The sequence below is a fragment of the Acidaminococcus hominis genome (genome assembly GCF_022484025.1).
In the GTDB taxonomy this organism is placed as follows: Bacteria; Bacillota; Negativicutes; order Acidaminococcales; family Acidaminococcaceae; genus Acidaminococcus; species Acidaminococcus hominis.
The window spans coordinates 1-115,343 of sequence record NZ_JAKVMG010000001.1 but is presented as its reverse complement, the minus strand read 5'-3'; the positions used below and the strand labels follow the sequence as shown (position 1 = coordinate 115,343).

The 115,343-nt window shown below is 50.1% G+C and carries 84 protein-coding genes, 1 tRNA gene, 3 rRNA genes and 1 pseudogene (1 of these 89 running past the window's edge); 21 read left to right on the top strand and 68 right to left on the bottom strand.

Annotated features, from left to right (window positions below; genetic code table 11):
• On the bottom strand, positions 1–1,005 hold the 5' portion of the coding sequence (locus tag LKE88_RS00445; RefSeq protein ID WP_105325788.1) for a class I SAM-dependent rRNA methyltransferase. It extends 222 nt beyond the left edge of the window; the window shows 1,005 of its 1,227 coding nt (coding positions 1–1,005); the start codon lies at positions 1,003–1,005; its stop codon lies off the left edge, out of view.
• Positions 1,006–1,214: 209 nt separating this feature from the next.
• On the opposite strand from LKE88_RS00445, the gene sfsA reads away from it, so the two are divergent.
• Entirely contained in the window at positions 1,215–1,892 is a 678-nt protein-coding gene (gene sfsA, locus LKE88_RS00440; RefSeq protein ID WP_105325789.1) for a DNA/RNA nuclease SfsA, read from the top strand.
• A gap of 488 nt (positions 1,893–2,380) precedes the next feature.
• On the opposite strand, the gene LKE88_RS00435 is transcribed toward sfsA, so the two are convergent.
• The 25 genes from LKE88_RS00435 to LKE88_RS00315 all read right to left on the bottom strand — a co-directional run bounded on the left by LKE88_RS00435 (position 2,381) and on the right by LKE88_RS00315 (position 27,785).
• Positions 2,381–3,205 (bottom strand): MetQ/NlpA family ABC transporter substrate-binding protein, encoded by an 825-nt coding sequence (locus LKE88_RS00435; protein ID WP_105325790.1) that lies wholly within the window; start codon positions 3,203–3,205, stop codon positions 2,381–2,383.
• Between the two features lie 103 nt (positions 3,206–3,308).
• A complete protein-coding gene (locus tag LKE88_RS00430; protein WP_105325791.1) occupies positions 3,309–4,559 on the bottom strand; it encodes an NAD(P)-dependent malic enzyme in 1,251 nt (416 codons plus the stop codon).
• A 39-nt stretch (positions 4,560–4,598) separates the two neighbouring features.
• Positions 4,599–5,102: a metallophosphoesterase family protein gene (locus LKE88_RS00425; RefSeq protein WP_231086479.1), complete on the bottom strand. Its 504-nt coding sequence runs from the start codon at positions 5,100–5,102 to the stop codon at positions 4,599–4,601.
• Positions 5,084–5,674, bottom strand: coding sequence for an RdgB/HAM1 family non-canonical purine NTP pyrophosphatase (rdgB, locus tag LKE88_RS00420; RefSeq protein WP_105325793.1), 591 nt, complete (start codon positions 5,672–5,674; stop codon positions 5,084–5,086). Before rdgB ends, LKE88_RS00425 begins: the two co-directional genes overlap by 19 nt.
• A 123-nt stretch (positions 5,675–5,797) precedes the next feature.
• On the bottom strand, positions 5,798–6,442 hold the full coding sequence (locus LKE88_RS00415; protein ID WP_105325794.1) for a coenzyme F420-0:L-glutamate ligase: 645 nt from the start codon (positions 6,440–6,442) through the stop codon (positions 5,798–5,800).
• Positions 6,435–6,974: a hypothetical protein gene (locus LKE88_RS00410; protein WP_276802312.1), complete on the bottom strand. Its 540-nt coding sequence runs from the start codon at positions 6,972–6,974 to the stop codon at positions 6,435–6,437. The genes LKE88_RS00415 and LKE88_RS00410 overlap by 8 nt, the downstream gene beginning before the upstream one ends.
• Complete coding sequence (locus LKE88_RS00405) at positions 6,971–7,393, bottom strand: acyl-CoA thioesterase (protein WP_105325796.1); 423 nt, start codon at positions 7,391–7,393, stop codon at positions 6,971–6,973. The genes LKE88_RS00410 and LKE88_RS00405 overlap by 4 nt, the downstream gene beginning before the upstream one ends.
• A gap of 149 nt (positions 7,394–7,542) precedes the next feature.
• Positions 7,543–7,617: transfer RNA gene (locus LKE88_RS00400), tRNA-Arg, on the bottom strand.
• 74 nt (positions 7,618–7,691) lie between these two features.
• Positions 7,692–8,309: an energy-coupled thiamine transporter ThiT gene (thiT, locus tag LKE88_RS00395; protein ID WP_105325797.1), complete on the bottom strand. Its 618-nt coding sequence runs from the start codon at positions 8,307–8,309 to the stop codon at positions 7,692–7,694.
• Position 8,310: 1 nt separating this feature from the next.
• Complete coding sequence (locus LKE88_RS00390; RefSeq protein WP_276802309.1) at positions 8,311–9,147, bottom strand: deoxyribonuclease IV; 837 nt, start codon at positions 9,145–9,147, stop codon at positions 8,311–8,313.
• Between the two features lie 12 nt (positions 9,148–9,159).
• Entirely contained in the window at positions 9,160–9,930 is a 771-nt protein-coding gene (locus LKE88_RS00385; protein ID WP_276802308.1) for an EFR1 family ferrodoxin, read from the bottom strand.
• A gap of 1,349 nt (positions 9,931–11,279) precedes the next feature.
• Entirely contained in the window at positions 11,280–13,016 is a 1,737-nt protein-coding gene (locus tag LKE88_RS00380) for a hybrid sensor histidine kinase/response regulator (RefSeq protein ID WP_276802306.1), read from the bottom strand.
• Between the two features lie 21 nt (positions 13,017–13,037).
• The gene (locus LKE88_RS00375; protein WP_276802304.1) at positions 13,038–14,183 is read right to left on the bottom strand and encodes a S41 family peptidase; all 1,146 of its coding nucleotides are present in this window, start codon (positions 14,181–14,183) and stop codon (positions 13,038–13,040) included.
• A gap of 15 nt (positions 14,184–14,198) precedes the next feature.
• Positions 14,199–15,341 carry a murein hydrolase activator EnvC family protein gene (locus LKE88_RS00370; RefSeq protein WP_105325802.1) on the bottom strand — a complete coding sequence of 381 codons (1,143 nt, stop codon included), beginning with the start codon at positions 15,339–15,341 and terminating at the stop codon, positions 14,199–14,201.
• Between the two features lie 12 nt (positions 15,342–15,353).
• Entirely contained in the window at positions 15,354–16,241 is an 888-nt protein-coding gene (gene ftsX, locus LKE88_RS00365; protein ID WP_105325803.1) for a permease-like cell division protein FtsX, read from the bottom strand.
• Positions 16,231–16,917: a cell division ATP-binding protein FtsE gene (ftsE, locus tag LKE88_RS00360; protein ID WP_105325804.1), complete on the bottom strand. Its 687-nt coding sequence runs from the start codon at positions 16,915–16,917 to the stop codon at positions 16,231–16,233. Before ftsE ends, ftsX begins: the two co-directional genes overlap by 11 nt.
• A gap of 18 nt (positions 16,918–16,935) precedes the next feature.
• Positions 16,936–18,024 (bottom strand): polysaccharide pyruvyl transferase CsaB, encoded by a 1,089-nt coding sequence (gene csaB, locus LKE88_RS00355; protein WP_276802301.1) that lies wholly within the window; start codon positions 18,022–18,024, stop codon positions 16,936–16,938.
• Entirely contained in the window at positions 18,017–20,107 is a 2,091-nt protein-coding gene (locus tag LKE88_RS00350) for a DUF5693 family protein (protein WP_276802300.1), read from the bottom strand. Before LKE88_RS00350 ends, csaB begins: the two co-directional genes overlap by 8 nt.
• Before the next feature lie 29 nt (positions 20,108–20,136).
• A complete protein-coding gene (gene prfB, locus LKE88_RS00345; RefSeq protein WP_338076927.1) occupies positions 20,137–21,240 on the bottom strand; it encodes a peptide chain release factor 2 in 1,104 nt (367 codons plus the stop codon).
• A gap of 76 nt (positions 21,241–21,316) precedes the next feature.
• Positions 21,317–23,836: a preprotein translocase subunit SecA gene (gene secA, locus LKE88_RS00340; protein ID WP_423767616.1), complete on the bottom strand. Its 2,520-nt coding sequence runs from the start codon at positions 23,834–23,836 to the stop codon at positions 21,317–21,319.
• Between the two features lie 140 nt (positions 23,837–23,976).
• On the bottom strand, positions 23,977–24,522 hold the full coding sequence (gene hpf / locus LKE88_RS00335) for a ribosome hibernation-promoting factor, HPF/YfiA family (protein ID WP_105325809.1): 546 nt from the start codon (positions 24,520–24,522) through the stop codon (positions 23,977–23,979).
• A gap of 171 nt (positions 24,523–24,693) precedes the next feature.
• Positions 24,694–25,413 carry an amino acid ABC transporter ATP-binding protein gene (locus LKE88_RS00330; protein WP_423767615.1) on the bottom strand — a complete coding sequence of 240 codons (720 nt, stop codon included), beginning with the start codon at positions 25,411–25,413 and terminating at the stop codon, positions 24,694–24,696.
• A gap of 1 nt (position 25,414) precedes the next feature.
• The gene (locus LKE88_RS00325) at positions 25,415–26,071 is read right to left on the bottom strand and encodes an amino acid ABC transporter permease (protein ID WP_105325810.1); all 657 of its coding nucleotides are present in this window, start codon (positions 26,069–26,071) and stop codon (positions 25,415–25,417) included.
• A 27-nt stretch (positions 26,072–26,098) separates the two neighbouring features.
• Positions 26,099–26,875 (bottom strand): basic amino acid ABC transporter substrate-binding protein, encoded by a 777-nt coding sequence (locus LKE88_RS00320; protein ID WP_276802294.1) that lies wholly within the window; start codon positions 26,873–26,875, stop codon positions 26,099–26,101.
• Between the two features lie 121 nt (positions 26,876–26,996).
• Positions 26,997–27,785, bottom strand: a complete 789-nt coding sequence (locus tag LKE88_RS00315) for a basic amino acid ABC transporter substrate-binding protein (protein ID WP_105325812.1) — start codon at positions 27,783–27,785, stop codon at positions 26,997–26,999.
• A gap of 977 nt (positions 27,786–28,762) precedes the next feature.
• On the opposite strand from LKE88_RS00315, the gene LKE88_RS00310 reads away from it, so the two are divergent.
• Together LKE88_RS00310 and LKE88_RS00305 are read left to right on the top strand one after the other, a co-directional pair.
• Positions 28,763–29,524 carry a helix-turn-helix domain-containing protein gene (locus LKE88_RS00310; RefSeq protein WP_105325742.1) on the top strand — a complete coding sequence of 254 codons (762 nt, stop codon included), beginning with the start codon at positions 28,763–28,765 and terminating at the stop codon, positions 29,522–29,524.
• Positions 29,521–30,438, top strand: a complete 918-nt coding sequence (locus LKE88_RS00305) for an IS3 family transposase (RefSeq protein WP_105325363.1) — start codon at positions 29,521–29,523, stop codon at positions 30,436–30,438. Before LKE88_RS00310 ends, LKE88_RS00305 begins: the two co-directional genes overlap by 4 nt.
• 268 nt (positions 30,439–30,706) lie before the next feature.
• On the opposite strand, the gene LKE88_RS00300 is transcribed toward LKE88_RS00305, so the two are convergent.
• Both LKE88_RS00300 and LKE88_RS00295 read right to left on the bottom strand, forming a co-directional pair.
• Positions 30,707–31,486, bottom strand: coding sequence for a basic amino acid ABC transporter substrate-binding protein (locus LKE88_RS00300; protein ID WP_105325815.1), 780 nt, complete (start codon positions 31,484–31,486; stop codon positions 30,707–30,709).
• A 14-nt stretch (positions 31,487–31,500) separates the two neighbouring features.
• Entirely contained in the window at positions 31,501–32,289 is a 789-nt protein-coding gene (locus tag LKE88_RS00295) for a basic amino acid ABC transporter substrate-binding protein (RefSeq protein ID WP_105325816.1), read from the bottom strand.
• A gap of 376 nt (positions 32,290–32,665) precedes the next feature.
• Between LKE88_RS00295 and LKE88_RS00290 the strand changes: the two genes are divergently transcribed.
• Positions 32,666–33,301 (top strand): HD-GYP domain-containing protein, encoded by a 636-nt coding sequence (locus LKE88_RS00290; RefSeq protein ID WP_105325817.1) that lies wholly within the window; start codon positions 32,666–32,668, stop codon positions 33,299–33,301.
• A 1,700-nt stretch (positions 33,302–35,001) separates the two neighbouring features.
• On the opposite strand, the gene LKE88_RS00285 is transcribed toward LKE88_RS00290, so the two are convergent.
• Both LKE88_RS00285 and recD2 read right to left on the bottom strand, forming a co-directional pair.
• Positions 35,002–35,682: a ComF family protein gene (locus tag LKE88_RS00285; RefSeq protein WP_270441985.1), complete on the bottom strand. Its 681-nt coding sequence runs from the start codon at positions 35,680–35,682 to the stop codon at positions 35,002–35,004.
• Positions 35,683–35,698: 16 nt separating this feature from the next.
• Positions 35,699–37,870: an SF1B family DNA helicase RecD2 gene (recD2, locus tag LKE88_RS00280; RefSeq protein ID WP_276802288.1), complete on the bottom strand. Its 2,172-nt coding sequence runs from the start codon at positions 37,868–37,870 to the stop codon at positions 35,699–35,701.
• A gap of 161 nt (positions 37,871–38,031) precedes the next feature.
• Between recD2 and LKE88_RS00275 the strand changes: the two genes are divergently transcribed.
• From LKE88_RS00275 to LKE88_RS00265, 3 genes are all read left to right on the top strand, one after another.
• On the top strand, positions 38,032–38,499 hold the full coding sequence (locus LKE88_RS00275; protein ID WP_105327523.1) for an S-adenosylmethionine decarboxylase family protein: 468 nt from the start codon (positions 38,032–38,034) through the stop codon (positions 38,497–38,499).
• A gap of 64 nt (positions 38,500–38,563) precedes the next feature.
• On the top strand, positions 38,564–39,247 hold the full coding sequence (locus LKE88_RS00270) for an HAD family hydrolase (protein WP_276802287.1): 684 nt from the start codon (positions 38,564–38,566) through the stop codon (positions 39,245–39,247).
• A 14-nt stretch (positions 39,248–39,261) separates the two neighbouring features.
• Positions 39,262–40,008 carry a pentapeptide repeat-containing protein gene (locus LKE88_RS00265; RefSeq protein WP_105327525.1) on the top strand — a complete coding sequence of 249 codons (747 nt, stop codon included), beginning with the start codon at positions 39,262–39,264 and terminating at the stop codon, positions 40,006–40,008.
• A 394-nt stretch (positions 40,009–40,402) separates the two neighbouring features.
• Here LKE88_RS00265 and LKE88_RS00260 read toward each other — a convergent pair whose 3' ends face one another.
• From LKE88_RS00260 to pta, 4 genes are all read right to left on the bottom strand, one after another.
• Positions 40,403–41,701: an IS110 family RNA-guided transposase gene (locus tag LKE88_RS00260; protein WP_105325814.1), complete on the bottom strand. Its 1,299-nt coding sequence runs from the start codon at positions 41,699–41,701 to the stop codon at positions 40,403–40,405.
• An 832-nt stretch (positions 41,702–42,533) separates the two neighbouring features.
• Positions 42,534–43,424: an IS3 family transposase gene (locus tag LKE88_RS00255; protein ID WP_255419934.1), complete on the bottom strand. Its 891-nt coding sequence runs from the start codon at positions 43,422–43,424 to the stop codon at positions 42,534–42,536.
• A 23-nt stretch (positions 43,425–43,447) separates the two neighbouring features.
• Positions 43,448–44,209, bottom strand: a complete 762-nt coding sequence (locus tag LKE88_RS00250; RefSeq protein ID WP_105325742.1) for a helix-turn-helix domain-containing protein — start codon at positions 44,207–44,209, stop codon at positions 43,448–43,450.
• A 645-nt stretch (positions 44,210–44,854) separates the two neighbouring features.
• Complete coding sequence (gene pta / locus LKE88_RS00245) at positions 44,855–45,865, bottom strand: phosphate acetyltransferase (protein WP_105325822.1); 1,011 nt, start codon at positions 45,863–45,865, stop codon at positions 44,855–44,857.
• Positions 45,866–46,100: 235 nt separating this feature from the next.
• On the opposite strand from pta, the gene LKE88_RS00240 reads away from it, so the two are divergent.
• Positions 46,101–47,435, top strand: a complete 1,335-nt coding sequence (locus tag LKE88_RS00240) for an MATE family efflux transporter (RefSeq protein WP_199614926.1) — start codon at positions 46,101–46,103, stop codon at positions 47,433–47,435.
• A 584-nt stretch (positions 47,436–48,019) separates the two neighbouring features.
• Here LKE88_RS00240 and LKE88_RS00235 read toward each other — a convergent pair.
• The gene (locus LKE88_RS00235; protein WP_231086905.1) at positions 48,020–49,186 is read right to left on the bottom strand and encodes an iron-containing alcohol dehydrogenase; all 1,167 of its coding nucleotides are present in this window, start codon (positions 49,184–49,186) and stop codon (positions 48,020–48,022) included.
• Between the two features lie 507 nt (positions 49,187–49,693).
• Complete coding sequence (locus LKE88_RS00230; RefSeq protein ID WP_276802284.1) at positions 49,694–50,992, bottom strand: IS110 family RNA-guided transposase; 1,299 nt, start codon at positions 50,990–50,992, stop codon at positions 49,694–49,696.
• Positions 50,993–51,585: 593 nt separating this feature from the next.
• Between LKE88_RS00230 and LKE88_RS00225 the strand changes: the two genes are divergently transcribed.
• Both LKE88_RS00225 and LKE88_RS00220 read left to right on the top strand, forming a co-directional pair.
• On the top strand, positions 51,586–52,347 hold the full coding sequence (locus LKE88_RS00225; RefSeq protein WP_105325742.1) for a helix-turn-helix domain-containing protein: 762 nt from the start codon (positions 51,586–51,588) through the stop codon (positions 52,345–52,347).
• Positions 52,344–53,261: an IS3 family transposase gene (locus LKE88_RS00220; RefSeq protein WP_105325363.1), complete on the top strand. Its 918-nt coding sequence runs from the start codon at positions 52,344–52,346 to the stop codon at positions 53,259–53,261. Before LKE88_RS00225 ends, LKE88_RS00220 begins: the two co-directional genes overlap by 4 nt.
• Positions 53,262–53,753: 492 nt before the next feature.
• Here LKE88_RS00220 and LKE88_RS00215 read toward each other — a convergent pair whose 3' ends face one another.
• The 12 genes from LKE88_RS00215 to cdaA form a co-directional block, all read right to left on the bottom strand.
• Positions 53,754–54,317: a hemerythrin domain-containing protein gene (locus LKE88_RS00215; RefSeq protein WP_231086911.1), complete on the bottom strand. Its 564-nt coding sequence runs from the start codon at positions 54,315–54,317 to the stop codon at positions 53,754–53,756.
• A gap of 15 nt (positions 54,318–54,332) precedes the next feature.
• Positions 54,333–54,941 carry a hypothetical protein gene (locus LKE88_RS00210; protein ID WP_105325826.1) on the bottom strand — a complete coding sequence of 203 codons (609 nt, stop codon included), beginning with the start codon at positions 54,939–54,941 and terminating at the stop codon, positions 54,333–54,335.
• Positions 54,942–54,960: 19 nt separating this feature from the next.
• Positions 54,961–55,173 (bottom strand): DUF1858 domain-containing protein, encoded by a 213-nt coding sequence (locus LKE88_RS00205; protein ID WP_105325827.1) that lies wholly within the window; start codon positions 55,171–55,173, stop codon positions 54,961–54,963.
• Positions 55,174–55,313: 140 nt separating this feature from the next.
• Positions 55,314–56,807: a glycosyl hydrolase family 18 protein gene (locus tag LKE88_RS00200; RefSeq protein WP_231086916.1), complete on the bottom strand. Its 1,494-nt coding sequence runs from the start codon at positions 56,805–56,807 to the stop codon at positions 55,314–55,316.
• Positions 56,808–56,886: 79 nt separating this feature from the next.
• The gene (locus tag LKE88_RS00195) at positions 56,887–58,281 is read right to left on the bottom strand and encodes a sodium:solute symporter family protein (RefSeq protein ID WP_105325828.1); all 1,395 of its coding nucleotides are present in this window, start codon (positions 58,279–58,281) and stop codon (positions 56,887–56,889) included.
• Positions 58,282–59,432: 1,151 nt separating this feature from the next.
• Positions 59,433–60,323, bottom strand: a complete 891-nt coding sequence (locus tag LKE88_RS00190) for an IS3 family transposase (protein ID WP_255419934.1) — start codon at positions 60,321–60,323, stop codon at positions 59,433–59,435.
• A gap of 23 nt (positions 60,324–60,346) precedes the next feature.
• Positions 60,347–61,108 carry a helix-turn-helix domain-containing protein gene (locus LKE88_RS00185; protein WP_105325742.1) on the bottom strand — a complete coding sequence of 254 codons (762 nt, stop codon included), beginning with the start codon at positions 61,106–61,108 and terminating at the stop codon, positions 60,347–60,349.
• Between the two features lie 199 nt (positions 61,109–61,307).
• The gene (locus tag LKE88_RS00180) at positions 61,308–62,606 is read right to left on the bottom strand and encodes an IS110 family RNA-guided transposase (protein ID WP_105325814.1); all 1,299 of its coding nucleotides are present in this window, start codon (positions 62,604–62,606) and stop codon (positions 61,308–61,310) included.
• Positions 62,607–63,153: 547 nt separating this feature from the next.
• Positions 63,154–64,086 (bottom strand): manganese-dependent inorganic pyrophosphatase, encoded by a 933-nt coding sequence (locus tag LKE88_RS00175; RefSeq protein ID WP_105325830.1) that lies wholly within the window; start codon positions 64,084–64,086, stop codon positions 63,154–63,156.
• A 76-nt stretch (positions 64,087–64,162) separates the two neighbouring features.
• Positions 64,163–65,782 (bottom strand): NAD(P)/FAD-dependent oxidoreductase, encoded by a 1,620-nt coding sequence (locus LKE88_RS00170; protein WP_276802279.1) that lies wholly within the window; start codon positions 65,780–65,782, stop codon positions 64,163–64,165.
• Positions 65,745–66,731, bottom strand: coding sequence for a CdaR family protein (locus LKE88_RS00165; protein WP_231087013.1), 987 nt, complete (start codon positions 66,729–66,731; stop codon positions 65,745–65,747). Before LKE88_RS00165 ends, LKE88_RS00170 begins: the two co-directional genes overlap by 38 nt.
• Positions 66,712–67,590 (bottom strand): diadenylate cyclase CdaA, encoded by an 879-nt coding sequence (cdaA, locus tag LKE88_RS00160; RefSeq protein ID WP_105325832.1) that lies wholly within the window; start codon positions 67,588–67,590, stop codon positions 66,712–66,714. The genes LKE88_RS00165 and cdaA overlap by 20 nt, the downstream gene beginning before the upstream one ends.
• Before the next feature lie 605 nt (positions 67,591–68,195).
• Between cdaA and LKE88_RS00155 the strand changes: the two genes are divergently transcribed.
• A complete protein-coding gene (locus tag LKE88_RS00155; protein WP_276802276.1) occupies positions 68,196–68,330 on the top strand; it encodes a hypothetical protein in 135 nt (44 codons plus the stop codon).
• A 450-nt stretch (positions 68,331–68,780) separates the two neighbouring features.
• On the opposite strand, the gene LKE88_RS00150 is transcribed toward LKE88_RS00155, so the two are convergent.
• Together LKE88_RS00150 and LKE88_RS00145 are read right to left on the bottom strand one after the other, a co-directional pair.
• Positions 68,781–69,179 carry a DUF1828 domain-containing protein gene (locus LKE88_RS00150; RefSeq protein WP_200820183.1) on the bottom strand — a complete coding sequence of 133 codons (399 nt, stop codon included), beginning with the start codon at positions 69,177–69,179 and terminating at the stop codon, positions 68,781–68,783.
• A gap of 704 nt (positions 69,180–69,883) precedes the next feature.
• The gene (locus LKE88_RS00145; protein ID WP_200820184.1) at positions 69,884–70,195 is read right to left on the bottom strand and encodes a helix-turn-helix domain-containing protein; all 312 of its coding nucleotides are present in this window, start codon (positions 70,193–70,195) and stop codon (positions 69,884–69,886) included.
• 254 nt (positions 70,196–70,449) lie between these two features.
• Here LKE88_RS00145 and LKE88_RS00140 point away from each other — a divergent pair, with 254 nt between their 5' ends.
• Positions 70,450–71,706 (top strand): M20 metallopeptidase family protein, encoded by a 1,257-nt coding sequence (locus LKE88_RS00140; RefSeq protein ID WP_276802273.1) that lies wholly within the window; start codon positions 70,450–70,452, stop codon positions 71,704–71,706.
• Positions 71,707–72,981: 1,275 nt separating this feature from the next.
• Complete coding sequence (locus LKE88_RS00135) at positions 72,982–75,237, top strand: LuxR C-terminal-related transcriptional regulator (RefSeq protein ID WP_276802272.1); 2,256 nt, start codon at positions 72,982–72,984, stop codon at positions 75,235–75,237.
• Between the two features lie 1,616 nt (positions 75,238–76,853).
• Here LKE88_RS00135 and LKE88_RS00130 read toward each other — a convergent pair.
• Positions 76,854–77,255 (bottom strand): hypothetical protein, encoded by a 402-nt coding sequence (locus LKE88_RS00130; protein WP_276802271.1) that lies wholly within the window; start codon positions 77,253–77,255, stop codon positions 76,854–76,856.
• A gap of 393 nt (positions 77,256–77,648) precedes the next feature.
• On the opposite strand from LKE88_RS00130, the pseudogene LKE88_RS00125 reads away from it, so the two are divergent.
• Positions 77,649–77,762: pseudogene (locus LKE88_RS00125) on the top strand (type II toxin-antitoxin system RelB/DinJ family antitoxin); the annotation flags it as partial.
• 357 nt (positions 77,763–78,119) lie between these two features.
• Here the strand turns inward: LKE88_RS00125 and LKE88_RS00120 are convergent.
• The 3 genes from LKE88_RS00120 to glf form a co-directional block, all read right to left on the bottom strand.
• Entirely contained in the window at positions 78,120–78,884 is a 765-nt protein-coding gene (locus tag LKE88_RS00120; RefSeq protein ID WP_105326919.1) for an ATP-binding protein, read from the bottom strand.
• On the bottom strand, positions 78,881–80,437 hold the full coding sequence (gene istA / locus LKE88_RS00115) for an IS21 family transposase (protein WP_105326918.1): 1,557 nt from the start codon (positions 80,435–80,437) through the stop codon (positions 78,881–78,883). The genes LKE88_RS00120 and istA (LKE88_RS00115) overlap by 4 nt, the downstream gene beginning before the upstream one ends.
• 1,261 nt (positions 80,438–81,698) lie before the next feature.
• Positions 81,699–82,796, bottom strand: a complete 1,098-nt coding sequence (gene glf / locus LKE88_RS00110) for a UDP-galactopyranose mutase (RefSeq protein ID WP_276802270.1) — start codon at positions 82,794–82,796, stop codon at positions 81,699–81,701.
• Positions 82,797–83,772: 976 nt separating this feature from the next.
• Between glf and LKE88_RS00105 the strand changes: the two genes are divergently transcribed.
• From LKE88_RS00105 to LKE88_RS00090, 4 genes are all read left to right on the top strand, one after another.
• Complete coding sequence (locus LKE88_RS00105) at positions 83,773–85,455, top strand: abortive infection family protein (protein ID WP_231086931.1); 1,683 nt, start codon at positions 83,773–83,775, stop codon at positions 85,453–85,455.
• A gap of 295 nt (positions 85,456–85,750) precedes the next feature.
• The gene (locus LKE88_RS00100; RefSeq protein ID WP_276802269.1) at positions 85,751–86,329 is read left to right on the top strand and encodes a DUF6414 family protein; all 579 of its coding nucleotides are present in this window, start codon (positions 85,751–85,753) and stop codon (positions 86,327–86,329) included.
• Complete coding sequence (gene istA, locus LKE88_RS00095; protein ID WP_276803883.1) at positions 86,223–87,755, top strand: IS21 family transposase; 1,533 nt, start codon at positions 86,223–86,225, stop codon at positions 87,753–87,755. The genes LKE88_RS00100 and istA (LKE88_RS00095) overlap by 107 nt, the downstream gene beginning before the upstream one ends.
• Positions 87,752–88,516, top strand: a complete 765-nt coding sequence (locus tag LKE88_RS00090) for an ATP-binding protein (protein WP_276802268.1) — start codon at positions 87,752–87,754, stop codon at positions 88,514–88,516. Before istA (LKE88_RS00095) ends, LKE88_RS00090 begins: the two co-directional genes overlap by 4 nt.
• A gap of 166 nt (positions 88,517–88,682) precedes the next feature.
• Here LKE88_RS00090 and LKE88_RS00085 read toward each other — a convergent pair whose 3' ends face one another.
• The 11 genes from LKE88_RS00085 to LKE88_RS00035 form a co-directional block, all read right to left on the bottom strand.
• Positions 88,683–88,937, bottom strand: a complete 255-nt coding sequence (locus tag LKE88_RS00085) for a hypothetical protein (protein WP_276802267.1) — start codon at positions 88,935–88,937, stop codon at positions 88,683–88,685.
• Between the two features lie 535 nt (positions 88,938–89,472).
• Entirely contained in the window at positions 89,473–91,005 is a 1,533-nt protein-coding gene (locus LKE88_RS00080; protein WP_276802266.1) for an O-antigen ligase family protein, read from the bottom strand.
• Between the two features lie 310 nt (positions 91,006–91,315).
• A complete protein-coding gene (locus LKE88_RS00075) occupies positions 91,316–92,296 on the bottom strand; it encodes a glycosyltransferase family 2 protein (RefSeq protein WP_276802265.1) in 981 nt (326 codons plus the stop codon).
• 69 nt (positions 92,297–92,365) lie between these two features.
• Entirely contained in the window at positions 92,366–93,328 is a 963-nt protein-coding gene (locus LKE88_RS00070; RefSeq protein WP_276802264.1) for a glycosyltransferase family 2 protein, read from the bottom strand.
• Between the two features lie 221 nt (positions 93,329–93,549).
• Entirely contained in the window at positions 93,550–94,686 is a 1,137-nt protein-coding gene (locus LKE88_RS00065) for a glycosyltransferase (protein WP_276802263.1), read from the bottom strand.
• A gap of 571 nt (positions 94,687–95,257) precedes the next feature.
• Entirely contained in the window at positions 95,258–95,839 is a 582-nt protein-coding gene (locus tag LKE88_RS00060) for a stealth family protein (RefSeq protein WP_276802262.1), read from the bottom strand.
• A gap of 104 nt (positions 95,840–95,943) precedes the next feature.
• Positions 95,944–97,467 (bottom strand): oligosaccharide flippase family protein, encoded by a 1,524-nt coding sequence (locus tag LKE88_RS00055; protein WP_231086998.1) that lies wholly within the window; start codon positions 97,465–97,467, stop codon positions 95,944–95,946.
• A 175-nt stretch (positions 97,468–97,642) separates the two neighbouring features.
• The gene (locus LKE88_RS00050; RefSeq protein WP_276802261.1) at positions 97,643–98,407 is read right to left on the bottom strand and encodes a DUF4422 domain-containing protein; all 765 of its coding nucleotides are present in this window, start codon (positions 98,405–98,407) and stop codon (positions 97,643–97,645) included.
• A 29-nt stretch (positions 98,408–98,436) separates the two neighbouring features.
• On the bottom strand, positions 98,437–99,888 hold the full coding sequence (locus LKE88_RS00045; protein WP_276802260.1) for a sugar transferase: 1,452 nt from the start codon (positions 99,886–99,888) through the stop codon (positions 98,437–98,439).
• A 234-nt stretch (positions 99,889–100,122) separates the two neighbouring features.
• On the bottom strand, positions 100,123–101,970 hold the full coding sequence (locus LKE88_RS00040) for a phosphoethanolamine transferase (protein ID WP_276802259.1): 1,848 nt from the start codon (positions 101,968–101,970) through the stop codon (positions 100,123–100,125).
• Between the two features lie 232 nt (positions 101,971–102,202).
• Positions 102,203–105,043, bottom strand: coding sequence for a heavy metal translocating P-type ATPase (locus tag LKE88_RS00035; protein ID WP_276802258.1), 2,841 nt, complete (start codon positions 105,041–105,043; stop codon positions 102,203–102,205).
• Between the two features lie 1,143 nt (positions 105,044–106,186).
• On the opposite strand from LKE88_RS00035, the gene LKE88_RS00030 reads away from it, so the two are divergent.
• The 3 genes from LKE88_RS00030 (at position 106,187) to LKE88_RS00020 (ending at position 108,860) form a co-directional block, all read left to right on the top strand.
• A complete protein-coding gene (locus tag LKE88_RS00030) occupies positions 106,187–106,948 on the top strand; it encodes a helix-turn-helix domain-containing protein (RefSeq protein ID WP_105325742.1) in 762 nt (253 codons plus the stop codon).
• The gene (locus tag LKE88_RS00025; RefSeq protein ID WP_105325363.1) at positions 106,945–107,862 is read left to right on the top strand and encodes an IS3 family transposase; all 918 of its coding nucleotides are present in this window, start codon (positions 106,945–106,947) and stop codon (positions 107,860–107,862) included. Before LKE88_RS00030 ends, LKE88_RS00025 begins: the two co-directional genes overlap by 4 nt.
• 572 nt (positions 107,863–108,434) lie before the next feature.
• Positions 108,435–108,860 (top strand): endonuclease domain-containing protein, encoded by a 426-nt coding sequence (locus LKE88_RS00020; protein ID WP_105325889.1) that lies wholly within the window; start codon positions 108,435–108,437, stop codon positions 108,858–108,860.
• Between the two features lie 1,093 nt (positions 108,861–109,953).
• Here the strand turns inward: LKE88_RS00020 and rrf are convergent.
• The 3 genes from rrf to LKE88_RS00005 form a co-directional block, all read right to left on the bottom strand.
• A 5S ribosomal RNA gene (gene rrf / locus LKE88_RS00015) occupies positions 109,954–110,070 on the bottom strand.
• 70 nt (positions 110,071–110,140) lie between these two features.
• Positions 110,141–113,046 (bottom strand): 23S ribosomal RNA (locus tag LKE88_RS00010).
• Positions 113,047–113,437: 391 nt separating this feature from the next.
• Positions 113,438–114,993 (bottom strand): 16S ribosomal RNA (locus tag LKE88_RS00005).
• Together the 16S, 23S and 5S rRNA genes form the textbook arrangement of a ribosomal RNA operon.
• Positions 114,994–115,343 lie beyond the last annotated feature (350 nt).

Sequence of the window (115,343 nt, the reverse complement as noted above, 5' to 3'; positions counted from 1 at the left end):
CATATTGATTTCCTTGTAGCCCCGGAAAGCCGAATGGACCGTATGGCTGGATTTGGTAAAAGCCGGAGGATCCAGGATAATGAAATCAAACGGATGCTGCTTCTTTTCTTCCAGCTCCGTCAGATATTCAAACACATTGGCTTCCACGGTCTGGATGGCTTCCTCCGCCCCGTTCAGGGCGAAATTCCCCCGGGCCCGCTTCAGCGCTTCCCCGGAAATATCCACCGCCGTTACCGAAGCCGCCCCGCCCTTCCAGGCGTTCAGGGCAAAAGGCCCCGTATGGGTAAAACAGTCCAACAGATGCTTGCCCTTGCAGATTCGCTGCACTGCCAGCCGGTTGTATTTCTGGTCCAGGAAGTAGCCCGTCTTTTGGCCGTTGACCACGTCCACCTGGTACTTCAGACCGTTTTCTGTGATAATGGGCAGCAGGTCGTCTTCCGTCAGCGTGGAGCCCGGCACCTCGGCAATGCCGCAGCCTTCTTCCATACCTTCCAGTTCCCGGATTTTCACATCGTTCCGTTCGTAGACGCCCTTCACGTCTTCCCCCATGGCCCGCAGGGTTTTCAGCAACAGAGAGAAAATCAGCTGCTTGCGCTGCTCGATGCCCAAAGACAGCACCTGGGCCACCAGCACGTCCTCAAACCGGTCCACCGTCAGCCCCGGGAATCCATCGGCCTCCCCAAAAATCAGCCGGCAGCAGCGGAAATCCGCCCCAGGCATTACCGTTTTCCGGTAGTCCAGAGCATACTGGATTCGCCGTTCAAAGAACGCTTCGTTAAAGGTATCATTGGCATTTTGGGAAAGCAGCCGAATCCGAATCTTGGAATGGTCGTTGATAAAACCCGTACCGATATATTTGCCTTTTTCGTTGACCACATCTACCAGCTGGCCATTTTCGTACGCACCGTCCAAGGCCAGCACCTCGTCGGCAAATACCCAGGGATGACCATGACGGGCAGCCCGTTCTCCTTTTTTCGTAATCGTTGCTTTTCTAAAATTGCGCATTTCCTTCTCCATTCTTTTCTGACCAAAGTATAGAAATATTGTACCATAACCAGCAAGTTTATACACGTTAAATATGAAAACTTTGGTACATTCAGCCATTCCCCTTGGGCATTTCCCCCAGGCTTTTCCCCCGTATTTCCTCCCTCCGCCGTGGTATAATAAAAACCAGGGCTGGCAGTTAGCGTCCAGCCCCAGTAAAGGAGAACCCTATGCACTATCCCAATGTCTGTCCCGGCCGCTTTCTGGCCCGTCCCAACCGCTTTATTGCCCAGGTGGAAATAGACGGCCAGGAAGAAACCGTCCACGTAAAAAATACCGGCCGCTGCAAAGAACTGCTGGTGCCCGGCTGCACCGTATACCTGACCCGCAGTGACAACCCCGCCCGAAAAACCAAATACGACCTGGTGGCCGTCCAAAAAGGAGACCTGCTCATCAACATGGATTCCCAGGCCCCCAACCACGCCGCCCAGGAATGGCTGGCCGCAGGCGGCCTGGGCCCGCTCACCCTGCTCAAGCCCGAATGCCGCTACGACCAATCCCGCTTTGACTTCTATTTCGAAGCAAAGGACCGCAAAGCCTTTTTGGAAGTGAAAGGCGTCACCCTGGAAGAGCACGGCATTGTCCGTTTCCCTGATGCTCCCACCCAGCGGGGGGCCCGGCATATCCACGAGCTCATCAAGTGCCAGGAGGAAGGCTATGACGCCTACCTGCTCTTTGTCATCCAAATGAAAGGCGTGCAGCATATGGAGCCAAACCGGGCCACCGACCCGGAGTTTGCCGCTGCCCTTTTGGCAGCCCAAAACGCCGGCGTTCACCTGTTGGCCTACGACTGCCTGGTCACCCCAGGCGAAATGACCCTGGACGCCCCAGTGCCCCTGATTCTATAAAGCCTGAAACACCCGACAAAAAAAGGTGTGAAATAATGAAACTTCTATCGTCGCCTTCGGCGACACTTCCTACACGCTTGCAGGAAGCGTTCTATGCCACTACTGGTCAAGTAATAGACTAGGGTAGTGCAAATATTTACGAACTATGCTGCTTTGCGATACCCGTTTTGCACATGACTCGTATAGGCCTAAGACTGGCCCCTGCTAGCGTTGCGCTCACATCCAAGAGCATATCCGTGGTTCAAAATGCTCTTGGTTCATGTGAGCCATGTGATAGCAGCCCAAGAAGCAAGCCCGCAGGGCGCGGCTGATTGGAACGCTGCGAACCACTAAGGGGCCGTCAGTCCGCAGGACTGACTGAGGAAGTTTATTAGGTACGGTTATAAAAAGCAAAAAAACGGCTTGCGAACTCTTTTGAGCTCGCAAGTCGTTTTTTCTTTTGGGGGGCAAGTAATTATTTCACACCCTTTTTTTGTTTCGTGCTCTTCTTAGAAGGACGGGAGAATGGCACCTTTGTACTTATCTTCGATGAACTTCTTCACTTCCGGGCTATTCAGGGCTTTCATCAGCTTCTGGATTTCCGGACGGTTTTCATCGCCTTTCCGTACGGCCAGAATGTTGGCATACGGAGAATCCTTGGATTCGGTGAACAGGGAATCCTTGGTGGGGTTCAGCTTGGCTTCCATAGCGAAGTTGGAGTTGATTACCGCCAGATCCACATCATCCAGGGTACGCGGCAGCATAGCAGCTTCCGCTTCGGTGATTTTCAGGTTCTTGGGATTTTCCACAATATCCGCCGGAGTAGCCATAACGCCTACACCGTCTTTCAGCTTCAGCAGACCAGCCTTTTCCAAAATGGCCAGAGCTCTGCCGCCGTTGGTAGGATCGTTGGGGATAGCCACGCTGGCATTGTCAGGTACGTTTTTGATGTCTTTGACTTTCTTGGAGTACACGCCCATGGGTTCGATATGCACCTTGCCCACAGAAACCAGACCCAGGTTCCGTTCTTCATTGATCTTGTTCAGATACGGTTCATGCTGCATGAAGTTGGCATCAATTTCCTTGTCGTGAAGACTCAGGTTGGGTTTTACGTAATCGGTAAATTCCACCACCTGCAAGTCCACACCTTCCTTGGCCAGCATGGGTTTAATCTCGTTCAGGATTTCCGCATGGGGCACAGGAGTGGCTCCAACCTTCAAAACCACTTTCTTGTCGCCGCCGGCGCTTTTGTTGTCCGTGGTTTGACCGCCGCAGCCAGCTGCAATCCCTGCTACTGCCAGAATACCGGCCAAAACCAGTGCCATCTTTTTCATTCGCTACACCCCTTTTAGGTATTTTCCTAGTATTATACGATGAATTCCCCAATTTGCCAACAACTTTTTTACAAAAAGTTTACATATTAGGCAAATATCTGTCTTAGGCGTTCCAGTTCCGTTCCACCCGTTCCGCAGCTTCCTTCCGAATATCCTCTGGATCCCGCTGCACCCGGGCAATCCCCTGCTCCATGGCCGTCTTGGCCACAGCCGCAGCAATGGCCGGTACAATCCGCCGGTCAAAAGCCCCGGGCACCACATAGTCTTCCTTCAGTTCGTCATCAGCAATCAGGCCCGCAATGGCTTTCACCGCTGCTACCTTCATCTCTTCCGTAATGGCAGAAGCCCGTACCGCCAGAGCCCCCCGGAAGATTCCCGGGAAGACGCACACATTGTTTACCTGGTTAGGCGCATCACTGCGGCCCGTACCAGCAACGGCAGCACCCGCCGCCTTGGCTTCCTCGTAGGTAGTTTCCGGCACCGGGTTGGCCAGGGCGAACACCACAGCCTGGGAATTCATGCTTTGGATGATTTCCTTGGTAAACAGCCGAGGAGCGGAAACCCCAATCAGCACATCGGCACCTTTCACGGCGCCGGCCAGATTGCCCTTGTAGTGTTCCGGGTTGGTAACGCTGGCTAGGTAAGCCGTAGCCATATCCATTTCGCCCGGACGGCCTTCGTACACAGCCCCGTCGATGTCGATCATAATCAGGTTCTTGACTCCCAGCCGGTACAGCAGCTTGCCAATGGCAGAGCCAGCAGCGCCGCAGCCGTTGACCACCACCTTCACCTGGGAAATATCCTTTTTCACATAGCGCAGCGCCCCGGAAACCGCAGCACAGGCAATAATGGCCGTACCATGCTGGTCATCGTGGAAAACCGGAATATGGCAGCGCTTGATCAGCTCCGCTTCAATCTCGTAGCACTTGGGAGAAGAAATATCTTCCAGATTGATGCCCCCAAAGGACGGCTGCAATTTTTCGACGATATTCACAAATTCCTTGGGATCCTTGGTATCGATGCAGATGGGCACAGAGTCCACATCCCCAAACTTCTTGTACAAAACCGCCTTGCCTTCCATAACGGGCATGGCAGCTTCCGGACCAATGTCCCCCAGCCCCAGCACCCGGGTGCCATCGCTGATGACGGCCACCATGTTGCCCCGGCAGGTATATTCAAAGGACAAATCCGGATTTTCCTTGATTTTCCGGCAAGGTTCAGCTACCCCCGGCGTATAGGCAATGGACAGGTCGTGCCCATTTTCCAGAGGTACCTTGCAGCGTACTTCCAGCTTCCCATGATTCTTGGCGTGCATTTCTAGCGCTTCTGCATTCAAATCTTCCGTATTGGCCATCTTTTTGTTCCTCCTTAGGAATCTGCTTGATTTTTGTTTTTATGCCTTGCTGTCCAGGGTCTGAACCACAAACTGGGGCTTTTTGCCCCGCTCCAGGGTCAGCAGCCCAAAGGACGGAATCCCGTTCCGGGGCCGGGAAGGACTGCCCGGATTGATGAGCAGCAGGCCCTCCTCCTCCAAACATACAGGTACGTGGATATGGCCAAAAACCACCACATCCGCCTGCTTTTCCGCACCCCAGTACAGCAGCCGGCTAAAGTCATTGCCCCACACATACCGATTGCCATGGGTCATCGCCAGGGTAAAGCCCTCCTGGCGGGTAACCAGTTCCTGAGGAGCCCGGTCCTCGTACACGTCGCAGTTGCCGCATACCGCATACACCGGCTTCCCCGCCAGCTGCTCCACATAAGGAGCATCTTGGCTGTAGTCCCCGGTATGGAGCCACAGGTCCACGCTGCCCGCCTGCCGGATTACCCGGCGGATGGCTTCCCGGTCCCCGTGGGTATCCCCCAGGACCCCAAGCGTCATTTTATCTTTTTCCATTGGTTCACCAGCTTGCGGATAGCCTTGGCCCGGTGACTGATGCTGTTCTTTTCTTCCATAGTTGCTTCCCCCAAAGGAGCGTGCAGCTCCGTGGACCAGAACAGCGGATCATAGCCAAAGCCATTGGTCCCATGGGGTTCGTGGAGAAGAATCCCATCACAAATCCCCGACGTTTCCGCCAAAATCTTACCTTCCGGATTGGCCACCGCCAATGCGCAGAAAAACCGGCAGTTCCGCCGGACCTGCATCTTCATATTGGCCAGCAGCAATTCATTATTTTCCTCATCAGTGGCCTCCTCCCCGGCATACCGGGCAGAACGCACCCCAGGAGCCCCCTTCAGGCTCAAAACTTCCAAACCAGAATCATCCGCCAGACAAAGCTTTCCCGTTTCCTTGGCATAATATTTTGCCTTGATTCGAGCATTGGCTGCAAACGTGCGGCCATTCTCCTCCGGCTCAGGAATGGGCGGATAATCAGACAGACAAGTGAATTCCAGTCCCAGCTCATTCATCAAAGACTTGAACTCTTCCACCTTGCCCAGATTATGTGTTGCAATCACAACTTGCTGCATAATTTCACCAACCTTTTCTATAAAAGCTATTGTACCATCGAAACCCAGGAATGCCAACCTATAAACCCAGTAAGCCGTCAAAAAACGGGCTGCGCCTCCTGGCACAGCCCGCATTTCTTTTTCTTATCGCAAATAATCCTTGATCACACAAATCGGCGTCTTCTGGCTGTCGTTGCCAAAAGGATTGTCGATGAGAATCTTTTCCACCAGCCGGGGATCCACACCCTTGGTGCAGCCCAACACGCAGGACCGCTTCAGGTCGTTGACGTCGGCCACCGCAGCCCCAAAGCACCCCAGCCCTTCCTTGATGTTCTCAGACACCCGGTTGGGGTTCTTGGGCCCCAGCACAATGTGCTTATCATAAGGAGGCATGGTGCCGGTAATATCGTCAATCAGCCGAGCCTGTTCCCCGCCCATGCGGTAGAACACCCCGGGCTTGCCCGCTACCTTGGCAAAAAAGCCGCAGACCACAGCCACCAGCACCTTCAGCGTCCCGGATTCGTTCAGCAGGGACTGCATGGAAGACCAGTTGCCGATACTGCCCACGCCGGGAAACAGCTGGGACAGCACCTTGGCTGCAAAAGAAATCTTCATAGTTTCCGGACGAATGGCCCGGTTTTGGGTAATGGCCACCACGGACTCGGCCACACAGACCACATCCCGGGGACCAATCTTGTCGCCGCCAAATTCCTTCACTGCATCCACAATATTGTCGTGGATGGTCAGAATGCGCGTAGGAATGGGAATAATTTCATACTTATCAGCCACGGTACGCACCTCCTGCCAATTTGGCCATTTCAGCCCCATACAGGGTCACGAAATACTTTCTTACATAATGTGCCTTCCGGCCAACCCCGGTCACATAGATAGCAGCATCCATGTCCACCATCCGGCTCAGGACTTCCCGCATATCCTTGCCATTTCTGGCTTCCAGCCGCAGGGTCACAATCAGCTTCCATTCGGACCATTCCTTCAGCACCAGCGCTTCGAAATAATGGTCCTTCCGGCGCCGGTCATCCTTTTCCACATCCCCGGTGCAAACCGCATCCGGAAATTGTTCCTGGGGCAGGTACGGCCGCACAAAGCAGTCCGTTACCGCAGCACATTCCTGGCTGTTGTTGCGCAGAGGCACGGTAAAAGAATATACCGCATGCTGGGGATCCAGCTCCACCAGCTGCAAAGGCGTCTTTTCGTCCATAACCACCTTGGTGTCATCCGTGGGCTTTAAGGCGGCGTAAACAATCATGACCAGCGCACCCAATACGCACAGGCCAAGAAGCAGTAAAATCACATTGATCATACTTTTTTCTTCCCTTCTTCTGCAAGCATCCGCTGCAATTTTTCATAATACGGTGGGGACAGACGCTCCACCTTTCCTTCCAGATTGGTAAAAGCGTTGGTGGAATCGCCCTTGGCCAGCAGCACCCCATCCCGTTTCCGGATAATCTCATATTCGTACACGATTTTTACCCGGCTGCAGGACGCCAAGGTGGTCCGCACCTCATACTCGTCGTCAAAACGCGCAGACTGGCGGAACTGGCAGTGGACCTCAATAATGGGGACCATGAAGCCATCGGCCATCAGCTGGTTCAGCTCAATGCCCGCTGCCCTCAGATAGGCCACCCGGCCCATTTCAAACCACCGCAGGTAATTGGTATGATGGACCACGCCCATCAGATCGGTTTCAGAAAAACGGACTCGATCGGTGATTGTAACCACGGCAAAACCTCTTTTCTCACAGCTTTTTCATTATAGCACGTTTTCCCAGAGAAGAAAGACCTTCTTTGGGATTCCCGGAATTTTATAAGTCCCTGGAAAATAAGAGACCCCATAATGCGCTTTCGCGAATCATGGGGTAAAGTACAAAATGGTACGCCTGGGCGGAATCGAACCGCCGCACACGGCTCCGGAGGCCGTTGCTCTATCCACTGAGCCACAGGCGTATTACTGAACAAGCGTTATTATAGCATGAACCGGGCATTCATGCAAGGAATTTATACAAAAAAAGTAAAATTTTTCACCGGGGCTTCCGGAGCAGCCCTATAAAGCGCCCCATGGGCAGCACCCGGTACAGCAGCAGACAAATGGCCAGATCCGGCAGCAGATACAGCCCGTTGGCCCACAGGGAGTACACCACCGGGGACATCCCCGCCGGCGCATAGCTGGCAAAAAACGCCACTCCGGACACAAAATGGCAGAAGTACCGCATCAGGACCGCCAAAATCATGCCCCCATAAGGGTGCTGGGGAAAGAACCCGCATACCCCCAGAGCCATAAAAGGCAGCGGATAGTCAAATAGCACCTGCACTGGATGAAGAATGTAGGGATTCAGCAGCAGGTTCAGAATCCCGTAGGCAAACCCCGCCAGCACCCCCACTTCCGGCCCAAAAGCAAAGGCCACCAGCATAATGGGCAGCATACCACCCAGGGTAATGGTGCCCCCGTAGGGCATCCGGTAGAGCGGAAACACACTGAGCACCAGTGTCAGCGCCAGCATAAAGCCGCAGCTGGACAGCTGGTGGGCGCTGAGCTTCACCTTCCGGGTGTGCAGCAAAACTACCAAAAGCGCCAGTACCCCCACCAGGGTCAGCAGCGTCACCGGGCTCGCAAAAACTTTCGCCAAACCTTCTTCCATCCTACCTTCCCTCCTCAGCGGCCTGCCGCATCAGAGCAATCTCCCCGGCGTAGCCTTCCAGCTCATTGGGAGTTTCCAGGATAAAAGGCAGCTGGGTCAGCGCCGGGTGGCGCACAATCCGCCCCAGAGCCTCCAGTCCCAGGTAGCCCTGGCCCAGCTTCTCGTGCCGGTCCTTGTGGGCCCCCAGGGGATTCTTGCTGTCGTTTAAATGAATGGCCTTCAGCCGCCCCAGCCCAATGACTTGGTCAAATTCCGTCAGCACCTCATCCAAGTGGTTCACCACATCGTAGCCCCCGTCCCACACGTGACAGGTATCCAGGCAAACCCCTACCTGCTCCTGGAGCTTCAGCTTATCCAAAATGGCGGCAATTTCCTGGAAGGTCTTACCCACTTCCGTGCCCTTCCCCGCCATGGTTTCCAAAAGCAGCGTGGTGGTCTGCCCCTTTTGCAGCACCTGATTCAGGCAGTCCGCAATGAGCTGAATGCCCACTTCTGGTCCCTGCCCCAAATGGTTTCCCGGATGCATATTGTAATATTGGTGGGGCACCAGTTCCATCCGCACCAAATCGTCCGCAATGGTTTCCCGGGCAAAAGTCAGCACGTCCTCCTTGGTGGAACAGGGATTCAGCGTGTAGGGCGCATGGGCCACCAGAGGCACCGCCCTGCCCTGCCACAGCTCCCGAAACGCCTGGACATCTTTGGGGTCCACCTCCTTGGCCTTGCTCCCCCGGGGATTCCGGGTAAAGAACGCAAAAGTATCCGCCTGAATAGACAGCGCCGTTTTGCCCATGGCCAAAAAGCCCTTGGAAGAAGACAAATGACAACCGATATGCAGCATCTCTCTCCCCCCTTAGCGATGGAACAATTCCTGGGCCTGCACCTCAGGATGATGGTATTGGTCAGCCTTGGCAATCACATGCCCGTGGACCGCAATCCCCCCGTGGGGACAGAACTGGACACAGGCCATACAGTAGGCACAATGGTCGTGGACCTTCACCTTCCCGTCCTTCAGGGACAAATTCCCCATAGGACACAGCCGCACGCACAGCCCGCAGCCCACACAGTCCTTGGGCCGGGCCGAAATGGCAAACCGCTTCTTCCCCAGCTTCCGCACCAGCGGAATGGCCATAAGAGCACCCGCCAGGGACTTCTTCACCTGGGACAGGTCCACCTTCCGGGCCAGAATATCCTGCCCCATAGCCTCCACCAGCTGCTTGGCCTTCTCCAGCTTGCTGTAGTCGTAGGTCACCCCCACCTTCCAGGTGGACGTAGAATTGGCTATCATAGGCACCACCCGGCCGTAAGACAACTTGCAGCCCTTAGCCCCCAAAAGCTCCTGCACCCGGTAAAGCGCACTCCCCTGGGTACTCCCGCAGGTAGCCGCCGCATAGTAGTACGCCTGAGGCGATAAGGTTGCCTTCTTTAAGAACTTCAGCACCGGCTTGGGCACATCCCCAAAATACACCGGGAACACAAGCCCCACCGACTTGGCCGATTGCAGCAGCAGCCCAATCGCCTCCCAGTTCTTCTTATCCAGAGGAATCACCTGATCCTGGGTCAGCGCTCCCAGCTCCCGTGCCACCGCATACGAATTCCCCGTACCAGAAAAATATATAATCATGGAACCCACTCCCCTACCTTTATTGTTAGCACATATCCTGCAATTTTTTTACAGGAAGAAACATCCCAGCCAACAACACCAAAATGGCCAAAATGCCCATTACATTTTATTATAACAGATACACCACGCCCCTGACCCATTTCAAGAAAAATTATTGAAATAAAAAAGAAAAACAGTAGGCCACACCAACACCCCCTTGACCGCACCAACCTTTAAAGGCTCCTCACTTTAGGGGGGAGCAGTCAGCCACGCAGTGGCTGACTGAGCGAGGATACCCGGAAAACATTGCCTGCAATGTTCGCTGACCGCACCAACCACCCAACGATTTGTCCAAATATTAGCGGCCCCCGGCCGCATGCCTTCCCCGCACAACAGCAGTCCCAAGCGGGGAAGGAAGCAATGCCGCCGGCATTGCAGGATGGGGCAACTACCTAAATTTCCGCACTAGCCCCTTTTAGCACACGACCAGTAGTGGTCTAAGAAAGCCTTCTGCAAACGTTGCGGTCACGTCCAAATATCTTTACAAGTTATCCAAAAGATATTTGGAATACGTGACCCATGTGATAGCTGCTCAGAAGGCAAGCCCGTAGGGCAACGCCGCCTGGCTAGCAGCGAACCACTGTAGAAGGTGTCATCCACAACGTGGATGACGGATGAAGTTCAATCCAATAGGCCCGTAGGGCCAGCCCAAAGAGCGCCCATAGCTCTCGCCTTTGGGAGTCGTATCCACCGTTCAAGGCATCAGCCGCAGAAAGGTGGAATATACGACCCCTGTGATAGCTGCCCAGAAGGCAAGCCCGCAGGGCGACGCCGCCTGGCTAGCAGCGAACCACTATGCGGCCGCATCCAAACAGCCCAACAAATTCTGCAAGGGGCTGTTTGGTCAATAAGGCCCATGCGATAGCCGTCCGTGAGCCGAACCCGCAGGGTGACGGGGAACGGAATACGGCGAACCGCTTACGGCCGCATCCAAACATCCCTACAATTGTCCAAAGGATGTTTGGTTAATAAGGCCTATGTGATAGCAGCCCAGGAAGCAAGCATCTTGATGCACAGCTGACTGGCTAGCTGCGAACCACTGGGGGAGCTGTCACCGCAGGCTGACTGAGGGAGTCGTATCCATTTCTCAAGGCCTCCGGCCGTAGAGAAATGGAATATACGACCCCTGTGATAGCGGCCCGCGAAGTAAGCCTGAAGGGCGTAACTGAGTGGGTAGCCGCGAACCACTGCGAGGATACCCCGCACCATCGCCTGCAAAGTCCATTGCCCGCACCAAAAAGGCATACTGCTGATGCTCCCGCATCAGCAGTATGCCTTTTCCTATCGTTATTCTATCTCTATTCTTACCCTTACAAAAAACTCAGCAGCACCTGCAGCAGCTGCTCCTTCTCCAGCGGCTTCACCAGCTGCCCGTTCATCCCATTCTTCAGCGCCTGGGCCACATCCTCCGAAATCAGGTTCTCCGTCATGGCGATAATGGGCACCGTCTTGGCATCCTCCCGGTCCATACCCCGAATCACCTTGGCCGCCTCATTGCCGTTCATAACCGGCATATCCAGATCCAGCAAAATGGCGTCATAGGTATGGGGCGCCGCCTGGGCAAACTTGTCGCAGGCTTCCTTGCCGTTGGTCACCCGATCCAGCAGCATCCCCAAAGGTGCCGTAATCTTCTCCAGCACCTGGGCGTTCAAATCGCTGTCTTCCGCCACCAGCAGGTGCTTGCCCTGGAGATGAACCTCCTCCGCCGTCAGCTTGGCCGCATGCTTTTCGTAGCCAAAGGGCAGCTCAATGGTAAACCGCATCCCCTTGCCTTCCGCCTGGTCGGCCTTGATCACCCCGCCCAGTACGTGCACCAGGTTGTGGGTCACCGCCAGCCCCAGACCGCCGTGGACCGTATTCCCGTCCACCTGGCTGGAAAGCTCAAAGGGCAGGAACACCTTGTCCAGCATATTCTCCGGCACTTCCATGCCCTCGCACTGGACCACCGCTTCCAGACATACCCGTTTGTGCTTGATGGCCTTTTCCCGAATCTGGCAGGTCACCTTGTGCTGGGCTTCCGTAAACAGCATGGCGTTGTTCAGCACATTTAACAGCACCTGTTCCAGCCGGTTCTGGTCCCCCAAGAGCCGGGGATACTGCAAAGCCTCCACCTGCATGGAAAAATCAAGCTGCCGCTTGGCCGCCTCGTCCTGGAACACCTGGTTCAACGAATCCAGCAGCTTCTGTACGTCAAAGGCTTCGTAATGGGTCTGCAAGGTGCCATTTTCCATGGCAGACAGGTCGATAACATCGTTCAGCACCCCCAAAAGGTACCGGACCTGCTCCTGGCTTTCCCGAACATATTCCTTCCGGGTTTCCTGGCTGGCCTCGTCCTCCGCCAGGGTCAGATACCCCATAATGGAATGCAGCGCTTCCCGGGTATCCTTGCTGATATGGGCCATAAACTTGCTCTTGGCCTCCGCCAGTTCCCGGGCCTGGTCCATGGCGCTGGTGAGCTGGGCCCGCCGCTCCATTTCCTGGCTGTGCATATCGTCCACCCCATGCTTTAGGAGCAGGCAGCTCCGGCGATGGGTCTTATCCTTCTTGATGCCCTGGAGCAAATAGGACATCCACCGGTAGGAGCCGTCCTTCTGCTTTTCCCGGGCAGTAAATTCCACCTGGCCGCAGGTCTTCATGGCCTTTTCCACCGCCGACCGCAGGAAATCTTCCGTGTACTTCCGGGCGTCCTCCGGATGGAGTTCCCCGGCCAGTTCCGTTACGTTCTGGAACGGCTTTTCCTGCACATTCAGCTTTCCCTCGTGAATCACATAGGTATAGCAAATCTGGTTTTTCCAGTCGATGTCCTCCATCTGCTCGTAGGTATCGCACAAATGGGAAATCAGCTTGGAAAGCCGGTACTTGATGCCCCGCTGCCGCCGTACCTGCCGGGCCCGGTATTGGTACAGCACCAAAAGCAGAATCACCAAAGCCAGCAGGATTTTAACCCCGGTCCACACATAGGGCCAGGCCGCCAGCCTCCCGGCGTCGGTAGTCAGATACGCGTTCCATCCCTGAAAATGACTGCTCAGTTGATTGAAAATATCCATCGTACACTCTCCTGACCTGTGTTATTGCAGCTGCTCTTTTAAATACGCTTCCGCCGCCTGCACCTGATTGGTGCCGTACTCGTCCTCCGCAGCCACCGCCACGTCCGGCGTAATCCCCACCTTGTCGATGCTCCGGCCGCTGGGGGTATAGTACTTGGCCACCGTCAGCTTTACCGCCGTGTCCGGGGACAGCAGGAACACGTTCTGCACCACGCCCTTGCCGTAGGTCTTCTCCCCAAACAGCTGGCCGGCATGGGTGTCCTGGATGGCCCCGGCCACAATCTCTGCCGCCGACGCCGTTCCCTTGTTCACCAGCACCGCCAAAGGATACGGGAACTTGTCCAAAGTGGACGATTCCGTCATGGTCTTGCCCTGCTTGTCCGTCACCGACACAATGGGGCCCTTGGGCACCAGGCACTGGGCCACGGCCACCCCGCTGCTGAGCAGTCCCCCCGGGTTGTCCCGCAGGTCCAGCACCAGAGCTTTCATTCCCTGGTCCTCCAGCTTCTTCAGCTCCGCCTGGAAATCCTTCCCGGTATCCTCACTGAAGTTGGTAATCCGGATATAGCCGATATTGCCGTCTTCCATTTTCCCGTAGACACTCTTGATTTTAATATCCCCCCGGGTAATGGTGTAGGTCTGAGGTTCTTCGTCCCCCCGCTGGAGCAGCAGCTGCACCTGGGTGCCGTCCTGGCCCCGGATCTGCTTTACCACATCGCTGAGGCTTTCCCCTGCCAGTTCCTTGCCGTCAATTTGCAGCAGCACGTCCCCGGACTTGATTCCCGCCTTGTAGGCCGGCGTGTCCTCAATGGGCGAGACCACCACAAAGGTATGGTCATCCTTCATGCCCATCACCATGCCCACCCCGCCAAAATGGCCTTCGGTCATGGTATTCAGGGCCGCAAAATCCTGGTTGTCCAGATAGGTGGAGTACGGGTCCCCCAGCTGCTTCACCATTCCGTTCAGGGCGCCATCATAAATCTTCTTCCGGTCCGCTTCCCCTACATAATGCTGCTGAATCAGGTGCATGGTCCGGACAATCTCACCCAGAGCCTCCGGATCCCCCACCCAGTTTTTCAGCAGATAATAGGACCCGCCGCAGAACACCCCCAAAGACAGGAAAAACGTTCCCAGGAGGGCCGCAGCGCTGTATTTTTTCTTAAACATAGATTCTCTTCTCCTTTACGGCAGATAATCCAAAGGCTGGGTTACCTCGCCGTGGACCCGGACCTCAAAATGGCAGTGGGGACCGGTGGAATCACCGGTACTGCCGGCCTGGGCAATCACCTGGCCCTTGCTCACGGACTCCCCTTCGCTGACATTCAGCGAAGTATTATGCCCGTACAGCGTCACCAGGCCGCCCCCATGGTCAATCATAACCGCATTGCCGTAGCCGCCCATCCAGCCGGCGTAGATGACCACACCGCCGTCGGCCGCCCGGATCGGGTCGCCGTAGTCGCAGGCAATATCAATCCCTGCGTGGAAAATCTGGGTCCCCCAAATGGGGTGCACCCGCCAGCCAAACGGCGACGTAATCTCCCCGTAGATGGGCCAGCTCAGCCGTCCGGAGCCGTGCTGGGCCGCCGTAATCCGTCCCTGCTCCTCCATGCGCTTGATCATGTCCGTAATCTGGGCACTGCTGCGCTGGAGTTCCTCGTACTCCGCATCCAGTTGGGCCTTTTCCGCCAGAGCCTGTTCGTACAGAGCCTGCCGTTCCGCCGTCTTCTGCTGCACCAGCTGCTGCTTGGCCGCTACCTGGGCGTGGGTGGCGTCCAGGTCCCGCTTGTTGGCCTCCAGGGTAGCCTGCTGGGCCTGCAAGGCTTCCTTCTGGGTTTCCAGCCGAGCAATCAGGGCAAAGTCCCGATGAATCACCCGCTGGAGCAGGAACATCCGGGACGCAAAATCCCGAAAGTCCGTGGACCCCAGCAGCACATCCAGGTAGTTCACCTGGCCGTTTTCATAAATATCCCGCAGACGCTTTTTGTAGATTTCCCGGGTCCTGTCGTAATCCTGCTGCTTGGCGTAGAGTGCCGCCTCGTTCTGCCGGATTTGGATTTCCAGGTCCCGCTGCCGGCCCTCCACCTCCGCCAGTTCCCGTTTGGCCGCTGCCAGCTCGTTCTGGGCAGCAATCAGCCGGTCCACCGCAGATTTGATTTCCGCCTTCTTGTTTTCCCGCTGGGCGTCCTTTTCTTCCATCTGCTGCTGCACGTCCTGCAGCTCTGCTTTCTTGTCCTCAATGGATTCCGCCTGGGTCACCGCTGCCGAAAGCTGCAGCGAAACAAGGAGTGCCGCCAGGAGCGCTGCTCCCGTTTTCCCTTTCTTCATGCGCCCGCCCCCTTATACGTCCAGGAACTTGCGCAGGGAAATGCTGCTGCCGCAGGCCCCAATCAGGGTGCCCACCACAATCAGTCCGCCGCACAGGTAGTACATATACGGCCAGCTGGGCAGCATAGGAAAGAAGGACAGGGTGGCGTAGATTTTCTGCTGGGCTGCATTATACAGCTGGAACAGGGCTGCGGCGGCAATGGCTGCCCCCACAAACCCGATAATCATCCCTTCCAAAAGGAAAGGCCAGCGGATAAACCAGTCCGTAGCACCCACGTACTTCATAATATTCACTTCCCGCCGCCGGGCAAATACCGTAATCCGGATGGTATTGGAAATAATAAACAGCGTAGCAATGGCCAGCATCAGAATGAGTGCAACGCCCCCCACCCGAAGAATCCTGGTCAGCTGAAAAATATGTTCCACCACTTCCTGGCCGAACTTGGCAGTTTCCACCCCGGGCATCTTTTCGATGACCGGTACCAGCTGCCCAATCCGTTCCGGCCGGTCCACCTGGATTTCAAAGGAATACGGGAACGGGTTGTCTTCCCCCAGGGCGTCCAGCAGCTTCTGCTGCTCCCCCAGCCGCTCCTTGAAATTCTTCAGGGCCTGGGCCTTGGTCACCGGGGTCACCTTCACAATGCCCTCGGTGCCCCGCAAGGCGGCATCCATATTTTTTAACTGATCAGCCGTGGCCGAATCAGCCATATACACCGTTACCTGCACCTGATTCTCCAGATGCTTCGCCAGATTGTTCACATTCAGCACCATGGTAAGAAACATCCCCAGCACCAGAATGGACAGCGCCACCGTGGAGATGGACGCAATGCTCATGAGAGAATTGCGCTTCAGGGAGGTAAAGGTTTCTTTCAGATAATACCAGATTGTACTAAAGTTCATAACCGTAAACTCCTTTGAGATCATCCCGCACGATCTGCCCATTTTCAATGGCAATGACGCGTTTTTGCATGTAGTCCACCATGGTCTTGTCATGGGTTGCCATGATAATGGTGGTTCCATTATGGTTGATCTGGGAGAAAATGTTCATGATTTCCATACTGGTTTCCGGGTCCAGGTTGCCCGTAGGCTCATCGGCAATCACCAGCAAAGGATCGTTGACAATGGCCCTGGCAATGGCCACCCGCTGCTGTTCCCCGCCGGACATCTCACCGGGGTAATTCTTCCCCCGGCCCTTCAGTCCCACCAATTCCAGCACCTCGTTGACCCGGTTTTTGATTTTATGGGCAGGCGTTTCAATCACCTGCATGGCAAAGGCAATATTTTCGTAAGCCGTCCGATCGTTCAGCAGGCGGTAATCCTGGAATACGATGCCCAGCTGCCGTCTGAGAAAAGGAATCTCACTGCGCCGCAGCTTCATCACATCCACGCCATCTACCAGAATCTGGCCGGAAGTGGGTTCGATTTCCCGGGAAATCAGCCGCACAAAGGTGGATTTCCCCGCCCCGCTGGGCCCTACCAGAAAAACAAATTCCCCCGGCTTAATATGCACGTTGATATCCGAAAGAGCCACCGCTCCCCCTGGATATACCTTACCGGCATGCTTCATTACCAGCACGATTCCCGCCTCCTTCAATTATTGTCGGCTCAGTTCCACCGCTCTTTCAATATTCTTTTCCGCTTCCTGGCGCAGGGCCTGGATCTGTTCCCGGCCCTGCCGGCCATCCTGCTGCCACAGCTCCCGGGCCATGGAGAGGATTTCCCCAGCGGTAATCTTGTCAATGGTATTCACCACGTTGCCCTTCATCCCGGCCACAAACCGGTCCACCTTGGGATCGTAGGAAACCGCCATCAGCGGCACATCGTTAATGGCCGCAAACACCAGGGCGTGGAGCCGCATGCCAATCAGCAGATGCAGCCCGCTGATCAGGTCCTGGTACTCCTGGGTGGAGCACTTCTGGTCCAGCATGTACACGTCCTGCTGGTTTTCCATAGCCGCTGCCACCGCCTGGGACAGCTCTGCGTCCGCCGGAAATTGCAGCGGAATAAAGAGAATCTGGGCCCCAAACTCCCGCTTCAGGGCATCGGCCGCACCGGCAAACTCCCGGCTAAACCGTGCCTCCCCTTTCCAGTGGCGCAGGGCAAAGCCCACCACCGGCCGGTTCAGGTCCACCCCCAGCTTGGCCAGGAGCCGCTTTCCTTCTTCCTTTCGTCCCGGCGGCAGGGAAAACACCGCATCCGAGGTAACCAGCACCCGGCTGGCAGGAATCCCCATGGCATTCAAATCCTCCAGGGAACCGTCGTCCCGGACCGTAATCAGGTCCGCCCGGCTGCAAATCAGCCGGGTGAGCAGCCGGCACACACCGCCCCGAATGGGCCCAATGCCCTGGGCAAACAGCATCACCCTCCGGCCCAAAAGCCGGGCCAGGGCAATAATGCTGAGATAATACAACAGACTGATATGACTGGTCACGTTCTGCAGCAGGCTTCCCCCGCCCGAAAGCAAAAGGTCCGTGTGCAGCATGGCCTTCAGGATTCCCAGGGGCGCAAACCGGTGCACCGCCTTTACCTGGTGCAGCTTGCTGGTGGCTTCAGGATGACCGGATATCACGGTAATTTCTACACTGGGGTCCTTTTTTCTGAGAGCCGTAATAATGGCCGTCAGCATGGCTTCGTCCCCGGCGTTGGAAAACCCGTAGTAGCCGGAAATCAGAATCTTACCCAAGAGTGTCCCTCCTTGCCAAAAGGCGCTGCACATGAGGATAAGCCCAGGCAAACAGTACCAGGGCAATGAGCCCCAGCACCACCCCTACCGCATACCCATCCAAGGCCCGCACATAGGACATAAGAATGGGAGAACGCATATGGCAGAAGGTCTGCACCAGGGACCCCTGGCCAATCACCGCGCCTACGGCACACAGCCCGTAGAACCAGGTGGGCAGCTTTTTCCAGGCAGCCCAGGCCGCCAGGAAGAAGGCCGGATGGCCAATCATAAATTCCTTTTCCCGGGGACGGGCCCACATAGTCTCCTCCAGGAAGTAGCGCAGCTTCTGCTCAATGGCAGGCACCGGCACCCCGGCCGTATGGCCGCTGCGGCCGATAAATACCCAGGCCACAAACGCGAAGATTCCCAGCACCAAAAAGGCGTTGAGATTCAGCGGCCGCTTCAGGAACCCTTCCAGTCTGGCCACCGGCTTACGCCAGTTTTCCCCTTTGTTCCAGAACCCATGGTTCTTCATAAACAGCAGGAACACCAGGCACACCGGCAGCATAAAGGTGGCCTTGACCCCCCGGTAGATATCCATTTCCAAAAGGAACCGGGTATCACTGAGCACCCCGCCAAGAAGGCTGGCGCCAATCAGGGATAACACCATAGTCACAAACAAATCCACCACCGTGCGGCCGGCCAGGGCCCCAAAGGAACCCTCCTGCCCCCGGCGCTTCCAGATTCCCAGCATCCGGGCCATGGACAGCACTGGGAAAATCACCGCTGCTCCAAAGGCAATACCCTGCCGGGCCAGCAGCGTAGGTCCAAATACCGAGGCCGAAATCACAGCCCCCAGGCCCACCACCGCTTTGGTGTAATGTTTTTCCGGCAGCACGTCCAGCAGCAGGAAATACAGACACCAGGCAGCTGCCAGAGAGAAAGCCAGCGGAATGTACCACAGCTTGGACGGCTGGTACACCTGGTAAATGTCAGCCCGGCCAGAGGTAAAGCCCTTGCTGGCCACGTCCTTGTTGACCGCTTCCACATAGTCCAGATTGGTCTGGAGCAGGGTCTTGTTGTCCCGGGGCGTCAGGAACGTCTTGATGTAGTTCACCCGGATGTTCCGTTCCTCGTCGGACAGGGACCAACGCCGGAACGCATCAAACACCTGCATCTTCCGCTGTTCCGCATCGGCAATCACGTAGGTTCTGGCCACCTGGTAATGGGTCAGGTCCGCCAGCTTGGTCAGCCCTTCCAGGTTCACAAACTGCAATTGGGTGACCCCTTCCACCATGCCCAGGGTAATATGCCGTGCATCCAGGTCCTTAGCCACCAGCGGCAGCTGCTCCTTGTTGCCCAGCATCTGCTTGCCGCTGCCGATCATCAGGGACACCGTAGCCCCGCTGTTATCCAGCCGGTTAAACAGCGCCTCGATCTGTTCCGGGGCGGAGGCAGCCCCCGCCGTGTACCGCTCGCTGTAGTTGGTAGGGCGAATGGCTACCATAAAGCCATTTTTCGTTACATCTTGGAGTTCGTCCGTGGAGGGCCCCAGGTCCATTTCCCGGATTCCCCGCTGGTCCCCGGCAATGGGGTTCTTGCTCACCACCGTATCCCCGGTAAACCGCAGGATCCGGGGCGCCGCACTAAGCTCCACAATCCGGTCCGCCCCAAAGCGCAGCCGGATATCCTCCACCGCCTCGTTCAGGGCCCGGGGAGACTGCCCCTCGGACAGATAGACTGCATCAGTCACAAAATCAGGATTGTCCGTAATGGCCTGCCAGGCAGGGCTCAGCGCCCCCAGTTTTCTCTGGCTCAGCAGCTGGGCACCGGTCACTACATTCACTGCCCCGCTTTGGAACAATTTATCCAGATTGGTATCAAACACCGCCAGGGTGGTAACCCCCCGGTCCTTGAATTCCTTGAACACCGTTTCCTTGGGAACCCCTTCTTCCTGGGCAATCCGCACCAGGCTGTTGTATTCCATCACGGTTTCAATCTGCTTGTTGGCTTTTTCCACCTGGATGCGCTGCCAGTTCAGGTTCAGGGAACAAACCAGTCCCAGACCCACCAGTGCCGCGAATAATTTTTTATAGTTCTTCATATACGGTTACTCTCCCTAAGCCAGTCCCATTAATGCTTCAGGCTGCGCAGATAACTTTCCACAAACAGGTCCAGGTCGCCGTCCATCACGGCCTGCACATTCCCGGTTTCCGCACCGGTCCGGTGATCCTTTACCATGGTATAGGGCTGGAACACGTAGGAACGGATTTGGCTGCCCCATTCGATGGCCTGGTAATCCCCGGCCAAATCGCTGATTTTCTTGTCCTGAATGGCCTTTTCGTATTCAAACAGCTTGGCCCGCAAGAGAGCCAGGCAGCGTTCCTTGTTTTGCAGCTGGGAACGTTCGTTCTGGCACTGTACCACAATCCCCGTAGGAATGTGGGTCATCCGCACTGCCGAAGACGTCTTGTTGACGTGCTGGCCGCCGGCGCCGCTGGCCCGGTAGTAGTCCACCCGCACATCGTCCATGTTGATATTTACTTCCACCGTGTTGTCGATTTCCGGCATAACGTCCACCGCGGAGAAAGACGTGTGCCGCCGGGCGTTGGCGTCAAAGGGAGAAATCCGCACCAGCCGGTGCACGCCCTTTTCGCTTTTCAGATAGCCGTAGGCATTGTGCCCGTTAATGGACAGCGTGGCGCTCTTGATGCCCGCTTCTTCCCCGGGGAGTACGTCCAGCATTTCCACCGCAAAGCCCTTGCGCTCTGCATAGCGGGTAAACATCCGCATGAGCATGCTGGTCCAGTCCTGGGCCTCAGTGCCGCCGGCCCCGGCGTGCAGGGTCAAAATGGCATTGTTGCTGTCGTACTGGTCGCTGAGCAGCAGCCCCAGTTCCAGGTCCGCCAGAGTCTTCTTGCCCTTTTCCAGCTCGCCCTCAATTTCTTCCTGGAGACTGTCGTCGTTTTCTTCCACAGCCATTTCCCACAGGGTTTCAATATCCTCAATCTTCGTTTCCAGGGAATGGAAGGTATCCACATCACTTTTCAGATTGTTGGCTTCCTGGGCCACCTTTTGGGCCTTATCCGCATCGTCCCAGAACCCCGGAGCCGCCATCTGGTGCTCCAGGTCCTGAATCCGTTCTTCCTTTTGGGGGATTTTCAGGGCCCCGTTCATTTCCTGCAATTTGTCTTTCAAACCATTGATTTCCGGTTTTAGTTCTTCCAGTAACACCATCCACAGCCCTTTCTCAGTTTAGTTTTAAAAACAAGGGAAACGAAGCCGGGAAAAGCCCCAGCTTCGTTCTTGTCAATCAGCTGTTTTTGCCACAGCAGTTTTTGTATTTTTTGCCGCTGCCGCAGGGGCAGGGATCGTTTCTTCCCACTTCAGGCTCATGGGAAACCATTGCCGGTTCCCGGACCTGTTCCTCCGCGCCGTCCACGTTGGGATTGTTTACTTGGGCGTTGGACAAGTGGTCTTCCACCGCAGGCTGGGTCACCACGTTTACCCGGTACATGTACCGCACCACATCGTCCACAATCGTTTCCTTCATGGCTTCGAACATATCGTAGGCTTCAAATTTGTATTCTACCAAAGGATCCCGCTGGCCGTAAGCCCGCAGGCCAATGCCTTCCCGCAGGGCGTCCATGGCGTCCAGATGTTCCATCCAGTGGCCGTCCACCACCTTCAGCATCACCAGGTTCTCCAGTTCCCGCAGAATCGGAGCCCCAATGGCTTCTTCCCGGGCGTTGTAGGCATCTACGGCTACCTTATGCAGGTATTCGTCCAGCTCTTCCCGGCTCATATTTTGCAGCGTCTCGGCCTTGAGCAGCCCCTGAGGCGCGTAAAACTCCTCGGCGTAGGCAATCATACCCGGAATGTCCCAATCCTCGCTGTAGGCGTCAGGAGGCGCGTACATGTTTAGCGTCCGGTCCACAATATGGCTGGCCATATTCAGCACATCGTCCTTCAGGTCCGCCCGCTCCAGAATCTTCCGACGCTGGTCGTAGATAACCTCTCTCTGCTGGTTCATTACATCGTCGTATTCCAGTACGTGTTTCCGGATATCAAAGTTCCGGGATTCCACCTTCTTCTGGGCGTTCTCAATGGAACGGGTAACCAGCTTGTGTTCGATGGGTTCGTCTTCTTCCATTCCCAGCTTGTCCATAATGCCGGAAATATTGTCGGAACCAAACAGCCGCATCAGATCATCTTCCAGGGACAGGTAGAAACGGGTAGAGCCCGGGTCCCCCTGACGGGCGCAGCGGCCCCGCAGCTGGTTGTCGATACGGCGGGATTCGTGCCGTTCCGTACCAATGATGTGCAGGCCGCCCAGTTCAGCGACCCCTTCACCCAGGGTAATATCCGTACCACGGCCAGCCATGTTGGTGGCAATGGTCACGGCGCCCATTTGGCCGGCGTCGGCCACGATTTCAGCTTCCTTTTCGTGGTACTTGGCGTTCAGCACATTGTGCTGGATGCCCTTCTTCTTCAGCATATCGGACAGTTCTTCGGACTGCTGAATGGAAGTAGTACCTACCAGCACCGGCCGGCCCTTAGCGTGCAGCTCCTCAATGGCCTTGACTACCGCCCGGTACTTGGCCTTCTTGGTCTTGTAGATAACATCCGGATAGTCGATACGGATGTTGGGTTTATTGGTGGGCACCACGTAAACGCTGAGCCCGTAAATCTTCTGGAATTCCTGTTCTTCCGTCTTGGCCGTACCGGTCATGCCGGACAGCTTGTCGTACATCCGGAAGTAGTTCTGGAAGGTAATGGTTGCCAGGGTCTGGCTTTCCCGTTCCACCTTCACGTGTTCCTTGGCTTCAATGGCCTGGTGCAGCCCTTCGGAGAAGCGGCGGCCGTACATCAGCCGGCCGGTGAATTCGTCAACAATAATGACTTCCCCGTCCTTGACCACATAGTCCCGGTCCCGGAACATCAGGGCTTTGGCCTTCAGGGCGGCCATCAGCTGGTGGGACAGGTCCACGCCGTTTTCCCCGGCGTACATATTCTGGACCCCCAGCATTTTTTCCGCCTTGGCAATACCCACTTCCGTAGGTGCCACGGTCTTTTGCTTTTCGTCCACCGTGTAGTCCACATCTTTTTTCATATTGGCTACTACGGAAGCCATCACATTGTACAGGTCCGTGGATTTTTCCCCCGGGCCGGAAATGATAAGCGGCGTTCTAGCCTCATCAATCAGGATACTGTCCACTTCGTCCACGATGGCGTAATGCAGCGGACGCTGTACCATCTGATCTTCGGACACCACCATGTTGTCCCGCAGGTAGTCAAACCCAAATTCATTGTTGGTCCCGTAGGTAATATCAGCCGCATAAGCCGCCTTCCGGGCAGGGAAATCCATGTCGTGGATAATCAGCCCCACGGACAGCCCCAGGAACCGGAATACCCGGCCCATGTCTTCACTGTCCCGGCGAGCCAGGTAATCGTTGACCGTTACCACGTGCACGCCCTTGCCTTCCAGTGCGTTCAAATACGCCGGCAGGGTGGCCACCAGGGTTTTACCTTCACCAGTACGCATTTCCGCAATATTGCCCCGGTGCAGGATGCAGCCGCCGATGAGCTGTACGTCGAAATGACGCATGCCCATCACCCGTTTTGCTGCCTCCCGGACCACCGCAAAGGCTTCCGGCAGCAGGTCATCCAGGGTTTCCCCCTTGGACAGCCGCAGCCGGAATTCGCTGGTCTTAGCGCACAGCCGTGCGTCACTTAAACCGGCCATTTCCGGTTCCAGCGCATTAATCTTATTTACATAGTTTTGGCATACCTTCAACTCTTTAGCGTTAGGGTCGCCAAAGACTACTTTCATTAGCTTTTCCAGCAACGAGATCACTCCTCATAAGTGCAAAAAATCCTACTAAGCCTATTTTCTAATTGTAGCAAATAGGTATATGAAAGTCAAAAAGAGTCGAGGCAAAAGCCTCGACTCTTTGTAAACAATTCATGAAATCAGGACAATTCCGGATTGATCAAGCCGTAATCGCCATTTTTCCGCCGATATACGATGGCAATCTGTTCCGTTTCATCGTTGAAGAAAACGAAGAAATCATGGTTCAGCATGTTCATCTGCATAATGGCTTCCTGCACGCCCATAGGACGCATCCGGTAGGTCTTGTTGCGGACCACCTTGAATTCTTCCGTTTCTTCCGGAACCTCTTCACTGAGCTCCGGCAGCGGAGCCGGTTCTTCATCACGGAAGTTGCTGTATTTCCGTTTCATCAGACGGGTCTTATACTTGTGAATCTGTCTTTCGATCTTGGCAACACATTTATCAATGGATGCATACATATCATCGGAAGTTTCTTGCGCTCTCAATACAATCCCGCTGGCCGGTACGGTGATTTCCACAATGTGGTTTCCCCGTTCCACCCGCATTACCGCCGTAATTTCACCCACCGTCTTGAACTGTTTGGTGATGGTCACAATCCGTTTTTCCACATAGTCTTTTAATGCAGGGGTGACCTCAATGTTTTTACCACGTACTCTTACTGCCATAATAACTACCTCCTCACCAACAGGAAGTTTCCTGTTCGTTCTTATGGTATTATTTCTACAGTACCTTCCGTATTCCTGCAAAGAATTAAAAATTCTTGTAAGTTTTTTTCTTATAAGTAACTCTTTGTAACAATTGTTTACACAATCGCCCCAAAATTACCGCCAAAACCCTTACAGAATCTTGGACAGGAAGCTGGCAGCCCGTTCGTTTTTCGGATGGGCAAAGAATTCCTGCGGTTCAGCCTCTTCCAGAATCTTCCCCTGGTCCAGGAACAGCACCCGGTGCCCCACTTCACGGGCAAACCCCATTTCGTGGGTAACCACCACCATGGTCATGCCTTCCTTGGCCAGCTGCTTCATAACGTCCAGTACTTCGTTGATCATTTCCGGATCCAACGCCGAGGTCGGTTCGTCAAACAGCATAGCCTTGGGCTTCATGCATAGCGCCCGGGCAATAGCCACCCGCTGCTGCTGGCCGCCGGACAGGGAGTTGGGATAGCTGTCAGCCTTTTCCAAAAGCCCTACCTTGGTCAGATACCGTTCCGCCAGTTCCACCGCTTCTTCCTTCTTGACGCCCCGGACCTTCATAGGCGCCAGGATCAGGTTTTCCATCACCGTCATATGGGGGAACAGATTGAAACGCTGGAACACCATGCCGATTTCCTTCCGGACCTCGTTGATATTGGCTTCCCCGTTCAGAGGGATATTATCGAAGGTAATGGTACCGGCCGTAGGCACTTCCAGATAGTTGATGCAGCGCAGGAACGTACTCTTGCCGCCGCCGGAAGGACCAATAACCACCACCACTTCCTTTTCCGCAATATCTACATCAATGCCCTTTAAAACTTCGTTGTCCCCGTAGCTTTTTCTCAGGCCGGAAATCTGTATCAATTTATCGTTCATCTTTCTTAAACCGCCTTTCCAAGAGGCCTACAAAACGGGCAACAGCCAGGGTCATAATCAGGTACAGCACAGCAACCGTCAGCCAGATTTCAAAAGAAGCATACGTCCGGGCAATAATCAGCTGGCCCCGACGGGTCAGTTCCTCAAACCCGATAACAGATACCAGGGAAGAATCCTTCAGCATGGCAATGAATTCGTTGCCCAAAGGAGGGATAATTCTCTTAAACGCCTGAGGCAGAATAATGTAGCGCATGGTCTGCCACCAGGTCATCCCCAGGCTCCGGCCAGCTTCCATCTGCCCTTTGTCGATGGATTCAATGCCGCCCCGGAACACTTCCGCCACATACGCACCACTGTTGATGGAGCAGGCCGCAATAGCAGCCACAAACGCATCCACCCGGTGATGGATCAGCGCCGGCAGCGCAAAATACACCAGGAAAATCTGAACCAGCAGAGGCGTGCCCCGCAGAAAGTCCACGTAAATGTTCCCCAAAATCCGCAGCGGCTTAATCCCCGACAGCCGGATTAGGGAAACAATGACCCCAATGGCCATACCAAAACCCACACTCAGGGCCGTAATCTCAATGGTAATACCCGCCCCTGCCAATAGTAAGGGCAGGGACTGCTCAATAATTTCAAAGTTCATGCATTTTCACCCTTCTGCCAGGTAGCCTTATTTGGCTTTTTTATCAGTACCAAACCATTTGGTATAGATTTTGTCGTATTCACCGTTTTTCTTCAGTTCAGCCAGTGCCTTGTTTACGTCAGCAGCCAGCTTGCTGTCCTTCTTGAAAGCCATCCCGTAATCTTCCGCTTCCAGAGTCTCGCCCACCAGCATATCCTTATCCTTGCCTTCCTGGGTCAGGTAGTAGGCAGCCACCGGTTTGTCGATAATGACCGCATCCACACCCTTGTTGTTCAGTTCCAGGAATACCTGGGAGTTGGTATCAAAGCTGGTCACCTGAGCCCCGGGCACCTTGCCGGCACGTTCAGCACCCGTGGTGCCAATCTGTACCGCAATCTTCTTGCCTTCCAGGTCCTGGATTCCCTTGATGCCCGTTTCGTCCTTGCGGACCACCACTGTCAGACCAGAAGTATAGTACGGATCCGAGAAAGTCACAGCCTTCTGCCGGTCCGGCGTAATGCTCATGCCCGCAATGGCCATATCAATATTGCCGGAGTTCAGCGCCGGAATCAGCGCATCAAAGCCCATGTTCTGGATTTCCACTTTTCTGCCCAGCTGCTTGCCGATCGCCCGGGCCAAGTCCATATCAAAGCCCTCAAAATCACTGGAGCCCTGTTTCTGGAATTCAAAAGGAGCAAAAGTCGGTTCCGTACCCACCCGCAGAACCTTCTGATCATTGGCGGCCTGTTTGGAATCAGAACCGCAGCCAGCTGCCAGCATCATAACCGCAGCCATCGCACATAAGATTGCCGTGATTTTTTTCATAAAATTTTCCTCCATCATGATTGTATTTTCGATTCTAGGTAGATATTATACATCGAACCGTATCTTTATACAACCATTATGGAGGAAAAGGAAGAACAAAACCCTATGCAGTTAACCGCAATTATTTAGCAACCGTAAACCATTTGTCGTAAATCTTCTGATATTCGCCGTCTTTCTTCATCTCAGCCAAAGCCTTGTTCAGCTTGTCCAAAGTAGCCGTGTCCTTCTTGCCAACAGCAATCCCGTAGAAGTCACCCTTCTTAGGAGTACCCACACTCTTGGCATATTCAGAACCACCCTGTTTCAGGAAGTACTGCAATACCGGCAGGTCGCTGATCACCGCATCTGCACCACCATTTTTCAGTTCCAGGCAAGCCAGGTCACTGCTGTCAAAAGTCTTAACCGTAGCCCCTTCAATCTTGTGGGCTTCATCAGCACCAATCGTACCAATCTGTACAGCAATCGTCTTGCCCTTCAGATCTTCCAGACCCTTAATGCTGTCATTGTTCTTGCCCACAATTGCCATCAGACCAGATTCATAATACGGTTCCGTGAAGTTTACCTTTTGCTTCCGGGCATCCGTAATGCTCATACCAGTAATGATTGCATCAATGTTGCCCCCTTCCAAAGAAGGAATCAACCCATCAAACGGAATACTCTTGAATTCCACCTTTTCATAACCAGCCTTCTTGGCCAGCGCATTCATCAAATCAATATCAAACCCCATCATCTTCCCATCCTGCTTGTCCGTAAACTCAAACGGAGCAAAAGACGGGTTCGTCCCCACCGTCAGCACCTTTTTCGTATCAGCCTTCGCCGGAGCCGCATCCTTCTTCGCGTCAGAACCACACCCAGCAGCCAGCATCAGCATCGCCGCCAAAGCACACAAAACAGCCGTAACCTTTTTCATAAATATTCCTCCCAACAGATTATATTCAGTGGTATTTCCTTAAAATATGTGATTATTATACACTTATCCGTATTTTTATGCAAGTGATTTTAAAGAAAAGAATTGTATTTTGTCCCGCCCCACACCAATACCCCCTGAACCGCACGGCCCTTAAAGGCTCCTCACTCTGGGAGACGCATCCGGCCCGTCATCACAGGATTCAATGGCGGGCCGGCTAATGTGTCCCCTGTGATAGCGGCCTGCAAAGCAAGTCCGTAGGACGCAGCAGCGCAGCGAGCCGCGAACCACTGCGAGAGCTGTCACCGCAGGCTGACTGAGGGAGTCGTATCCATTTCTCAAGGCCTCCGGCCGTGGAGAAATGGAATATACGACCCCTGTGATAGCGGCCCGCGAAGTAAGCCCGAAGGGCGTAACTGAGTGGGTAGCCGCGAACCACTGCGAGGATACCCCGCACCAGCACCAGGAATTCCGCTGACCGCACCAACAACCCAGCGGTCCCATCCAGGTATCAGCGGCCGCAGGCCGCAAGTGCCTTCCACTTACCTGTTCGCCGCGTTGCGCGAACAGGAGAAGGGGAAGGGTGGCATTGCCGTTGGCAATGCCGGGATGGGGTTCAAAACCCAACCTCCCGGAGGGCCACTACCAAACTCTCCGCACTAGCCCCGTTCAGCGCACGACCAGTGGTAGCCTAAGAACGCTTCCTGCAAGCATTGCGGCCGCATCCAAACAGCCCAACAAATTTTGCAAGAGGCTGTTTGGTTAATAAGGCCCATGCGATAGCCTTCCAAGAAGCAAGCATGGCAGTGCGCAGCTGATTGGTAAACGGCGAACCGCTGAGAGGATACCCGGAAAACATCGCCAGAAAGTCCGCTGACCGCACCAACCGCCTGGAGGGCCACTACCATACTCTCCGCACTAGCCCCATTCAGCACACGACCAGTAATGGCCTAGTAAGCCTTCTGCAAACGTGGTATGCTATGAATAAAGTAGACTGGCATATAGTTAAACCTCCTGGATTCGTTGAAAGGAGAGTATGTAAAATGTCTATATCGAAAGTCAGTGCAGAGGATAAATTAAAGGCTGTCAAAGCTGTTCTTGCTCATGAAGAATCACCAATGGTTTCTGCAAAAAGGTTAGGGGTTCACTGGAAAGCAGTACAGTATTGGGTAGATGAATATATAGGAAATGGTCCTGAGGTATTTAACAAAAGACAGGTTAAAAGTTATTCTGCTGATCTTAAGATCCAATGCGTAGAGGAATATCTTAAGGGCGAAACGACTATGTCCCAGCTGGTACAAAAATACGGATTAAAAAGTTCTCGTCAAATCAGAGACTGGTTAAAGAAGTATAATAGTCATGAGGAACTAAAAAGTTCGGGTACTGGAGGTGCCAAGATCATGACTAAAGCTAGACAAACGACCTTTGACGAGCGCGTTGAAATCGTAAAATACTGCATTGAAAACGGGAATGCTTACCATGAAACCGCTGAAAAGTTTAAGGTTTCCTACCAGCAAGTCAGAAATTACGTCTTAAAATATAATAAGTACAATACCGAAGGACTCATAGATGGGCGCGGACACAGGAAGCCAGTAGAAGTCCCTGAAGAAGCCCCTACAGAATATGAGTGTATGAAAGCTGAACTCAAACTGGCTAATGCAAAACTCAAAGCCAAGGATATGGAGATTGATTTCCTAAAAAAACTCGATATTGTGGAAAGGAGGCGGGATTCACACAAATAAGATATGGAGCCATTTATGAAGCCATTAAAGAACTGCACGCTGAAAAGAATTACCCTATTCTTGGCCTGTGCAAATTGGGAAAAGTGTCCCGGGCCGGCTACTACAAATGGCTTCATAGAGAGCCTTCAGCACGCGAAATTGACGACAAGGAAATTGCTAAAAGAATAGAAGAGATATACAAGGCTGACCCAGCTAAAGGGTACAGACGAATAGCTGATGACTTACGAGCCCCAAATAAGAAGATCTATCCTGACACGAAACCAATAGCAATTGGTGACGGTCGCGTTCTTCATCTTTGTCGAGTGATAAATATAAAGTCTACGATTAAATATGCCCCTAAGGGCTGCACCCAGCGTGCAATAGATCCTGCATACATTGCAGAAAATATCTTGAATAGGGAATTTAAAGCCGATGCCCCTAACCAGAAATGGTGTACTGACGTCTCAGAATTTCACTACTATGAGGGGGTAGTTGTGCATAAGGTATATCTGAGCGCGATTATTGACCTGTATGACAGACGAATTGTTTCCTATGTGATAAGCAACCGGAACGATAAAAATTTGGTATTCAATACCTTCAATAAGGCATTGTTGAAAAACCCTGGCGCGCATCCCCTGTTTCACTCTGACCGGGGATTCCAATACACCTGCAGGGATTTCCGCAAGATGATTCTAGATGCTGGTATGACGCAGAGTATGTCACGGATAGGAAAATGCATTGATAATGGCCCGATGGAAGGCTTCTGGGGCATGCTGAAAAGAGAACGGTACTATACTCGTGACTTCGACAGCCGTAAAGCTTTGGTAACGATGATTAATAACTACATGGAGTATTACAACAGTGGCCGTTTGCAGCGGAATTTGGGCCGTTTGACCCCTATGCAAAAACATAATAGCTACCAAATGGCGGCGTAGAGGTTTATATTATTAGGAACTGTCTACTTGACGGGGAGCACACCAACGTGGAGAAGGTGGCGCCGCAAGGCGACGGATGAGGTTCACCCCAGTCTGCCCAAAGGGCGCCCATAGCTCTCGCCTTTAGGGGAGAGCTGGCAGCCACGCTAGTGGATGACTGAGAGTGGATACCCGGCAAACATCGCCTACAAAGTCCGCTGACCGCACCAACAAAAAAAGCTATGCAAAATGTCGCCATTTTGCATAGCCCCTTCCCTCTTCTCTCCCCTTACTTCGCTTCCCCAAACCACTTATCGTAAATCTTCTGATACTCCCCATTCTTCTTCAGCTCCGCCAGCGCCTTGTTCAGCTGGTCGCACAGCGCCGTATTCTTCTTGGCCACTGCAAACCCGTAGAAATCACCCTTCTTCGGCGTCCCCACACTCTTGGCGTAGGCAGAACCGCCCTTCTTCAGGAAGTACTGCAATACCGGCAGGTCACTGATGACCGCATCTGCCCCGCCGTTCTTCAGCTCCAGGCAGGCCAGGTCGCTGCTGTCAAAGGTCTTTACCTTGGCGCCCTCAATCTTGTTCGCCTCATCAGCCCCTACCGTACCGATCTGGGCCGCAATGGTCTTGCCCTTCAAGTCCTCCAGACTCTTGATGCTGTCGTTGTCCTTGCCCACAATCGCCATCAGCCCAGATTCATAGTAGGAATCCGTGAAATTCACCTTTTGCTTCCGGGCATCCGTAATGCTGATGCCGCCAACCGCAATATCAATGTTGCCATTTTCCAGCGCCGGAATCAGCCCATCAAAAGGCAGACTCTTGAACTCCACTTTCTGGTAGCCCGCCTGCTTTACCATGGCAGAAATCAAATCAATATCAAACCCAGCCATCTTGTCCTTGTCCATAAACTCAAACGGAGCAAAGGACGGGTTGGTAGCCACAATCAGCGTCTTGTTCTTATCAGGCTGCGCCGGAGCCGCAGCCTTTTGGTCACTGCCACAGCCAGCCGTCAGCATTACGGCCGCAGCCAACATGCAAAGTACAGAAGTCCATTTTTTCATATCCATTCTCTCCCTTATTTCTTGTCAGCGAACCACTTGTCGTACAGCTTCTGGTACTCGCCGTTTTGTTTCATTTCACCCAGAGCCTTGTTCAGCTTGTCGCACAGCTCCTTGTTCTTCTTCGCCGTAGCAATCCCGTAAAAGTCGCCCTTTTGGGGAGTCGAAGCAATCTTGGCATATTCAGCTCCGCCCTGCTTCAGGAAATACTGCAATACCGGCAGGTCGCTGATGACCGCATCCGCCCCGCCATTTTTCATTTCCAGGCAGGCCGTATCGGAAGTATCGAAGGTCTTGACCGTAGCCCCTTCAATCTTCCCAGCCTGTTCAGCCCCGGTGGTGCCCAACTGCACCGCAATGGTCTTGCCCTTCAAATCATCAAAGGACTTCACCGTGTTATTATCCTTGGGAACCAGAATGGAGAGCCCGGATTCATAGTACGGATCCGTAAAGTTCACCTTCTCCTTGCGCGCGTCCGTAATGGACATCCCAGCAATGGCCACATCAATGTTGCCCGAATCCAAAGAAGGAATCAGCGCATCAAAGCCCATCCCCTTCACCGTCACCGTCTCAAACCCGGCCTTCTTGCCCATAGCTCGGATCAATTCCATATCAAACCCCGTAAGACTCCCGTCCTTCTTGTCCGGGAACTCAAACGGCGCAAACGACGGCTCCGTGCCCACAATCAATTCCTTCTTGTCCGCCGGCTTGCTGCTGGACTTGGTATCACTGCCGCACCCGGCAGCCATCCCCAGAAGCAGTACCAACATACCAACCACACCTGCTGTTTTCACCCACTTTTTCATGACGCACACACCCCTCATTTTCCTTTTTTCTCTGTTTTGGGTAAAAGAAAACAACTCAGCTGACCTGGTCTTCGCCCCCACACTCGCCTGCTGGAAGTCTCGCTCCTAAGCCTTCGGGCTCCCCACTACTGCTTCTCTCGCTTTTTGCGGCAGGACTTACTTCTAAGCTGCACCGTGCTCACAGGGAATTCCCCTGCTTACGTGGATCGTTTCGCCTGCAACTGGCATCGAATTTCAACCACAGACCTGAGTTGTTGTTCCCTATTATAAAAGCGTACCCCAATTTTTACAATGTAAAAATTTCCCACAAGGGGATTTTTTTATAGTATACTTATACATACGGTATAGTGAAACTCTGTAGAAAAGGTCGATAGCCATGCTAACAATTCCACAATTTTTGGAATTTCCCACCAGCCAGGACTCCAAAGAATTGGTCCAATTTTTCCTGAAGCTGTTGGAAATGAAAAACAAGGACTTGTTCCTTCACAGCCAGCAAGTTGCCAATTACGCCGTCAGCACGGCCGTAAATATGGGCTTGCCGCTTACCGAAGTAGCCTGTATCAAAACCGCAGCCCTGCTGCATGATATCGGCCAGCTGGCCATCAGCAACATCATCCTCAATAAATACCCCTATTTCAACGTGCGGGAGCGGGCCGCCTACAAGCGCCACTGCCAGGAAGGCTGCAACATGCTGGAGAACATCCCAGCCTTCAGCCATGTCATGAAAATCATCCTCCACCACCACGAAAACTGGGACGGCAGCGGCTATCCCAAACGCCTGAAAGGCGTAAATATCCCCATCGGCTCCAGGATCATCGCCGTGTGTAACTACTACGACCGGAAATGCAACCCCTGCACCAGAAACTGGCAAATTTCCGCCAACCATTCCCCCCAGGACTTGCGCGACCTGGCCGGCATCATGTTTGACCCCGACGTAGTCCAGGCCTTCTTCTCCGCCGTAGTCCAAAACGAAAAACACCTGATGAACCCCCAGGACCTGCCTAATAAATAGCCAGCCGCCCCTGCCAGAAAAATACTAACCATAGACGCCTTGAGAACCCCAATCGGTTCCCAGGGCCTTTTTATTACCCAAACCATGCCCTTTCCCACACCCAGTAGGCCCCACAAGCCAACGCATAAGCCAAAACCCCTTGCGTCCCCGCCGGTTCCCAGGGCCTTTTTTATTACCCAAACCATGCCCTTTCCCACACCCAGCAGGCCTCACAAACCAACGTATAAGCCAAGACCCCTTGCGTCCCCGCCGGTTCCCAGGGCCTTTTTATTACCCAAACCATGCCCTTTCCCACACCCAGCAGGCCTCACAAACCAACGTATAAGCCAAGACCCCTTGCGTCCCCACCGGTTCCCAGGGCTTTTTTATTACCCAAACATCCATACCCCTCGTCCCATTCCCACCTTTCCTCCCCATCTGCATATCCATACACCAATTCCCCCTATCCACTGATAAAAATACATTTTCAGACAGTTTTATGAATTTTTACCGCATACCCATACACTTCACTATACTATTTTTGCATACTCATGCAAAATTCTCCAACTTTTCTTTTTCCACACAACTTGTAATAAAATTGACATATTGTACAATTTCATCCATAAAGAGAATCAAAAGCACCCCATTTTCCCGAAGAAAAAATAACTATCCTCAGAAACCCATTTCCCATTTTTCCCCGAGCATTACCCGCTGCCTCCGCATCTAACCCATTTCCTCCCTCTTTTTAAGCAGCCCCCTGCAAACTCCCGACCCAAAACAAACCATCGTACCCTTGCAGAAACGTTTCCCCTTTCCCCTTCTTAAAATTTTAGAAAAAAAATTCCCCGTCAAACTTTTTTATATACAGCAGCATGGAAATTTATGTAATATCTTTACATATTCATACACTGGCATTAGAGAACCCCTCAGGAAACCCTTTAAGCCCCAACACATTGGTGAAAACTCTCCGCACTAGGCCCCGTCAAGCACACGACCCTTAGTAGTCTAAGAATAGCCCCTAAGTGGATTATCCAAGCTTTACGTTTTTTATCCAGGTATTAGCGGCCGCAGGCCGCAAGTGCCTTCCACTTACCTGTTCGCTATGCGAACAGGAGAAGGGGAAGGAAGCAATGCCGCAGGCATTGCAGGTTGGGGTTCCCAACCAAGTCGCCCGGAGGGCCACTACCTACATTCCCGCACTATCCCCATTCAGCACACGACCAGCAGCGGCCTAGACCGCCTTCTGCAAACGTTGCGGTCGCGTCCAAACAGCGCTACAGGTATTCCAAAAGCTGTTTGGTATACGCGAGCCATGCGACAGCCGTCCAGGAATCAAACCCGTAGGGTGCTGATGACTGGAATACGGCGAACCGCTGAGAAGGTGTCGCCGCAAGGCGACGATAGAAGTTTCCCCCCATCTGCCCAGCGGGCGCCCATAGTTCCAACCACTAGAAGATCTGTCACCGCAGGCTGACTGAGGGAGTCGTATCCATTTCTCAAGGCCCCCGGCCGTAGAGAAATGGAATATACGACCCCTGCGATAGCTGCCCAGGAATTGAGCCTGCAAGGCGAAAATGACTGGCTAGCAGCGAACCGCTGAGTGGATACCCCGAACCACATCACTTCAGGTCCGCTGACCGCACCAACCAAAAACAGCATTCTGTATCGCTTTTTACTCAAAAGCGATACAGAATGCTGTTTTTCTCATACACTTCTACACTCTACTTCCCCATCCCACTGGCCAGCGCCACCGCATACACCCGCTCCGCCCCAGCTGCCTTCAGCACCCGGGCCGCTTCTTCCACCGTGGTCCCGCTGGTCACAATATCGTCCGCCAGCACCACTACCGGCGGCACGCTGCACCCCGGCACCAGCCCCAGCGAGCCCCGGATATTCTCCTTCCGGGTCTCCACCGACAGTGCGTACTGGGGCAGCGTAGGCCGCATGCGCCGCAGCACCGGCAGCCACACAAACCCCCGCTGACCACACCAGCCCCGGAAAATCTCCTCCGGGATGTCGTACCCCCGCTCCTTCCGCCGCCCTTCGTCCGTGGGAATGGGCACCACCGCCACCGCCCGGGCCAGTTCCGGCCCCCAGTTCAGCAGCGCCTCCTGCTCCATCCCCCGGGCCCACTCATAGGCCAGCGGCGCCAGCACTTCCCGGCGGCGCCCAAACTTGGCCTGGTGCAGCCCTTCCCGGATGCCCCCTTCATAATGAAAGAGAAAAAACAACCCGTCCAGGTGCCTGCACCCCACACTTTCCGGCACCACCGTCCTGGGCTCCAGGAGCCCCGCCCGGCACGCCGGACACAGCAGCCCTTCCTCCTGGACCTGGGTCCCGCAGCCCGGACAGCTCCGGGGGTAAAAAATATCCAGCAGCAGCCGTTTCAGTTCCTGCCACATACCTTACCTCCAGCCCTTATTCCTTGTCCCGGTCCCCCTGCTGCAGCCGCTCTGCCAGGAGGGAGTACCGCTTCCGGGTCTTGTCGTTTTCCACCGCCGTCCGCATGGCCTTCCGGCTTCCCGCCAGATGCACCTGCTGCCGGGCCCGGGTAATGGCCGTATAGAATAAATTCCGCTGTAACATAATGTAGTGACTGTTCACCAGCGGCATGATTACCACCGCGTACTCACTGCCCTGGGACTTGTGCACACTCATAGCGTAGGACAGCCGCAGCTCCTCCGCTTCCGCCCCCTCGTAGCTCACCAGATCCCCTTCCGGCCGGTCCGGGAACGACACCGTCACCGTCCGCCCCAGGATCCGCACCACCTGGCCAATATCCCCGTTAAATACATTCTTTTCGTAGTTGTTCCGCAGCTGCATCACCTTGTCCTTCTCCCGCAGCTCCACGAACCCCATTTTCAGCTCCGCCTTCTGAGGAGACGGCGGATTCACCCGCTGCTGGATCAGCCGGTTCAGATTCTCCACCCCGCACAGATTCTTGTGCATAGGGCTCAGCACCTGCACCCCCTGGAGCGGATTGTGGGCATACAGCTTGGCATACAAATCCACCACATACTCCATGGTCTGCTCCTCCGTGGGAAATTCCGCAAAAGTAAAATCCTTCTCCCCTTCCCACACCGGCATCATTCCCTGGTTGATTCTGTGGGCATTGCGCACAATGGGACTCAGCTCCGCCTGCCGGAACACATTCTCCAGCCGCACAATAGGCATGGTCCCGCTGCGGATAATATCCGACAGCACCGACCCCGGCCCCACACTGGGCAGCTGGTCCACGTCCCCCACCAGAATCAGCCGGCAGCCCAGGGGCAAAGCCTTCAATAGATTGTACATCAGCACAATATCCATCATGGACGCCTCGTCCACAATCACCGCATCGGCCTCCAGCGGATTGTCCTCGTTCCGGCCCCAGAAAGAATCTTCCCCATTGGGCGTATATTCCAGCATCCGGTGCACCGTCAGCGCCGGCTGCCCCGCCGATTCCGTCAGCCGCTTGGCCGCCCGGCCCGTAGGCGCCGCCAAAAGAATCTTGCACCCCGCCTGCTGCATCACCGACAGGATACCCTTGATAACCGTCGTCTTACCAGTACCAGGACCACCGGTCAGCACAAACACCCCGTGCTCCACACTGGTCTTCACCGCTTCCGCCTGTTCCGACGCCAGCTGGATATCCTCCGCCTTTTCCCATTCCTGGATAATCTTCTGGTAATCCACCTTCCACAATGAGTTCACATTGTCCCGCAGCGCCAGCAGCCGGTGGGCCACCCCACGCTCCGCCCGGTACAGATATTCCGGATACACACAGATATGGTCCCCGGCGTCCTCCGTCCGCAGCAGCCCCTGCTCCAGCAACTTGTCAAACACCTGCTTCACTTCCAGCGCCGGCACCTGCAGCACCTGGCTGGCCATCTTCACCAGCCACTCGTCCGGCACACAGGTATGCCCCTGGTTGGCCCCCTGGAGCAGCGTATAGTACAGCCCCGCCTTCAGCCGCTCCTCGCTGAGCTCATCAAAGCCCATGTTCTGGGCCAGCCGGTCCGCCGTCCGAAACCCGATGCCTTCCACATCTTCCGCCAGACAGTACGGATTGTTGCTGATCCGGGTAATGGCCGTATTGCCGTACAGCGCCTGGATTTTTCCCGCAAAATTGGCACTGATTCCGTGACTTTCCAGGAAAAATACCAGCTCCCGGCTGTCCCGCAGCTCCCCGTAGGACGCCACAATCCCTTCCGCCTTCTTCTTGCCGATGCCCGGCACTTCCCGCAGCCGCTCCGGTTCCTTGTCCAGCACCTCCATGGTCTTGTCCCCAAAGTGCTCCACAATCCGCTTGGCCATCACCGGCCCCACACCCGTGAGAACCCCGCTGCCCAGCATCTTGATCATGGCCTGGGTCCCCGTAGGCGTCAGCGCCTTCCAGCTGGCCGCCTGGAACTGCCGGCCAAACCGCGGATGCTCCGTCCATTGTCCCGTCAGCTCCACCTGCTCACCTGCAAACGGCGGCTGCCCCTTGTACACAATGGTAATGGTCCCCACTTCCCGGTTTTCACCCCGAAAAACAGCAAAGCCGCCGTCTCCCGATTGGAACACAATATTCTTGATAGTTACTTGTAAGATTGCTGCTTCTGCCATTTCACACCTCTGCTGAACAAATATCCCTTTTATTATAACATAAGTTCTTGTTTCTTTTGACAGGCATAACCGGATTACGATATAATATAAGCACTGCGTATAATGTATAAAATTGGACGATTGATGAAGAAACTTGAACTGAATAAAGGATGTGGAAACCTGTGATAGGTAAAGGAACCCAGGTCGCACTGGACATGTATCGCTGTCTGGAAGATGTGGTCTACGACAAAGACAAAATCAAGGCCATTTTGGAAATGGCAGCCCAAAAATTCGACATGCGCGAACTGGCCGTCCATCTGACGGATAATGAAATGGATGAAGAATTTTGCTACGTAATGCTCTGTGACAACGGTCACATTTTCCTGCACGTATTCCCCGCCCAGGGCTACGCTGCAGCAGACGTATTCACCCTGGATTCCGGGGCCGACCCCGAAGAACTGGCCATCTTCCTGCGCAAGGAATTTGGACCCGACCAGGCCAAACTCACCATGATTACCCGCGGCGACTTCGGTAACGTCAGCGACATGAAACCCCGCCGGCAGAAAATTGTCAAACCCATTCGCCGGGCAAAAAATGCCGGGGCCACCCTGAAGAAATTCATGATGCTGAACAAGAATTCTTCAAACTAACCCCTTAAAAAGAGGCTTCCATAGCCTCTTTTTTCACTATAGGACAGAAAAGGATGTATGGAGTATGAACTATTTGCTATGGGATATCGACGGTACCCTGCTGCTCACCAACTACGCAGGCGTCTCCGCCATGAAGGCCACCATCAACGACCTGTACGGACTGGACAACTTTGAATTTACCTACAGCATGGCCGGCCGCACAGATACCTATATCGCCCGGAAAGCCATCACCGGCATCCAGGGCCACTGCACCCAGGAAGAAGTGGAAACCATGCTGCAGGCCTACGCCAAACGCCTGCCGGATTTCCTGGTAGCCAAAAAAGGCCACCTGCTCCCCCACGTCAAAGAAAGCCTGGAATGGGCAGAGAAAACCCCCGGCTACACCTCCCTGCTGCTCACCGGCAACTGCGAACCCGCAGCCCGCTCCAAACTGTCCTACTTCGGCATCGGAGACGATTTCGACTACAGCCTCAGCGCCTTTGGCGAAATCAGTGAACTCCGAGACGACCTGTCCACCGCCCTGTGGCACAAAATCAAAGCCCAGGACCCGGACGTCACCCCCTCCCAGCTCATCGTCATCGGCGATACCCCCCACGACATAACCTGCGCCGCCGCCATCGGCGCCCGCAGCCTGATTATCCTCACCGGCTCCAGCTACACCCGGGAAGACCTGGAAGCCTGCCACCCCTGGAAAATCATCCAGGAACTTCCCGCAGACCCCCAGGAACTGGCAGCAGCCCTAGCCTAGGAAGGAGGCAGCCTATGAAACTCAAATCCCTACTGCTGGGCCTTGGCCTGGCATTCAGCGTCACCACCAGCGCCCTGGCCTTTTCCCAGGCCGACGTGGATAAGCTCAATAACACCGGCTCCTGCCCCGGCGGAGACCTGCGGGGCGCCTACCTCCACGGCGCAGACCTGACCGGCGCAGACCTGACCGGCGCAGACCTCAGCTACGCCAACCTGTCCAGCGCCGTCTTGGAAAACGCCAAACTCCAGCACGCAGACCTGGAAAAAGCCAACCTGTGGAACGCCTACATGGCCGGCGCCAAACTGGACTACGCCAACCTGACCAACGCCAACCTGGCTCATACCGTACTAAACCGCAGCTCCCTGGTAGGCATCACCGGCTACCGCGCCAACTTTACCCATGCCCTCCTCACCTTCTCCAACCTCTATACCGCCGACCTGAGAGAAAGCACCTTCGACTACGCCAACGCCTCCCTGGCCAACTTCTACTCCGCCAACCTGGCAAGAAGCTGGTTCTTTAATACCCAGCTCCGCGGCGCCAACCTGACCAGCGCCAATTTGTACAACGCCAAAATCAACGGCGCCACCATGGTAGAAGCCATCCTGAGAAGCGCCAACCTAAGAAGCGCCATCTTGGACGACAGCAACCTCAGCAAAGCCGATCTGACCCACGCCACCTTCGACGACGCCAGCCTCCTCCATACCAATTTAGAAGATACCAAATTCAACGCCTCCGACCTGGACACCGTCTATCGAAAATAAACCAAATAACCAAACCCATATAGTAAAAAACCAGCCAGACAAAATGACCCCATTTTGCCTGACTGGTTTTGTTTAGATAGGAACGAAGTAAGCAATGCCACAGGCTTTGCAGGTTAGAAGAACTGCCTACATTTCAGCACTAACCCCATTCAGCACACGACCAGTAGTGGCCTAAGAATGGCCCCTTCAAGCGTGAAGGGGCTGTCATCCTATAGGGATGACTGAGGAAGTTCAATCCAATAGGCCCGGAGGGCCTGCCCAACGGGCGCCCATAGCTCTCGCCTCTAGCATTCTGGTAATATGTCAAGCATATTTTTTTTAAGATATTCTATGTATTAATCAAAAAAAGGGTGCACTTCACCTGCACCCGATGTTGCTTCAAAAAAAACGGGTGCTATTTGAAATCGTTATTCTGTTCGGCGTTCAACTTTCCGCCGGCGTACAGTTGGTTTTTGACCAGCAAACCAAAAACGAGTCGTACTAATTTACGAGATGCAAGCGCGAGTGCTCTTTTATGCTGATGCTTTGGCACTTCAGCATATTTCTTGGCGTAATACTCTGCGTATTCAGGGATGTATCTTCGGACACTGTTTGCAGCCTCTCCAATATAATTACGGAGATATGTGTTACCCGTTCTGAAAACGGGTGTTTCCTCGGCCACGAAGTCGCCTGAATCGCTCTTGCGCCAAGTAAGTCCAACGTATTTAGCTAGCGAATCAGCTGAGCGAAAAGCGGAAATATCACCAATCTCAGCGAGAATGCCAGCAGCCAAGACTGGTCCAATACCAGGAATGGACCGTAGAATCATGTAGGCGTTAGGATTAACGCCCTTGACCGTCTTTTCTATAGCATGATCAATTGCCTTAATTTCCTTCTTGTAAGACTCAATACAGTTGAACGAACTGGCCAGAGCGATTGTCAGGGGTTCAGCTGCACGCTTATCAAGACGATAGGAATCCTGGGCGGCCTTTTTTAGCAATTTAGAGGTTTCAGCTAAGTTTGTAATGCGATTCCGGCTTTTTTTTGCCAGAAATTGTAGGAGCTCTTCTTCGCTGGCATCCACAATATCCTGTACAGAAAAGAATTCTGTCAAAACGGCAGCTGAAGTGGTCCCAAAAATGTTACTAAAGGGCTGTGATTCCTGATCCAAAATCTCCAGTTCACTAAATTTAAGAAACAGATTGGAAATCATGTAGGTCTTTTCTCTTGTGATGCATTCAGCGAGGTGCAGTCGGTGCCGTGTCAGACGCTTGAGTGCAAGAAACTGACTGCCTCTCCAGGGAGAACTCTTGATTTTGCCAACCCGAGCTAAATCAGAAATGATATATGCGTCCGTTGAATCAGTTTTGGAAAGGCCAATAAAAGTTTTTCGGTAATTCGCTGTGATTTTTGGATTGAGACAATAAACATACGGATGAAAAGGCATGAGAATTTCGCTGGCTGACAGGAAATTGGCAATATGAATACTGTACATGGAGGTGGATTCTAATGCGAAAACGATAGTATTTAGATTTCGATGAGAAAGCATACATTTACAGATAGCATTCGCCAATTTTTCAGCGCCAGGCTGATTATTAGGGAAAGAATCAGAAAGAAGCTTATTCTGTTCAAAGTCCATGGCATAGACAACATTGGATTTTGAACTTACATCAATACCGACGTATAAAGTTGACAAAGTGTTGATCTTAATCATGATATCATCCTCCTTCCCAGATCAGATTTGTGAAGCCTGAGCAAAAGGTTTATCCCAGGCATCATGAAGTAACCGCAACCTCGCGCAATTAGCATTCATCCTGTCAGCCTTTTTGCTGGTGCTAAGGCAGGAGATGCAACTTCTGTGTTAGCGGAGTAATGCTTCATGAGCTGGGCCGCATGCTAAAGGGAGCAGACACAGACGAACTGGCTGCAAGGGGAGATAGCAGTGCCTCCGGACATCAGACTCTACTGATATCGTACCATGGGAAAACCTTTTGTTACAGAGCTTCAGATTGTATAGACGGGAAACCGGAAGAGGAAAATTCTCCGAATGGTTCTTACCGCTATACGCACAAAAAATATGTATGTGAGCTGTTTTTAATAACTCACATACATATCATACGAGGGGAGAGCTGGCATCCACGCTAGTGGATGACTGAGAGTGGATACCCCGAACCACATCACTTCAGGTTCGCTGACCGCACCAACTCTTAAGGGCTCCTCACTTTAGGGGGGAGCTGTCAGCCACGCAGTGGCTGACTGAGCGAGGATACCCCGCACCAGCACCAGGAAGTCCGCGGACCGCACCAACACTACATCCACCCGGTTTTTAGCGGCCTCCGGCCGCCTGCCTTCCCCGCACCTGTTCGCTGCTTAGCGCGAACAGGAGAAGGGGAAGGTCGGCATTGCCTACAGCAATGCCGGGTTGGGGCCACTACCAAACTTTCCCCACTAACCCCCATTTAGCACACGACCAGTAATGGCCTAGTAAGCCTTCTGCAAACTGGTGTGCTCCCCGTCAAGTAGACAGTTCCTAATAATATAAACCTCTACGCCGCCATTTGGTAGCTATTATGTTTTTGCATAGGGGTCAAACGGCCCAAATTCCGCTGCAAACGGCCACTGTTGTAATACTCCATGTAGTTATTAATCATCGTTACCAAAGCTTTACGGCTGTCGAAGTCACGAGTATAGTACCGTTCTCTTTTCAGCATGCCCCAGAAGCCTTCCATCGGGCCATTATCAATGCATTTTCCTATCCGTGACATACTCTGCGTCATACCAGCATCTAGAATCATCTTGCGGAAATCCCTGCAGGTGTATTGGAATCCCCGGTCAGAGTGAAACAGGGGATGCGCGCCAGGGTTTTTCAACAATGCCTTATTGAAGGTATTGAATACCAAATTTTTATCGTTCCGGTTGCTTATCACATAGGAAACAATTCGTCTGTCATACAGGTCAATAATCGCGCTCAGATATACCTTATGCACAACTACCCCCTCATAGTAGTGAAATTCTGAGACGTCAGTACACCATTTCTGGTTAGGGGCATCGGCTTTAAATTCCCTATTCAAGATATTTTCTGCAATGTATGCAGGATCTATTGCACGCTGGGTGCAGCCCTTAGGGGCATATTTAATCGTAGACTTTATATTTATCACTCGACAAAGATGAAGAACGCGACCGTCACCAATTGCTATTGGTTTCGTGTCAGGATAGATCTTCTTATTTGGGGCTCGTAAGTCATCAGCTATTCGTCTGTACCCTTTAGCTGGGTCAGCCTTGTATATCTCTTCTATTCTTTTAGCAATTTCCTTGTCGTCAATTTCGCGTGCTGAAGGCTCTCTATGAAGCCATTTGTAGTAGCCGGCCCGGGACACTTTTCCCAATTTGCACAGGCCAAGAATAGGGTAATTCTTTTCAGCGTGCAGTTCTTTAATGGCTTCATAAATGGCTCCATATCTTATTTGTGTGAATCCCGCCTCCTTTCCACAATATCGAGTTTTTTTAGGAAATCAATCTCCATATCCTTGGCTTTGAGTTTTGCATTAGCCAGTTTGAGTTCAGCTTTCATACACTCATATTCTGTAGGGGCTTCTTCAGGGACTTCTACTGGCTTCCTGTGTCCGCGCCCATCTATGAGTCCTTCGGTATTGTACTTATTATATTTTAAGACGTAATTTCTGACTTGCTGGTAGGAAACCTTAAACTTTTCAGCGGTTTCATGGTAAGCATTCCCGTTTTCAATGCAGTATTTTACGATTTCAACGCGCTCGTCAAAGGTCGTTTGTCTAGCTTTAGTCATGATCTTGGCACCTCCAGTACCCGAACTTTTTAGTTCCTCATGACTATTATACTTCTTTAACCAGTCTCTGATTTGACGAGAACTTTTTAATCCGTATTTTTGTACCAGCTGGGACATAGTCGTTTCGCCCTTAAGATATTCCTCTACGCATTGGATCTTAAGATCAGCAGAATAACTTTTAACCTGTCTTTTGTTAAATACCTCAGGACCATTTCCTATATATTCATCTACCCAATACTGTACTGCTTTCCAGTGAACCCCTAACCTTTTTGCAGAAACCATTGGTGATTCTTCATGAGCAAGAACAGCTTTGACAGCCTTTAATTTATCCTCTGCACTGACTTTCGATATAGACATTTTACATACTCTCCTTTCAACGAATCCAGGAGGTTTAACTATATGCCAGTCTACTTTATTCATAGCATACCAAACGTGGAGAAGGTGGCGCCGCAAGGCGACGGATGAGGTTTCATACCAGCATTTTAGCGGCCGCAGGCCGCAAGTGCCTTCCACTTACCTGTTCGCTGCGTTGCGAACAGGAGAAGGGGAAGGGTGGCATTGCCAATGGCAATGCCGGGATGGGGTTACCAACCAAGCCGCCCCGCTGATCTCCCCCCACCCCCTCAAAAAAAATGGGGGTTTGAAATAATAAAACTTCTATCGTCGCCTGCGGCGACACTTCCTACACGCTTGCAGGAAGCGCTCATAGCAATTACTGGTCAACTTCACATCAGCAACTATGTTTTAGATTTTACTTGACCAGTGGTGGCCTTGAAGCCTACCACAAGCGTGTGGTAGGTGTCAGCCATTACCTTCCACGTTTACGGGGAAGGGGAATCACCCGTAGGGTGGTGGAAAGGGGGCTGACGGAGGAAGTTTAAAACCGTTTTTTAGCGGCCCCCCGGCCGCCTGCCTTCCACTTACCTGTTCGCTGCTTGGCGCGAACAGGAGAAGGGGAAGGTCGGCATTGCCTACAGCAATGCCGGGATGGGGTTCAAGACCCCACCCACAAAAAAATGCTGTGCCCAACGGGCACAGCATTTTCGCATTACTTGTAATACCTTCTTACTTACCTTCTGCAGCAATAGCATCGCTGGCAGCAACAGCAACAACATCAACGATGTCGTCAGCAGAGCAGCCGCGGCTCAGGTCCAGAATGGGTTTTGCCAGACCTTGTACCAGAGGGCCAAGGCAGGTAGCACCGCTGAAGCGTTCTACCAGTTTGTAGCCAATGTTGGCAGCGCACAGGTTCGGGAATACCAGAACGTTGGCATGGCCAGCAACGGTGGAACCAGGAGCCTTTCTTTCGCCAACTTCAGGAACCAAAGCAGCATCAGCTTGCAGTTCGCCATCGAAAGCAAAGTCAACATTTCTGGACTTCAGGATTTCAACAGCTTCTTTTACTTTATCAACTTCGTCGCCAGTGCCGGAACCCTTGGTGGAGTAGCACAGCATAGCAACTTTCGGTTCAGCAATTTGCAGGGTGTTGCGAGCACGTTCAGCGCAGCTTACAGCAATATCAGCCAGTTGTTCAGCAGTCGGTTCAATGATAACGCCGCAGTCACCGAATACCAGACGGCCATTGTCGCCCAGGTTGGTGTTGCTCAGCACAATGAAACCACCGCAAACAGTCTTGTTGCCGGGTTTTACGCCTACAACCTGCAAACCAGCTTTGATTACATCAGCAGAAGTTCTGGTAGAACCGGAAACGCAGCCATCAGCTTCGCCCAGAGCAACCAGACCAGCAGCAAAGAACGTAGTATCGCTCAGCATGATTTCACGAGCTTTTTCTACAGTCATGCCCTTTTTCTTTCTGCGTTCTGCGAAGTAGGCACACAGTTCATCCATACGTTCGTAGGTAGCAGGGTTGATGACTTTGCAGGCATCCAGGTTGATGTGCAGTCTTTCTGCATCCTTTTTAAGTTGTTCAGGATCCCCTACCAGCACGATCTTAGCAAAACCTTCAGCCGTAACAGTAGCAGCAGCCTTCAGAGCTCTGTCACTATTGTTTTCAGGCAGCACAATGGTCTTTTGTGCGGCTTTGACACGAGCCTTCAGTTCATCTGTAAATTTCATTAGTAATCACTCCTACTCAAAATTTAAAAGGAACAGAGTTGACTCCCCTTTTTCACGATTCCTATTATATCACGTTTCTTTCGGGAACGCAGGAGAACTTTCTTCTTTTTTGAACAAAAAATATTCTGAAAATAATCGCAGGAAGCCGAAATAAACCGCTTGACACAGAACGTTTCAGGTCGTTATATTTAGGTAGACAATAAAATTTAGAAATCCGCTAAGGACGTGACCAATCGTGAAACGAGATTACCTGGTAACGGACATGCCCCTGAAGGCATTGTTCATCTTTTCCCTGCCCATGGTCCTGGGCAACTTCTTCCAACAACTCTATAACACCGTAGACTCCGCCATTGTCGGCCGCTACGTAAGCGAGCAAGCCCTGGCCGCCGTAGGTGCCTCCTACGCCCTGACCACCGTCTTCATCAGCATCGCCATCGGCGGTGGCGTAGGCGCCTCCGTAGTCATCAGCCGCTATTTCGGCGCCCACGAGTACGATAAAATGAAGCAGGCCATCTATACCGCCTTCATTGCCTTCTTCCTCCTCAGCGCCATCCTGGGCCTGTTCGGCTTTGTGGCCAGCCACCAGATTATGTCCTGGCTGAAAACCCCCGCCGACTCCCTGGCCATGGCCGACACCTATCTCCAGATTTACTTCCTGGGGCTCCCCTTCCTCTTCATGTACAACATCATCGCAGCCACCTTCAATGCCCTGGGCAAATCCCGGTATCCCCTGGTCTTCCTGATTTTCTCCTCCCTGCTGAACATCGGCCTGGACCTGTATATGGTACGCAACCTGGGTATGGGCGTAGCCGGCGCCGCCTGGGCCACCCTGATTGCCCAAGGCCTTTCCGCCGTCCTGTCCTTCGCCGTCTTCCATAACCGCCTGAAGAAAGTGGGCTCCGCCCCCTCCTACTACAGCGGCAAAGTACTCCATAAAATGACCAAAGTCGCCCTCCCCTCCATCCTCCAGCAGTCCATCGTCTCCATCGGCATGATGCTGGTCCAGTCCGTAGTCAACAGCTTTGGCTCCGCCGCCCTGGCCGGCTTCTCCGCCGCCATGCGGATCCAGTACGTCTGCACCGTGCCCATGAACGCCATCGGCAACGCCATGAGCCCCTACACCGGCCAAAACATGGGCGCCAATAAACTGGAGCGCGTCAAAGAAGGCTACCACAGCGCCAACAAACTGGTCATCTTCTACGCCATCATCATCTTCCTGGTACTGGAAACCTGCAACGAACCCATCATCCGCTTCTTCCTGAATGACAAAGCCTCCCCCGTAGCCCTGGCCACCGGTACCTCATTCCTGAAATTCGTCGGCCAGTTCATCGTCATCATCGGCCTGAAAATGGCCGTGGACGGCGTCCTAAGAGGCGCCGGAGATATGAAAATCTTCACCATCGCCAACCTGAGCAACCTGGGCGTCAGAGTCCTCATCTCCGTCCTCCTGGCCCCCATCTACGGCATCCAAATGGTGTGGATAGCAGAACCCGTCGGCTGGTTCGTCAACCTGGTCATGTCCTATTACGAATACCATACCGGCAAATGGAAATACAAATTGAAACTATAACCCATAAAAAAACGAGCCTATGCAGCCAAACTGCATAGACTCATTTTTTTGTGATCGAAGTGTCCGCGGACCGCACCAATATCCCAGTCGCCCGGAGGGCTCATCCAGGTATTTGCGGCCCCCCGGCCGCCTGCCTTCTCCGCCCAACAACATTCCAAGGCGGGGAAGGTCGGCATTGCCTCCAGCAATGCCGGGTTGGGGCCACTACCTACATTTCTGCACTACCCCCAGTCAGCACACGACCAGTAGTGGCCTAGTAAGCCTTCTGCAAACGTGAAGAAGGTGTCATCCACAACGTGGATGACGGAAGAAGTTCAATCCAATTGGCCCGTAGGGCCTGCCCAGAGGGCGCCCATAGCTCCAACCACTGGGAGAGCTGTCACCGCAGGATGACTGAGGGAGTCGTATCCATTTCTCAAGGCCCCCGGCCGTAGAGAAATGGAATATACGACCCCTGCGATAGCTGCCCAGGAACTGAGCCTGTAAGGCGAAAGTGACTGGCTAGCAGCGAACCGCTGAGTGGATACCCCGAACCACATCACTTCAGGTCCGCTGACCGCACCAATCACCCATCAATCCCCCTCTTACATCGCTTCCGTCAAAATCGTCCGCACATCCTCAGCCGTCAGCACCTTGTACCCGCCTTGCAGCAAGAACGTACCCTTGATAATATCGTCAAACATCCCTTCCGTGCAGCCCAGCTCGGACAAATGCAGGTACACACCAATCTCCTTCATCCAACCTTCCAGCGCATTCAGGCCCGCATCAGCCAATTCTTCCTGACTCTTGCCTTCCGGATTGATGCCCCAAACATTCACCGCAAACCGGGCGAACTTGGCTAGCCCCGCTTCCTTGATCAGCCGGTAGTAAGGCAGAGAAACCGCAGACAGCGTCATCCCGTGGGTCGCATTGGTAACGCCCCCTACAGCCTGACCAATCATATGCACTTCCCAATCCTGGGACTTGCCGCAGCCAATCAGCGTATTCAGTGCCCAGGTAGCCGTCCACATAATATTGCTCCGTGCCTCATAGTCCTGCGGATCCTTCACCGCAATACGAGAACTGTGAATCAAAGACTTCATCAGCCCCTCCGCCAGATAATCGGACGTATTGTCATCCGTGCCCGAGAAGTACTGTTCCATAATATGGGACATAATATCGAAAATCCCAGCTTTCATCTGGTACACCGGCAGACTCATAGTATAACGCGGATTCAAAATCGTAAACTTGGGCATCACCCGGTCATCGAACACATGCCCAATCTTCAGCTTCTGCTCCGGATTGGTAATAACAGAACCCGCATTCATCTCGGACCCCGTCCCAGCCATAGTCAGCACGCAGCCAACAGGAATAATCTTGTTGTCCACATCCTCCATATGCAGATAATACTTGGTCCAAGGATCCTCTTCACAGTAGGCAGATACCGACAGCGCCTTGGCATAGTCGCAGGTAGAACCACCACCAACAGCCAAAATCAAATCCACAGCTTCAGCCTTAGCCAGCTTGCAGCCCTCGTTCAGCTTTGCCACCGTAGGATTGGGCATAACCCCCGGCAGCTCCACAACCACCTTGCCAGCCTTCTTCAGAGCAGCCAGCACATCCTCGTAAACCCCATTCTTCTTAATCGAGCCCCCGCCGTAGGTCAGCAGCACCTTAGGCCCAAACTTCGCCAATTCACCAGCCAGCGCATCAATCGCATTCTCACCAAAATGCAGCCGAACCGGATTCGAATACAAAAAGTTTCCTTGCATAAATATCTCTCCTTTACAAAACAAACAGCCCAACACCGCACCTAAGGAACTTAAAACCCAGCCCCCAGCACCAGCCACCACCCATGCAGCAGCCCCGTTGGACCCAATACAAACTACATATTTACTATAACACTTAAACCTGACTCTAAGGCAACCCCCATTCCTAGAATTTTTCCAGGATTTTACAAAAAGAGCAGAAAAAGAAAGCAACGCCGCAAGCATTGCAGAGCGGGGGCTACCTGCATTTCAGCACTAACCACTTTCAGCACACGGCCAGTATTGGCCTAAGAATGGCCCCTTCAAGCGTGAAGGGGCTGTCATCCTATAGGGATGACTGAGGAAGTTCAATCCAATAGGCCCGGAGGGCCTGCCCAACGGGCGCCCATAGCTCTCGCCTCTAGCATTCTGGTAATATGTCAAGCATATTTTTTTTAAGATATTCTATGTATTAATCAAAAAAAGGGCGCACTTCACCTGCACCCGATGTTGCTTCAAAAAAAACGGGTGCTATTTGAAATCGTTATTCTGTTCGGCGTTCAACTTTCCGCCGGCGTACAGTTGGTTTTTGACCAGCAAACCAAAAACGAGTCGTACTAATTTACGAGATGCAAGCGCGAGTGCTCTTTTATGCTGATGCTTTGGCACTTCAGCATATTTCTTGGCGTAATACTCTGCGTATTCAGGGATGTATCTTCGGACACTGTTTGCAGCCTCTCCAATATAATTACGGAGATATGTGTTACCCGTTCTGAAAACGGGTGTTTCCTCGGCCACGAAGTCGCCTGAATCGCTCTTGCGCCAAGTAAGTCCAACGTATTTAGCTAGCGAATCAGCTGAGCGAAAAGCGGAAATATCACCAATCTCAGCGAGAATGCCAGCAGCCAAGACTGGTCCAATACCAGGAATGGACCGTAGAATCATGTAGGCGTTAGGATTAACGCCCTTGACCGTCTTTTCTATAGCATGATCAATTGCCTTAATTTCCTTCTTGTAAGACTCAATACAGTTGAACGAACTGGCCAGAGCGATTGTCAGGGGTTCAGCTGCACGCTTATCAAGACGATAGGAATCCTGGGCGGCCTTTTTTAGCAATTTAGAGGTTTCAGCTAAGTTTGTAATGCGATTCCGGCTTTTTTTTGCCAGAAATTGTAGGAGCTCTTCTTCGCTGGCATCCACAATATCCTGTACAGAAAAGAATTCTGTCAAAACGGCAGCTGAAGTGGTCCCAAAAATGTTACTAAAGGGCTGTGATTCCTGATCCAAAATCTCCAGTTCACTAAATTTAAGAAACAGATTGGAAATCATGTAGGTCTTTTCTCTTGTGATGCATTCAGCGAGGTGCAGTCGGTGCCGTGTCAGACGCTTGAGTGCAAGAAACTGACTGCCTCTCCAGGGAGAACTCTTGATTTTGCCAATCCGAGCTAAATCAGAAATGATATATGCGTCCGTTGAATCAGTTTTGGAAAGGCCAATAAAAGTTTTTCGGTAATTCGCTGTGATTTTTGGATTGAGACAATAAACATACGGATGAAAAGGCATGAGAATTTCGCTGGCTGACAGGAAATTGGCAATATGAATACTGTACATGGAGGTGGATTCTAATGCGAAAACGATAGTATTTAGATTTCGATGAGAAAGCATACATTTACAGATAGCATTCGCCAATTTTTCAGCGCCAGGCTGATTATTAGGGAAAGAATCAGAAAGAAGCTTATTCTGTTCAAAGTCCATGGCATAGACAACATTGGATTTTGAACTTACATCAATACCGACGTATAAAGTTGACAAAGTGTTGATCTTAATCATGATATCATCCTCCTTCCCAGATCAGATTTGTGAAGCCTGAGCAAAAGGTTTATCCCAGGCATCATGAAGTAACCGCAACCTCGCGCAATTAGCATTCATCCTGTCAGCCTTTTTGCTGGTGCTAAGGCAGGAGATGCAACTTCTGTGTTAGCGGAGTAATGCTTCATGAGCTGGGCCGCATGCTAAAGGGAGCAGACACAGACGAACTGGCTGCAAGGGGAGATAGCAGTGCCTCCGGACATCAGACTCTACTGATATCGTACCATGGGAAAACCTTTTGTTACAGAGCTTCAGATTGTATAGACGGGAAACCGGAAGAGGAAAATTCTCCGAATGGTTCTTACCGCTATACGCACAAAAAATATGTATGTGAGCTGTTTTTAATAACTCACATACATATCATACGAGGGGAGAGCTGGCATCCACGCTAGTGGATGACTGAGAGTGGATACCCCGAACCACATCACTTCAGGTTCGCTGACCGCACTAACATCACATCCGCCCGGAGGGCCACTACCTACATTCCTGCACTAGCCCCCATTCAGCACACGGTCAGTAGCGGCCTAGCATGCCTCCTTCAAGCGTGGTATGCTATGAATAAAGTAGACTGGCATATAGTTAAACCTCCTGGATTCGTTGAAAGGAGAGTATGTAAAATGTCTATATCGAAAGTCAGTGCAGAGGATAAATTAAAGGCTGTCAAAGCTGTTCTTGCTCATGAAGAATCACCAATGGTTTCTGCAAAAAGGTTAGGGGTTCACTGGAAAGCAGTACAGTATTGGGTAGATGAATATATAGGAAATGGTCCTGAGGTATTTAACAAAAGACAGGTTAAAAGTTATTCTGCTGATCTTAAGATCCAATGCGTAGAGGAATATCTTAAGGGCGAAACGACTATGTCCCAGCTGGTACAAAAATACGGATTAAAAAGTTCTCGTCAAATCAGAGACTGGTTAAAGAAGTATAATAGTCATGAGGAACTAAAAAGTTCGGGTACTGGAGGTGCCAAGATCATGACTAAAGCTAGACAAACGACCTTTGACGAGCGCGTTGAAATCGTAAAATACTGCATTGAAAACGGGAATGCTTACCATGAAACCGCTGAAAAGTTTAAGGTTTCCTACCAGCAAGTCAGAAATTACGTCTTAAAATATAATAAGTACAATACCGAAGGACTCATAGATGGGCGCGGACACAGGAAGCCAGTAGAAGTCCCTGAAGAAGCCCCTACAGAATATGAGTGTATGAAAGCTGAACTCAAACTGGCTAATGCAAAACTCAAAGCCAAGGATATGGAGATTGATTTCCTAAAAAAACTCGATATTGTGGAAAGGAGGCGGGATTCACACAAATAAGATATGGAGCCATTTATGAAGCCATTAAAGAACTGCACGCTGAAAAGAATTACCCTATTCTTGGCCTGTGCAAATTGGGAAAAGTGTCCCGGGCCGGCTACTACAAATGGCTTCATAGAGAGCCTTCAGCACGCGAAATTGACGACAAGGAAATTGCTAAAAGAATAGAAGAGATATACAAGGCTGACCCAGCTAAAGGGTACAGACGAATAGCTGATGACTTACGAGCCCCAAATAAGAAGATCTATCCTGACACGAAACCAATAGCAATTGGTGACGGTCGCGTTCTTCATCTTTGTCGAGTGATAAATATAAAGTCTACGATTAAATATGCCCCTAAGGGCTGCACCCAGCGTGCAATAGATCCTGCATACATTGCAGAAAATATCTTGAATAGGGAATTTAAAGCCGATGCCCCTAACCAGAAATGGTGTACTGACGTCTCAGAATTTCACTACTATGAGGGGGTAGTTGTGCATAAGGTATATCTGAGCGCGATTATTGACCTGTATGACAGACGAATTGTTTCCTATGTGATAAGCAACCGGAACGATAAAAATTTGGTATTCAATACCTTCAATAAGGCATTGTTGAAAAACCCTGGCGCGCATCCCCTGTTTCACTCTGACCGGGGATTCCAATACACCTGCAGGGATTTCCGCAAGATGATTCTAGATGCTGGTATGACGCAGAGTATGTCACGGATAGGAAAATGCATTGATAATGGCCCGATGGAAGGCTTCTGGGGCATGCTGAAAAGAGAACGGTACTATACTCGTGACTTCGACAGCCGTAAAGCTTTGGTAACGATGATTAATAACTACATGGAGTATTACAACAGTGGCCGTTTGCAGCGGAATTTGGGCCGTTTGACCCCTATGCAAAAACATAATAGCTACCAAATGGCGGCGTAGAGGTTTATATTATTAGGAACTGTCTACTTGACGGGGAGCACACCAGCGTGAAGGAGGTGGCAGCCGCTAGGCTGACGGAGAAAGTTTCTAATTGTAGGGCGAAAATGACTGGCTAGCAGCGAACCGCTGAGTGGATACCCGGAAAACATTGCCTGCAATGTCCACTGACCGCACCAAGCATTCTCGTTTTTTAGCGGCCTCCGGCCGCCTGCCTTCCCCGCACAACAGCAGTCCCAGGCGGGGAAGGAAGCAATTATTTCCTTAATTGCCTTCATCAAGCGTGAGGAAGGTGGCCCGCCTCTTTCCATCACCCGAAGGATGGTAGAAAGGGGTGGGCCGGAAAGAGTTTTCAGTTCGGCATTGCAGGATGGGGCCCCCCACACACAGCAAAAGCCCGTTCAAAACGATTCCTCGTTTTGAACGGGCTCTCACCTGGTTTATGCTAGAGAAAGGGTTATTCTTGACAGTAATCACAGATAAAGCGTTACTTTTCTACCCCACATACTTCTTTTCCAACACATCAAGCATCGCCAAATAATGGTTCTGCACACCCTTGGCACTTTCCTGGTCCTCAAACACCTTGCTGCGCTCATCCACACTGGCCATAATCTCCGGTGCCAGATGCGCTTCGGCAAAAGTGTACACCACATTGTTTTCCTTCTCCACGTGGCGTTTCAGGAGGCGGGCATAGCCCATAGCCTCGGTAATGATGTCCAGCTTGTATTCCGTCTTGGGGTTCTTTTCATATTCGTCCAGGGCAGTGACCAGGCTCATCACATGGTCCCGGCCCAGGTCATGCTCAACCAGCATCCCATTGGTCACCAGCGTCTCCGCAACCCGTCCCAAATGGGCGGTCATTTCTGGAAACAGGAACTTTTCTTCCTTGCCATGGTGATGCTTATCGGAGTAATTCCGGGTAAAATCCACAATCTGGCGGAAATCGGCCACATCCACCGGCTTGCCTTCCAGAATCTGGATGCAGGCCTGCCGGATTACTTCCAGCATACGGCTGATATTGGCGTGTTCCGCTACCATAGTTTCAATGCTGTAGCTCATGTTTCAGGTCCTTTCTTACAGGCTTTTCAGGTTCAGCACGTAATGCACGTGGTCAGCACCCTGTAATTCGTAGGCCGTATCGGCAAGCATCCCCTGCATCATCTTGTCCCGCAGGTCGTAGTACACCGCCGGATTCACATTGGCTTCCTGCCAATACCCGCCGTGCAGGTCGCTGGATTGCTCCCAGGCATACGCTTCCGGATTCTGGTCCGTTACCTGGTTCACATGGTCGCAGGGCATCCCGTTCAAAAACTTGTTTTCAAACGCCCGGTAAATGTCCCCAGCGGAGCTTTCTGCCGGCAGCGCATTTTCCGTGCCAAACTGCATAGCCAGAGCTTCCAGTTCCGGCAGCAGGTCAGCGTTGTTATTGAGCAGCGCCCCTACCAGAGCCGCATACCGGCCTTCCGCATCATGAATGCGTTCCTGCAGCCAGCCATGAATGTTCATGGTATCAATCAGTTCGTCCAAAGGACGAGTTTCGTTATTTACGTATTCAGAAGCCTTCTTGTCGCCAGTGTTCCAGCCCTTCTTTTCCGCTTCTTCCGCAATCTTGCGGATCAGCGCTTCCTGCAGCTGGATCTTGCCGTACAGCCAGTGATGAATAGGACCCAAAAATGCGCTCATGCTGACTCCCCCTTACCCCTTAGGCTTTTTCGATGCATTCATTGACAGCAGCCACAACCTTTTCAGGGTCGAAGCCATGCACATAAGCAGCATCGTTCAGGGATTCCATTTGGGAAGAAGGGCAGCCCAGGCAGTGCATGCCAATCCCCATCAGAACAGGAATGGTTTCAGGATGTTCGTTGACGATTTGACCAACCAGCATATCACCAGTAACTTTTTTTGCGTTTTCCATAATTCATACCTCCATGTATTGTACAGAGCCTCTTGCGAGGGCATTTACGTTCTCGATGATTGTAGTATACGCAATTTAGGCCAAATAGTCCGTTGTTATAACAACGTAACTGAAACTTTTTTCAAAACATTACCGTAAACTCAAAATACCGGGTCCACTTTCCCCCAGATTTCCGGGTCCTCAAACCCCTTCCGCCAGTACGCCCGTCCCGCCAGGTCGTAGCGGCTCACCAGCGCCGACTTGAGCGCCAGGGACCGGGCATCTTCCTGCCACACCCGGTACAACACATTTTGGTCCTTATATTCGAAATAATGCTGCCCCTCCTGGCTCTTCCAGCCCGGCACCAGCTCCTTGTCCGCAATCAGCTGCTCCGCCTGCTTCATAGTCAGCGTGGAAGCCGTCACCTTGCCGTTTTCTTCCTTCCACAGCCGCATATAAAGCGGCATCCCCAGCACCAGCTTCTTGGCCGGCACCTCCTGGAGCACCAGCTTTACCCCCTGCTCCACCCAGTCAAGCCCTGCCACCGAGCCGCTCACAGGGGACAGCCGGCTGTGCTGGTCGTAGGCCATCAGCATCACATAATCCACCTGCTCCGCCAGCCCCTTCCGGTCGTAACATTTGGACCAATTGCCGTTTTCCGACGGCACCGTCACATCAATGGACACCGTCAGCCCCTGCTTGTGCAGCGCCTGGGCAATCTCCCCCACAAAATCCGTCAGCCGGTCCCGGTCCTCCATTTTAATGTTCTCAAAATCCAGATTCACCCCGTCCAGCTGGTAATCATGGGCCAGCTTGCACAACTGCCGCACCACCTGGGTCCGCCCCGCCGGATTGTCCAGCAGCTCGTGGGTCAGCTTAGCATCAAACCCATTGGTAATAAGAGCCCACACCGCATAGCCCCGGTCATGGGCCCGCTCCACATAGTCCAGATCCGTTGCCTTGAGCGCAATATCCCCCTGGGCCGACGTAATGGCCCACCAGCAGGGCGAAACCACATTGATATGCGGATTCCGAGTCTCCTTCACCAGCTGTGTCAAATTGTCCTTAGGCCCAAACACGTCCCACACCAGATTAAGCGGCCCCTGCACCCGCACCGCCTTGTAGGGCTTCACCAGCTTAATCCCCGGCTTCCGGAGAGCACCCTCCACTACAGGCACCTCCACCTGCCGAGCCTTGGCCAGCCGGACGGACTTCACCCCCTGCCCTTCCTGCTTTTCCGGCTTGGCCTGCTCAGCCTTCCCCGTTGCCTCTTGGGCAGCCGCTTGTTCCGCAGCCATCTTCTCCTGCCCCTCCGGCTTGTTTTCCGGAGCCGCAGACTTTTCGGCCGGTTTCTCCCCTGCCTTCGCTTCCTGCTTCTCCGCTGTCTGAGCCGGATTTCCCTGCTGAGCCTGCTCCAAAGCGTTCCCAGCCCCAGCCGTCTTAACAGCCGCTTCCCCCCTGGAAACCTCAGCCCCTGGCTGCACCGTACCCGCCTGGACCACCGCCCCAGCTTCCACTGTCTGCGCCTTTACCGTACTGACACGAGTGCCGCCAGTACCCGCAGCCTCGCCCCCAGTACCAGCCCCGGCAGCCCACACCACCGGCTGGGACAAACAAGCCAAAATCGCACCACACAAGAGAATATTTTTGCGCATAAGAACTCCTTTCAATAGAAAAAATATAAAAAATAACTCCGGACCTTCTGCCAGGCAGAAAGACCGGAGTCAATTCCAATTACAATGGACGGATGGGTGTCCGGTCCACAAGCCGCACCAAAAGCAGCGTTACCAGGCAGATCAGCCATTCAAAATAAATCACGTGGGGCAGGAACCGAATCCCCGGGCACAGCTGCCAAACCAGCAGCCCCACAATGCCCACCAGCGTCGTCCAAAAAGCCGTACTCTTCCGGCACAGCCCCGGCGCAAACATCGTGCAGAGGAATACCAGCGTGAAAGCCGTGGTCAGGCTCAGCCCGATCATCATCACCTTCACAATACCTACCGCATTAAACGCCAGCCACAGCGTACCCAGCCCCACCACCAGAATAATCCAGCGATTGGCCCGGACATACTGGTCAGCCGTAATATCCGGCCGCAGGAACCGCTTGTAAATATCCTGCGCAATTAGCGTCCCCGCACCCAGAAGAATCGTGCAGGCCGTAGAAACATCTGCCGCCCAGAGCGCCGCCAGCGTCAGCCCCGACGTAAACGGATCCAGACTCATAATAATCTGAGGCAGCGCCTGCGTCGGATTAATATCCGGGAACTGCGCCAAAGCCGCCATACCCAAAATCGCCGAAAGAAAACCAATGGGGAAAATCAAAATACCCCCCAGTACAAACCCCTTCCGGGCCGCCGAGGCACTCTTGGCCCCGCAGGCAATCTGCACCGGCCCCTGCGCACTAATCGTCTGCGTCGTCATCACCAGAATCCAGCCCAGCAGCGTAGCCCCCGAAATCCCATCAAAGAAACTGAACCACTGGAAATTCGCCGCCGGCAGCATCGCCTCAATCCCCGCAATACCACCGTCCCGGAGCAGAATCCGAACCACCGACACCAGGATTCCGATATAAATAATCGACACACTCAGCAAATTGGACAGCCCCGAGGACCACAGCCCCCCAATGGACGTCACCCCAATAAACACAATTGCGCTAACAATCATACCCGTCTTCATAGAGAAAATCTCCGGCATCAGCGTGGACAAAATCGAGCCACCCGCCACATACTGCAAAGACGTAATACAAATCATAATCATAGAAAGCCCAATCACACTAATGATCCGCGCCTTCTTGTCATAACACCGCTCAAATAACTCCGGCACCGTAGTACAATTTAACGACCGATACTTCCCCGCCGCCACCAGACCCATCACAATCGCCCCAATGGACCAAGCACCATTGTACCAACCAGCAGAAAGCCCCACCTTCGTAGCACTCTCCGCCACACCCACCGTAGACGCAGCACCAACCGCCATCCCAGTAATACTCACCGCCACCAAACCAGGACCAAACGCCCGCCCCGCGAACAAATACTCCTCCGGATTGAGACTCGCCCGCCGCTTCACATAAAACGAAACACCAAACAAAAGAGCAATATACAGTACTACAATGCACAACTGAATCGACATGAACCAACACTCCCTGCTTTTCTACTTTCCTGCTATAAACAATTTCTATTATACGTCCACCAGCAACGGATTGTCTAGAAAAAAGAAAATAAAGTAGAAAACCTTAGACCATCACCAAAAGTCCGCTGACCGCACCAACCTTTAAAGGCTCCTCACTTTAGGGGGGAGCTGGCAGCCACGCAGTGGCTGACTGAGCGAGGATTCCCGGCACTAGCACCAGGAAGTCCGCAGACCGCACGACCAAAAACCCGGTACAGAGTTTTCTACAGCAAAAAATTGCCACAGGCAATTTTTCTGTAGTTGAGCTACCTAACGGCCCTCACTAGCCCCAGATGGGGACAAACTTTCCCCAGAGGGGAAAGTGGCTCCGCAGGTGCCGATAGAGGAACCCCGGAGGGCCAACCAAGTATTAGCGGCCCCCGGCCGCCTGCCTTCCCCGCACAACATCATTCCAAGGCGGGGAAGGTCGGCATTGCCTCCAGCAATGCCGGGTTGGGGCAACTACCTACATTCCTGTACTAGCTCCCATTCAGCACATGACCAGTAGTGTCCTAGAACGCTTCCTACAAGCGTTGCGGCCGCATCCAAACAGCCCGACAAATTTTGCAAGAGGCTGTTTGGTTAATAAGGCCCATGCGATAGCCGTCCAGGAAGTGAGCCCTGTGGGCGAAACTGACTGGAGTACGGCGAACCGCTCAGGAAGTGTCGCCACAGGCGACGATAGAAGTTTATCCATTTTTCGCGGCCCCCGGCCGCCTGCCTTCCACTTACCTGTTCGCCGCGTTGCGCGAACAGGAGAAGGGGAAGGAAGCAATGCCGCAGGCATTGCAGGATGGGGTTCCCAACCAAGCCACCCGAAGAGCCAACTCGCCCCCATTTCAGCCCTATCCCCCATTTTCCCCCTAGACAACTAAACTATCCCATATTATAATATATTCAACTTGAAAACCGTTTTACGGTTTTGGATGGGACGTGTTACGACATGTCCCTTTTTTTTTACTATTTTTCACTATATGCAAAGATTTGACCTCATTTTACTACCTAACGGCCCGCACTAGCCCCCATTCAGCATACGACCAGTGATGCCTAGTAAGCCTTCTGCAAACTGGTGTGCTCCCCGTCAAGTAGACAGTTCCTAATAATATAAACCTCTACGCCGCCATTTGGTAGCTATTATGTTTTTGCATAGGGGTCAAACGGCCCAAATTCCGCTGCAAACGGCCACTGTTGTAATACTCCATGTAGTTATTAATCATCGTTACCAAAGCTTTACGGCTGTCGAAGTCACGAGTATAGTACCGTTCTCTTTTCAGCATGCCCCAGAAGCCTTCCATCGGGCCATTATCAATGCATTTTCCTATCCGTGACATACTCTGCGTCATACCAGCATCTAGAATCATCTTGCGGAAATCCCTGCAGGTGTATTGGAATCCCCGGTCAGAGTGAAACAGGGGATGCGCGCCAGGGTTTTTCAACAATGCCTTATTGAAGGTATTGAATACCAAATTTTTATCGTTCCGGTTGCTTATCACATAGGAAACAATTCGTCTGTCATACAGGTCAATAATCGCGCTCAGATATACCTTATGCACAACTACCCCCTCATAGTAGTGAAATTCTGAGACGTCAGTACACCATTTCTGGTTAGGGGCATCGGCTTTAAATTCCCTATTCAAGATATTTTCTGCAATGTATGCAGGATCTATTGCACGCTGGGTGCAGCCCTTAGGGGCATATTTAATCGTAGACTTTATATTTATCACTCGACAAAGATGAAGAACGCGACCGTCACCAATTGCTATTGGTTTCGTGTCAGGATAGATCTTCTTATTTGGGGCTCGTAAGTCATCAGCTATTCGTCTGTACCCTTTAGCTGGGTCAGCCTTGTATATCTCTTCTATTCTTTTAGCAATTTCCTTGTCGTCAATTTCGCGTGCTGAAGGCTCTCTATGAAGCCATTTGTAGTAGCCGGCCCGGGACACTTTTCCCAATTTGCACAGGCCAAGAATAGGGTAATTCTTTTCAGCGTGCAGTTCTTTAATGGCTTCATAAATGGCTCCATATCTTATTTGTGTGAATCCCGCCTCCTTTCCACAATATCGAGTTTTTTTAGGAAATCAATCTCCATATCCTTGGCTTTGAGTTTTGCATTAGCCAGTTTGAGTTCAGCTTTCATACACTCATATTCTGTAGGGGCTTCTTCAGGGACTTCTACTGGCTTCCTGTGTCCGCGCCCATCTATGAGTCCTTCGGTATTGTACTTATTATATTTTAAGACGTAATTTCTGACTTGCTGGTAGGAAACCTTAAACTTTTCAGCGGTTTCATGGTAAGCATTCCCGTTTTCAATGCAGTATTTTACGATTTCAACGCGCTCGTCAAAGGTCGTTTGTCTAGCTTTAGTCATGATCTTGGCACCTCCAGTACCCGAACTTTTTAGTTCCTCATGACTATTATACTTCTTTAACCAGTCTCTGATTTGACGAGAACTTTTTAATCCGTATTTTTGTACCAGCTGGGACATAGTCGTTTCGCCCTTAAGATATTCCTCTACGCATTGGATCTTAAGATCAGCAGAATAACTTTTAACCTGTCTTTTGTTAAATACCTCAGGACCATTTCCTATATATTCATCTACCCAATACTGTACTGCTTTCCAGTGAACCCCTAACCTTTTTGCAGAAACCATTGGTGATTCTTCATGAGCAAGAACAGCTTTGACAGCCTTTAATTTATCCTCTGCACTGACTTTCGATATAGACATTTTACATACTCTCCTTTCAACGAATCCAGGAGGTTTAACTATATGCCAGTCTACTTTATTCATAGCATACCAAACGTGGAGAAGGTGGCGCCGCAAGGCGACGGATGAGGTTCACCGCCATTCTGCCCAGCGGGCGCCCATAGCTCTCGCCTTTAGCATTCTGGTAATATGTCAAGCATATTTTTTTTAAGATATTCTATGTATTAATCAAAAAAAGGGCGCACTTCACCTGCACCCGATGTTGCTTCAAAAAAAACGGGTGCTATTTGAAATCGTTATTCTGTTCGGCGTTCAACTTTCCGCCGGCGTACAGTTGGTTTTTGACCAGCAAACCAAAAACGAGTCGTACTAATTTACGAGATGCAAGCGCGAGTGCTCTTTTATGCTGATGCTTTGGCACTTCAGCATATTTCTTGGCGTAATACTCTGCGTATTCAGGGATGTATCTTCGGACACTGTTTGCAGCCTCTCCAATATAATTACGGAGATATGTGTTACCCGTTCTGAAAACGGGTGTTTCCTCGGCCACGAAGTCGCCTGAATCGCTCTTGCGCCAAGTAAGTCCAACGTATTTAGCTAGCGAATCAGCTGAGCGAAAAGCGGAAATATCACCAATCTCAGCGAGAATGCCAGCAGCCAAGACTGGTCCAATACCAGGAATGGACCGTAGAATCATGTAGGCGTTAGGATTAACGCCCTTGACCGTCTTTTCTATAGCATGATCAATTGCCTTAATTTCCTTCTTGTAAGACTCAATACAGTTGAACGAACTGGCCAGAGCGATTGTCAGGGGTTCAGCTGCACGCTTATCAAGACGATAGGAATCCTGGGCGGCCTTTTTTAGCAATTTAGAGGTTTCAGCTAAGTTTGTAATGCGATTCCGGCTTTTTTTTGCCAGAAATTGTAGGAGCTCTTCTTCGCTGGCATCCACAATATCCTGTACAGAAAAGAATTCTGTCAAAACGGCAGCTGAAGTGGTCCCAAAAATGTTACTAAAGGGCTGTGATTCCTGATCCAAAATCTCCAGTTCACTAAATTTAAGAAACAGATTGGAAATCATGTAGGTCTTTTCTCTTGTGATGCATTCAGCGAGGTGCAGTCGGTGCCGTGTCAGACGCTTGAGTGCAAGAAACTGACTGCCTCTCCAGGGAGAACTCTTGATTTTGCCAACCCGAGCTAAATCAGAAATGATATATGCGTCCGTTGAATCAGTTTTGGAAAGGCCAATAAAAGTTTTTCGGTAATTCGCTGTGATTTTTGGATTGAGACAATAAACATACGGATGAAAAGGCATGAGAATTTCGCTGGCTGACAGGAAATTGGCAATATGAATACTGTACATGGAGGTGGATTCTAATGCGAAAACGATAGTATTTAGATTTCGATGAGAAAGCATACATTTACAGATAGCATTCGCCAATTTTTCAGCGCCAGGCTGATTATTAGGGAAAGAATCAGAAAGAAGCTTATTCTGTTCAAAGTCCATGGCATAGACAACATTGGATTTTGAACTTACATCAATACCGACGTATAAAGTTGACAAAGTGTTGATCTTAATCATGATATCATCCTCCTTCCCAGATCAGATTTGTGAAGCCTGAGCAAAAGGTTTATCCCAGGCATCATGAAGTAACCGCAACCTCGCGCAATTAGCATTCATCCTGTCAGCCTTTTTGCTGGTGCTAAGGCAGGAGATGCAACTTCTGTGTTAGCGGAGTAATGCTTCATGAGCTGGGCCGCATGCTAAAGGGAGCAGACACAGACGAACTGGCTGCAAGGGGAGATAGCAGTGCCTCCGGACATCAGACTCTACTGATATCGTACCATGGGAAAACCTTTTGTTACAGAGCTTCAGATTGTATAGACGGGAAACCGGAAGAGGAAAATTCTCCGAATGGTTCTTACCGCTATACGCACAAAAAATATGTATGTGAGCTGTTTTTAATAACTCACATACATATCATACGAGGGGAGAGCTGGCAGCCACGCTAGTGGATGACTGAGAGTGGATGCCCCGATACCACATCACTTCAGGTCCGCGGACCGCACCACCACAAAACAAATCAGGCCGTGCACCCTGCACGGCCTGATTTCATCTTAATGCAATACTATTCCTGAAACGCCTTCGTCAACGGCGGCACAATCTGCTTCTTCCGGGACAGCACCCCAGGCAGATGATAATGCCCGTCAGCCTCCCGCTGGCCAAACGCCTTGTCCAGCACCTCAGCGTTCTTTCCAGCCCACAACAGTTCCGTCACCTCATTGATAATATCCGTCACCATCAGCAGCGTAGTGTCCGCTTCACACTGGTCCACCATATCCTGCAAAGCACCCTGCAGCGCCGGCCATTTTGCCTTGGCCTTTTCCCCGTCCATCACGTTGATCTGAGCCACCGTTACCTTGCCCTGAGGGAAATCAAATTCCTTCATATCCCCGTGGCAGATAGCGCTGGGGCTCAGAGAGTTGATGGCAGAGCCAGCCTGCAGCATATCCATAGCGTACTTTTGCGGATCTTCCAGCCCGGCAATCTTCGCCAGCGCCATAGCCGCTTCCTTGTCCTTTTCCGTGGTAGTCGGGGACTTGAAGTACAGCGTATCAGAACTAATGGCAGAGAACAGCAGCCCCGCAATGGTCGGGGTCAGCGTTACGTTCTTTTCCACACTAATATTGTAAATAATGGTGCCCGTGCAGCCCACCGGCTGAATCCGTACCATCAAAGGATTGGCCGTCACAATGCCGCCCATCCGGTGATGGTCGATAATTTCCAGAGGATTGGCCTTGCTGAAGCCGTCCACAGCCTGGCTCAGCTCATTGTGGTCCACCAGAATCACGTCCTGGCCCTCCGCCAGTTCCGTGTTCAGCCGGGGAGCGTCCACCTTCCAGTAATCCAGCACATACTGGGTTTCCGGGTTCACATTCCCAGCCCGGCAAGCCTCCACCTTCTCACCCAATTGGGTCTTCACATAGGCATAAGACAGGGCAGAGCAAATAGAGTCCGTATCCGGATTCTTGTGTCCTGTAATAATCGTTACGTTTTCCATAAATCGCATCTCCTCATGGTTCACTTAGTCTCGCACCCAGGGGGTGCCTCTTGGAATACTTTCCATAGTGTTCTTATTATAGCACAGGTTTGGCAAAACGGGCCATAAGCCGATGACTCTGATGGTACCCGTCCATAGCGGCACTCATAATGCCCCCCGCATAGCCAGCCCCTTCTCCAGCCGGGTACAGCCCCGGACAGTTCACAGACTCCCCGCTTTCATCACGGACAATCCGCACCGGCGCCGACGTCCGGGTTTCCACCCCAATCAGCAGCCCCTGGGTCCCAAACCCCGGCAGCTTCTTGTCAAACACCCCCAGCCCATGCTGGAGTGTCTCCGCCACCGCCGGGGGCAGCACCTTCTTCAGGTCCGCCGCCACCAGTCCCGGCCGGTAGCTGGGCTTAAACGGCACCTTCAGGTCCGGCGCCGTCCCTTCCAAATAGCTCCGGGAAGACTGAGCCGGAGCCCGGTAATCCTTGCTGACCCCATAGGCCAGCCGCTCGTACTTCCGTTGGAATTCCATACCCCCCAGCGGCCCCGGCGGAAAATCCTTGGGGTCCACATTCACCACCAGCGCACTGTTGGCCAACCCCGTATCCCGCAGGAACGGGCTCATCCCGTTGACCACCACGCCCCCCGGCTCCGAAGCAGACGCCACCACCTGGCCCCCCGGGCACATACAGAACGAATATACCGCACGGCCCGTAGCCTTATCGTGGTACACCAGCGCATAGTCCGCCGCCCCCAGCTTAGGGTGCTTGGCAAACGTCCCGTACTGGGCCCGGTTGATCAGCTCCTGCTGATGCTCAATCCGCACCCCCACCGCAAATGCCTTGGCCTCCAAATGGACGCCCCGAGCAAGCAGCATCTGGTACGTATCCCGAGCCGAATGGCCGCAGGCCAGAACCAGCCCCTGACACTTCACCCATTCCTGGCCGTTCAGCTCCACTTCCGTAAGACCACCGGCCGCATCCCGGCGCACATTGGTCACCTGGGTTTCGTAGCGCACCGTGCCCCCGTAAGCCTTAATCTGGTGAATCAGCCCCGTCACCATAATCCGCAGCTTGTCCGTGCCCACGTGAGGCTTCTGTTCCGTGAGAATCTCCTCCGGCGCCCCCGCATCCACAAACAATTGGAGCAAATGCCCCATAATCGGGTCATTCACCCGGGTGGTCAGCTTCCCGTCAGAAAACGTCCCGGCACCCCCGGCCCCAAACTGCACATTGCTCACCGGGTCCAGCTTCCCCGTCTTCCAGAACGTCTCCACGTCCCGGATCCGGTGGGCCAAATCCCGGCCCCGCTCTACCACAATAGGCGCGTACCCGTACTTGGCCAGCTCCAGCGCCGCCACAAGCCCCGCAGGCCCCAGCCCCACCACAATAGGCCGGCTGGTAAGCCCTTCCGTGCCAAATACCGGCACCGGTTCCGGCTTTTCTTCCCATTCACTAATCTGCGGATCCCGAAGCAGCTCCGCCTTCTGCCCTTCACTGATACGCAGCTCCGCCAGCAGATGGTACACCAGCACAATACTGCTTTTGTGCCGGGCATCTACCGCCTTCCGCAGCACCCGTACCTTCCCGATGCTGCCCTCCGGCAAACGGAGCTTTCGGGAAAGCAGCTGGGGCAGGCCCTGCCTGCTGTCCAGCCCCACCCGGATATTATTGATTCGTAGAACTACTGTTTTTTGCTGCTGCACTTTGTCCCTCCGGAGCTTTCGTAAGCGTAATTTCCACCAGCACACTGTGGGTGTCCGCCAGAACCTGGTCAGGAATCTGCAGCGGCATCTTCAGCTCCACATCACTGGTAATATTCGTCAACACAATCGGAGCCGTTTGAATCTCCTTAATATTGCCCAAAACCGCCGGTTCCGCCGTCAGCTTCACCGTGGCAGGCGTCAACTTCACATTGGCAATGGTCACCCCAGCCGGGAGCTGCCCTGACATATTCGCCTTAATGGGGAAATCATTAGTACCCAACTGCCGCACAATGGTCACCGTAGTCTTCACCTTGGACGGCACAACCTTCACATCATACATCTCCCGGCCCGTCTTGTCCACAGCCACCACCGTAGCATCCGACGTAAAGTTCTGGTCCTTGTTGCTGATATCCACCATCACCAGCACCTTGGCCACCTCCGCAATCCGGGCACTGGCCCCCCGGATGGTCACCTTAGCCGGATTCAGGTCCATATGACTCACCGTCACCCCACTGTTGGGAACCCCCACAATCCGCGGTTCCACCTCCACAGACTTCTCCGCCAGAGAATCTGTTTCCAGCTGCAGCAGACTCGGCGTGACCTCCGCCACTTCCCCCATCCGCACCGTAGCCATCACATTGTACGTATTCATCCCCTTGGGAGCGTCCGTAAAATCAATATACGCCTTAATATCCCCCTCCCGGAGCACCGCAATCTGCGAACGCGTACCACTCACCTTCACATTCACCGTCTCCGGCATATCCTTCACCACCATATCTTCCGCCAAATTGTTGGCCGCCAGCGGCACCCGGAACGTCTTCGTGGTAATCGGGTTCTGCTCATTCATGACATACACCCACAAAATGCAGGCCACCACCAGCGCCATCACCCGCACAAACCAGGAATTCCGCTTGTTGGCCCCCTCATCATTATGCTTTTGGGTTATCATGGAAGTCATCCCCTTTCTGCCCCTCGTCCTTGTGCTTGCGCAGCGCCTCAAACTTCAGCCGAATCGAATCCTTCCAATTGAGCATCGGCTGCTTCATCACCGGCCGCAAAAGATCCCGCACATCCCGGTGCGTCAAATACCGTTGGAGAGCACCCCCACGAGCCAAAGAAACCGCACCCGTTTCCTCACTCACCACCAGTACCAGCGCATCTGTCTGCTCAGACAGACCAATTGCCGCCCGGTGCCGCGTACCCAGCTCCTGACTCAAATTCCGCGCCTCCGTCAAAGGAAGCAGACAGCTCGCCGCAGCAATCCGGTTCCCCCGGATAATCACCGCCCCATCATGCAGCGGCGTATTGGGAATAAAAATATTTTCAAAAAGAGCCGTACTAATCAAACCATCAATCTGGATACCCGTCTCAATATAGTCATCCAGACCAGTCTCCCGCTCGAAAACAATCAGCGCCCCAATCTTGTTCCGGCTCAAATCATCCGCCGTAGTCGCCACCGCCTCCAGCATATTCTCAATTTCTTCCTCATTGAGCACCGTACTCCGGCGGAATAACTTCCCCCGCCCAATCTGCTCCAGCGCCCGCCGCAGCTCCGGCTGAAAAACCACCGGCAGCGCAATCATCACCACCGTCATAAACTTTTCCAAAATCCAGTTGATCACATACAAATTCAGCCACTTACTGATCAACATAATCACCAGCAGCATCAACAGCCCCTTGACTAAGGACGCCGCCCGCGTATTCTTCAACATCAAATACAATTTATTTAAGAAAAACGCCACTACCAGGATATCCAACACATCCAGCGCAGTAATCGTGTGAATCAAACCAAGCACATGCCCACCCATAAAAGTTCCTCCCTCATAGAATATCGCCACAAAAGTAGCATCAACCTATTATAGACTATTTCCAGAGCCCGACGCAAATAGTTGAAGAGAAAAATATGGCAGGAAACGCATAACGCCCCACACTACCCCCATGGACTCCACGACCAAAAACCGCTACAGAGTTTTCTACAGCAAAAAATTGCCTCAGGCAATTTTTCTGTAGTTGAGCTACCTAACGCCCCGCACTAGCCCCAGATGGGGACAAGCTTTCCCCAAAGGGGAAAGTGGCACCACAGGTGCCGATAGAGAAACCCCGGAGGGCCAACCAAGTATTAGCGTCCTCCGGCCGCCTGCCTTCTCCGCCCAACAACATTCCAAGGCGGGGAAGGAAGCAATGCCGCAGACATTGCAGGATGGGGCAACTACCTACATTTCAGTACTAGCCCCCAATTAGCACACGACCAGTGGTGGCCTGAACGCTTCCTGCAAGAGTGAAGGAAGTGTCGCCGTAAGGCGACGATAGAAGTTTAATCCATAAAGCTTTTTACCCCCTCCTGCCCAGCGGGCGCCCATAGCTCTCGCCTCTGGGAGTCGTATCCATTTCTCAAGGCCTTGGCCGTAGAGAAATGGAATATACGACCCCTGTGATAGCTGCCCAGAAGGCAAGCCCGCAGGGCGACGCCGCCTGGCTAGCAGCGAACCACTATGCGGCCGCATCCAAACAGCCCGACAAATTCTGCAAGGGGCTGTTTGGTCAATAAGGCCCATGCGATAGCCGTCCAAGAAGCAAGTCCGTCAGGACGTAGCTGATTGGAGCACGGCGAACCGCTGAGTGGATACCCCGAACCACATCACTTCAGGTTCGCAGACCGCACCAATATCCCATCTGCCCGGAGGGCCACTACCTGCATTTCTACACTATCCCCTATTCAGCACATGACCAGTAGTGGCCCTGAACGCTTCCTGCAAGAGTGTAGGAAGTGTCGCCGTAAGGCGACGATAGAAGTTTATCCTGTTGTTTGCGGCCCCCGGCCGCCTGCCTTCCACTTACCAGTGCACTGCTTAGCGTGCACTGGTAAAGAGGAAGGTGCCGGTGGAATCACCGGCGGATGGAGTTCAAAACCAATTTGCCCAGAGGGCCCCACCCCACAAAAAAACACTTGACCATCCCCTATCACAGAATGTCAAGTGTTTACCAATACCTATAGAATTCAAGCAGCACCGTTCTCTACAAACAGACGCAGTTGACATACATCCAACATCGTCTGCAGCAGCGTATGCTGCTTCTCCGGAATATCACCACGGTCACAAATCACAAACAACTCCAGCGAATTCCCATCATACTGAATCCCCTTGCTGGCCAGAATCTGATTGAAAATATGTTTTCTTTTACCCTGCTGCAAAGAAATACCATACATCTTCAAATCATCAACAATATATCCCAGATCCGTAATTTTTACCTGATGATTTCCCAGGTCCTTAATATATATCTGCGTATAATCATTATGACGATCGAGAAAGGGAGTTGTAATTTCAACCGTAGAATCATCAATTCTGGCTTGCGTCATATTACACTTTAGCCAATCCAGATAATTTTGAATATGATTCACAGCCCCCGCCTCCTTCCAAACACCTGCTGCAGCTCATAACACCTACAATACTCTTGTTGAAGCTATTTTATACTAGATTACCCTTTCGAACAAGCAGAAAAACACCCCTCTAGCATCCCCATGCAACTGCCAAAAAAAGAATCCAGCAATTCCATCCAATCCTTTGCGTCCCCCGGCCGCCTGCCTTCTCCGCCCAACAACATTCCAAGGCGGGGAAGGAAGCAATGCCGCAGGCATTGCAGGATGGGGCAACTACCTACATTTCAGTACTAGCCCCCAATTAGCACACGACCAGTGGTGGCCTAAGACCGGCCCATCCAAGCGTTGCGCTCATATCCAATAGTCCATCAGCTTTTTAAAGGACTATTGGTTAATATGAGCCATGTGATAGCATTCCAAGAAGCGAGCTCAGAGAGCGAAGCTGATTGGCATAATGCGAACCACTGAGGGGCTGTCATCCGATAGGATGACTGAGGAAGTTTCATCCAATTGGCCCGTAGGGCCAGCCCAAAGGGCGCCCATAGCTCTCGCCTTTAGGGGAGAGCTGTCACCGAAGGTGACTGAGAGTGGATTCTCGGCACCAGCACACTTCAGGTCCGCTGACCGCACCAACCCGTTGTCTGCACAACAAAAAACGGCTTTTCAGCCCCCCAAGGGCTGAAAAGCCGTTTCCTCTACACTCTTACTTCTTCCTTCTCAAACGCCTAAAAAGCCGCTTCACTGGATTCCGCAGTTTCTCTTGCGTTAGCCGCTTCGCCAACAACAGCCGTTTTCCGGCCAAGGGACCCCCTGCGGGGAAGCACCCTCCTTCTGGTCTCTCCGGGCTGCCGTTCCTTACCGTACAACCGTTCCATACCAGCCTGGGTAACCAACCAAATCCCACCGGACTTCTGGTATTCCCCATCCCGGAAACGGGGCGGGTAACCCTTTTGGCCCGTACAGGCTTGGTTAATGGTGATGGGTTTCAGCCCCCACCGTTCAGACGCTTCTCTTACTGTCATTACGCCATTGATCATGAAATCCCCTTCTTCCTCCCATAGAACTCTTACACTTCGCTTCGCGGGTTCGAAGCACTCCCCTCAGTGGCTGCAAAGCAACCTCCTGTATCTTTTATTATTATATCATAATATTAATATTCTTGGGTAGTAAAATTCAATTTTTCACAGCTTATTTGCAATTTTTATACTAACTTGTAAACACGTGTATCACTTTTCCCCTTTTTCATGCTATAATGCACCCGTAAAAAGACTACGAAAAGAGGCATATGTCCATGGAAATACTCAAAGAGGCCCAAGCCCAGTTCAACGAAACCCTTCGCCTGCGCCGCCATTTTCATGAAAACCCCGAACCCAGCAACCAGGAAACCGAAACCATCGCCTACCTGGAACAATACCTCAAAACCCAGAACATCCCCACCCGCAATATCCCCGACGCCGGCCTCCTGGGCATCTTGGACAGCGGCAAACCCGGCAAAACCCTGCTCCTCCGCGCCGACACCGACGCCCTGCCCATCCAGGAAAGCCCCAACAACCTGAAAGGCCCCAAAACCTGCCTTTCCAAACGCCCCGGCCTTTCCCACGCCTGCGGCCACGACGCCCACATGGCCATGGCCCTTGCCGCCGCCCGGATCCTGGCCGCCCATACAGAAGAATGGACCGGCAAAATCCTCCTCTGCTTTGAACGCGGCGAAGAAGAAAGCGGCGACATCCAAAACCTCCTCCCCTACCTGGTAAACCAGCTGGGAATACACATCGACGGCTGCTACGCCACCCACGTCCGCTGGGATATGCCCGCCGGCACCGTCTCCCTGACCCCCGGCCCCGTCATGGCCGGCGGCTGCTCCTTTGTCATCGAACTGGACGGCACCTTCGGCCACGGCGCCCGCCCCGACCTGGCCAATAACCCCATGGACTGCTTCACTACACTGTACCAGCAGCTCAGCGCCTTCCGCACCCGCAGCGTAGACCCCTTCCAGTGCCTCACCTTCTCCCTGGGCTTTGTCAAAAGCGGCGAAAAATATAACGTCATTCCCGACAAACTCACCTTCGGCGGCACCGCCCGCTTCTTCTCCTACGAAAAAGCCGGCCGCCCCTTTGTAGAATTCCTCAAAAAAGCTCTGGAACAAAACACCACCCTCTATGGCTGCAAAGCCAAAATCCTCCAAATGCCCGAAGCCCTTTTCGAAGTCAATAACCACCCCCAATGCGCCGCCCTGGGACGAACCGCTTTGGAACACGACCTCGGTCCCCAGCATATCCAGGACCCCCAACCCTGGATGGCCTCAGAATCCTACGCCCTGTACCTACAAAAATTCCCCGGCGTCCTCACCTTCACCGGCATCGCAAATAAAGAGGAAGGCTGCGGCGCCAACCACCATACCCCCGAATTCGACATCGACGAACGAGGCCTGATCTACGGCACCGCCATGGCCGTCAGCTACGCCCTCGCCTTTTTGAATACCCCCCAGCCCATCAAATTTACCCCCAACCCAGAACCAGTGGAACAACTCGCCAAACGCAACGTCTAACCCAATACCAAGCCAAGGATAACAGCGGCCCCCAGCCGCTGTTTTTTTGATGCTGTTTTTTCTATCAGCATTTGGCGCCCCATTGCATATATATATTGTAGGAAATTGAAACACGACCACATCGTTAATCAATATCTCCGGCAAGCACACGGACAGTAGTGGTCTAAGAATGCCTCTTTCAAGCGTTGCGGTCACGTCCAAACAGCGTCACAGGTATTCTAGAAGCTGTTTGGTACACGTGACCCATGTGATAGCCGTCCAAGAAGCAAGTCCGCAAGGACGCTGCTGATTGGAGCACGGCGAACCACTAAGGAAGTGTCGCCACAGGCGACGATAGAAGTTTATTCAGTTGTTTGCGGCCGCAGGCCGCCTGCCTTCCACTTACCTGTTCGCCGCGTTGCGCGAACAGGAGAAGAGGAAGGTGCCGGTGGAATCACCGGCGGATGGAGTTCAAATCCAGGATGCCCGGAGGGCCGGCCCGCACTACACCCGTTGACCGCACATGACCTTCCACGTTTGGGAGTCGCATCCGGTCGTCCATACCAATGTATCAATGGAGGACCGGCTAATGCGACCTCTGTGATAGCATTCCAAGAAGCAAGCTCGAAGAGCGCAGCTGATTGGTCCAATGCGAACCACTCGGGGAAGGGGAACCATCCGTAGGATGGTGGAAAGGGGAAAAACCGGTACAGAGTTTTCTACAGCAAAAAATTGCCTCAGGCAATTTTTCTGTAGTTGAACTACCTAACGGTCCGCACTAGCCCCAAATGGGGACGAACTTTCCCCTTGGGGAAAGTGGCACCACAGGTGCCGATAGAGGAACCCCAGCGGGCCAGCCCAACGGGCGCCCATAGCTCCAACCACTAGAAGCGCTGTCACCGCAGGCTGACTGAGGGAGTCGTATCCATTTCTCGAGGCCCCCGGCCGTAGAGAAATGGAATATACGACCCCTGCGATAGCCGTCCGTAAACCGAACCCGCAGGGTGAAGGCAAACGGAGCACGGCGAACCGCTGGGGGAGCAGTCAGCCACGCAGTGGCTGACTGAGCGAGGATACCCGGCACCACCACCAGAAAGTCCGCTGACCGCACCCCCCTACCTGTCAACTCTGAACCTTTTTCATATTTCTTCCCATATCTCTATAGACAATTACACATTCTTATCCTATAGTATATATAAGACAGTAGTATATACTAACCCTACCCCGCCCCTATACTATCGTATATACCCCGCTGGCCCCGCCAGCCCACCTTGACCCCGAAAGAAGGAACCTGCCATGACACCACTTGAAGAAGACCTGCTCCACCTGGGGCAGGAAATCCTTCACGCCTATATTGAAAACGCTGACATAGAACCCCTCTTGGCCCACCTGGCCCCCGACATCATCTGGATGGGCGCCGGCCGGGAAATGCTGGCCCAGGGCCGGGACGCCGTCACCGAAATCTTCCGCAAAGGCAAAGACCAACTGGTCCCCTGCTCCATCAGCGAAGAAGAAACCCTGGTCCACCAGCTTTGCGAAAACCTCTGGCTGGTCCAGCTCTGCTCCCTGGAAGAAACCCTCCCCACCTACAAAATGTACCTCCAGGGCTACCAGCGCTGCGCCTTCTGCTTCCGCAAAAACCTAGAAGGCCAATGGGAAATCGCCTACCTGAACCACTCCATGGCCTACGAAGCCCTGAAAGACACCGAACTCTTTGCCATCGGCAAAGGCATCCGCAACTTCCGCAGACTCAAGACCGCCGACCTGGCCCTGTTCACCAACCGGGACAAAGCCGTCCTCTACCAATTCATCGACCAATTCTACCTTCCCCTGCCCGAAGAAGAAAAACGCGTATGCCTGGGCCTCTCCCTGTTCCCCCAGTTTTCCAAAGGCCACGCCGAATACCTGTGCGCCCACGCACCCGCCCTGCGCCACCTGGAAGAACAATGGGAACGAAACCCCTTCCTGGTGTATGAACCCGCCGAAGGCGCCTACACCATCCACCCCGTATTCCGGGAATACCTCCAGGGCAAATTCCACATCGAAACCTGGAATTGGCAAAAGAAAGCCTATATCCGCGCCGCCCGCTGGCAGCGCCACCAAAAGAAACTCCCCGAAGCCCTCCAGCTAGCCCTGAAAGGCCGCGCCTTCCCCCTGGCCCTGCGCCTGATCCACGAAGGCGGCCTCACCCTGCTAAACGGCCTCCAGCCCTCCAGCCTGATTCAACTGCTCCACGAGTCCACCCCCCTGGAAAAAGTCCGCCGGTTCTCCAGCTGCACCCTCCTGCTCCTGGCCCTGAACCTATTGGCCTCCCCCCAGTCCGCCCGAGAAGAACGCGATATCTTCCTGTCCCAGCTCCCCGCAGATTGGGAACCCACCGATGAAGACACCGCCCAAATCCTCTTCCTCCAGGCCCTGGACAGTGTCCCCGACCTGGACGCCATGCTCCCCGCCCTCCGCCGGGTCCACCACTGGTGCCTGGAAAAAGGCGTCCACTTGAGCCGGGATTACTTCCAAGGCATCCACCGCGGCATCACCGGACCCCTGTCCCTGTACTACCGGAACCAAGGCCAACTGGAGAAAAACGTAGACCAGCTAAAAGAAATCTACGCCATCTGCGGCCAATGCATCGAAGGCTGCAGCGGCCCCCTGTGGCAAGCCACCGCCGATGCCGAAAAAGCCTACCTCCAGGGCAATTTAGAAATCGCCGAAGAACTCCTCCTCAGCTTTTTCGAAGTCCCCTTCCAGACCCTGGACCAGCAGCAGCACGCCCTCCTGGCCCTGTACCTGTACCCCAGAATCGTCCTCCTCAAAAACGAACCCGTAAAATTCCGTCGCTGGAAAGCCTACTTCCACAGACTCCAGGAAAAAGTCACCGACCCCCTGACCCGCACCGACCTGGAACTCTCCTCCATCTTCATCTCCGGCATGTTAGAACAACCCGGAGCCCATATGAGCAAAGCCCTGGAACGCTTGAACAACCTCCCCGAATACCCCTCCCTCCAGAGCTTCCGCCAGTCCGTCCGGCATAGAATCCAGCTGGCCCTGCGCAAATACAACCTCCTCCTACTCACCACCCAGCACCGCGATACCCTGCCCCAAAGAGAATCCTCCCAGCTTTGCCACTGCTACGACGCCATCACCCGATCCGCCGCCCTGGAACATACCGGCCAAGCCGACAAAGCCGAAGAACTCCTTGCCACCGCACTGGACGAAGCCATCCCCGATAACCTGACCCTCCCCTTCGTAGAACACACCACCCTGTTAAAACCCATCATGGACCGCCTGGCCCCCAGAACCAAATACAACACCTTCATCAAACACCTGAAATCCTATACCCTCGTCCCCGTCACCGACCCCACAGTAGAAGAAAACAAACTCAACCCCCGCGACCTCCTGATCATCCAACGCGTCAAAGAAGGCCGCACCAATAAAGAAATCGCCGAAGAATTAAATGTTGCTGAAATCACCGTCAAAAAACAACTCAGCAGCCTGTACCAAAGATACAAAGTTCATAACAGAAACCAACTCCTGTTGGCCCTGGACCAATAAGAACCAACCTAAAAAAGGAAAAAAGGCAACCATCTTGTAAAAAAGATGATTGCCTTTTTTGATGTAAAAGACAAGACGCCCAGAGGTCCGGCCAGCACTACACCCCGCAGCCCGCATTTATCCCCAACTTGGAAACACACCCCGCTTTCCAGAGCCTGCCAGCCTGAATATTTTCCGTCAAGGACAAGCACAATGCAACGCATCCTTGACCGAAAATATCCAGCCCGGCCCAATTCAGATTAAGCGGGGTGTGTGTTCCTAAAAATCTGCAAAAGGTACCTGATATCATCAAGATTTAGACCTAAGGCCAAATCCGTCCCTTTTATATTAGGAAGATCCTTCCCTAGAACCGGAATACACAGCATATCAACCAATTATGATTTTTTTATCCAAGTATTTGCGGCCCCTGGCCGCCTGCCTTCCACTTACCTGTTCGCCGCGTTGCGCGAACAGGAGAAGGGGAAGGAAGCAATGTCACAGGCATTGCAGGATGGGGTTCAAAACCAAACTTCACAACACATCACCCATTCCGCACACGACCAGTAGTAGCCTAGAAAGCCTTCTGCAAACGTTGCGGTCACGTCCAAATATCTTTACAATTTGTCCAAAAGATATTTGGAATACGTGACCCATGCGATAGCCGTCCAGGAAGTGAGCCCTGTGGGCGAAACTGACTGGAGTACGGCGAACCGCTCAGGAAGTGTCGCCGCAGGCGACGATAGAAGTTCTTCATCCAATTATTAGCTTTTAATCATACATTTGCGGCGCCAGCGCCGCAGTAGGAGCACTCTCCGTCATCCTTCGGATGCCACCTGCGCCCGCTTGCGTGCGAGGTCAGTTGCTAAAGCAAATTTGCAATAAAAATATACTTTATTCTACTTGTATACCCCGACATTGTTATCAGAAATAAGTGATTTTAGAAATGTGGTAGTGCATTTTTATTGACTTCCATCAAGCGTGAGGGAAGTGGCGCCGGAAGGCGACGAAGAGAGTTCCAAGAATTGGAACTCCAAGCATAATTCGCAATTATAGTATATTTTATTTTACTTATTCGTTCTTATGTTATCTTCAAAATGATGTTATTTTAGGAACGTGGTGGTAACGTTTTGTTGGCCAATCCCTGGTTTTTAGCGGCCTCCCGGCCGCGTTGCCTTCCACTTACCTGTTCGCTATGCGAACAGGAGAAGAGGAAGGTGCCGGCAAACTTGCCGGCGGATGGAGTTCAAATCCAAAATGCCCGAAGGGCCAGGTTACACCAACAGTCTGCAGACCGCACCAACCCTTAAAGGCTCCTATCTTTATGCGGCCGCATCCAAACATCCGCAATCTTTCCAGCGGATGTTTGGTCAATAAGGCCCATGCGATAGCGGCCTGCAAAGCAAGTCCGTAGGACGCAGCTGCGCAGCGAGCCGCGAACCGCTGGGGGAGCTGTCACCGCAGGATGACTGAGGGAGTCGTATCCATTTCTCAAGGCCCCGGCCGTAGAGAAATGGAATATACGACCCCTGTGATAGCGGCCCGCGAAGTAAGCCCGAAGGGCGTAACTGAGTGGATAGCCGCGAACCACTGCGAGGATACCCGGCTAACAGCACCAGGAAGTTCGCCGACCGCACCAACTATCTTGCAATTGCCATCCACACCCCCAACACCACCACAAACACCCCCAGCCCAATGAGCTCCTTATACGAAGGCGTATTCCCCCGGACCTCCCGCTCCACCTCAGGCCCCGCTTCCCGTTCCACCTCGGACGCCTCCTGGTACTTTACCCCCAGCCCAAAGAAAATCGCCCCAATACCACAGCACACAACCCCCAGCAGCAGCAGCCGAAAATCCCCCAGCACCTGTGCCAGCTGTAAAAAAATCAGCACCGTCCCCAGCCCCAAACTAGCAAACGACAGCGACTTGGACCCCCACTCCCGAGTAGAGAACGAAAAACGCCCTTGGAGCACATTCCGCCAAAAACCCCCGAACACCACCAGCAGCACAATAGCCAACAAACCAATAAAAAGAGGAGACATACACCATTCACCCTTTCCTGCCCCCAAAAACACATTTTGTTCCATTATAGACGCAAACCCAGCAATGTTCAATTTCTTTTTACCAATTTACAAAATTGTAAACCTACTATTTCCTCATAAAAATGTTACCAACCATATAAATAAGCCATCTCCCAAGGAACACCCTTGACACCATCGTGCTAAGTTGTTAGAATATTAAAACTAAATACTGCCAAAATTTCTACAAACCCCTGCTAAAACACCTTTTCCAATTTTAAGCAGAGCCCATTTTAAAAGAATTAAACATGTCAAATTCTTGTATTATTATACCCATACATTTCCCCAAAGGAGGCAAACCCCATGCCCAAGAACCCATCCCAACCCCCAACCAAAACCAAACCCCAAACCACCCCCCAGCCAAATAAAGAAACTCTGGAAGCCATGTTAGAAGCCAAGAAAATCGCAAAAGACCCCTCCGTAAAAGGTTACCACGACGTAAACCAACTATTTGAAGACCTGCTAAAATAACACAACCAAAATACACAGCAAAACCCACTATGTGCCCGTAGGTCACTAGCTCCCCTGCACCCCAGAGGAGCTTTTTATTTGCCCAAAAATAAAAAGCCCCGCCTTCCCCTTAGGAAAAACAGAGCCATAAATCAGATATAAAAATAAGCCAACCCCAGGGGCAAAGGAATTCTCAGCATCACGCTGCATAAATCGGTGTAAGTTTACCGTCTGCACGGACTTTTTTTACCACCTTCTCGGAATTCTTTTACCACCCCACCGCACTAGTAGGCCATTAAGAGATTCAGCCAAAAGCTCTGCCGGATGGTTGAGCCGGCAGAGCTGGTTATTTAGTTTTCTTTAAAGTATAGATAAGCTTTAGCTTTGAGTTGCTTTCAGGCCATACCGTTCTCTCATTGAGATACGGCCTTCAACCATAATTACGTATGAGTTATGGATAATGCGGTCCATAATAGCATCAGACACAGGGCTTGCAGATTCGGGGTTCGAATCAATCCTGGTATACCAGCCATCTGTGCTGTACTGGGTGCAGAAAATCATAGAACGTTGGCAACGAGTTTCTACAATTTCTAATAGATCATAACTTTCCTGCGGTGTTAGGGGGCGTATAAGCCATTCATCCAAAATGAGCAAATCAACCTTTTTGTAATTGGACAGGCATTTCTTTAATTCACCGCCGCTTCGGGCAATATTCAACTCATCCAGCAATTCTGGCATACGAATATATCGTACTTTCTTGAATCGTCGGCAGGCAGCGTTACCAAGAGCACAGGCAATGTAGGTTTTACCATTGCCAGAAGCTCCTTCCAGAATAATATGGTGTCCCTCGTCTACAAATTTGCAGCTGGATAGGCGTAAAATCTGTGCTTTATCCAACTTTCTATCTTCGTAGTACTCAATTTCTTCTACTGCGGCAGCTGGGGCAGAAAAATTTGCATTCTTAATGAGTCGCTGTACTGTATTCGTTTGGCGTCGGTTCCATTCGGCAGTCACCATCAGTCCTAATCGTTCCTCAAAGCCAAGCTCATTAAAGGTTGAGTCTTGTAATTGGTGGGATAATTCATCCGCCATAGCGGTCATTCTCATCTTCCTAAGCATCTCTACGGTTTCCTGGTCTATCATTGGCGGCCACCTCTATCCTTACTGAAATACGAGGCACCGCGTGTAATTCCGTAGTTGTTTGCTGCGGCTGGCTTTTTCTGCGGAGCGTTTTTAACAGGTTTATCTTGGTCATTTTTTAAAATGCTGCTGACGTTACGGACGGACGGAGTGGCCTTGTAGGCGAAAATACGTCCACAAGCGTTTTCAAGCCGTACTTTCCCGTAACGTTCTTCCAATTTCCTAAGGCTGGAGCAGGCTTTGTAGCCCTGTTCTGGGGCCTTTCCGCTGGTAAGGAAATACTGCACAGTCTTTTCTGTCATGGGACCAACAGTCGTTGCCCAACGAGTGAAATCATCCGTATTGTAGGTCAGGTACCTTTGGTGTGCAAGGGGCATGTGCTCTAGGTTTACCAGCGGATCTCTCTGGACGGTCCGCAAACGACGGTGGCTGGCAACACGGCTGCCGTGGAAGAATACTTCTACAGTAGTCTTTGTCACCCGAATGTCTACCTTTTCGCCAATCAAGTTGTAAGGGACTGAATATTTGTTCTTGCCATCTGAAATAAGATAATCATTGGGAACTTTGGCTACCGACCAAACAGCAGCCTCAAAATCTGTAGGTGGCAGAGGAAGCATATATTGCTTTTCTTCTTCCATATAGGCACTGTAGCGAGAGCCTGCCATCTGCTTAAAGGGGCGGTCGTTCATTTCTTTAAGTTTTTCCGCAATAGCCTCATTCATTTCATGAAGGGAAAAGAATTTCCTTGAACGTAAGGCAGCAAGAATCCAGGTTTCAGCAAAACGCACAGAAGCTTCTGCGGAGCTTTTATCCTTAGGCCTGCGCACACGGGCTGGTACAATTGCCGTACCATAATGTTCAGCCAATTCCTGGTAACTGTGGTTTAGGATTGTTTCATACTTAGTATTAGACGTGGTTGCAGTTTTGCAATTGTCAGGAATTAGAAGCCGAGGAACACCACCATAAAACTTGAAGGCGTGGATATGGCAGTTCAGCCAGTTCTCAGTTTTCATATCGTCGCAGGCTTCTGCATAGGTATAATAACTGCACGGCAAGGTGGCAATAAAGAGATACGCTGGGCTTGTACTGCCGGTTACCGGGTCATATACGGGAAGAGTATCCCCAGCCCAGTCGACCTGCATGGCATCGCCAGGTTTATGCTGAATACGCATGGTAGCTTTGGTTACCCGAGCCCATTTTCGGTATTTCTCTGCAAATTGTGTACTCATATAAGGCGTTTTGCCAGTCTCGTAGCACTGTCTGCAATATTCTTCCCATAGAAGCGTCATCGTTACACCAGATTTTGCTAGTTCCCGATGGATGTAGGGATAGTCTGGTTCAACATAAAAAACTTTGGTCATGCTCTTTCTTGGGAATAATATTGTTTCCAATTCAGCATTAGTGATGCTGGAATCCAGCGGCCAGCTAATGCCTTGTTGGTCTGCAGCCTTGTAGACTGCACTGATGGTTGGGCGAGAAGCAACTTTGGTTAAAGCTATCCCGCGTTGAGTGCACCCCTTGCTTCGCAGCATAAGAATCTTTCGGTAATCCGTCATATGAGGACCCCCTTATACTAAGGCAGAGTGGTAAAAAAAGTCCGTGCACATGGCAAAATCGTATCGGTATATTCACACGCCTACTCCCATTCGGGAACCCAGCCTTACCCTTCACAAGTTGGCCTTTGTTATAGTATACCAAATCACCACAGAAAAATATATCGTCCCTGGAAAACCAATCACCCAATTCTATATACTACCCGTGATGAGGCAACTACCTACATTTCAGCACTGCCCCCATTAAGCACACGGCCAGTAGTGGCCTAGAACGCTTCCTTCAAGAGTGAAGGAAGTGTCGCCGTAAGGCGACGATAGAAGTTTATCCAGTTGTTTGCGGCCCCCGGCCGCCTGCCTTCTCCGCACAACAGTATCCCAAGGCGGGGAAGGTCGGCATTGCCTCCAGCAATGCCGGGTTGGGACCGCTACCTGCATTTCAGCACTATCCCCCATTTAGCACACGGCCAGTAGCGGCCTAGAAAGTCTTCTGCAAACGTTGCGGTCACATCCAAATATCTTTACTATTTGTCCAGAAGATATTTGGAATACGTGACCCATGTGATAGCTGCCCAGGAATTGAGCCCGTAGGGCGAAAATGACTGGCTAGCAGCGAACCACTGTAGGAAGTGTCGCATTTTCCTTTATAGCCCCCTTCAAGCGTTGCGGTCACGTCCAAACAGCGTCACGGGTATTCTAGAAGCTGTTTGGTACACGTGACCCATGTGATAGCCGTCCAAGAAGCAAGTCCGCAAGGACGCTGCTGATTGGAACACGGCGAACCACTAAGGGGGTGGCAGCCGGCAGGCTGACGGAAGAAGTTTTTCCAGGATTCAGGCGACGATAGAAGTTTCATCCAATTGGCCCGTAGGGCCAGCCCAACGGGCGCCCAAAGCTCTCACCTTTGGGAGTCGTATCCACCGTTCAAGGCATCAGCCGCAGAAAGGTGGAATATACGACCCCTGTGATAGCTGCCCAGAAGGCAAGCCCGCAGGGCGACGCCGCCTGGCTAGCAGCGAACCACTATGCAGTCGCATCCAAGAGTCCACAGTTTATCAAAGGACTCTTGGCTAATGCGAGCCGCGAACCGCTGGGGAGAGCTGTCACCGCAGGCTGACTAAGGGAGTCGTATCCATTTCTCAAGGCCTCCGGCCGTGGGGAAATGGAATATACGACCCCTGTGATAGCGGCCCGCGAAGTAAGCCCGAAGGGCGTAACTGAGTGGGTAGCCGCGAACCACTGCGAGGATTCCCCGCAAACATCGCTATTATTGTCCGCAGACCGCACTAGCCCGTAAAGCCGATTCCACCACATCATCCATATCATAATACTTATACTCCGCCAGCCGGCCCCCAAAAATAACCCCCTTCTCCTTCCTCGCCAGCTCCGCGTACCGCTCATACAATTTCTGATTCCGCTCATCATTTACCGGATAATACGCTTCCTCCCCCGGCTGCCACTCCGCCGGATACTCCCGGGTCACATACGTCACCGGCTGCGTACCAAACTCAAAATGCTTGTGCTCAATCACCCGGGTATACGGCGTCTCACGATCCGTGTAATTCATCACCGCCACCCCCTGGTGATTCACCTCTTCCAGACGCTCCGTCTCAAACCGCAGCCCCCGGTATTCCAGACGGCCCAGCTGATACCCAAAATACGCATCCACCGGCCCCGTGTACACCACCGTCTTGGCCACGCCCTCATAAGCCTTCCGCTCCTGGTTGTAATCCACCCCGGTCCGCACCTCAATACCCTTCAGCAACCCCTGGATCAGCACATTGTAGCCCCCAATAGGAATCCCCTGGTACCGGTCATTAAAATAATTGTTGTCAAACGTGTACCGCACCGGCAGCCGCTTAATAATAAACGCCGGCAGCTCTGTGCAGCTCCGCCCCCATTGCTTTTCCGTGTACCCCTTGATCAGCTTCGTGTAAATATCCGTCCCAATGAGAGAAATCGCCTGCTCTTCCAGATTTCGAGGCTCCGAAATCCCTGCCTCCTCCCGCTGGGCCGCAATCTTCGCCGCTGCTTCCGCCGGCGTCACCACCCCCCACATCTTGGAGAACGTGTTCATATTAAAAGGCAGATTGTACAGCTCCCCCTTGTAATTGGCCACTGGAGAATTGACATAATGATTGAACTCCACAAACTGATTCACATAATCCCATACCCCCTTGTCCGACGTATGAAAAATATGCGCCCCGTACTTGTGAATCCGGATACCTTCCCTTTCCTCGCAGTACACATTGCCCCCAATATGGTCCCGCCGCTCCAGCACCAAACACCGCTTCCCCGCCTTCGTCATCTCATGCGCAAACACAGAACCAAACAACCCGCTGCCAACAATCAAATAATCGTACATATAGATCCCCCTATGACCAATGGATTTTTTCGCATAATAGATGCTTCCATTATACAGCAAATCCCAGGGGGAGACAAAACCCAGGGCCAGTCAGTACAAACGATGAGCTAAGAATGTCAGAAATCACCGCCCCCATTCCAAACCCCATTTGACACCACTGCCCTTTTATCCTATAATTTCACCCAAGGAATTAAGCAGCAAACCTGAGGGTGCGCTGCAGGGGCCTTGCAACTCTACGGAGAAGCAGGCCCCTTTTCTATTTTTCCATTCCCAAAATTGTACACCCCAGCCCCGCCCTGCCGCTTTTCTTCCTCAATCACCATAATTTCATCACAGTTGCAATCCTGATGATTTTTTCTTTGTAATACCAGAATATTCCCATAATACAATGCCTATTTTCTCTTTCCCTACTGGCCTACCCCTCCGGCAAGGTGGCTTAAAGTGTTCGTGTTGTATATCCAGTTATTTAGTTACAAAATTTAGATGCAAATGCTAATATAAGAAATGGGAAAGCAAATTTCACCTCATCTCTCAGGATTTTCTTCTTATCATTTCTCGTATTCTAAAATTTTATACGGAAAATTATGCAGCATTTTAAGAATAAACTGCAAGGCTTATCACCCAAACAGAGAAGAAAATCTCCCTTCAATTTCCTTTTCAAAATTGAGGAAACCCCAATTATTTTATCATTTGAGCTAAAAGTTCATATGTGTTCGTATATGTTCATATGTGTTCGTAAGAGATCTAATTAGCTCTAATGTTCTTAGATTAGTCGTCCTATAATGGGTGTTTTTTTACTCTTTTATTGATAAGATTAATTTTTTATTCTCTCAGGTAAAACATTATTCCCGTGCTTGTTCCTGCACATATTGTGTAGTGATTAATTTTGATACACACAGTCTTGACTCATCTTAATTATCTGCTATACTATTTACTTAAGCGTTGTTATTATACAAAAATTAAAGGAGTTGAAATCATGGGTAATCCCCAGCATTCTTCAAACAGTCAAATCGTCCCAACCAAAAGTGTACTTTCTGCAGCAATTTCTAATCTAAAAGATTCAGAAACTTCCCAAGGCTTAAAAGCAATAGCGACACAATATAATGACCTCATGAATATTCAACTACCTGTCGCTACTGTAAAAGATTTGGCAGTTTGCCACACCATTAATAAAAGTCCTTTAGCCAGATTAGCAAAGCAATTGATTCAAAATGATAAAACATTTAAGCAAGTCGTCGGCATTAATAAATCCATAGCCAATATAAGAACTACTCAATATAAAGCAACTACTACATTTTGGGAGAATAATTCACTACAGCAAATTAGCAATACATACAGAGAAATAACAAAAGCTTTACTGCCACTTACACAATACGCTTCGCCCTTAGTAAGTTATCATAAAAACACTTTAACTTCCATAAAAATAGCCCAACAGTATTTTATGATGATTTCTCAATCATATTGGACCACCAAACAGGGGATTTCTTCAGCAGTTCAGCTTGCTTCATTAAAGAATTCTATTCCCCATATGATTACATCCTTAACTTTACCTGAATCCATCAATTACGGTGAAAAACATCAAAGCTTGGAACAACAATCTGTTTGTTCAGCACAAAATCAACTGCATAGTACTCAAAAAAAGCGACTCCCACAAAGACAGCTGGATAGTTTGATTGAAGCAGTTTACAATAAAAAAAATACTTTTAAAGATTTTAAGCAAATCATACCAGACTTAAATTCCCAAACCATGATGGACTATCTAGAAAATCCATCTTCCATCAAATCTGAAAACCCGTCGGATTCTTATTATAGTACTTCTACTTATTCTTCAATTAACCAATGCTATTTTCGATTGATGTCAGGATCCAATGATTTCTCAGAAGGGTATGATTTCAAGGAAACCGATAAGTTTTCTCTATCTATTGCTGGCGAAGACCGAAAGTATGAACTAGAAAGAGAAAATTTTATATTGGAAATAACAACAGGGAGAAATAAATCTATTACTTGCTCAAGACTTCCGTCCTGTCAACAATATATCCTTCTTCCTACATCTTGTATTCCATATATCACTGATGAAAGAATTATCTCTAATAGTAAGCCACATCAAGAATATTTTCCCTGTACCAACCTTGTTCACAGTTACACTGCACACCAAAAAGGTTTTGATTTAACCGCTTATGTACTAAACCACTTAAAGCAAACCGTATTCTCAAGCCAATATTTACAAATGGAACTTGATACTATGCTTACTGAAGCCATCACCAATCCTACAGATGCCATTGGCAAAGCAAAAGAACTCATAGAATCCTGCTGCAAGACCATTCTTGATGAAATGGGAATACCTTTTAATAATAAAGTAAAGTTTCCACAGTTATGTAATATTGTACTTAGTAAACTAAAGCTTACTCCAAAAAGCATTCCAAATGACAGCCCTGCAAACTTAGAATTAAAAAGTTTTTGTGGAAATTTACGTGGAGTGATTAGTAGTATTGCAGAAATTCGCAATCTATATGGAAATGGACACGGCAAAGAAATTACATTTAAATGTTTGGAAATGCCTCAAGCTATACTTATTGCAAATAGTGCTGTCAATTTATGCTTCTTCCTTTGGCTTTCCTGGCAAGAAACAAAAAAGCAACAAGAAACAATAACTTCCTAAGAATTGAATATACCATCCTTGCCAACTAAAGCATCAGAATATAAGAATGCAAATCTCTACTCTACCAAATTTTCCATCAAATACTCAAAATTTGCCTCTCGTTGGTTATCGTTGTGAACATCAATGATTTTTTCCTAGTCTACCTAGCACCAAAAATTCTAAAATTGTTATTCAAACGTTCTATTAGAAGGGTCTAAAGAAAGCCAAAGACATCGGCTATATACCCGAATTTATATATTGAGTATTATAAGAATTATTATCTTTAATTTTATTCATGTCAAAGGAGTCAAATTGAATGAATGAAATAACTACTAAGCAAAAAACATCCATCACTGAAAAATCATTAATTGATTTCCTTTATGTTGATGAAACTAGAGTTGACTCATTAATTTCTCAGTTGCGTGATGGCACTCCGAGAAGTGTAGTTAAAATGGTTGAAGATTCAACTGGTTCAACCAAATCCGGCAAAGCTGACGCAAAATTGGTTGCTGCTGAATATAAAAGTGAAAATACAGCAACTAAATCTGCGGAAGAAAATTATGATCCCTTCCATAATAAAATCATTCAATTATTACACGATTTATCTCTACCCATACAAAAAACATTAAATGAACCATTTTCTAAAAAATTAGTCATTTTAAATGGTACTATTAAAATTCGTGATCTACTGAATATACCGATACGATTTTGCCATGTGCACGGACTTTTTTTACCACTCTGCCTTAGTATAAGGGGGTCCTCATATGACGGATTACCGAAAGATTCTTATGCTGCGAAGCAAGGGGTGCACTCAACGCGGGATAGCTTTAACCAAAGTTGCTTCTCGCCCAACCATCAGTGCAGTCTACAAGGCTGCAGACCAACAAGGCATTAGCTGGCCGCTGGATTCCAGCATCACTAATGCTGAATTGGAAACAATATTATTCCCAAGAAAGAGCATGACCAAAGTTTTTTATGTTGAACCAGACTATCCCTACATCCATCGGGAACTAGCAAAATCTGGTGTAACGATGACGCTTCTATGGGAAGAATATTGCAGACAGTGCTACGAGACTGGCAAAACGCCTTATATGAGTACACAATTTGCAGAGAAATACCGAAAATGGGCTCGGGTAACCAAAGCTACCATGCGTATTCAGCATAAACCTGGCGATGCCATGCAGGTCGACTGGGCTGGGGATACTCTTCCCGTATATGACCCGGTAACCGGCAGTACAAGCCCAGCGTATCTCTTTATTGCCACCTTGCCGTGCAGTTATTATACCTATGCAGAAGCCTGCGACGATATGAAAACTGAGAACTGGCTGAACTGCCATATCCACGCCTTCAAGTTTTATGGTGGTGTTCCTCGGCTTCTAATTCCTGACAATTGCAAAACTGCAACCACGTCTAATACTAAGTATGAAACAATCCTAAACCACAGTTACCAGGAATTGGCTGAACATTATGGTACGGCAATTGTACCAGCCCGTGTGCGCAGGCCTAAGGATAAAAGCTCCGCAGAAGCTTCTGTGCGTTTTGCTGAAACCTGGATTCTTGCTGCCTTACGTTCAAGGAAATTCTTTTCCCTTCATGAAATGAATGAGGCTATTGCGGAAAAACTTAAAGAAATGAACGACCGCCCCTTTAAGCAGATGGCAGGCTCTCGCTACAGTGCCTATATGGAAGAAGAAAAGCAATATATGCTTCCTCTGCCACCTACAGATTTTGAGGCTGCTGTTTGGTCGGTAGCCAAAGTTCCCAATGATTATCTTATTTCAGATGGCAAGAACAAATATTCAGTCCCTTACAACTTGATTGGCGAAAAGGTAGACATTCGGGTGACAAAGACTACTGTAGAAGTATTCTTCCACGGCAGCCGTGTTGCCAGCCACCGTCGTTTGCGGACCGTCCAGAGAGATCCGCTGGTAAACCTAGAGCACATGCCCCTTGCACACCAAAGGTACCTGACCTACAATACGGATGATTTCACTCGTTGGGCAACGACTGTTGGTCCCATGACAGAAAAGACTGTGCAGTATTTCCTTACCAGCGGAAAGGCCCCAGAACAGGGCTACAAAGCCTGCTCCAGCCTTAGGAAATTGGAAGAACGTTACGGGAAAGTACGGCTTGAAAACGCTTGTGGACGTATTTTCGCCTACAAGGCCACTCCGTCCGTCCGTAACGTCAGCAGCATTTTAAAAAATGACCAAGATAAACCTGTTAAAAACGCTCCGCAGAAAAAGCCAGCCGCAGCAAACAACTACGGAATTACACGCGGTGCCTCGTATTTCAGTAAGGATAGAGGTGGCCGCCAATGATAGACCAGGAAACCGTAGAGATGCTTAGGAAGATGAGAATGACCGCTATGGCGGATGAATTATCCCACCAATTACAAGACTCAACCTTTAATGAGCTTGGCTTTGAGGAACGATTAGGACTGATGGTGACTGCCGAATGGAACCGACGCCAAACGAATACAGTACAGCGCCTCATTAAGAATGCAAATTTTTCTGCCCCAGCTGCCGCAGTAGAAGAAATTGAGTACTACGAAGATAGAGAGTTGGATAAAGCACAGATTTTACGCCTATCCAGCTGCAAATTTGTAGACGAGGGACACCATATTATTCTGGAAGGAGCTTCTGGCAATGGTAAAACCTACATTGCCTGTGCTCTTGGTAACGCTGCCTGCCGACGATTCAAGAAAGTACGATATATTCGTATGCCAGAATTGCTGGATGAGTTGAATATTGCCCGAAGCGGCGGTGAATTAAAGAAATGCCTGTCCAATTACAAAAAAGTTGATTTGCTCATTTTGGATGAATGGCTTATACGCCCCCTAACACCGCAGGAAAGTTATGATCTATTAGAAATTGTAGAAACTCGTTGCCAACGTTCTATGATTTTCTGCACCCAGTACAGCACAGATGGCTGGTATACCAGGATTGATTCGAACCCCGAATCTGCAAGCCCTGTGTCTGATGCTATTATGGACCGCATTATCCATAACTCATACGTAATTATGGTTGAAGGCCGTATCTCAATGAGAGAACGGTATGGCCTGAAAGCAACTCAAAGCTAAAGCTTATCTATACTTTAAAGAAAACTAAATAACCAGCTCTGCCGGCTCAACCATCCGGCAGAGCTTTTGGCCGAATCTCTTAATGGCCTACTAGTGCGGTGGGGTGGTAAAAGAATTCCGAGAAGGTGGTAAAAAAAGTCCGTGCAGACGGTAAACTTACACCGATTTATGCAATCATTTTATCAATTTTATTGAAAAGCTTGTTATTTATATAATTGGCATAAAAAAATGCAATGCATATAAAGAATGATGTGGTTTTTTGTGTTATATAATTCCAATATTGATTAACAAACCAAAATCCTGGTTGAAATTCCGCTTCCCTTAAAGGTATGTTGATATATGCAAGTGATAAAACAACACAAATAGCAGTCAATAAATTTATAAGTTGCTTAATTTCTTTAATTTTTACTAAGGATATCATATATTTTAACCCTCTCCTGCTTCTTGTCCTACTCTAGGTGGCTATTCTAGATTTCACGACCTTACTTATTCCCAAAAAAAGTAAAATGCCATACTAACTAACCACTTGTATCTTACGTGTAACCGGGTGGTAAAATTCTGCTTCAAAAAATTTACATAGAAAAAACAAAAAGCTGTTGTCTCAGCTAAGCGACCGGAAGAAAAGCAAACTGTACTGAAAAGTCAAGTGTATGTATACCCTTCTGGATAACACTGTTGCCTGTATAAAAGTTGGTTAAAAACGTCTTGCAAAAAAAGCTGGGCAAATGCTGCCTGCAAGATGACCTAAAAATATCCGCACAGCTAGACTAGTGACTACTCACGCATTGTAGTGCATAGGTACATTATCGATTCAAGCAGTTTCCAAAGTCCGGAATCTAAGGTTCCTTTTCTCCGACATGCTAGTTTCCATTTCCCGGACGGATGAATACCTAATCTCCGGCATATTCATAGCGACTTCAGCAATTAGCCTGTTGAATATTGTAGAACACTGCTGCTTACATCTCTTCAATACTGGCATATACATATGCGAGCATAATCCAAGAAGCATAAAGTATGGTCAAGGAACCATTGCAAGCTACTACTAGAGACCCAATTAATGACAGACCCATGCCAAGTATTTGCACTTGCTGTATGCCTTTTACTTTTTTTATTTTTTGAATCCATCGGAGAAGAACATAGAAGAAGGGAAATAAATAAAGAAGTGTACCAACAATTCCTGTATTGGCTAAACGGGTAACATATTCATTCATTCCGTCCAATGAATATTGTAACGGACCCTTTTCCTGATAATCATTAATCCACATTCTTACTTCCCCACTGCTCAAATCAGCATTATCAAAATGATTGATAATATAAGGTGTTGCTAATCCCTGCCCTACGCCTAATATTGGGTGTTCCGCAAACACTTTTAAATTCGATTTGATTAGAGCATACCGTGCTCCGTTACTTCGTTCATTACTACTTGCCAAAGATTCAACATTAGATTCGATATAAGCATTAACTGCTTCATCGGCGTTTTTAACTTTTACTGTCATAATATTATTAATAAAGCCAATGGAACATGAGAAGGATAATAGGGTAATTAGTAAGATCAGACCGTACCCTTTCAAATATTGTTTACCCTTCAGATACCATAAAAAACACCCCAAAAGTAATAGCAATCCAATATACATAGCTACAGGGGTGCGAGCTTTTGTCATAAAAATCATAAAAGTAAATAAAGAAGTAATTCCAATCGTTATTTTTCGATTTTTATTTGGAATTAAAATATTGGACCATAATATAGGCAAACAAAATGCCGCATAGTTCCCCATCCGTGAAGGTTCCGATAGGACAGAACGCAGCTGTCCTTCCCATAATAACGGCGGCCACCAATTATGGCTTGACGCAATAGTATGCAAAAATGGATTAATGACTGATAAAAATTTTTCTGCCCACAAGCAATGTGCCAAATAGCAAAGTTCAATGATGGAGTAGGATATCATAAGATACAGAGAATATCGCACAGCCTTATTCAATATATCATAAGAATCCTGCCAATGATTTCGAATAAAATAATATAACACATATGCAAAGCCAAAAGTATAGATTGTCCCTAAAAAAATACCCTTTAAAATTCTGATTGATAGCCACCACTGAATTAAGCGATGAGTTGTTGGTACTACGCCTATAAGAGAAAAAGCCTTTAAAATAAGATTCGCTTTTCCAACAAATTTATCTGGGATAACTGCAATGACATCATAATAAGGATAGTTGTATAACCCGGCGAACAAACTACACAGCAATACAAAAATCAGAATTAAGCAGAACCTAATTGTATATTTTTCCATTTTTATCTGGATAATATTCTTGAACAGCCTATTATATATATATATACAAAACAAACTAAACAGGAGATACCAGCTAAACATATGCGATAATCCTGCACTTAAACTACTTAGTTGAAAGATTTCTGGAATATTATCAAAACAAATGCAAAAAATAGCTAAAAAAATGATGTTTTTAACTAGCTTAGTTTCAATGGACATTAATTTCTCCTTATGATACATTGATTTTTAATCATCAATTCTTCTCTATTAAAACAATATTGCTAGAAGATCATTCTAAATACTTGTCTGAATATATTAGCCTAATTAGAAGGCCACTTGCACAGTCTTATTGGTGATATTTACCACCATTTCATAAATTACCAGAAGATTCTAATGCAACTAAGCAAGGATATCGTTCCATACTGAAACGCTACATGCTAAACGGTATCATACTCTAAGAAAATATATATCTATATTTTCTCCTAAGCATCTAGTATCAGGTCAACTTTTATCCACTTACATAACATTCTTAGTTTTTATTTTTTATCCTTTCAAGCTTTTTAATTACATTAGCCGGTACATTTAATCTAATTAAGAAAAGCAGGAGTATTTTCTTACATTTTGACAACTTAGAGGCATCGGACTTATAGAAAAACCAAAAAAAATTAGACGAAATCTCACGTAACAAACAATTACTTCTGACGTCACCATTTATATAAGCAATTAACACGGCATTAATATAACATCCGCTTTCTATTGCCTTTGCTCTATTAGCTTGTAGAGGATGTTCTTTAAGCTTATTAGATATATATTTCCAAGCATATATTTCAGTTATCTTATTTGCTATAATCGAATTATGAGATGCACTACCATTTCTTATATAATAATGATACAGAGGGCTATTATTCAAATAAACAGCATTACACTTCAATAACACCTCAACAACAAACGCTATGTCCTCTCCAATTTTAAATGTGTCATTAAAACGCAATAGATTAATTATAGATTTTTTAAAGAATTTACTGCATATACCAGTTGGATAAGCTTTTTTATTATATACATCTAATAATTCATCAATAGCGTCTATAGGCGAAGCAATACCTACATGTCTTGGAACAATATTTATTTCTTTTCCATTCTCATAATTACGGGAATAACTGCAAAAAACAGCATCTACTTGATTAGCTTCAGCATCTTTTACTAGACATTCAATCATATTACTTTCAATCCAGTCATCCCCATCTACGAAAGTAATATAATCACCACTAACAAATTCTAATCCCTTATTGCGTGCAGCAGAAACGCCTTTGTTATCTTGATATATCACTTTAATTCTAGAATCTTTTGCTGCGAGTTCTCTACATAGTACATTACTTCCATCAGTTGAACCATCATCAATGATAATTATTTCTATATTTTTATATGTTTGATTGCATATACTTTCAATACATTTATTTAAAAGTTGTCTTGTATTATAAACCGGTATGATGATTGTTACTAATTTGTTCATAATATCTACCTGTTTGTTTTTTAGCTTCGCATATACATTGCATTTTCCTTTTTTCTCGATCTTAATCGTTTATTTTTTTACTATGCTCCAAATCTTTAAGTAGCAATTATAATTAAACAACAATAATAATAATGCGACTTTATCACGTTTTGGAACTTTACCATCACACAGTAGCTTCAACGCATTAGATTTAATAAATCGAATAATAGCGGCTCGTTCACTTGCATAGCCATCAACACCTATTAATTGGTTCAAAGTACTAAATCTAGCATATACTCGACGTCTTAAACCTGCATTACTCAAATCAGGATAGACTTCACAAACAGCTTTTACCATTTCGTCAGTCATTTCAATTAGGTCAAATTTTTTTTCGTTAAATTCGCCATTAACAATAGAATTGCTACGCAATACATAATTATAAATGCAATTGTTACCAGATATTATTGCGTTTGCTTTTAAAAATATTTTATATGTAGTAGCAATATCCTCATATAATTTACCAACTGGATATCTAACTCCATTAAATAACTTCAGCTTATATAATTTAGCCCAAGCTGATGTATCAACGCCATCATCATACAATAACTTTTCAATGCATCGTTTAGGTGTCATCTTTACATCGCCACTTAGATTGTATGATTTCCACACTTTTTCCCCCCGAATAATGTTGTGCGTTGATATTGCTATATCACAATCATTGTTTTTTGCAAGTGCAAAAAGATATGCGACCATCTCTTTACTAACAAAATCATCTGAATCAACAAAAGTAATATATTCTCCTGTTGCTTTATCAATTCCAGTATTTCTAGCAGATGATAACCCACCATTAGTCTGGTGAATTACCGTAACACGTCTATCCACTTTTGCATATTCATCACATATTTCACCAGATTTATCTGTTGACCCATCATCAACTAAAATAATCTGCAAGTTTCTATATGTCTGTTCTAGTATAGAACTTATACATCTGCTTATATATTCTTCAACATTATAAACAGGTATCACAACAGATATTAGTGCCTTATTCTCCACTTTTCATTCCCCTATAAACTTTTATTACACTCATTCCCACAAAGAGAAATGGCAGTTTTTAAAGATCCCTGCTCCGCCATATATAATCTTCTCTATGTTCCAAAAGCTTCATTTTTTCAAAATGATTAACTTGTATATTGTAATACTAAAGCCCAAATATAATGCATTGTAATAAGGTGAATCGATAATTATAGTTGATTATTTATAAAATGGTCCTACTTTCATTGTTCCAAATACCATTTTTCGATTTGCTTAGCTGCTGTATCAATTTCGTATCCTGCTTGCGCAATACAGTTTTGAGTTTTCTTACGAACCTGCTGTCTATTATCTAATATAAAATCAGCCCATTTCTTAGGATCATTCTGTAACGATAAAAAATATGCCAGGTTGGTAATACCAACTTCTGTTGTAATGGTATCTGAAAAAAAGCAGGGCAATCCAGCAGCCTGGGCTTCAATTCCTACCACAGGAAGTCCTTCAAAACGTGACGGAAGCAAGAAACAATCCATAGCCTGCATCAGCTGGGGTACATCTTTTCTCATTCCCAAGAACAGGACCGCCTGTTCCAAGCCCAATTTATGAACCAAAAGCTTAGCTTTTTCTAGATAGGATTGATCCCCCACAGCATCCCCTATCAGCAGCAACCGTGCTGCTGGATTTTGTTTGTAAATTTCATAGAAGATTTGAATAAGCATCTCATGGTTCTTTTGATACATAAAACGTCCTACATGACCTACTACAAAATTATTCTCTAACTGCAATTGTTTTCGAATTTTTCCCCTTTGTATGGGGTTATATTGAAACTGTGCGCAGTCTATGGCATTGGGAATGACCTTAAACTTGGCTTTATGGCCAAACATCCATTGGCCTGCCAGTTTGGAACAGGCGAAATAGTTGGTAGCTCCCCATTTAAGGAGACATTTATTAAACTGGATGAGCAGCTTTTTTCCAAATCCAATCTTCTGTTCAAAGCCGGTATTATGGGAATGCATGATACGCAGTGGAATGCCGAAAAATTTGGCAAGGAAAATGGGAAAAACATACGTCAGGCTATTGGAGTTCAAAACAATGGCCTTATACTTGGGAGCAATACGATGCAGCAGCTTAATCCATTGCCAATAATGCCGAATAGGATTTAAATGCCTGGATTTCACACCATAGATTCGGCTGCCAGCTTTAAGAATCTGTTCTTTAAAAGCAATTTCATACTCTGCTGTAATATTCACAAAATCATAAGTAACATTGCTTCGATTCAAATGTTGAAATTGAGCTATGAGATAAGTTTCCAATCCCCCAATATTTCGAGTTAATCCGATTTGCAGAACACGAATTGGCCGCTTTTTTTCCGTTTTTTCCATTTCGTTTCAAGCTCCTCAATTGCAAAATTTTAATAGATTACTTTCCCCTTTTCAGGATTAAAAGAAAATTAAGCTATACTAATAGCTTTTCTAATAATTTAAGCATTTCTCCTCAACTTGATTTAAACTTCAAAGCCTGACTTTTGAGGAAATCTTTTTTCTAAAAATTCTCTTGCGTATTTTTTCCTTTTTTCATTTGTTTTGCCTTCACTGTTAACGCAAAACAATATTGGTCGTATAAAATGTAAAGCTAAAATACTTTTATAACAATCCGTACCAAAGTAACTCTCAAAATGAATTGGTTTTAACCAAAATAAATATTTTCGCAACTTAGAATATCGAGGCAGTATTTTTGCAACGGCCTTGTTTCTAAGAATAGCATCTATACTAAATAAGACTTTCTGTATATCTTCCAGGCTTCGAAATCTACTTTTTGATTCATCTAAATCTGCTTCAAATTCTTTAAAAGTATTTAGATAATCTGATTTTCGATAGGCATCAATATTGTGATGACACTCATAAAGGGGAAATCCTTTAAGTTGATGCTTTTTTGCAAGCAGTTCCCAAGCATTTACGACAGTTTTTTTCCAAAATTTTTTTGTTTCTTTAATGTCTTTAATTCTTCTATGTGATAACGTTGCTTATTATTATTTAAATAATATAAGCGCACAATAGGCAATCTATCTTTAAAGAAGAAGTCTGGTTTAACCGGTTCACCAAAAAATGTATCATCATTCCCGTACAAGAAATATTCAGATAAACCAGGAATAAATGCTATATAACGTTCTATAACAGAGGAGTTAAAACATGGAATGAGTTCTTTAGGTAATACAACGGAATGATCAATAATTGTAATCTTGGGTGATTTCAAATTAATCCAGTTGGGGATTTGCCTATCTGTGACAATATAAATATGTCGAATCCATGGTGCGTTTTTTTCTAAAGAACGCAGTGAATATTTTAATTCGTCATTATCAAAAAAACGAACATCGCCTGTCGACAAAAAATTATCTTTCTGAGCACTATGTTCCTGATATTTAGTTCTTCTTTTTCGGAAAGCAGGCTCGGACCCATCACACCAAAGATAAACCATATCAATAGGAAAATCGGTTTGTACCAAACTAGCCAAATTTTGCACCAACTTTACTATCATATTTGTCAAAGCATATATTTAATTTAATGATTATTGTAATCTTACGCATATTTACATATATGCACTTATGCAATACATACGCTTTGCTCTTTTCTTCCCATTTCTTATTCATTATCATTTATTTCTGAGATAATACGTTGTTTTACTTTTGCGATTATCCGTTTTTCAGCAATATTGAAACTATATCTATATAAAATAATGCAGTAAAAAATCGTATATAGAATTATTTTAAGACCATAAATAAATTTAGAATTTGTCATAAATAACAAATTTCCAGCATATCCAGCAATACAGCAAATTGCTACTACTACCGTAATCTTGCCAATCTCTCGCCAAAATTCCAGTATATCAATTCCAACGTACTTGTTATAAAACCAGTTCATAATGAGACCATTCCCCACAAACATGGAAAAACCAGTAGAAAAAGCGCAGCCAATGCCCCCAAAACGAATACCCAAAGGAATTGCCAATACAATATTTAAGATGCCAACACTGGAATATACCTTCGCACGAAAATCATATTGGTTCTTGGCTTGCAAAATAGCCAGCCCTATATTTTGGATCAAATCAATGGTAAATGGAAGAATAATCAGCAGGGTAATAGCATAGGCATCCTGAAACCCTGGCCCCGCCCAAAAGGCTATAAATTGACGGCCAAAAATAATAAATCCCGTGGTCACTAATGCCAGTAAATAGTACTGTGCCCTGCCCACTTGAATAAAAAGATCAGAAAGATACTCATCTCCATTTTCCTGGGCAACTACCCCACTGATATGGGGCAGATAGACTCCAGAAATAGCAACAGAAATAGACATATAGTTTAAATATACTAACGAAGCCACAGAATAAACTGCTACCGCTGCTGTGCCACTAATAATGCCTAAGATGACTTGATTGGTCTTCCAAAATACCTGATCAATGATAGCTACGGAAAAGATACTTAAAGCCAGTTTGGAAAATTCGGCATACAGCTCATGGTTCCAGTAATGGTACTTGATTCTAATATGCAGCTTGCCAAAGCAATAGTAGAAGCGTGCCAAAATCAAGACCACATTGATGAGTGTCTGTACTGCCGCCACTGAAAAAGCGTAGGGATATTTTTGCAGTACCAACACCACCAAAATAGGCTGCAACACCAGCTGCACAGTTTCTGTACCTTTTAAAAACAAGAAACGTTCTTCCGCATTGATAACCGCCTGAAACACCATTGTGGATAAGGTAATGGCGATATTAAACAGCAGCAGCAAAAAGATATGGCTGGCTTCCGTCAGTTCTGCAGGCCCCATGCTTCTGCCAAAAATCTGGTCCAGGTGAAAATAGCAAAATGCCCCCACCGCTAATACCAATGCATCTACCACGGCATAACCCCGCAGGGCAATTGCCAGGATATTCTCCATGCCTTCCTGATCCTTCAGTGCCCGGTATTTTGCATAAAATCGGACTACAGCTGCTGTAAGGCCAAAATCCATAACACTGAAGTAGGCAATTAAGGAGCCTATCAGCTGATACAATCCATACTCATTTTTCCCAATATAATGCAGCAAAAGGGGAACATATAAAAATCCAATAAAAGCATGGAGAAATATATTTAAGTAGCTTAGAAAGATACCTTGTTTTCTTTGGTTCATATATTTTCCTTTCTAAGGTAAAAAGGGAAGTTATCTCAGCATAAAGAATTATTATATAACAAATCTCCAAATCATATCTTTCTTGTATAAGAAGTTATTGTCACTTTAGCTGCATATTGTCGTTCACAGCAAATACCACAGGAAACAAACTGAGTAATCCAATAATACCATTCTTTTACCGTTTGCGAAACTTTCTTTGCAAAAACGCAGTTCCTTTCTTTACCCAATCAATTTTTTCCAGGAATACCACAGGCACCTCACAGGTCTTTAGCTGCTGTTTTTCCAACCACACATTAAATAACCGCTCAGACAAAAAGCCGTACAGTCGCTGCTCATAAGGACTGTAGCCCGTTATATCCACCTGCTTTTCCATAGCAAAAAGGATAGGAAACAGCCATTGACAATAGGCATCAAACAGACTTTTCTTCATCACAAACATATTGAGAATATGCAGGGACCGGCGATTCATGACCTGAGTAAAAGCTTTGCTGTATTCCGGGTATAGTTCCCCCACCAAGCGCTCGGCCAAGTCCAGGTCCTTTTTGTAGTGGGCATGCTCGTACTGGCTCCGGACCGTTTCAATATAATAGTGGCGTTTTTCCGGAAGGATTACGTCATATTGCTGGAGCAGCCGCTCATAATCTTTTTGGTGAAAAATGGCCTGTTTTTTCTTCTCGATATCATCGGTATGGATTGTTTTCCCAAAATACCGCCGGTAATGGCACAAGCCAATATATTCGCAGTCCAGGTTCTTCCAGGCCCAGTACAGCCCCGTCAATTCACAAAAACAGGGATTCTTGGCTGAAATATTGTCTCCCGTGTTATCCGGGGTATAACCAAGCTTTGGCTTGCCCTCAGCCCCCACCTGTAGTGGCGGATAAACTGGATTTTCAGGCATCCAATAGGCTTTATGGGCTGCAACCAATATTTTAATATCCATTGTTTCCGTACTCCCTGCTCAATTTTCTATCAATATGCACCTTTATGACTCAGCACCACGCCTACCGTTTTCCACAGCAGCATAATATCCAGCCACACGGACCAGTTTCGTACGTACCAAGAATCCATCTGGACCCGTTCTTCGTAGGTGGTATCGCTGCGGCCGTTTACCTGCCACATGCCGGTAATGCCGGGGTGAACCATATAAAAGTCGTGAATGTAATCCCCATATTTGGGAATCTCTGCCTTGACAATGGGCCGGGGTCCCACCAGGCTCATTTCTCCCCGGAGCACGTTAAACAGCTGGGGCAGTTCGTCCAAACTGGTACGGCGGAGAATCCGTCCCATCCGGGTGACCCGGGGGTCGTCTTTTAGCTTAAACTCGGCGTCCCATTCCTTTTTAGCCTCCAGGTTGGCGGCCAGGTATTCTTTCAGCTTCACATCCGCATCTACACACATGCTGCGAAATTTCAGACAAGGAAATTCTTTCCCATCCTTACCGATACGCTTATGGGCAAAGAACACGGGGCCTGGGGAATCCAATTTCACCAAAATGGCCAGCAGCAACAAAATAGGACTGATGCAGATAGTACCAAGGGTCGTTACCACCAGGTCGAAGATCCGCTTTACCATTCTATTGTAGGGCCGGGCCAGGTTGTTCTGGAGGCTCATGAGAGGTACCCGTTCCTGGTACACGTTCTCCACCACCACCCCATTTAGGGGCAGACCAATCAGGTCAGGTACAAAGGACAGGTTCCGTACCAGGGGCTGGATTTTGTGCATCAGCTGGTCCAGCTTGGCCGGGGGCAGCCCAGGGGCTGCAATGAATACATCCTGGACTTCCGTCTGTTGAATAATGTCCGGGATATCGTGAAAGGTGCCCAGGTAGGGCAGATTCCCTACATTTTCCTTCTGAGGGCCTCCATCATCCACATAGCCTACAATATGAAAGGCCATGCCAATGTCCTCCCGCAGCCCCCGCAGCAGCAGCCGGGCGGTTTTACCGCCGCCTACCAGGAGCACCGGAATCCGGCCCACCCCGGCCCATTCCAGGACCCAGGTCATAATGTACCGGGAAATGGCCGCAAAGACAAAGGACAGAATCCAGAACAGTCCTACAAACAGTCGGGAAGTGCTGGCTGCAATATGGGTGGCATACATAAAGAAGATAATAAAAATGATAGCGTAGGTACAGGCATCAAACATCCGCTGGAGCATTTTCCAAAAGGCCATCCGGCGCTGGTACACCTGGGCATGCCGGAAAAACAGGATGAACGACAGCGGAAATACCAGGTAGAAATTGGCCCAGGCAATATGAAAATACTGGCTGCCCATAATGCAGTTTCGCAGGGAATATGCACAAGACTCAGCCAGTAATATAAACAGCCAGTCGGTAATGGTAAACACCGCCGGCAAAAAGTAATTCAAATGGTGATGAATAAAAGAGCTGGAGGAAGACATGGTTTTCTCAGCTGCGGTCATAGTCGATTCTCCCCTTTAACAGATTTTCCTTAATACCCCATGTATAAAAAGCGTATATAAAAAATTATACCCTTTTAGGCTGGCTTTTACAAGGAAACAGGCCATTTTCAATCCTTATTAATTATCCAGTAAGAAGTTTTGTCAATTTCTATGAAAAGCCGTCTGACAAACGAAATAGTTTTTGTCAGACAGCATATTTATCTCATTTCTTTTGCTGTTCAATTACATTTTCACTTACTCCAGTTTCCGTTCCCCATGAAGGGTACGTAAATTTTCTTGATTCCTGTCATAAGCTGGGTTGCCTAAAGTAAATTGTAGTTCTGTCAGAGGGAGATTCTGAATGCCCATCAGCTCCACCAGCAGGTTATAGGCCAGGTCATTGGTCCAATAATTCTGCCGTTGCTGGGTAAGGGTCCGGTACAAAGCAGGATTCTGCTGCTGGTAGGTAGGGGACAGTACCAAAATCAAGGGAATATGGCTCATGGGCGGGGTGAATTTGGTGCTCTCGTGGCTCTTTCCCTGCTCTACTTCTTCGCCGTGATCAGAGAAATACACCAGACCTTGGAAATGGGGATTCTTACTGGCCAGTTGGTAAATCTGCTTCAGGACATCATCTGTGTATAGGACTGCATTGTCGTACTGGTCCACCCTAGGATTGGCACTGCCGGTAAACTTTGCAAATTCTGCTGGATAGCGGTCAGGGTATTTGGTATGTTCTCCTTTAAGATGGATGACAATCAGTGCGTTCTCTGCCTGGGACAGGTCTTTGGCGGCTTTTTCCACCAGCAGGCCATCATGATAGGCTGCATAACTGCTCTCTCCGATTTCTCCGTTGAGCCAGACCTGATGCTGGGCGGTAGAGCCTATTTCCGTAACCGGGGTAGCCCAAGCGCCATACCGGGTCTGGTTGCTGTACCAGTAGGTGGAAAAGCCTGCGGCCTGGGCCACTTCCGTAAGGGAATAGGCGTCTTCCGGTTTTACCTGGTTGTACTGGTTTTTCTCGGTAAGGGCATAGGTCAGGGTAGGCACGGTATGGGTATGGTTGGAATAGGCATGGGGGAAAATCATGGCTTTCTTTTCCTGGGCCAGTTGGCTAAGAAATGGCGTGGTTGCCCGGGCATAGCCATATACCCCCATATGGTCCCGGGTATTGGATTCGCCGATGACCAGCACGTACAGGCCCTGATGGCCGGGGCTTACCGGGAGCGTTCCCAATTGGGCCAACTGTGCCTGACGTTTGGCCTTATTGGCAGCAAAGTCCTGATAGCTGCGGACAGAATCCTGCACCGCAATAATAATCCGAAAGGGTTCGTAGCGCTGAAAACTTTGGGCCGTTGTTTGGCCGGACATAAAAAGAATCAGCCGTATAAGTAGAAGGCACACCGGAAGCAGCACCAGGCTGCCTTTGGTGAATTTTTGGCTGTGCTTGGAAGGGCTTCCTGTTTGGCATAAATAGTGCAGAATTTTATAGAATCCCAGCCCGAACAAGAACAGCACCGGCACCACCAACAGCAGGTGGGACATAGGTTGAGAGCTAAGGTAATCCAAGGCTTCCTTCAGGTTGGTCTGGTAGACGGTCATAACAATATCCGGCCGCAGATAATGCCGGCTTATGGCAAAATAGCCCCAAAATATGGTATTAAATAAGGATAATACCAAGAGCCCTGCCCCAAGAAGAACATTGCCGATGCATTTTCCCAGCAGCGATACCCCCAGGGTATTCCCTGCCTGCCGCATAAATACCCAAAAGAGCAGCAGTCCTGCCCAGAGAGCCCCGGCAAAAGATACATTTCCCAGTACCATATAAGGTGTCAGCTGGGCATGATCCAGCAGCTGCACCCAGGAACCTGAAGTCAAAAAGAACGTCATAAATGCCGTAATTCCCAGGTAGCGAGTATCATAATGCCAATAATACCCAGCCAAGGCATTTAACAATGCCGCAAATAAGACATATCGAAACCCATGCAGATACGGTGCCCCTGTAATTAAGGAAAGGATCACATACAGCAGGAGCATATAAACAATACAGAATACCCCCGCCTTGCGTAAATTTTCTCGCTTCTCCCCAAAATTCAAATGCATACCAACACTCCTTGTTCTAATTGGATTCGAAATATACCAAAATTTGTAAAGTATATGTAAAGATTATAGCAAGAATAAGAAAATAAAGCAAATTAAGGGCGTTGGGTGTTGACGGGCAGGGTGTGTTTTGAATCTGCCAATGCGGGGCCGGTACTCGTTTAATGCTTACATAAAACAAGCCGCCTGACAAGGGATTTCTCCTCATCAGACGGCTTTCTTATTTCGTATTCGCTTATGCCGCATGGCCCAGGTATTCATACCCGGCCTTAGTAATGGCTTCTTTCACCGCAGCGTCATCCAGGGGCTGGGTGGTGACCACTACAGCGTTCCCAGCTTCGTGGCTGGGGGCTGCGCTGACTACGCCCGGCAGGGCTTCCAGGGCTTTCTTCACTCTGCCCTCGCAATGGGCGCACATCATTCCTTTGACGTTGAGAGTAATGGTAGTTTCCTTAGGAACTTCGGCCCGGCCCAGGTATTCATACCCGGCCTTGGCAATGGTTTCTTTCACCGCAGCGTCATCCAGGGGCTGGGTGGTGACCACTACAGCATTCCCGGCTTCGTGGCTGGGGGCTGCGCTGACTACGCCCGGCAGGGCTTCTAATGCTTTCTTCACTCTGCCTTCGCAATGGGCGCACATCATGCCTTTCACGTTGAGGGTAATGGTTTGGCCTTGGGCAGGCTGTTCCGGCAGGGGTGCTCCCTGGAGTTTCACAGGGGCTGCTGGCACGGGGCAGGCAGTTGCAGGGGCGGGGTTCAGCTGTTCTTTCAGAACGGCTTCTCTGGCATCGTTTTTCCGTTTCTTATCGTGACCGGCGTTATGGAGCTTGAACAGGTTCAGCCGCAGAGCATTCATGCACACGGTGAAGCTGGACACGCTCATGGCGGCGGCGCCTACCATGGGGTTCATCTTGTAGGAGAACAGGCCGGCGGCCAGGGGAATGCAGATCACGTTGTAGAAGAAGGCCCAGAACAGGTTCTCGTGGATGTTGGTAACGGTGCCCCGGCTCAGCCGGACAGCAGCGGACACATCGGACAGGCGGCTGTTCATCAGGACGATATCAGCGGAATCAATGGCCACGTCGGCACCGGCGCCAATAGCGATACCAATGTCAGCCCGGGTCAGGGCCGGGGCGTCGTTGATGCCGTCCCCTACCATGGCTACGGAGCCAAACTGCTGGAGCTTGCGGATCACGGCTTCCTTGCCTTCCGGCAGGACGCCGGCCACTACCTTGTCCACCCCGGCCTGACGGCCAATGGCTTCGGCAGTGCGTTCGTTATCCCCGGTCAGCATGACCACGGTAATGCCCATGTTTTGCAGTTCCTTGATGGCTTTGGCGGAGTCTTCCTTAATGACGTCGGCTACGGCAATCAGGCCGGCAGCCTTGCCATTTGCGGCAAACAGCAGCGGGGTTTTCCCGTCAGAGGCCAGTTCAGCCGCTTTGGCTTCCAGTTTCTGGGTTGCCGCCCCCAGGGAGCGCAGGTAGGTCAGGCTGCCCCCTACCAGTTTCTCGCCGCCGCGAGTCACTTCCAGCCCGTTCCCGGGCAGGGCTTTAAAATCATCTACGTTTTCAGCCTTCAGGCCGTTTTTATCCGCTTCTTCTACCACAGCCTTGGCCAGCGGATGCTCGGATTTTTGTTCCAGGTCATAGGCCAGCTGCAGCAGACTTTCTTTGGTATAGCCAGGGGCGGGCACAATATCCGTTACCTTGGGCTGCCCTTTGGTAATGGTACCGGTTTTATCCAAGGCCACAATGGAGACCTTGCCGGCAGCTTCCAGGGACTGGGAGGTTTTGAACAGGATACCGTTCTTGGCACCTACGCCGCTGCCCACCATAATGGCTACAGGGGTTGCCAGGCCCAGGGCGCAGGGGCAGGCGATAACCAGCACCGCAATCCCACGGGCAATGGCCTGACCCAGCGGTGCGCCGGCAAACAGCCAGCCCAAGGTGGTGACCACGGCCACCCCGATGATGGTGGGGACGAATACTGCAGAAACCTTATCCGCAATCCGGGCAATGGGGGCCTTGGTGGCCGCCGCATCGCTGACCAGTTTGATAATCTGGCTCAGGGTGGTGTCTTCCCCTACCCGGGTAGCCCGGCATTCCAGGTACCCGGATTGGTTCATGGTGGCGGTGGAAACCTTGTCCCCAGGGTTCTTGTCCACCGGCAGGCTTTCGCCCGTCAGGGCGGATTCGTTTACCGCAGAAGAACCCTTGACCACCACACCGTCCACAGGGATATTTTCCCCAGGGCGCACGGCGAAAATGTCGCCGATCTGCACATCATCAATGGAGACCGTAACCTCCTGGCCGTCCCGGAGCAGCACCGCTGTCTTGGGAGCCATCTTCATCAGCCCCTTCAGGGCATCCGTGGTCCGGCCCTTGGACATGGCCTCCAGCATCTTCCCTAAGGTAATCAAGGAAGGAATCATAGCTGCCGTTTCAAAGTACAAATCCCCTTTGTACAGCGGCAGCAGCTGGGCGTAGGAAGCGCCCTGACTCATGAGATAGGAAATATTGTAGAACACCGCCGTGCTCCACAGGAAAGAAACCGAGGAGCCCAAAGCAACCAGCGTATCCATATTGGGAGCCCCGTGCATCAGGGACTTGAACCCGCTGATGAAGAACGCCCGGTTGATGCCCATGACAATGAGAGCCAGGAACACCTGGGTCAGCATCAGCCCCGGCAGATTCCCGGAGAGAAGCTCGGGCACCGGCCAGTTCAGCATATTGTGCCCCATGGTGAGATACATCAGCACTACCAGGAAGCCCAAGGAAAGAATCAACCGCCGGCGCAATTTCGGCGTATCATGATCCTTCAGCGCCTCCTCGTCCGCCGCCAGCTTCTCAGCTACCCCCTGCTTCTGGGTCTGCGCACCCTTGACAGAAGCACCATAGCCAGCATCCTCCACGGCCTTAATAATGGTCGCATCGTCAGCGGAACCCTCCACCCCCATACTATTGGTCAAAAGCGATACCGACACAGATTTGACCCCGGGGACGGCAGCCACCGCCTTCTCCACATGCGCCTGACAAGAGGCGCACGTCATACCCGTTACCATATATTGTTTCACGGAAAAGACCTCCTTGACGGACAAATCGAAAAAGGATTTGTCGAAATGAAAGGCAGGGAAGAAAGAGAGAAGAAAGAGTGGGACAAAATGACAAGATTGATTGTTCCACATACCCTACCTAGGTATTGTTTGCATGATAATCATAGCAAAGGAGGAGGAATTTGTCAATAGTACTGAAGGTGTGTACAGTAGTTGAGAGAGGAATCGATTGGAAGGAGGGGAGAAATACAGTAGAATTGGAAGAATGAAGAAAAATACCAACAGCTTGAAGCCAGGGGCAGCGGAAGGCTTCAAGCTGTTGAGGAATCAAGATGAAGGTATTGATTGCGGGGGGAGCCCCCGTCTGCCGCCCCCCTGCGCCCCTAGCAGCTGGGGAATTCGTCAATTATACTAAAGGTGTGTACAGTGGTAGGGAGAGGAATCGATTGGAGGAAAGGGAGAAATACAGTAGAATTGGAGGATTAAAGAAAAATACCAACAGCTTGAAGCCGGGGCAGCGGGAGGCTTCAAGCTGTTGAGGAATCAAGATGAAGGTATTGATTGCGGGGGGAGCCCCCGTCTGCCGCCCCCCTGCACCTCTAGTGGCTGAGGAATTCGTCAATTGTACTGAAGGTGTACATTAGTTGGGAGAGGAAAAAGCAGAGAGGAAATGTAATATACGGTGGAGCTAAAAGAATAAGGAAAATACCAACAGCTTGAAGCCCGGGACAATGGGAGGCTTCAAGCTGTTGAGGAATCAAGATGAAGGTATTGATCGGGAGGGGGAGCCCCCGTCTGCCGCCCCCCTGCGCCTCTAGTAGCTGGGGAATAGGAGGGTAAGGCAGACGGCCGGTGGCCGCAAACGCCTGGGTAAATAGCCTAATGCCTGAATGAGAAACGTAAATCCCAATATCAAGCCTACCTCTCCTAGAATTTCGGCCGAAGGCCTTTGCCTTCCACTTAACAGTGCGCTGCTTGGCACGCACTGTAGAAGGGGAAGGAACGTTCCGCCCCCAGTGCAGAAGCGGAACAAGGTTGGGGTTCAACACCAGGATGCCCGGAGGGCTAAGTCATGTATTCCAGTAGTTCACTACTGAAATCATAATGCCTGGACCGCCCCAACCGCCTTCCTGGCGTCAGGCACCTTCCCCGCCTTGGTATGCTATGAATAAAGTAGACTGGCATATAGTTAAACCTCCTGGATTCGTTGAAAGGAGAGTATGTAAAATGTCTATATCGAAAGTCAGTGCAGAGGATAAATTAAAGGCTGTCAAAGCTGTTCTTGCTCATGAAGAATCACCAATGGTTTCTGCAAAAAGGTTAGGGGTTCACTGGAAAGCAGTACAGTATTGGGTAGATGAATATATAGGAAATGGTCCTGAGGTATTTAACAAAAGACAGGTTAAAAGTTATTCTGCTGATCTTAAGATCCAATGCGTAGAGGAATATCTTAAGGGCGAAACGACTATGTCCCAGCTGGTACAAAAATACGGATTAAAAAGTTCTCGTCAAATCAGAGACTGGTTAAAGAAGTATAATAGTCATGAGGAACTAAAAAGTTCGGGTACTGGAGGTGCCAAGATCATGACTAAAGCTAGACAAACGACCTTTGACGAGCGCGTTGAAATCGTAAAATACTGCATTGAAAACGGGAATGCTTACCATGAAACCGCTGAAAAGTTTAAGGTTTCCTACCAGCAAGTCAGAAATTACGTCTTAAAATATAATAAGTACAATACCGAAGGACTCATAGATGGGCGCGGACACAGGAAGCCAGTAGAAGTCCCTGAAGAAGCCCCTACAGAATATGAGTGTATGAAAGCTGAACTCAAACTGGCTAATGCAAAACTCAAAGCCAAGGATATGGAGATTGATTTCCTAAAAAAACTCGATATTGTGGAAAGGAGGCGGGATTCACACAAATAAGATATGGAGCCATTTATGAAGCCATTAAAGAACTGCACGCTGAAAAGAATTACCCTATTCTTGGCCTGTGCAAATTGGGAAAAGTGTCCCGGGCCGGCTACTACAAATGGCTTCATAGAGAGCCTTCAGCACGCGAAATTGACGACAAGGAAATTGCTAAAAGAATAGAAGAGATATACAAGGCTGACCCAGCTAAAGGGTACAGACGAATAGCTGATGACTTACGAGCCCCAAATAAGAAGATCTATCCTGACACGAAACCAATAGCAATTGGTGACGGTCGCGTTCTTCATCTTTGTCGAGTGATAAATATAAAGTCTACGATTAAATATGCCCCTAAGGGCTGCACCCAGCGTGCAATAGATCCTGCATACATTGCAGAAAATATCTTGAATAGGGAATTTAAAGCCGATGCCCCTAACCAGAAATGGTGTACTGACGTCTCAGAATTTCACTACTATGAGGGGGTAGTTGTGCATAAGGTATATCTGAGCGCGATTATTGACCTGTATGACAGACGAATTGTTTCCTATGTGATAAGCAACCGGAACGATAAAAATTTGGTATTCAATACCTTCAATAAGGCATTGTTGAAAAACCCTGGCGCGCATCCCCTGTTTCACTCTGACCGGGGATTCCAATACACCTGCAGGGATTTCCGCAAGATGATTCTAGATGCTGGTATGACGCAGAGTATGTCACGGATAGGAAAATGCATTGATAATGGCCCGATGGAAGGCTTCTGGGGCATGCTGAAAAGAGAACGGTACTATACTCGTGACTTCGACAGCCGTAAAGCTTTGGTAACGATGATTAATAACTACATGGAGTATTACAACAGTGGCCGTTTGCAGCGGAATTTGGGCCGTTTGACCCCTATGCAAAAACATAATAGCTACCAAATGGCGGCGTAGAGGTTTATATTATTAGGAACTGTCTACTTGACGGGGAGCACACCACCTTGCACCACTGTGGGGCGGAGAAGGCAAGCGGCCGGTGGCCGCTAAAATCTGCTGAAAAGAATTAGTAACTGGTTTAAACCAGGCGTTATGAGCTGAATCTGCACTGACCAATTGATAATCATAATACCCGAATGAGAAACGTAAAACCCAATTTCAAGCAGACCTTTCCCAGCATTTCGGCCGAAGGCCGCTGCCTTCCCCTTAACAGTGCGCTGCTTGGCACGCACTGTAGAAGAGGAAGGTGCCGGCGAATTAGCCGGCGGATGGAGTTTACAACAAGGTATGGGCGTGAATTGGTACACTGGGAATTTATTGATGATAAATCCTGCACTCATAAAAATTGGGAATTGAGAGAATCAAGGATTGTAGTGCAGAACAATCTAGTCAGCAAGTCGATAACTACTGCCTAAAATAGTACCCGTTTCCCGTTCCTATGCCCATTCTTCCCGTTCGTTCTCAAGCTATAGACAGCCCCTATTTGTTTCGTTACTATGAGGATATCTATGCGCAAAGGAGTAAGAATTATGGAATATACGCAGACAGAACGACACAAAGAACTGATGAACAATGCCCGAGAATTACGGAAAAACATGACCAAGCAAGAGAGGAAACTATGGTACAACTTCCTCCGCGGCTACTGGATCAGATGGCGCAGGCAAAAAGTAATCGGAGAATATATCGTTGATTTTTACTGTGTCCAATTAAAGCTGGCCATTGAATTGGACGGCAGTCAACATTATGAAGATGCTGCAAGGGTATATGATCAAAAGCGCACGGAATTTCTAGCCAAAATGGGAATTCAGGTATTGCGATATACGAATTTGGAAGTAAATCAACAATTTGATGTGGTTTGTACAGACATTGATAATAAAGTGAAGGCTATGGTTGAAAAAATGAACCGATATCATATGAAAATTACCGCACGGAAGAAAAAAGAATTAGATGAGTAAAAGGAGTATTGCCTGGATGAAAAAATAATACCTGGCCTGCCCCAACCGCCTTCCTGGCGTCAGGCACCTTCCCTACGTCCACTCTCCCCCTCTGCGCCTCTAGTAGCCTTGGAATAGGCGCATCTCCCCCATTTCAGCCGTTTCCACGGCGAAATGGAGGAGACAATGGGCGGAGAAGGCTAGCAGCCGGTGGCCGCAAAAACCGAATGAAAGCCATAATACCCGAATGAGAAACGTAAAACCCAATATCAAGCGGACCTCTCCCAGGATTTCGGCCGAAGGCCGCTGCCTTCCACTTAACAGTGCGCTGCTTGGCACGCACTGTAGAAGAGGAAGGTGCCGGCAATTCGCCGGCGGATGGAGTTCGCAACCAAAATGCCCGGAGGGCTAAGTCATGTATTCCAGTAGTTCACTACTGAAATCATAATGTCTGGACCGCCCCAACCGCCTTCCTGACGTCAGGCACCTTCCCCGCCTTGGACCACTGTGGGGCGGAGAAGGCAAGCGGGCGGTGCCCGCTAACACCTGGATGAAAACCGCAATACCCGGCATTCGACAGACCTCTCCCAACATTTCGGCCGAAGGCCGTATGCCTTCCACTTAACAGTGCGCTGCTTGGCACGCACTGTAGAAGGGGAAGGAACGTTCCGCCCCCAGTGCAAAAGCGGAACAAGGTTGGGGTTCAACACCAGGATTAGATGCAAACTGAGAAATGTAAAACGCTTGGCCTGCCCCAACCGCCTTCCTGGCGTCAGGCACCTTCCCTTGAACACGCCCCATCTGCGCCTTTGGAATTCTTATGCTAGGCGCATCTTCCCCATTTCAGCTGTTCCACAGCTGAAACGGAGAAGACAATGGGCGGAGAAGGCAGGCGGCCGGTGGCCGCTAATACCTGGATGAAAACCATAATCGCTAGCCAGCGCCGCAGAATCACACTGGCCCGCGCCTTCAGTGAATCGCAGGCAGTACGTTTAACCACCGCCCCCAGATAATAGACAACCCAGCCCTATCCCCGGGCTCTCCCCGGGAAGGGCTGGGTTATTGTTTTTTATATAAGAAAAAACCCGAGTGAATCATCACTCGGGTCTTGCCTAACCGGCAGCTTCCTATCCTCCCGGACCGTTTCCAGTCGAGTACTTTCGGCGTATGAAGGCTTAACTACTGTGTTCGGCATGGGAACAGGTGGATCCCTTCAGCCATAACCACCGGATTATCAATTAGAAGGCATGAGCCTTCAAAACTTCATGAAGAGACGTTCTTTACTTCTTGGACTTGCGGTTTAAGTCAAGCCCTCGACATATTAGTACAGGTCAGCTGAACACATTGCTGTGCTTACACATCCTGCCTATCAACCTTGTGTTCTTCAAGGTGTCTTACCGGATTACTCCGTGAGAGATCTCATCTTAAGGATGGCTTCACGCTTAGATGCTTTCAGCGTTTATCCGTTCCAGACGTAGCTACCCAACTATACCCTTGGCAGGATAATTGGTACACCAGCGGTCTGTCCACTCCGGTCCTCTCGTACTAGGAGCAGCCCCCTTCAAATCTCTTACGCCCGCGATGGATAGGGACCGAACTGTCTCACGACGTTCTGAACCCAGCTCACGTACCACTTTAATGGGCGAACAGCCCAGCCCTTGGGACCGACTTCAGCCCCAGGATGTGATGAGCCGACATCGAGGTGCCAAACCTCCCCGTCGATATGGACTCTTGGGAGAGATTAGCCTGTTATCCCCAGGGTAGCTTTTATCCGTTGAGCGATGGCCCTTCCACTTGGATGCCACCGGATCACTAAGCCCTACTTTCGTACCTGCTCGCCGTGTTTGGCTCGCAGTCAAGCTCCCTTCTGCCTTTACACTCCGCGCGCGGTTTCCGTCCGCGCTGAGGGAACCTTTGGGCGCCTCCGTTACTCTTTAGGAGGCGACCGCCCCAGTCAAACTGCCCGCCTAACAATGTCCCGGCGATCGTTACTCGCTCGGTTAGAATCCCGATAGTTGAAGGGTGGTATCCCAACGGCGGCTCCGGTAATCCCAAAGGACTACCATCTCTGCCTCCCACCTATCCTGTGCATCAAATATCAGAACCCAATATTAGGTTACAGTAAAGCTCCATGGGGTCTTTCTGTCCAGTCGCGGGTAACCTGCATCTTCACAGGTATTTCAATTTCACCGGGTCCCTCGTTGAGACAGTGCCCAAATCGTTACACCTTTCGTGCGGGTCGGAACTTACCCGACAAGGAATTTCGCTACCTTAGGACCGTTATAGTTACGGCCGCCGTTCACTGGGGCTTCAGTCGAATGCTTTGGGTCGAACCCGGACATCCTTCTTTAACCTTCCAGCACTGGGCAGGTGTCAGCACCTATACATCAGATTTCTCTTTCGCAGGCACCTGTGTTTCTGGTTAACAGTCGCTTGGGCCTCTTCTCTGCGACCATCCTAGGCTCCAGGAGCTAGTCCTTTCACCACGATGGCTACCCTTATCCCGAAGTTACGGGTACATTTTGCCGAGTTCCTTAACGAGGGTTCTCCCGCGCACCTTAGGATTCTCTCCCCGCATACCTGTGTCGGTTTACGGTACGGGCGGCAGCTTTCTCACTAGAAGCTTTTCTCGGCAGCGTAGGCTCAATCCCTTCGGGAACAAGTTCCCTCCGCGTCACACCTCAGCCTCAGTGTACGGATTTGCCTGTACACCAGCCTGCATGCTTGCACACGAACTACCAATCTCGTGCGGACCTGCCTTCCTGCGTCACTCCATTGTTCAAACGATTGCTGCCGGTACTGGAATATCAACCAGTTGTCCATCTCCTACGCTCTTTGCCTCGGATTAGGTCCCGACTTACCCTGAGACGACGATCGTTGCTCAGGAATCCTTATGCTTTCGGTGGAAAGGATTCTCACCTTTCTTTTCGCTACTCATGCCAACATTCTCACTTCCCACCAGTCCACCGTACCTTACAGTACGACTTCAACCCGATGGGAACGCTCCTCTACCACGCAAGCCTAAGCTTGCATCCATAGCTTCGGTTCCATACTTTAGCCCCGGGAATCTTCGGCGCAGGGCCTCTCGACCAGTGAGCTATTACGCACTCTTTAAATGGTGGCTGCTTCTGAGCCAACATCCTGGTTGTTTATGAGACCCCACATCCTTTTCCACTTAGTATGGCATTGGGGACCTTAGCTGATGGTCTGGGCTGTTTCCCTTTTGACAACGGGACTTATCTCTCGTAGTCTGACTCCCAAGCTCTGCAGCATAACCATTCGTAGTTTGACAGGGTTCGGTAACCATTACAGTCCCTATCCCGATCAGTGCTCTACCGCCTATGCTTACTGCTTGAGGCTAGCCCTAAAGCTATTTCGAGGAGAACCAGCTATCTCTGCGTTCGATTGGAATTTCACCGCTACCCACGATTCATCCGAAAGTTTTTCAACACTCACCGGTTCGGTCCTCCACACAATTTTACCTGTGCTTCAACCTGATCATGGGTAGATCACTACAGTTTCGGGTCTGCGAACACTAACTCATCGCCCTTTTCAGACTCGGTTTCCCTACGGCTCCGCATTTCCTGCTTAACCTCGCTAGTGCCCGCAACTCGTTGGCTCATTCTTCAATAGGCACGCCGTCGCTTGCGCTCCGACTGCTTGTAGACATACGGTTTCAGGTTCTCTTTCACTCCGCTCCCGCGGTTCTTTTCACCTTTCCCTCACGGTACTATGCGCTATCGGTCACTAAGTAGTGTTTAGCCTTGGAGGGTGGTCCCCCCGACTTCCCACAAAATTCCTCGTGCTTCGTGGTACTCTGGATACTCACCATCTTGCTCGTCCTTTAACCTACGCAGCTTTTATGCTCTGTGGCTTACCTTTCCAGGTAATTCGGCTAGGATAAACTTGAATTATGTGAGTCCGTAACCCCGGAAAGCCGAAGCTTCCCGGTTTAGGCTCTGCCCTCTTCGCTCGCCGCTACTGTGGGCATCTCGTTTGATTTCTCTTCCTCCGGCTACTTAGATGTTTCAGTTCACCGGGTTCCCTTCCCTAAGGATACCAGCCCATTACGGCTGGTGGGTTTCCCCATTCGGACATCTACGGATCAAAACCTGCTTGCGGTTCCCCGTAGCTTTTCGCAGCTTACCGCGTCCTTCATCGGCTCTTAGTGCCTAGGCATTCGCCGTATGCCCTTAGTAGCTTGACTTATAAGTTTTCGCCGATAATCGTTTTCTTCTGCGTCACTCGTCGTGTTTTGTCCTCGATATACCTTGTAGTATTATCTGCGGCAAAACACTCCTCGTTCCTTGAATAAAATCGATTCTTGACGAAAACAACTAGTTCTACTAAGGAACTAACGTTCCTAGTTTTCTCGTTACTCGTCTCTAAATTCGCATTTAGATTAGAGGTTTGTATATGTTCATCACAACATACACATTTTTTAATCTCGATATAATCGAAATTAAATTTTTGTCTCTTCTATGAAGTTTTCAAGGTTCATGGTTCAGGGACGAGCCCTGAAAACCAAATATTGATTATGACAGATGTGCGTCGACGAGAATAGTTGATGTACCGTAGTACCCAACGGTTCTCCATAGAAAGGAGGTGATCCAGCCGCTCGTTCTCGAACGGCTACCTTGTTACGACTTCACCCCAATCATCGGCCCCACCTTAGACAGCTGACTCCTTACGGTTATCTCACCGGCTTCGGGTGTTACCAACTTTCGTGGTGTGACGGGCGGTGTGTACAAGGCCCGGGAACGTATTCACCGCAGTATGCTGACCTGCGATTACTAGCGATTCCAACTTCACGCAGGCGGGTTGCAGCCTGCGATCCGAACTGGGGTCGGGTTTATGGGATTTGCTCTGCCTCGCGGCTTTGCTGCCCTTTGTTGCCGACCATTGTAGTACGTGTGTAGCCCAAGACATAAGGGGCATGATGACTTGACGTCATCCCCGCCTTCCTCCAGGTTATCCCTGGCAGTCTCCTATGAGTCCCCACCATTACGTGCTGGTAACATAGGATAAGGGTTGCGCTCGTTGCGGGACTTAACCCAACATCTCACGACACGAGCTGACGACAGCCATGCACCACCTGTTTTCGTGTCTCCGAAGAGAGGGACCTATCTCTAGGTCTTTCACTCAATGTCAAGCCTTGGTAAGGTTCTTCGCGTTGCGTCGAATTAAACCACATACTCCACCGCTTGTGCGGGCCCCCGTCAATTCCTTTGAGTTTCAATCTTGCGATCGTAGTCCCCAGGCGGGGTACTTATTGCGTTAACTCCGGCACAGAAGGGGTCGATACCTCCTACACCTAGTACCCATCGTTTACGGCCAGGACTACCGGGGTATCTAATCCCGTTTGCTACCCTGGCTTTCGCATCTCAGCGTCAGACACAGTCCAGAAAGGCGCCTTCGCCACTGGTGTTCCTCCCAATATCTACGCATTTCACCGCTACACTGGGAATTCCCCTTTCCTCTCCTGCACTCAAGACTTCCAGTATCCAACGCCATACGGGGTTAAGCCCCGCATTTTCACGTCGGACTTAAAAGCCCGCCTACATGCTCTTTACGCCCAATAATTCCGGACAACGCTTGCCACCTACGTATTACCGCGGCTGCTGGCACGTAGTTAGCCGTGGCTTCCTCGTCAGGTACCGTCAATACAAACGCTTATTCAACGTTCGCACATTCGTCCCTGACAACAGAGTTTTACAATCCGAAGACCTTCATCACTCACGCGGCGTTGCTCCGTCAGACTTTCGTCCATTGCGGAAGATTCCCCACTGCTGCCTCCCGTAGGAGTTTGGGCCGTGTCTCAGTCCCAATGTGGCCGTTCATCCTCTCAGACCGGCTACTGATCATCGCCTTGGTGAGCCGTTACCCCACCAACTAGCTAATCAGACGCAGGCCCATCTTCCAGCGATAGCTTATAAATAGAGGCCATCTTTCATCCCTTCTCCATGCGGAAAAGGGATCACATTCGGTATTAGCATTCCTTTCGGAATGTTGTCCCCAACTGGAGGGCAGGTTGCCTACGCGTTACTCACCCGTTCGCCACTAAGAATTTACCGAAATAAATTCTCCGTTCGACTTGCATGTGTTAAGCACGCCGCCAGCGTTCGTCCTGAGCCAGGATCAAACTCTCCAAAATAGAATTATTTTGAAAAGCCGCTTGGCTTTTGAAAATACTAGCTTTGATTTTTTTACTTCGTTGTCTCGAAGTGACTCGATCTCATCACCGTAAAGGTGACTTGACCCGCACATCTGTCAATCAATATTCAGTTCTCAGGGTTCGTTCGCTGTGTTTCAACAGCTAGATTATAATAACAGAGTTTAGGTGGAATGTCAAGCATTATTTTTTAGGAAAGTTGAGGACTTACTACAGTTTTCTGCGAAAACTGTAGAGGTGTTTTTTAGAATATATTAAAACCGAGGTTCGCTTGGTGCAGCATTGCTGCTGTTCGCGGAAGGTTGGTTTCAATGTCATTCTTTGGCCTTGCT

Coding starts and splice junctions, on each gene's coding strand:
- sfsA (WP_105325789.1), top strand. CDS start 1,215: ATGCACTATCCCAATGTCTGTCCCGGCCGCTTTCTGGCCCGTCCCAAC.
- LKE88_RS00435 (WP_105325790.1), bottom strand. CDS start 3,205: ATGAAAAAGATGGCACTGGTTTTGGCCGGTATTCTGGCAGTAGCAGGG.
- LKE88_RS00430 (WP_105325791.1), bottom strand. CDS start 4,559: ATGGCCAATACGGAAGATTTGAATGCAGAAGCGCTAGAAATGCACGCC.
- LKE88_RS00425 (WP_231086479.1), bottom strand. CDS start 5,102: ATGGAAAAAGATAAAATGACGCTTGGGGTCCTGGGGGATACCCACGGG.
- rdgB (WP_105325793.1), bottom strand. CDS start 5,674: ATGCAGCAAGTTGTGATTGCAACACATAATCTGGGCAAGGTGGAAGAG.
- LKE88_RS00410 (WP_276802312.1), bottom strand. CDS start 6,974: ATGATCAATGTGATTTTACTGCTTCTTGGCCTGTGCGTATTGGGTGCG.
- thiT (WP_105325797.1), bottom strand. CDS start 8,309: ATGGAAGAAGGTTTGGCGAAAGTTTTTGCGAGCCCGGTGACGCTGCTG.
- LKE88_RS00390 (WP_276802309.1), bottom strand. CDS start 9,147: ATGCTGCATATCGGTTGTCATTTGTCTTCTTCCAAGGGCTTTTTGGCC.
- LKE88_RS00385 (WP_276802308.1), bottom strand. CDS start 9,930: ATGATTATATATTTTTCTGGTACGGGGAATTCGTATGCGGTGGCACGG.
- LKE88_RS00380 (WP_276802306.1), bottom strand. CDS start 13,016: ATGGATATTTTCAATCAACTGAGCAGTCATTTTCAGGGATGGAACGCG.
- LKE88_RS00375 (WP_276802304.1), bottom strand. CDS start 14,183: ATGTTTAAGAAAAAATACAGCGCTGCGGCCCTCCTGGGAACGTTTTTC.
- LKE88_RS00370 (WP_105325802.1), bottom strand. CDS start 15,341: ATGAAGAAAGGGAAAACGGGAGCAGCGCTCCTGGCGGCACTCCTTGTT.
- ftsX (WP_105325803.1), bottom strand. CDS start 16,241: ATGAACTTTAGTACAATCTGGTATTATCTGAAAGAAACCTTTACCTCC.
- LKE88_RS00350 (WP_276802300.1), bottom strand. CDS start 20,107: ATGAAGAACTATAAAAAATTATTCGCGGCACTGGTGGGTCTGGGACTG.
- prfB (WP_338076927.1), bottom strand. CDS start 21,240: ATGGTGTTACTGGAAGAACTAAAACCGGAAATCAATGGTTTGAAAGAC.
- secA (WP_423767616.1), bottom strand. CDS start 23,836: ATGAAAGTAGTCTTTGGCGACCCTAACGCTAAAGAGTTGAAGGTATGC.
- hpf (WP_105325809.1), bottom strand. CDS start 24,522: ATGGCAGTAAGAGTACGTGGTAAAAACATTGAGGTCACCCCTGCATTA.
- LKE88_RS00325 (WP_105325810.1), bottom strand. CDS start 26,071: ATGAACTTTGAAATTATTGAGCAGTCCCTGCCCTTACTATTGGCAGGG.
- LKE88_RS00320 (WP_276802294.1), bottom strand. CDS start 26,875: ATGAAAAAAATCACGGCAATCTTATGTGCGATGGCTGCGGTTATGATG.
- LKE88_RS00315 (WP_105325812.1), bottom strand. CDS start 27,785: ATGAAAAAGGTTACGGCTGTTTTGTGTGCTTTGGCGGCGATGCTGATG.
- LKE88_RS00310 (WP_105325742.1), top strand. CDS start 28,763: ATGAATAAAGTAGACTGGCATATAGTTAAACCTCCTGGATTCGTTGAA.
- LKE88_RS00300 (WP_105325815.1), bottom strand. CDS start 31,486: ATGAAAAAATGGACTTCTGTACTTTGCATGTTGGCTGCGGCCGTAATG.
- LKE88_RS00295 (WP_105325816.1), bottom strand. CDS start 32,289: ATGAAAAAGTGGGTGAAAACAGCAGGTGTGGTTGGTATGTTGGTACTG.
- LKE88_RS00290 (WP_105325817.1), top strand. CDS start 32,666: ATGCTAACAATTCCACAATTTTTGGAATTTCCCACCAGCCAGGACTCC.
- LKE88_RS00285 (WP_270441985.1), bottom strand. CDS start 35,682: ATGTGGCAGGAACTGAAACGGCTGCTGCTGGATATTTTTTACCCCCGG.
- recD2 (WP_276802288.1), bottom strand. CDS start 37,870: ATGGCAGAAGCAGCAATCTTACAAGTAACTATCAAGAATATTGTGTTC.
- LKE88_RS00270 (WP_276802287.1), top strand. CDS start 38,564: ATGAACTATTTGCTATGGGATATCGACGGTACCCTGCTGCTCACCAAC.
- LKE88_RS00265 (WP_105327525.1), top strand. CDS start 39,262: ATGAAACTCAAATCCCTACTGCTGGGCCTTGGCCTGGCATTCAGCGTC.
- LKE88_RS00260 (WP_105325814.1), bottom strand. CDS start 41,701: ATGATTAAGATCAACACTTTGTCAACTTTATACGTCGGTATTGATGTA.
- LKE88_RS00250 (WP_105325742.1), bottom strand. CDS start 44,209: ATGAATAAAGTAGACTGGCATATAGTTAAACCTCCTGGATTCGTTGAA.
- pta (WP_105325822.1), bottom strand. CDS start 45,865: ATGAAATTTACAGATGAACTGAAGGCTCGTGTCAAAGCCGCACAAAAG.
- LKE88_RS00235 (WP_231086905.1), bottom strand. CDS start 49,186: ATGCAAGGAAACTTTTTGTATTCGAATCCGGTTCGGCTGCATTTTGGT.
- LKE88_RS00230 (WP_276802284.1), bottom strand. CDS start 50,992: ATGATTAAGATCAACACTTTGTCAACTTTATACGTCGGTATTGATGTA.
- LKE88_RS00225 (WP_105325742.1), top strand. CDS start 51,586: ATGAATAAAGTAGACTGGCATATAGTTAAACCTCCTGGATTCGTTGAA.
- LKE88_RS00215 (WP_231086911.1), bottom strand. CDS start 54,317: ATGAGCTACAGCATTGAAACTATGGTAGCGGAACACGCCAATATCAGC.
- LKE88_RS00210 (WP_105325826.1), bottom strand. CDS start 54,941: ATGAGCGCATTTTTGGGTCCTATTCATCACTGGCTGTACGGCAAGATC.
- LKE88_RS00205 (WP_105325827.1), bottom strand. CDS start 55,173: ATGGAAAACGCAAAAAAAGTTACTGGTGATATGCTGGTTGGTCAAATC.
- LKE88_RS00200 (WP_231086916.1), bottom strand. CDS start 56,807: ATGCGCAAAAATATTCTCTTGTGTGGTGCGATTTTGGCTTGTTTGTCC.
- LKE88_RS00195 (WP_105325828.1), bottom strand. CDS start 58,281: ATGTCGATTCAGTTGTGCATTGTAGTACTGTATATTGCTCTTTTGTTT.
- LKE88_RS00185 (WP_105325742.1), bottom strand. CDS start 61,108: ATGAATAAAGTAGACTGGCATATAGTTAAACCTCCTGGATTCGTTGAA.
- LKE88_RS00180 (WP_105325814.1), bottom strand. CDS start 62,606: ATGATTAAGATCAACACTTTGTCAACTTTATACGTCGGTATTGATGTA.
- LKE88_RS00175 (WP_105325830.1), bottom strand. CDS start 64,086: ATGGAAAACGTAACGATTATTACAGGACACAAGAATCCGGATACGGAC.
- LKE88_RS00165 (WP_231087013.1), bottom strand. CDS start 66,731: ATGATAACCCAAAAGCATAATGATGAGGGGGCCAACAAGCGGAATTCC.
- cdaA (WP_105325832.1), bottom strand. CDS start 67,590: ATGGGTGGGCATGTGCTTGGTTTGATTCACACGATTACTGCGCTGGAT.
- LKE88_RS00155 (WP_276802276.1), top strand. CDS start 68,196: ATGGAATATACGACCCCTGTGATAGCTGCCCAGAAGGCAAGCCCGCAG.
- LKE88_RS00145 (WP_200820184.1), bottom strand. CDS start 70,195: ATGATCAATGGCGTAATGACAGTAAGAGAAGCGTCTGAACGGTGGGGG.
- LKE88_RS00140 (WP_276802273.1), top strand. CDS start 70,450: ATGGAAATACTCAAAGAGGCCCAAGCCCAGTTCAACGAAACCCTTCGC.
- LKE88_RS00135 (WP_276802272.1), top strand. CDS start 72,982: ATGACACCACTTGAAGAAGACCTGCTCCACCTGGGGCAGGAAATCCTT.
- LKE88_RS00130 (WP_276802271.1), bottom strand. CDS start 77,255: ATGTCTCCTCTTTTTATTGGTTTGTTGGCTATTGTGCTGCTGGTGGTG.
- LKE88_RS00120 (WP_105326919.1), bottom strand. CDS start 78,884: ATGATAGACCAGGAAACCGTAGAGATGCTTAGGAAGATGAGAATGACC.
- istA (WP_105326918.1), bottom strand. CDS start 80,437: ATGACGGATTACCGAAAGATTCTTATGCTGCGAAGCAAGGGGTGCACT.
- glf (WP_276802270.1), bottom strand. CDS start 82,796: ATGTACGATTATTTGATTGTTGGCAGCGGGTTGTTTGGTTCTGTGTTT.
- LKE88_RS00105 (WP_231086931.1), top strand. CDS start 83,773: ATGGGTAATCCCCAGCATTCTTCAAACAGTCAAATCGTCCCAACCAAA.
- LKE88_RS00100 (WP_276802269.1), top strand. CDS start 85,751: ATGAATGAAATAACTACTAAGCAAAAAACATCCATCACTGAAAAATCA.
- istA (WP_276803883.1), top strand. CDS start 86,223: ATGCTGCGAAGCAAGGGGTGCACTCAACGCGGGATAGCTTTAACCAAA.
- LKE88_RS00090 (WP_276802268.1), top strand. CDS start 87,752: ATGATAGACCAGGAAACCGTAGAGATGCTTAGGAAGATGAGAATGACC.
- LKE88_RS00085 (WP_276802267.1), bottom strand. CDS start 88,937: ATGATATCCTTAGTAAAAATTAAAGAAATTAAGCAACTTATAAATTTA.
- LKE88_RS00080 (WP_276802266.1), bottom strand. CDS start 91,005: ATGTCCATTGAAACTAAGCTAGTTAAAAACATCATTTTTTTAGCTATT.
- LKE88_RS00075 (WP_276802265.1), bottom strand. CDS start 92,296: ATGAACAAATTAGTAACAATCATCATACCGGTTTATAATACAAGACAA.
- LKE88_RS00065 (WP_276802263.1), bottom strand. CDS start 94,686: ATGGAAAAAACGGAAAAAAAGCGGCCAATTCGTGTTCTGCAAATCGGA.
- LKE88_RS00060 (WP_276802262.1), bottom strand. CDS start 95,839: ATGATAGTAAAGTTGGTGCAAAATTTGGCTAGTTTGGTACAAACCGAT.
- LKE88_RS00055 (WP_231086998.1), bottom strand. CDS start 97,467: ATGAACCAAAGAAAACAAGGTATCTTTCTAAGCTACTTAAATATATTT.
- LKE88_RS00050 (WP_276802261.1), bottom strand. CDS start 98,407: ATGGATATTAAAATATTGGTTGCAGCCCATAAAGCCTATTGGATGCCT.
- LKE88_RS00045 (WP_276802260.1), bottom strand. CDS start 99,888: ATGACCGCAGCTGAGAAAACCATGTCTTCCTCCAGCTCTTTTATTCAT.
- LKE88_RS00040 (WP_276802259.1), bottom strand. CDS start 101,970: ATGCATTTGAATTTTGGGGAGAAGCGAGAAAATTTACGCAAGGCGGGG.
- LKE88_RS00030 (WP_105325742.1), top strand. CDS start 106,187: ATGAATAAAGTAGACTGGCATATAGTTAAACCTCCTGGATTCGTTGAA.
- LKE88_RS00020 (WP_105325889.1), top strand. CDS start 108,435: ATGGAATATACGCAGACAGAACGACACAAAGAACTGATGAACAATGCC.